This is a genomic window from Streptomyces sp. NPDC001507, assembly GCF_042894765.1.
GTDB lineage: Bacteria > Actinomycetota > Actinomycetes > Streptomycetales > Streptomycetaceae > Streptomyces.
In genome coordinates this window covers 398,321-512,391 of the sequence record NZ_JBIAVV010000004.1, presented here as the reverse complement: position 1 = coordinate 512,391, position 114,071 = coordinate 398,321, and the positions used below count along the sequence as shown (strand labels likewise).

Annotated in this window: 96 protein-coding genes and 3 pseudogenes (2 of these 99 running past the window's edge); 63 read left to right on the top strand and 36 right to left on the bottom strand. The window is 72.1% G+C overall.

Annotated elements, in window-relative coordinates:
- Nucleotides 1-1,550, bottom strand: partial view of a helicase-associated domain-containing protein gene (locus ACFY0K_RS16080; protein WP_390640354.1) — the 5' portion only. It extends 997 nt beyond the left edge of the window; the window shows 1,550 of its 2,547 coding nt (coding positions 1-1,550); the start codon lies at nt 1,548-1,550; its stop codon lies off the left edge, out of view.
- 237 nt (nt 1,551-1,787) lie between these two features.
- Between ACFY0K_RS16080 and ACFY0K_RS16075 the strand changes: the two genes are divergently transcribed.
- The 3 genes from ACFY0K_RS16075 (at nt 1,788) to ACFY0K_RS16065 (ending at nt 5,301) form a co-directional block, all read left to right on the top strand.
- A complete protein-coding gene (locus ACFY0K_RS16075) occupies nt 1,788-3,416 on the top strand; it encodes a PstS family phosphate ABC transporter substrate-binding protein (RefSeq protein ID WP_390640353.1) in 1,629 nt (542 codons plus the stop codon).
- Between the two features lie 79 nt (nt 3,417-3,495).
- The gene (locus tag ACFY0K_RS16070; protein ID WP_390640352.1) at nt 3,496-4,410 is read left to right on the top strand and encodes a hypothetical protein; all 915 of its coding nucleotides are present in this window, start codon (nt 3,496-3,498) and stop codon (nt 4,408-4,410) included.
- 246 nt (nt 4,411-4,656) lie between these two features.
- Nucleotides 4,657-5,301, top strand: coding sequence for an HAD family hydrolase (locus ACFY0K_RS16065; protein WP_390640351.1), 645 nt, complete (start codon nt 4,657-4,659; stop codon nt 5,299-5,301).
- Here ACFY0K_RS16065 and ACFY0K_RS16060 read toward each other — a convergent pair.
- On the bottom strand, nt 5,274-5,528 hold the full coding sequence (locus ACFY0K_RS16060) for a hypothetical protein (protein ID WP_093501502.1): 255 nt from the start codon (nt 5,526-5,528) through the stop codon (nt 5,274-5,276). The two genes, ACFY0K_RS16065 and ACFY0K_RS16060, sit on opposite strands and share 28 nt — an antisense overlap.
- A 188-nt stretch (nt 5,529-5,716) precedes the next feature.
- On the opposite strand from ACFY0K_RS16060, the gene ACFY0K_RS16055 reads away from it, so the two are divergent.
- A complete protein-coding gene (locus tag ACFY0K_RS16055; protein WP_093501504.1) occupies nt 5,717-6,100 on the top strand; it encodes a cold-shock protein in 384 nt (127 codons plus the stop codon).
- Nucleotides 6,101-6,167: 67 nt separating this feature from the next.
- On the opposite strand, the gene ACFY0K_RS16050 is transcribed toward ACFY0K_RS16055, so the two are convergent.
- The 4 genes from ACFY0K_RS16050 to ACFY0K_RS16035 all read right to left on the bottom strand — a co-directional run bounded on the left by ACFY0K_RS16050 (nt 6,168) and on the right by ACFY0K_RS16035 (nt 9,607).
- A complete protein-coding gene (locus ACFY0K_RS16050) occupies nt 6,168-7,016 on the bottom strand; it encodes a 1,4-dihydroxy-6-naphthoate synthase (RefSeq protein ID WP_352355996.1) in 849 nt (282 codons plus the stop codon).
- Nucleotides 7,006-7,758, bottom strand: a complete 753-nt coding sequence (locus ACFY0K_RS16045; protein WP_390640350.1) for a futalosine hydrolase — start codon at nt 7,756-7,758, stop codon at nt 7,006-7,008. The genes ACFY0K_RS16050 and ACFY0K_RS16045 overlap by 11 nt, the downstream gene beginning before the upstream one ends.
- Nucleotides 7,728-8,201 (bottom strand): DUF2771 domain-containing protein, encoded by a 474-nt coding sequence (locus tag ACFY0K_RS16040; RefSeq protein WP_390640349.1) that lies wholly within the window; start codon nt 8,199-8,201, stop codon nt 7,728-7,730. The genes ACFY0K_RS16045 and ACFY0K_RS16040 overlap by 31 nt, the downstream gene beginning before the upstream one ends.
- Nucleotides 8,202-8,263: 62 nt before the next feature.
- Nucleotides 8,264-9,607 carry an MFS transporter gene (locus tag ACFY0K_RS16035; RefSeq protein ID WP_390640348.1) on the bottom strand — a complete coding sequence of 448 codons (1,344 nt, stop codon included), beginning with the start codon at nt 9,605-9,607 and terminating at the stop codon, nt 8,264-8,266.
- 567 nt (nt 9,608-10,174) lie between these two features.
- Between ACFY0K_RS16035 and ACFY0K_RS16030 the strand changes: the two genes are divergently transcribed.
- The 4 genes from ACFY0K_RS16030 (at nt 10,175) to ACFY0K_RS16015 (ending at nt 15,766) form a co-directional block, all read left to right on the top strand.
- Entirely contained in the window at nt 10,175-11,101 is a 927-nt protein-coding gene (locus ACFY0K_RS16030) for a DUF3027 domain-containing protein (protein ID WP_390640347.1), read from the top strand.
- Nucleotides 11,102-11,240: 139 nt separating this feature from the next.
- Nucleotides 11,241-11,423 carry a hypothetical protein gene (locus ACFY0K_RS16025; RefSeq protein WP_390640346.1) on the top strand — a complete coding sequence of 61 codons (183 nt, stop codon included), beginning with the start codon at nt 11,241-11,243 and terminating at the stop codon, nt 11,421-11,423.
- Nucleotides 11,424-11,462: 39 nt separating this feature from the next.
- The gene (locus ACFY0K_RS16020; RefSeq protein WP_390640345.1) at nt 11,463-14,579 is read left to right on the top strand and encodes a sacsin N-terminal ATP-binding-like domain-containing protein; all 3,117 of its coding nucleotides are present in this window, start codon (nt 11,463-11,465) and stop codon (nt 14,577-14,579) included.
- 404 nt (nt 14,580-14,983) lie between these two features.
- Nucleotides 14,984-15,766, top strand: a complete 783-nt coding sequence (locus tag ACFY0K_RS16015) for a hypothetical protein (protein ID WP_390640344.1) — start codon at nt 14,984-14,986, stop codon at nt 15,764-15,766.
- A gap of 84 nt (nt 15,767-15,850) precedes the next feature.
- Here ACFY0K_RS16015 and ACFY0K_RS16010 read toward each other — a convergent pair whose 3' ends face one another.
- Nucleotides 15,851-18,253, bottom strand: coding sequence for a cation-translocating P-type ATPase (locus tag ACFY0K_RS16010; RefSeq protein ID WP_390640343.1), 2,403 nt, complete (start codon nt 18,251-18,253; stop codon nt 15,851-15,853).
- 327 nt (nt 18,254-18,580) lie between these two features.
- A complete protein-coding gene (locus ACFY0K_RS16005; RefSeq protein ID WP_390640342.1) occupies nt 18,581-18,835 on the bottom strand; it encodes a DUF2530 domain-containing protein in 255 nt (84 codons plus the stop codon).
- A 112-nt stretch (nt 18,836-18,947) separates the two neighbouring features.
- On the opposite strand from ACFY0K_RS16005, the gene ACFY0K_RS16000 reads away from it, so the two are divergent.
- On the top strand, nt 18,948-20,399 hold the full coding sequence (locus ACFY0K_RS16000; RefSeq protein ID WP_390640341.1) for an NCS2 family permease: 1,452 nt from the start codon (nt 18,948-18,950) through the stop codon (nt 20,397-20,399).
- On the opposite strand, the gene ACFY0K_RS15995 is transcribed toward ACFY0K_RS16000, so the two are convergent.
- Nucleotides 20,392-20,586, bottom strand: coding sequence for a ribbon-helix-helix protein, CopG family (locus ACFY0K_RS15995; protein ID WP_351957022.1), 195 nt, complete (start codon nt 20,584-20,586; stop codon nt 20,392-20,394). The two genes, ACFY0K_RS16000 and ACFY0K_RS15995, sit on opposite strands and share 8 nt — an antisense overlap.
- Before the next feature lie 154 nt (nt 20,587-20,740).
- Between ACFY0K_RS15995 and ACFY0K_RS15990 the strand changes: the two genes are divergently transcribed.
- Both ACFY0K_RS15990 and ACFY0K_RS15985 read left to right on the top strand, forming a co-directional pair.
- On the top strand, nt 20,741-21,178 hold the full coding sequence (locus ACFY0K_RS15990; RefSeq protein WP_390640340.1) for a MarR family winged helix-turn-helix transcriptional regulator: 438 nt from the start codon (nt 20,741-20,743) through the stop codon (nt 21,176-21,178).
- Nucleotides 21,179-21,207: 29 nt separating this feature from the next.
- Nucleotides 21,208-22,557 (top strand): MFS transporter, encoded by a 1,350-nt coding sequence (locus ACFY0K_RS15985; protein ID WP_390640339.1) that lies wholly within the window; start codon nt 21,208-21,210, stop codon nt 22,555-22,557.
- Between the two features lie 35 nt (nt 22,558-22,592).
- Here the strand turns inward: ACFY0K_RS15985 and ACFY0K_RS15980 are convergent, their stop codons facing one another.
- Entirely contained in the window at nt 22,593-23,111 is a 519-nt protein-coding gene (locus ACFY0K_RS15980; protein WP_390640338.1) for a GNAT family N-acetyltransferase, read from the bottom strand.
- Nucleotides 23,112-23,137: 26 nt separating this feature from the next.
- On the opposite strand from ACFY0K_RS15980, the gene thpR reads away from it, so the two are divergent.
- Nucleotides 23,138-23,710: an RNA 2',3'-cyclic phosphodiesterase gene (gene thpR / locus ACFY0K_RS15975; protein ID WP_390640337.1), complete on the top strand. Its 573-nt coding sequence runs from the start codon at nt 23,138-23,140 to the stop codon at nt 23,708-23,710.
- Between the two features lie 230 nt (nt 23,711-23,940).
- Here thpR and ACFY0K_RS15970 read toward each other — a convergent pair whose 3' ends face one another.
- Complete coding sequence (locus tag ACFY0K_RS15970; protein WP_390640336.1) at nt 23,941-24,828, bottom strand: aldo/keto reductase; 888 nt, start codon at nt 24,826-24,828, stop codon at nt 23,941-23,943.
- Between the two features lie 51 nt (nt 24,829-24,879).
- On the opposite strand from ACFY0K_RS15970, the gene ACFY0K_RS15965 reads away from it, so the two are divergent.
- The 4 genes and pseudogenes from ACFY0K_RS15965 (at nt 24,880) to ACFY0K_RS15950 (ending at nt 30,246) form a co-directional block, all read left to right on the top strand.
- Nucleotides 24,880-26,529 carry a recombinase family protein gene (locus ACFY0K_RS15965; protein WP_390640335.1) on the top strand — a complete coding sequence of 550 codons (1,650 nt, stop codon included), beginning with the start codon at nt 24,880-24,882 and terminating at the stop codon, nt 26,527-26,529.
- A gap of 1,126 nt (nt 26,530-27,655) precedes the next feature.
- Nucleotides 27,656-28,231 (top strand): annotated as a pseudogene (locus ACFY0K_RS15960) (AAA family ATPase).
- Between the two features lie 438 nt (nt 28,232-28,669).
- A pseudogene (locus ACFY0K_RS15955) lies at nt 28,670-29,200 on the top strand (recombinase family protein); the annotation flags it as partial.
- A 56-nt stretch (nt 29,201-29,256) separates the two neighbouring features.
- Nucleotides 29,257-30,246: an aldo/keto reductase gene (locus ACFY0K_RS15950; protein WP_390640334.1), complete on the top strand. Its 990-nt coding sequence runs from the start codon at nt 29,257-29,259 to the stop codon at nt 30,244-30,246.
- A 104-nt stretch (nt 30,247-30,350) separates the two neighbouring features.
- Here ACFY0K_RS15950 and ACFY0K_RS15945 read toward each other — a convergent pair.
- From ACFY0K_RS15945 to ACFY0K_RS15935, 3 genes and pseudogenes are all read right to left on the bottom strand, one after another.
- Nucleotides 30,351-30,515, bottom strand: a pseudogene (locus ACFY0K_RS15945) (aldo/keto reductase); the annotation flags it as partial.
- Between the two features lie 66 nt (nt 30,516-30,581).
- Nucleotides 30,582-31,169, bottom strand: coding sequence for a Uma2 family endonuclease (locus ACFY0K_RS15940; RefSeq protein WP_352356024.1), 588 nt, complete (start codon nt 31,167-31,169; stop codon nt 30,582-30,584).
- An 88-nt stretch (nt 31,170-31,257) separates the two neighbouring features.
- Nucleotides 31,258-31,941, bottom strand: coding sequence for a GDSL-type esterase/lipase family protein (locus ACFY0K_RS15935; RefSeq protein WP_390640333.1), 684 nt, complete (start codon nt 31,939-31,941; stop codon nt 31,258-31,260).
- Nucleotides 31,942-32,035: 94 nt separating this feature from the next.
- Between ACFY0K_RS15935 and ACFY0K_RS15930 the strand changes: the two genes are divergently transcribed.
- The 4 genes from ACFY0K_RS15930 to gcvH all read left to right on the top strand — a co-directional run bounded on the left by ACFY0K_RS15930 (nt 32,036) and on the right by gcvH (nt 35,990).
- Nucleotides 32,036-33,037 carry a WD40 repeat domain-containing protein gene (locus tag ACFY0K_RS15930; RefSeq protein ID WP_390640332.1) on the top strand — a complete coding sequence of 334 codons (1,002 nt, stop codon included), beginning with the start codon at nt 32,036-32,038 and terminating at the stop codon, nt 33,035-33,037.
- Between the two features lie 150 nt (nt 33,038-33,187).
- The gene (locus tag ACFY0K_RS15925) at nt 33,188-33,727 is read left to right on the top strand and encodes a hypothetical protein (protein ID WP_390640331.1); all 540 of its coding nucleotides are present in this window, start codon (nt 33,188-33,190) and stop codon (nt 33,725-33,727) included.
- 210 nt (nt 33,728-33,937) lie between these two features.
- Nucleotides 33,938-35,467 carry a cellulase family glycosylhydrolase gene (locus tag ACFY0K_RS15920; protein WP_390640330.1) on the top strand — a complete coding sequence of 510 codons (1,530 nt, stop codon included), beginning with the start codon at nt 33,938-33,940 and terminating at the stop codon, nt 35,465-35,467.
- A 139-nt stretch (nt 35,468-35,606) separates the two neighbouring features.
- On the top strand, nt 35,607-35,990 hold the full coding sequence (gcvH, locus tag ACFY0K_RS15915; RefSeq protein WP_390640329.1) for a glycine cleavage system protein GcvH: 384 nt from the start codon (nt 35,607-35,609) through the stop codon (nt 35,988-35,990).
- A 53-nt stretch (nt 35,991-36,043) separates the two neighbouring features.
- Here gcvH and ACFY0K_RS15910 read toward each other — a convergent pair whose 3' ends face one another.
- Nucleotides 36,044-36,526: a hypothetical protein gene (locus tag ACFY0K_RS15910; RefSeq protein ID WP_390640328.1), complete on the bottom strand. Its 483-nt coding sequence runs from the start codon at nt 36,524-36,526 to the stop codon at nt 36,044-36,046.
- 179 nt (nt 36,527-36,705) lie between these two features.
- Nucleotides 36,706-37,824 (bottom strand): phosphoserine transaminase, encoded by a 1,119-nt coding sequence (gene serC, locus ACFY0K_RS15905; RefSeq protein ID WP_390640327.1) that lies wholly within the window; start codon nt 37,822-37,824, stop codon nt 36,706-36,708.
- 165 nt (nt 37,825-37,989) lie between these two features.
- On the opposite strand from serC, the gene ACFY0K_RS15900 reads away from it, so the two are divergent.
- Nucleotides 37,990-40,914 (top strand): FAD-binding and (Fe-S)-binding domain-containing protein, encoded by a 2,925-nt coding sequence (locus ACFY0K_RS15900; protein WP_390640531.1) that lies wholly within the window; start codon nt 37,990-37,992, stop codon nt 40,912-40,914.
- A complete protein-coding gene (locus tag ACFY0K_RS15895) occupies nt 40,911-41,675 on the top strand; it encodes a metallophosphoesterase family protein (protein WP_390640326.1) in 765 nt (254 codons plus the stop codon). The genes ACFY0K_RS15900 and ACFY0K_RS15895 overlap by 4 nt, the downstream gene beginning before the upstream one ends.
- Here the strand turns inward: ACFY0K_RS15895 and ACFY0K_RS15890 are convergent.
- Nucleotides 41,609-42,145, bottom strand: a complete 537-nt coding sequence (locus tag ACFY0K_RS15890; protein ID WP_390640325.1) for an NUDIX hydrolase — start codon at nt 42,143-42,145, stop codon at nt 41,609-41,611. The genes ACFY0K_RS15895 and ACFY0K_RS15890 overlap by 67 nt on opposite strands.
- A 146-nt stretch (nt 42,146-42,291) precedes the next feature.
- On the opposite strand from ACFY0K_RS15890, the gene ACFY0K_RS15885 reads away from it, so the two are divergent.
- The 7 genes from ACFY0K_RS15885 (at nt 42,292) to ACFY0K_RS15855 (ending at nt 54,368) form a co-directional block, all read left to right on the top strand.
- Nucleotides 42,292-42,996: an isochorismatase family cysteine hydrolase gene (locus ACFY0K_RS15885; protein WP_390640324.1), complete on the top strand. Its 705-nt coding sequence runs from the start codon at nt 42,292-42,294 to the stop codon at nt 42,994-42,996.
- Nucleotides 42,997-43,308: 312 nt separating this feature from the next.
- Nucleotides 43,309-44,436 (top strand): lipid II:glycine glycyltransferase FemX, encoded by a 1,128-nt coding sequence (locus tag ACFY0K_RS15880; RefSeq protein WP_390640323.1) that lies wholly within the window; start codon nt 43,309-43,311, stop codon nt 44,434-44,436.
- Between the two features lie 286 nt (nt 44,437-44,722).
- A complete protein-coding gene (locus ACFY0K_RS15875; RefSeq protein ID WP_352356046.1) occupies nt 44,723-44,854 on the top strand; it encodes a hypothetical protein in 132 nt (43 codons plus the stop codon).
- A 101-nt stretch (nt 44,855-44,955) separates the two neighbouring features.
- On the top strand, nt 44,956-47,115 hold the full coding sequence (locus tag ACFY0K_RS15870) for an ABC transporter ATP-binding protein (RefSeq protein ID WP_390640322.1): 2,160 nt from the start codon (nt 44,956-44,958) through the stop codon (nt 47,113-47,115).
- Between the two features lie 339 nt (nt 47,116-47,454).
- Complete coding sequence (locus ACFY0K_RS15865; RefSeq protein ID WP_390640321.1) at nt 47,455-52,458, top strand: ricin-type beta-trefoil lectin domain protein; 5,004 nt, start codon at nt 47,455-47,457, stop codon at nt 52,456-52,458.
- A 2-nt stretch (nt 52,459-52,460) separates the two neighbouring features.
- Entirely contained in the window at nt 52,461-53,138 is a 678-nt protein-coding gene (locus tag ACFY0K_RS15860) for a hypothetical protein (protein WP_390640320.1), read from the top strand.
- Between the two features lie 183 nt (nt 53,139-53,321).
- Nucleotides 53,322-54,368 carry a DMT family transporter gene (locus tag ACFY0K_RS15855; RefSeq protein WP_390640319.1) on the top strand — a complete coding sequence of 349 codons (1,047 nt, stop codon included), beginning with the start codon at nt 53,322-53,324 and terminating at the stop codon, nt 54,366-54,368.
- On the opposite strand, the gene ACFY0K_RS15850 is transcribed toward ACFY0K_RS15855, so the two are convergent.
- Nucleotides 54,338-54,526, bottom strand: coding sequence for a hypothetical protein (locus ACFY0K_RS15850; RefSeq protein ID WP_390640318.1), 189 nt, complete (start codon nt 54,524-54,526; stop codon nt 54,338-54,340). The genes ACFY0K_RS15855 and ACFY0K_RS15850 overlap by 31 nt on opposite strands.
- Nucleotides 54,527-54,632: 106 nt before the next feature.
- Here ACFY0K_RS15850 and ACFY0K_RS15845 point away from each other — a divergent pair, with 106 nt between their 5' ends.
- The 8 genes from ACFY0K_RS15845 to ACFY0K_RS15810 are packed head-to-tail and all read left to right on the top strand — an operon-like array spanning nt 54,633 to nt 64,838.
- The gene (locus ACFY0K_RS15845; protein WP_390640317.1) at nt 54,633-55,427 is read left to right on the top strand and encodes a TIGR03084 family metal-binding protein; all 795 of its coding nucleotides are present in this window, start codon (nt 54,633-54,635) and stop codon (nt 55,425-55,427) included.
- Nucleotides 55,424-57,133 (top strand): acyclic terpene utilization AtuA family protein, encoded by a 1,710-nt coding sequence (locus tag ACFY0K_RS15840; RefSeq protein ID WP_390640316.1) that lies wholly within the window; start codon nt 55,424-55,426, stop codon nt 57,131-57,133. Before ACFY0K_RS15845 ends, ACFY0K_RS15840 begins: the two co-directional genes overlap by 4 nt.
- Nucleotides 57,130-58,728: an acyl-CoA carboxylase subunit beta gene (locus ACFY0K_RS15835; protein ID WP_390640315.1), complete on the top strand. Its 1,599-nt coding sequence runs from the start codon at nt 57,130-57,132 to the stop codon at nt 58,726-58,728. Before ACFY0K_RS15840 ends, ACFY0K_RS15835 begins: the two co-directional genes overlap by 4 nt.
- A gap of 8 nt (nt 58,729-58,736) precedes the next feature.
- A complete protein-coding gene (locus ACFY0K_RS15830) occupies nt 58,737-60,581 on the top strand; it encodes an acetyl/propionyl/methylcrotonyl-CoA carboxylase subunit alpha (RefSeq protein WP_390640314.1) in 1,845 nt (614 codons plus the stop codon).
- Nucleotides 60,582-60,636: 55 nt separating this feature from the next.
- On the top strand, nt 60,637-61,803 hold the full coding sequence (locus tag ACFY0K_RS15825; RefSeq protein WP_390640313.1) for an acyl-CoA dehydrogenase family protein: 1,167 nt from the start codon (nt 60,637-60,639) through the stop codon (nt 61,801-61,803).
- 58 nt (nt 61,804-61,861) lie between these two features.
- On the top strand, nt 61,862-63,457 hold the full coding sequence (locus ACFY0K_RS15820; RefSeq protein WP_390640312.1) for a 4-coumarate--CoA ligase family protein: 1,596 nt from the start codon (nt 61,862-61,864) through the stop codon (nt 63,455-63,457).
- A complete protein-coding gene (locus tag ACFY0K_RS15815; protein ID WP_390640311.1) occupies nt 63,454-64,236 on the top strand; it encodes an enoyl-CoA hydratase family protein in 783 nt (260 codons plus the stop codon). The genes ACFY0K_RS15820 and ACFY0K_RS15815 overlap by 4 nt, the downstream gene beginning before the upstream one ends.
- Nucleotides 64,224-64,838, top strand: a complete 615-nt coding sequence (locus ACFY0K_RS15810) for a TetR/AcrR family transcriptional regulator (protein ID WP_390640310.1) — start codon at nt 64,224-64,226, stop codon at nt 64,836-64,838. Before ACFY0K_RS15815 ends, ACFY0K_RS15810 begins: the two co-directional genes overlap by 13 nt.
- Before the next feature lie 120 nt (nt 64,839-64,958).
- Here ACFY0K_RS15810 and ACFY0K_RS15805 read toward each other — a convergent pair whose 3' ends face one another.
- Nucleotides 64,959-66,059 (bottom strand): citrate synthase 2, encoded by a 1,101-nt coding sequence (locus ACFY0K_RS15805; protein ID WP_390640309.1) that lies wholly within the window; start codon nt 66,057-66,059, stop codon nt 64,959-64,961.
- A 121-nt stretch (nt 66,060-66,180) separates the two neighbouring features.
- Between ACFY0K_RS15805 and pdxH the strand changes: the two genes are divergently transcribed.
- The 3 genes from pdxH (at nt 66,181) to ACFY0K_RS15790 (ending at nt 69,234) form a co-directional block, all read left to right on the top strand.
- Entirely contained in the window at nt 66,181-66,897 is a 717-nt protein-coding gene (gene pdxH / locus ACFY0K_RS15800; protein WP_390640530.1) for a pyridoxamine 5'-phosphate oxidase, read from the top strand.
- Nucleotides 66,898-67,230: 333 nt separating this feature from the next.
- Complete coding sequence (locus tag ACFY0K_RS15795; protein WP_390640308.1) at nt 67,231-67,695, top strand: GNAT family N-acetyltransferase; 465 nt, start codon at nt 67,231-67,233, stop codon at nt 67,693-67,695.
- A 114-nt stretch (nt 67,696-67,809) separates the two neighbouring features.
- The gene (locus tag ACFY0K_RS15790; protein ID WP_390640307.1) at nt 67,810-69,234 is read left to right on the top strand and encodes a PAS domain-containing protein; all 1,425 of its coding nucleotides are present in this window, start codon (nt 67,810-67,812) and stop codon (nt 69,232-69,234) included.
- An 8-nt stretch (nt 69,235-69,242) separates the two neighbouring features.
- Here the strand turns inward: ACFY0K_RS15790 and ACFY0K_RS15785 are convergent, their stop codons facing one another.
- Nucleotides 69,243-70,139 carry an aminoglycoside phosphotransferase family protein gene (locus ACFY0K_RS15785; protein ID WP_390640306.1) on the bottom strand — a complete coding sequence of 299 codons (897 nt, stop codon included), beginning with the start codon at nt 70,137-70,139 and terminating at the stop codon, nt 69,243-69,245.
- A gap of 51 nt (nt 70,140-70,190) precedes the next feature.
- On the bottom strand, nt 70,191-70,946 hold the full coding sequence (locus ACFY0K_RS15780; RefSeq protein WP_390640305.1) for an SIS domain-containing protein: 756 nt from the start codon (nt 70,944-70,946) through the stop codon (nt 70,191-70,193).
- Nucleotides 70,947-71,254: 308 nt separating this feature from the next.
- On the opposite strand from ACFY0K_RS15780, the gene ACFY0K_RS15775 reads away from it, so the two are divergent.
- Entirely contained in the window at nt 71,255-71,947 is a 693-nt protein-coding gene (locus tag ACFY0K_RS15775) for a metal-dependent transcriptional regulator (RefSeq protein WP_093501586.1), read from the top strand.
- A 491-nt stretch (nt 71,948-72,438) separates the two neighbouring features.
- Nucleotides 72,439-73,299 (top strand): alpha/beta fold hydrolase, encoded by an 861-nt coding sequence (locus tag ACFY0K_RS15770; RefSeq protein WP_390640304.1) that lies wholly within the window; start codon nt 72,439-72,441, stop codon nt 73,297-73,299.
- A gap of 230 nt (nt 73,300-73,529) precedes the next feature.
- Here the strand turns inward: ACFY0K_RS15770 and ACFY0K_RS15765 are convergent, their stop codons facing one another.
- From ACFY0K_RS15765 to ACFY0K_RS15755, 3 genes are all read right to left on the bottom strand, one after another.
- Nucleotides 73,530-75,122 (bottom strand): transporter, encoded by a 1,593-nt coding sequence (locus tag ACFY0K_RS15765; protein WP_390640303.1) that lies wholly within the window; start codon nt 75,120-75,122, stop codon nt 73,530-73,532.
- On the bottom strand, nt 75,119-75,892 hold the full coding sequence (locus ACFY0K_RS15760) for an ABC transporter ATP-binding protein (RefSeq protein WP_390640302.1): 774 nt from the start codon (nt 75,890-75,892) through the stop codon (nt 75,119-75,121). Before ACFY0K_RS15760 ends, ACFY0K_RS15765 begins: the two co-directional genes overlap by 4 nt.
- Before the next feature lie 175 nt (nt 75,893-76,067).
- A complete protein-coding gene (locus ACFY0K_RS15755; protein ID WP_382721101.1) occupies nt 76,068-76,730 on the bottom strand; it encodes a bifunctional DNA primase/polymerase in 663 nt (220 codons plus the stop codon).
- Between the two features lie 274 nt (nt 76,731-77,004).
- Between ACFY0K_RS15755 and ACFY0K_RS15750 the strand changes: the two genes are divergently transcribed.
- Together ACFY0K_RS15750 and ACFY0K_RS15745 are read left to right on the top strand one after the other, a co-directional pair.
- Entirely contained in the window at nt 77,005-78,390 is a 1,386-nt protein-coding gene (locus tag ACFY0K_RS15750; RefSeq protein ID WP_390640301.1) for a transcriptional regulator, read from the top strand.
- Nucleotides 78,391-78,589: 199 nt separating this feature from the next.
- Nucleotides 78,590-80,206, top strand: coding sequence for a hypothetical protein (locus tag ACFY0K_RS15745; RefSeq protein WP_390640300.1), 1,617 nt, complete (start codon nt 78,590-78,592; stop codon nt 80,204-80,206).
- A 33-nt stretch (nt 80,207-80,239) separates the two neighbouring features.
- Here ACFY0K_RS15745 and ACFY0K_RS15740 read toward each other — a convergent pair whose 3' ends face one another.
- A complete protein-coding gene (locus ACFY0K_RS15740) occupies nt 80,240-81,556 on the bottom strand; it encodes an ABC transporter substrate-binding protein (RefSeq protein ID WP_390640299.1) in 1,317 nt (438 codons plus the stop codon).
- A gap of 172 nt (nt 81,557-81,728) precedes the next feature.
- Here ACFY0K_RS15740 and ACFY0K_RS15735 point away from each other — a divergent pair, with 172 nt between their 5' ends.
- Entirely contained in the window at nt 81,729-82,175 is a 447-nt protein-coding gene (locus ACFY0K_RS15735) for a hypothetical protein (RefSeq protein ID WP_351957352.1), read from the top strand.
- 63 nt (nt 82,176-82,238) lie between these two features.
- Nucleotides 82,239-83,123 (top strand): formyltetrahydrofolate deformylase, encoded by an 885-nt coding sequence (gene purU / locus ACFY0K_RS15730; protein WP_382721109.1) that lies wholly within the window; start codon nt 82,239-82,241, stop codon nt 83,121-83,123.
- A 213-nt stretch (nt 83,124-83,336) separates the two neighbouring features.
- On the opposite strand, the gene ACFY0K_RS15725 is transcribed toward purU, so the two are convergent.
- Together ACFY0K_RS15725 and ACFY0K_RS15720 are read right to left on the bottom strand one after the other, a co-directional pair.
- Nucleotides 83,337-84,560, bottom strand: coding sequence for a maleylpyruvate isomerase N-terminal domain-containing protein (locus tag ACFY0K_RS15725; protein ID WP_390640529.1), 1,224 nt, complete (start codon nt 84,558-84,560; stop codon nt 83,337-83,339).
- Between the two features lie 53 nt (nt 84,561-84,613).
- Nucleotides 84,614-85,195: an RNA polymerase sigma factor gene (locus ACFY0K_RS15720; protein WP_390640298.1), complete on the bottom strand. Its 582-nt coding sequence runs from the start codon at nt 85,193-85,195 to the stop codon at nt 84,614-84,616.
- Nucleotides 85,196-85,552: 357 nt separating this feature from the next.
- On the opposite strand from ACFY0K_RS15720, the gene ACFY0K_RS15715 reads away from it, so the two are divergent.
- Entirely contained in the window at nt 85,553-85,927 is a 375-nt protein-coding gene (locus ACFY0K_RS15715; protein WP_352356105.1) for an STAS domain-containing protein, read from the top strand.
- A gap of 167 nt (nt 85,928-86,094) precedes the next feature.
- Nucleotides 86,095-86,607: an EF-hand domain-containing protein gene (locus ACFY0K_RS15710; protein WP_351957068.1), complete on the top strand. Its 513-nt coding sequence runs from the start codon at nt 86,095-86,097 to the stop codon at nt 86,605-86,607.
- Here ACFY0K_RS15710 and ACFY0K_RS15705 read toward each other — a convergent pair.
- The gene (locus tag ACFY0K_RS15705) at nt 86,591-88,138 is read right to left on the bottom strand and encodes a class I adenylate-forming enzyme family protein (protein ID WP_390640297.1); all 1,548 of its coding nucleotides are present in this window, start codon (nt 88,136-88,138) and stop codon (nt 86,591-86,593) included. The two genes, ACFY0K_RS15710 and ACFY0K_RS15705, sit on opposite strands and share 17 nt — an antisense overlap.
- 125 nt (nt 88,139-88,263) lie before the next feature.
- Here ACFY0K_RS15705 and ACFY0K_RS15700 point away from each other — a divergent pair, with 125 nt between their 5' ends.
- The 3 genes from ACFY0K_RS15700 (at nt 88,264) to ACFY0K_RS15690 (ending at nt 91,306) form a co-directional block, all read left to right on the top strand.
- Entirely contained in the window at nt 88,264-89,394 is a 1,131-nt protein-coding gene (locus ACFY0K_RS15700) for an acyl-CoA dehydrogenase family protein (RefSeq protein ID WP_390640296.1), read from the top strand.
- A 6-nt stretch (nt 89,395-89,400) separates the two neighbouring features.
- Entirely contained in the window at nt 89,401-90,273 is an 873-nt protein-coding gene (locus tag ACFY0K_RS15695) for an acyl-CoA dehydrogenase family protein (protein ID WP_390640295.1), read from the top strand.
- A 553-nt stretch (nt 90,274-90,826) separates the two neighbouring features.
- A complete protein-coding gene (locus ACFY0K_RS15690; protein ID WP_351957354.1) occupies nt 90,827-91,306 on the top strand; it encodes an ATP-binding protein in 480 nt (159 codons plus the stop codon).
- A gap of 318 nt (nt 91,307-91,624) precedes the next feature.
- On the opposite strand, the gene ACFY0K_RS15685 is transcribed toward ACFY0K_RS15690, so the two are convergent.
- On the bottom strand, nt 91,625-92,560 hold the full coding sequence (locus ACFY0K_RS15685) for a cyclase family protein (protein WP_390640294.1): 936 nt from the start codon (nt 92,558-92,560) through the stop codon (nt 91,625-91,627).
- An 86-nt stretch (nt 92,561-92,646) separates the two neighbouring features.
- On the opposite strand from ACFY0K_RS15685, the gene ACFY0K_RS15680 reads away from it, so the two are divergent.
- The 4 genes from ACFY0K_RS15680 to ACFY0K_RS15665 all read left to right on the top strand — a co-directional run bounded on the left by ACFY0K_RS15680 (nt 92,647) and on the right by ACFY0K_RS15665 (nt 97,546).
- Entirely contained in the window at nt 92,647-93,561 is a 915-nt protein-coding gene (locus ACFY0K_RS15680; RefSeq protein WP_390640293.1) for an SDR family oxidoreductase, read from the top strand.
- Nucleotides 93,562-94,026: 465 nt separating this feature from the next.
- Entirely contained in the window at nt 94,027-95,166 is a 1,140-nt protein-coding gene (locus ACFY0K_RS15675) for an acyl-CoA dehydrogenase family protein (RefSeq protein WP_390640528.1), read from the top strand.
- Nucleotides 95,166-96,215 carry a Zn-dependent alcohol dehydrogenase gene (locus tag ACFY0K_RS15670; protein ID WP_390640292.1) on the top strand — a complete coding sequence of 350 codons (1,050 nt, stop codon included), beginning with the start codon at nt 95,166-95,168 and terminating at the stop codon, nt 96,213-96,215. The genes ACFY0K_RS15675 and ACFY0K_RS15670 overlap by 1 nt, the downstream gene beginning before the upstream one ends.
- A 74-nt stretch (nt 96,216-96,289) precedes the next feature.
- Nucleotides 96,290-97,546, top strand: a complete 1,257-nt coding sequence (locus ACFY0K_RS15665; RefSeq protein ID WP_390640291.1) for an MFS transporter — start codon at nt 96,290-96,292, stop codon at nt 97,544-97,546.
- Here ACFY0K_RS15665 and ACFY0K_RS15660 read toward each other — a convergent pair.
- On the bottom strand, nt 97,445-98,479 hold the full coding sequence (locus tag ACFY0K_RS15660; protein WP_390640290.1) for a GlxA family transcriptional regulator: 1,035 nt from the start codon (nt 98,477-98,479) through the stop codon (nt 97,445-97,447). The genes ACFY0K_RS15665 and ACFY0K_RS15660 overlap by 102 nt on opposite strands.
- A gap of 71 nt (nt 98,480-98,550) precedes the next feature.
- Between ACFY0K_RS15660 and ACFY0K_RS15655 the strand changes: the two genes are divergently transcribed.
- Complete coding sequence (locus ACFY0K_RS15655) at nt 98,551-99,864, top strand: MFS transporter (RefSeq protein WP_390640289.1); 1,314 nt, start codon at nt 98,551-98,553, stop codon at nt 99,862-99,864.
- A gap of 16 nt (nt 99,865-99,880) precedes the next feature.
- Here ACFY0K_RS15655 and ACFY0K_RS15650 read toward each other — a convergent pair whose 3' ends face one another.
- Nucleotides 99,881-100,489, bottom strand: coding sequence for a flavin reductase family protein (locus ACFY0K_RS15650; protein WP_390640288.1), 609 nt, complete (start codon nt 100,487-100,489; stop codon nt 99,881-99,883).
- Between the two features lie 81 nt (nt 100,490-100,570).
- Between ACFY0K_RS15650 and ACFY0K_RS15645 the strand changes: the two genes are divergently transcribed.
- The gene (locus ACFY0K_RS15645; RefSeq protein ID WP_390640287.1) at nt 100,571-101,503 is read left to right on the top strand and encodes a hypothetical protein; all 933 of its coding nucleotides are present in this window, start codon (nt 100,571-100,573) and stop codon (nt 101,501-101,503) included.
- A 20-nt stretch (nt 101,504-101,523) separates the two neighbouring features.
- On the opposite strand, the gene ACFY0K_RS15640 is transcribed toward ACFY0K_RS15645, so the two are convergent.
- The 5 genes from ACFY0K_RS15640 to ACFY0K_RS15620 all read right to left on the bottom strand — a co-directional run bounded on the left by ACFY0K_RS15640 (nt 101,524) and on the right by ACFY0K_RS15620 (nt 109,593).
- Nucleotides 101,524-102,309 (bottom strand): enoyl-CoA hydratase/isomerase family protein, encoded by a 786-nt coding sequence (locus ACFY0K_RS15640; RefSeq protein WP_390640286.1) that lies wholly within the window; start codon nt 102,307-102,309, stop codon nt 101,524-101,526.
- The gene (locus tag ACFY0K_RS15635; RefSeq protein ID WP_390640285.1) at nt 102,309-104,546 is read right to left on the bottom strand and encodes an acetate--CoA ligase family protein; all 2,238 of its coding nucleotides are present in this window, start codon (nt 104,544-104,546) and stop codon (nt 102,309-102,311) included. Before ACFY0K_RS15635 ends, ACFY0K_RS15640 begins: the two co-directional genes overlap by 1 nt.
- A gap of 118 nt (nt 104,547-104,664) precedes the next feature.
- Entirely contained in the window at nt 104,665-106,215 is a 1,551-nt protein-coding gene (locus ACFY0K_RS15630) for a flavin monoamine oxidase family protein (protein ID WP_390640284.1), read from the bottom strand.
- A gap of 204 nt (nt 106,216-106,419) precedes the next feature.
- Nucleotides 106,420-107,628, bottom strand: coding sequence for a flavin-containing monooxygenase (locus ACFY0K_RS15625; RefSeq protein ID WP_390640283.1), 1,209 nt, complete (start codon nt 107,626-107,628; stop codon nt 106,420-106,422).
- Nucleotides 107,629-107,985: 357 nt separating this feature from the next.
- Complete coding sequence (locus tag ACFY0K_RS15620) at nt 107,986-109,593, bottom strand: subtype B tannase (RefSeq protein WP_390640527.1); 1,608 nt, start codon at nt 109,591-109,593, stop codon at nt 107,986-107,988.
- A 213-nt stretch (nt 109,594-109,806) separates the two neighbouring features.
- Between ACFY0K_RS15620 and ACFY0K_RS15615 the strand changes: the two genes are divergently transcribed.
- The 6 genes from ACFY0K_RS15615 to ACFY0K_RS15590 form a co-directional block, all read left to right on the top strand.
- On the top strand, nt 109,807-110,280 hold the full coding sequence (locus ACFY0K_RS15615) for a Zn-ribbon domain-containing OB-fold protein (protein WP_390640282.1): 474 nt from the start codon (nt 109,807-109,809) through the stop codon (nt 110,278-110,280).
- A gap of 4 nt (nt 110,281-110,284) precedes the next feature.
- Nucleotides 110,285-110,908 (top strand): GNAT family N-acetyltransferase, encoded by a 624-nt coding sequence (locus ACFY0K_RS15610; RefSeq protein ID WP_390640281.1) that lies wholly within the window; start codon nt 110,285-110,287, stop codon nt 110,906-110,908.
- A gap of 103 nt (nt 110,909-111,011) precedes the next feature.
- Nucleotides 111,012-111,917 carry a GNAT family N-acetyltransferase gene (locus ACFY0K_RS15605; RefSeq protein ID WP_390640280.1) on the top strand — a complete coding sequence of 302 codons (906 nt, stop codon included), beginning with the start codon at nt 111,012-111,014 and terminating at the stop codon, nt 111,915-111,917.
- Between the two features lie 360 nt (nt 111,918-112,277).
- Complete coding sequence (locus tag ACFY0K_RS15600; protein ID WP_351957088.1) at nt 112,278-112,505, top strand: ferredoxin; 228 nt, start codon at nt 112,278-112,280, stop codon at nt 112,503-112,505.
- Nucleotides 112,495-113,889: an NAD(P)/FAD-dependent oxidoreductase gene (locus tag ACFY0K_RS15595; RefSeq protein ID WP_390640279.1), complete on the top strand. Its 1,395-nt coding sequence runs from the start codon at nt 112,495-112,497 to the stop codon at nt 113,887-113,889. The genes ACFY0K_RS15600 and ACFY0K_RS15595 overlap by 11 nt, the downstream gene beginning before the upstream one ends.
- 39 nt (nt 113,890-113,928) lie before the next feature.
- Nucleotides 113,929-114,071: the start of a cytochrome P450 gene (locus tag ACFY0K_RS15590; protein ID WP_390640278.1), read on the top strand. 1,063 nt of this gene lie beyond the right edge of the window; 143 of the gene's 1,206 nt are visible here — the first part of the coding sequence; its start codon is at nt 113,929-113,931; its stop codon lies off the right edge, out of view.

The following is a 114,071-nucleotide window of genomic DNA, read 5'->3' as shown; positions in this document are numbered from 1 at the left end:
GGGAGCTTGTCGCCGGGCCCGGACGGCTCAGCCGCCTGTCCGCCGGGCGCCTTCTCCGCGGCCGGTGCGCCGAGGAGCGCGCGGCCGTGTGCCGACAGTGCCCCGCGCCCGGTCACGCCCAGCAGCTCGGCCTCGGAGAGTGTCCAGCGGGCCAGCCGGGTGCGCAGGTCGTCGCCGTGCTGCTGGGGGCCGCGCAGCGGGCGTTCCCAGCGCAGCCGGGCCAGCACCGAGTCGGGGGCGGGGGCGGCGCCCTCCGGGAGCGCGGCGAGGAGGGACAGCACCCGGTGCCGTACCTCGGGGGCGGCGGAGCGGTCGAGGCCGGGGCCGAGTGCGGACAGGGCGCGGTCCTTGGCGTCCCGGCCGCCGACCAGGCCGGAGGTGCGGGTGGCGGTGAGCCAGGCCTCGGCCAGCTGGGCCCAGCGTTCGGCGGGCGGCCGGTCCAGCCACTCGTCGTAGGCGGGGGTGGCGGCGTAGCGTTCGTCGGCCTCGCCGTCGGAGGCGAGCAGCCCGGCCGCGTAGGCCAGCTCGACCCAGAACGCGGCGATCGGCTCGGGCACGTCGAGGGCGACGGCGGTCCGCTTGAGGTCCCGGACGCTCAGCCCGCCCGCCCGCAGCACGGCCGGACCGCCCTCGTCCCAGTCCTTCAGCAGCTCCTCGACGGTCGCGAGCGTGGTGTACGCCTGCCCGGCGGCGGTCGCGTCCACAACCTGTGGACGGTGGACGGCGGCCGGCTCGACGGCGGGCGGCACGGGCTCCGGTTCGCGGTGGGCGCGACCCTCGCGCAGGTGCAGGGCGACCTCGCGGGGCAGGACCACGGTGCCGGGCGCGGTCGGCAGCAGCAGGCCGCGGTCGAGGAGCCAGCGCAGATGGGCGGCCGGCTCGGGGGTGATCTGCCCGTACGGCGGCCCCCAGACCAGCCGGGACAGGACCTCGCGGGACTCGGCGGGCGCGGCGGCGAGCAGCTTCGCCATCTTCTTCCGGTGCCCGAACAGCTTGGTGAGCGCGTCCACCGCGGAGACCGAGTCGTGCGTGGAGGGCAGCCCGGCGGCGGCCACGATCTCCTGGATCCGGCCCGGCGACATCCCCGAGGTGGCCTCCCGCACGGTCGGGCCGAGACCGGTCGGCGACGGGTGCTGCGGGGACGGGGCGAGCACCTCGCGGGCGGTCCGCACCAGCCGCAGCCGGTCGTCGCCGCCCCACACCAGCGCCTGGTCGCGGAGCGCGGCGACGGCCCGCGGCAGCTCGCTTGCGACGGCCGGGTCCCGGCCGTCCCCGCCGTCCCCGGCCATCAGGCCCAGCAGTTCCTGGTACGACGCCGGGTCGCCGGCCACCGCCAGCGCCTCCGCGGTCTGCAGGGCGAAGCGGTCGAGGCGTTCCAGGGCGCGCAGCACCGAGGCGCGGGTGCCGGCCCGGGTGGCCAGCTGGGTCAGGTCGGTGGGGACGGGGGTGATGAGGTCGGGGCGGGCACGCAGCAGTACGGCCAGGGAGGCGTCGTCCCTGGCCCGGAGCGCCTCCGCGAGGGAACGCGGCGGGGTGGCCGGGTTGCTCATCCGACCCACGGTAGCGGGTGCGGGGCGGGCACCGGGATCACCTGTCCCACGGCCGTTTCTGTGCAAGGGGCAGCCGCCCGGCGAACAGGACGTTGCGCAGATGTCCGGCGAATGAATTTCAGCGGGAGGATCGCGGCACCGCTGGCACCACTCGGCACCCGGTCGTCACCCTGGGCTCCCTGACCACCGCGCGATGTCAACTATGCGCTGTGACACGGCGATTCGGGGGATGCGGTCGTGCGAACGCTCGGTGTCGAACTCAACTTCAACAACGTCGTCGCGATCTTCAGTGTCGTGATCCCGGTGCTGGCGTTCTTCTGGGAGTTCGTCGTCATCCGCCGCAAGCGGCTCGGCTACCGCCTCCAGATGGACACCCTGGCCACGGACACCGCGCACGCGCCGAGCGCCGACGTGCTCGCGCGGATGCGGGACGACGGCCACGAGCTGGTGGAACCCTCGTTCGTGCTGGTGCGGATCGAGAACGCCGGCTGGCGGGAGATCGTCTCCGGCGACTACCTGACCCCGCCCGACGACAAGACCGGCATCCGGGTGCTGTTCCGGGACCGCCGGGTCGTCGGCATGGCGGTGACCGAACTCAGCCAGCCCACCCTCCGGCACTTCTTCGTCACCACCCGCGACGGCCGGACCCAGGAGACCGACGGCTTCGGAAAGGACTGGGAGGACGGCGTCGGCGTCATCCGGCTGCCCAAGGTGACGCTGAACCCCGGCGCCCACTACAAGATCCTCGCGGTCCTGGAGCGGCGGGGCGGCAGCGAGCACGCGCCCTTCCCGCCGCCGGAGTTCCAGGCCGCCGTGACCGGGGGCATGGACCACTCCTTCGCCTGGGTCCGCTGGCTGGCCCGGCTCAAGCTGGCCCACACCGAGAGCCACACCTTCGCCTCCCGTCCGGCCGTGGGCGGTCTGGTCCTGCTGGCGGCTGCGGTCCTCGTCCAGGCGAGCCTCACCCTGTTCTTCCCCACCAAGCCCGCCCCGCTGGACTGCGTCGGCGGCACGCTCTACCTGTCCGGCTCCACCGCCTTCGCGCCCGCGGTCACGGCGGCCGCGAAGGAGTACACCAAGCTGTGCTCGGCCAAGGGCGCGCGGATCCCCATCGGCGACGGCACGTTCGTGAACAGCACGGACGGCGTGACCAGGCTGGAACAGGCGGGCGCGGACGCCGGGATCAAGGGCGACGACGGGCTCGGCAACCACATCGCCTTCTCCGACGGGCCGTCGCAGGGCAAACACCCCCAACTGCTGCCCCGGCCGGTGGTCTACACCCTGTTCACCCTCGTCGTGAACGAGGACGCGCACGTCAGAACCCTCTCCCTGCAGCAGGTCCGCGACATCTACGCGGGGAAGATCACGTACTGGTCCCAGGTGGGCGGCAAGCCCGACCTCCCCGTCCACCTGATCAACCGCAACGTCGGATCCGGCACCCGCAACGCCCTCGAACAGCGGGTCCTCGGGAACAAGCCCGTGCCGTCGGCGAAGGTCGCCGACTGCACGGCCCTGGACGACGACCACTACGGCGTCTGCGAGGTCACCGGTACCGACAACCTGCTGCAGGCCGTGAGCAGGGATCCCGGCGGCCTCGGCTACAGCGAGGTCAGCAGCGTGCCGTCCGGCAACCTGGTCAAGCTGGAGATCGACGGCATGCCGCCCACCCTGGTCGGCGTCGAGCAGGGGACGTACCCGTACTGGCAGACCGAGTACGCCTACACGTACGGCGAACCGCCCGCCGGCTCCATCGCCGCCGCCTTCCTGCGCTACCTCACCGACCAGGGCGGCAAGGACATCCTGCGGGAGTACGGCAACCGCCCCTGCTCGGAGACCCGCTACCCGCTGGTGTGCCGGCCGACATGAGCCGTGGCCTGCGCTACCGTCGTCCCGACGGGGTAATCCAAGTTGTCCAGGGCAACGCACCGGCCCCGGAGGGGACTTCGTGGGTATCGAGAGCGATCAGGTCGTCTACGAGTATCTGAGCCGCGTCGGGGACATCGCGCACCAGCGCCAGTTGTCGTCGGCCGAGCGGATGCGGCTGGTCTCCGGGCTGCGCAACGACATCGACCGGCAGCGGGCGAAGGCGACCGTCGACAGTCCGGCCGCGGTACGGCGCATCCTGGACCGGCTGGGCACGCCCGACGAGGTCGTCGAGGCGGCGGGCGGTACGGGTACGACGCCGGCGAGGGCACCGCAACCGCCGCCGGGCACGGTTCCCGTCCAGCGGGACGCGGAGCCTTCGGCGCCGGCCGAGGACCTGCGGCGCGTCGTACCGCGCCCACGGCCCGCGGAGCCGGACGGCGGCGGCGCGACGGCGCCGCCGGACTGGTGGCGGGTGGACAGCAGCCCGTTCGGGGACGGCGACGGGGTGCCCGGGTTCGTCGGCGGGGTGGAGATTCCCGAACTGCTCAGCAGGCCGCGGCTGCGGAAGCCGGAACCGGCGGAGGCCGAGCCGGAGGTGGCCCCCGTGGTGGAGGAGGCCGCTCCGCCGGCCGGACGGCGCCGGTTCCGGCCCGCGGTCGGCTGGAGCAACCCCCTCCTCCTGCTCGCCGCCGCCGCGCTCGTGGTGGGCGCGGTCCTCGGCAACTGGTTCGCGCTCGTCCTCGGCTGGGCCATCGCCTACGGCTCCCGGCGGCTCACCCCCGCGGAGACGAAGCTGGCGGTGATGTGGATACCGGGGCTGTCCGTGGCGGCCGGTCTGGTCTGGCTCTGGGGGCGCAGCGCCGGCCGCTGGGGTGCACCGATCGCCCAGGGGCAGATGAGCGGTGCGGTGGGGGAGACCTGGCCGTGGGTGGTACGGGGCGCTGCGCTGGCCTCGGCCGTGTACGTGGTGTGGCGGTCGCAGAGGTCGCGGTAGGGGGTGGGGCGGCCTGTTGCCGGGTGGCTGCGGGCCGGTGGGGGCTGGTCGCGCAGTTCCTCCCCCCAGCCTTCGGCCGGGGGGACCCCCAGCGCCCCTGACGGGGCACTGTCCAGCCGTTCCTTTGCCGGTGAGCGTCCCCACCAGCCCCACCCCCCGCCCGCGCAAGCGCTTCCAGCCCACCCCAGCCCCCCACCCCCCAGTCACCCTCCACCCCCGGTCACGCCGCCCTGCACAATGACCCATATGACTTCTCGCCCGCTCACCGTCGGCTTCGATCTCGACATGACGCTCATCGACTCCCGGCCCGGCATCCACGCCACCTACGTGGCGCTCGCCGAGCGGACCGGGACGTTCATCGATGCCGACCTGGCGGTGACCAGGCTGGGGCCGCCGCTCGCGGAGGAGCTGGTGCACTGGTTCCCGGCCGAGCGGATCGCGGAGATGAGTGGTCTGTACCGGGCGATGTATCCGGAGATCGCCATCACGGCGACGCCCGCCATGCCGGGTGCGCGGGAGGCGATCGCGGCGGTGCGGGCGGCCGGCGGCAAGAGTGTGGTGGTCACCGCGAAGTACGAGCCCAACGCGAAGCTGCACCTCAGCCACCTCGGCATAGTCCCCGACGCGGTCGTAGGCGACCTGTGGGCCGAGCAGAAGGCGGTGGCGCTGCGCGAGCACGCCGCGGGCGCGTACGTCGGCGACCACGTCGGAGACGTCCGCGGGGCACGCAAGGCGGGAGCCCTGTCGGTGGCGGTGGCCACCGGGCCCTGTGACGCCGAGGAGCTGCGCGCGGCCGGTGCCGACGTGGTGCTCGCCGACCTCACCGAGCTGCCCGGCTGGCTGGCCCGCTACCGCGAGGACGGTTACCGGGAGGACGCCTCCCGCGCCTGACGGCGGCCTGCCGCGACCGACTGGAGCACTCCGGCGGCCGCGACCAGGAAGCCGACGCCCATGAGCATGCTCAGCAGGTACATGTACGTCGGAAAAGGCTTCGCACCGAGGAACAGCGGTATCACGGTGACGAGTGTGGCCACCGTACCGATGAAGAAGACCACGGCTCCGGCACGGACCAGTCGGTCACCGGGCCCGGCGGAATTCGCTTGGGTTTTGTCACGCACTCGACCAGGGTAGTTCCCTGCCCGAAGGAACAACCGGGCGACGTCTTGTCACGCGCCCGAAGACCATTAGCCTTGGTACCGGCGGGTCGTGGTCGACCCGCCCGAGTGCTATCAAGGCCCGTTCCAGAGCTGTTGCATTCAGAAGTTTTCCGAGCAGTTTCCGACGAGATACGAGGACGAGGACAGACGTGCCTACCGGCAAGGTCAAGTGGTTCAACAGCGAGAAGGGCTTCGGCTTTCTCTCCCGCGACGACGGCGGTGACGTCTTCGTCCATTCCTCGGTTCTCCCCGACGGGGTCGACGCTCTCAAGCCGGGCCAGCGCGTGGAGTTCGGTGTCGTCGCCGGTCAGCGCGGTGACCAGGCGTTGTCCGTGGTCCTGCTCGACCCCACCCCGTCGGTCGCCGCCGCCCAGCGCAAGAAGCCGGACGAGCTGGCCTCGATCGTGCAGGACCTGACGACCCTGCTCGAAAACATCACGCCGATGCTGGAGCGCGGCCGTTACCCGGACAAGGCCGCCGGCGCGAAGATCGCCGGGCTGCTGCGCGCGGTCGCGGACCAGCTGGACGTGTAGCCGGGAAGCCGGGTGACCGCGCAAGCGGCATATGCCTCTCGGAAGCGGGTAAGTCCCGTGCTTTTTTTCAGGGGAAATCGAGTGCGTGCGGGCCGAGGGGCGGGACGAGTCCCTCGGCCGCCGCACGGGTGAGCAGTCCGCGCACCGCCGCGTAACCGTCCTCGCCGAGTTCCGAGGTGAACTCGTTGACGTAGAGCCCGATGTGCTGGTCGGCGACGGCCGGGTCCATCTCCTGGGCGTGCGCCATGACATACGGCCGGGAGGCCTCGGGATCGTCCCAGGCCGCGTGGACGGACGTACGGATCGAGTCGGCGAGGCGGGTGAGCGCCTCGGCGCCCAGCGAGCGCTTCGCGATGATCGCGCCCAGCGGGATCGGCAGGCCCGTCGTGTTCTCCCAGTGCTCGCCCATGTCCGCGAGCTTGTGCAGGCCGTAGTTCTGGTAGGTGAAGCGCGCCTCGTGGATCACGAGCCCCGCGTCGACCTTCCCGTCCCGCACGGCCGGCATGATCTCGTGGAAGGGCATGACCACGATCTCGCCCACACCGCCGGGGAGCGTGTCCGCGGCCCAGAGGCGGAACAGCAGGTACGCCGTCGACTTCTCGCTCGGCACGGCGACCGTACGGCCGGTGAGGTCCGCTCCGGCCTCCCGGGTCAGCACCAGCGGTCCGCAGCCCCGCCCCAGCGCACCCCCGCAGGGCAGCAGGGCGTACTCGTCGAGGACGTACGGCAGCACGGCGTACGACACCTTCAGCGCGTCCGACTCGCCGCGCTCGGCCATGCCGTTGGTGATGTCGATGTCCGCGAAGGTCACGTCGAGCGCGGGCGCGCCCGGGATCCGGCCGTGGGCGAGGGCGTCGAAGACGAAGGTGTCGTTCGGGCAGGGCGAGTACGCGATCTGCAGGGGCTCACTGGTCATGCTGGTTCCAACTCTCCAGGGCGGGCACGAGCTTCCCGAAGGCCTCGGTCAGGGCGGCCAGGGCGTCGCCGATGCGCCAGGCGGCGCGGTCGCGGGGGCCGACGGGGTTGGAGACCGCGCGCATCTCCAGCACGGGCACACCGTGCGCGGCGGCCGCCTCGGCGACGCCGAAGCCCTCCATGGCCTCGGCGAGGGCGCCCGGGTGCCGGGTCCGCAGGACGGCCGCGCGGGCGGCGGTTCCGGTCATCGTGGAGACGGTGAGTACCGCTCCCGGGCGGGCTCCGGTGACCTCGGCTGTCACTCGTACGAGTGAATTTGGCGGGCGGTGGCTGACGGCCCCGAAGCCGAGTTCGGTGACCGGGAGGAATCCGTCGGCCGTCTCGGCGCCCAGATCGGCCGCGGTGATCTCGTCGGCGACGACCAGGGAGCCCACGGGGGCCTCCGGCTGGAAACCGCCGGCGATCCCGGCGGAGACGACCAGCGCGTAGGGGCGGCCGTCGAGCGCGGCGGCGGTGAGGGCGGTCGCGGTGCCGGCGGCGGCGAGGGCCGGACCCACGCCAGCGGCGAGCAGGTCGTACCCGGCGGCGGTGCGCAGCAGCGTCGCGGCCGGCAGCCGTACCTCCTCCGCCGTACCGTCCGGGAACGCCCTTGCCACCGCGTCCCGTTCGGCCGGGACCGCGGTGGCTACGAGGATCCGCGCGGCGGACGTGGTCAGGCGTCCTTCTTGAGCTTGAAGGACCACAGACCCAGCACCGACTTGTCGCCCTCCTTGATGGAGACCAGGGTCGAGTTGCCGGAGGCGCCGTACTGGGCGTTGAAGAACACGCTGCCCGGGATGGTGCGGTAGGTCTTGGTGCTGGAGTCGGTGAGCGCCTGACCGTTCATCAGGATCGTCCAGCCGTTGTCCGCGATCTTCGGGTCGACGCCGAAACGGACCGTGTCGTCCGGGTCCACCTTGATGGACTTGATCCCGGTGTCCTTCAGGCACTTCGTGAGGGAGGCCGTGTCCAGGGCCTTGCCGTCGTTGTAGCAGGTGGCCTCGGAGTTGACCGAGGACGTACCGACCGTGATCGTGGCGATCGGCGTCGGTTTGTCACAGGCAGACAGGGCGAGCAGTCCGGCGGAAACGGCGCCGGCGGCGGCGACGACGCGGCGGCGTCGCGAGCGGGAGTGCAGCGTGGTCATGGCCGAAGGCTATCGGGCGGTCCGGGCCGTCTCCCCATGTGGGGTACGGCGTGCCCGGTTCGTTACGCCACTCGCGGGCGGGGGCGGGTGCCGTGCCGGGCGGAGCCGATCAGGCCGCGCAGGGTGGCCAGCCAGCCGGCCGCCACGATCGCGGCGGCCACCACCAGCCCCAGGGTGCCGTTCAGCGGCATCACGATGCCCACCGCGCCGCCGAACACCCAGGCCACCTGGAGCAGCGTCTCCGAGCGGGCGAACGCGGACGTGCGCACCAGTTCCGGCACGTCCCGCTGGATCAGCGCGTCCAGGGACAGCTTGGCCAGCGCCTGTCCGAAACCGGCCGTCGCCGCCAGTACCGCCACCAGGAAGGCGCCGAAGAACAGCGCCGCGACGATCGCCGTACCCAGCACCAGCGCCACCGCCGCCACGATGATGATCTCCGGCGCCCGGGAACGCAGCCAGGACCCCACCGCCGTACCGAGCGCGTTGCCCGCGCCCGCCGCGACCCCCACTATGCCGAGCGACACGGCGGCGCTCTCGCCGGTCAGCGGGTGCTCGCGGAGCAGGAACGCCAGGAAGAAGATCAGGAAGCCGGAGAGGCAGCGCAGGGCCGCGTTGGCGCCGAGGGCGTGGGTGACGGCGGGTCCGACCGTCCGCAGCCCCGGCCGCCGCGTCTCCTTCCGGAGCGGGCCGTGCAGATGCTCCTCGTCGGCGGCGAGCAGTGCCACGTCCTCGCCCTTGGCGGAGTCCACCTTGGGTGGCAGCGAGAAGGAGAGAAAGGTTCCCGCCACGAAGATCACGAAGGCGCCGTAGAGCGGCCACGGGTCGCCGATCGCGTGCAGCCCGGCCCCGACCGGGGCGGCCACCCCGGTGGCGAGCAACCCGGCCAGGGTGACCCGCGAGTTGGCCTTCACCAGCGAGAACCGGGGCGGCAGGAGTCTGGGTACGACGGCACTGCGCACCACGCCGTACGCCTTCGACGCGACCAGCACCCCGAGCGCGGCCGGATACAGCTCCAGGCCGCCGCCGGCCACCGCGCCCGCGATGATCAGGGCGAGCAGCGCCCGGGCGAGCATCGCACCGGCCATCGCGGCGCGCCGCCCGTGCGGCAGCCGGTCGAGCAGGGGGCCGATGACCGGGGCGAGGACGGTGAAGGGCGCCATGGTGATGGCGAGGTAGAGGGCGACGCGTCCGCGGGCCTCGTCGGTGGGCACCGAGAAGAACACGGTGGAGGCGAGAGCAACGGTGATCATGACATCGCCGGCGCCGTTGACCGCATGCAGCTCGATCAGTTTCCCCAGCCCGGACTCGCCGGCGCCGTGCGCGTGGGTGGCCTTGCGGATGGAGCGGGCGGTACCGGTCACCGGAAGGTGCAGGGCACGCCCGACCGAGCGGACGGCACCGCGCATCCGGCCCGCACCGCTACCGACCCCGACAGCGCGGTGGGGTGACCTCGCGGTTGCCACGTGCTTCATAGTGCCCTGAGAGTGCTGTTCCTAGTGCACTTTGTGGCCAAGCGAGTCGGAAGGGGCGCCCTGACCCGGTCGGCGGGGGGTGGGGACGCTCACTGGCGCTGGCCGGGTGCCTCCCCCAGCCTTCGGCCGGGGGGGACCCCCAGCGCCCACCCGTGCCGCCCCAGCGGCACGACTGCCCGCGGCTATGCACCTAGGACGCGGCTGGGGAGCGCCCCGTAAGGGGCGCGGGGAACTGCGCGAGCAACCCCACCCACCCGCACCCGAAACACGACCCGCCCCACCCCCGTCGGGTCTCCCCCCTCCCCGCTCGCACGCCGGACTGTCCCCCACCACCGGCGACGGGGTAGCGTGCGTATCTCAGCCATAAAGCAGAATGGATGGCATAGGTGCGCCCGAGCGCGATCGGACGCGGACGTCGATGCGGCCCACAGGTCCGCTCCGTCCGCCCCACCGCCGGAGGCAACCGCACTCGTGAGACGGCGTAGGAGAGAAGCGATACCTGTGAGCGCAGCGACAACGCGAAGCCGCACCCCCGACCGCCTGTGCGCCGAGGCCGTCGACCTCGCCCGTGGAGCAGCCGAGGAGGCCGCCGCACCGGGGGTGGTCGGCGAGCACGCCGGAGCAGTGGCCGAGGGCGATCGCGTGGTCACGCACTTCTTCATGTGCAAGGAGCTGGGCTACCGCGGCTGGCGCTGGGCGGTGACGGTGGCCCGTGCCTCCCGCGCCAAGGTCGTCACCCTGGACGAGGTGGTCCTCCTCCCCGGCCCCGACGCCCTCCTCGCCCCCGAGTGGGTGCCGTGGAGCGAGCGGCTGCGCCCCGGCGACATGGGCCCCGGCGACCTGCTGCCGACCGAGGCCGAGGACCTCCGCCTGGAGCCCGGCTACACCGGCGAGGACGAGCCGGAGCCGAACTCCCCGATCTCCGAGGAGATGGAGGAGCTGGCGGAGGCGGAGGACGCCGAGGTCACCGCGGGCACGCCCGCGCACCTGCCGACGGTCCCCGCCCGCGGCACGATCGCCTCGGTCGCCGAGGAACTCGGCATGCGGCGCGCCCGGGTCCTGTCCCGCTACGGCCTGCACACCGCGGCCGACCGCTGGGAGGAGGCGTACGGCGCCAAGACCCCCATGGCCCAGGCCGCCCCCGCGACCTGCGTGAGCTGTGGCTTCCTCAGCCCCATCGGCGGCTCTCTCGGCCAGGCCTTCGGCGTCTGCGCCAACGAGTTCTCCCCGGCCGACGGCCGGGTCGTCTCCCTCTCCTACGGCTGCGGCGGCCACTCGGAGGCCGCGGTCATGCCGAAGACCCCCCAGCCGGCCCCGCCGGTCATCGACGAGACCAGGGTCGACCCCTTCCCCCTCCGCCCCGCCTCCGACTCCGGTTCGGTACCGACGACGGAGGACGAGACGTCGGCGGAGCTGGGCCACTCGTAACCACGAGCCGAGGTGCCCGGGCCGGGCGGCCCCCGTCCGTGTGAGTGGCTCTCCCGCGAATGTGAGTGGCTCTCCCGCGAAGGAGAACCCGCGCCCGGCCTGCCCCCGCCGACCGGCCGGGCAAGGCGGGGTCCAGGTGATGACCACCAGGGATCCGGCCAGGCTCGTCGCCCAGCTGACCCGGTACCCGTCACGGGGCGACCTGTACCAGCTGCAGCACCCGGTGGAGCCGGTGGACCCGGAGCGGCCGGACGTCCCGGTCGCCACGCTCCCGAAGCTCCCGGCCACGGTCGGCGTCCTCCGGCCGACGCTCCTTCGGTGAGGCGGTACCTTCGTGCTCACGTCGACGAGGAGAGACAACGTGAGCAAGTTCGTGCGGCCCGCAGCCGAGGGTGCCGACCCGTTCGGGACCGCTCGTCTTCGGCGAGGTGTCCTCGACGCCTGGGCCACCAGCCCCGCCCGGTTCCGGGAGGACGCCAACGCCGAGGAGGACCTGGTCCTCGGCGGGTACCGGGACCGGCTCGTCGTGGAACTCGCGCAGAACGCGGCCGACGCGGCGGCCCGGGCCGGGGTGCCCGGACGGTTCCGGCTCACCCTCCGCGACGGCGTCCTGTTCGCCGCCAACACCGGTGCTCCGCTGGACGCGGCCGGCGTCGAGTCCCTCTCCACCCTGCGCGCCTCCGCGAAGCGGGGGGACAGCGACGGCGCGGTGGGACGGTTCGGCGTCGGGTTCGCCGCCGTGCTGGCCGTGACCGACGAACCCGCGGTCGTGGGCCGGCACGGCGGGGTCCGCTGGTCGCTCGCCGAGGGGCGGGAACTGGCCGAGGAGACCGCCCGGAACAGCCCGGGGCTGGGCGACGAGATCCGCCGGCGGGACGGTCATGTCCCGCTCCTCCGGCTCCCGTTCGCTGCCGAGGGCACCGCCCCCGACCCGTACGACACGGTCGTGATCCTGCCGCTGCGGGACACCGCCGCCGCCGATCTCGCCGAGCGCCTCCTCGAAGCCGTGGACGACGCCCTGCTCCTGGCCCTCCCCGGTCTTGAGGAGGTCGTGGTCGAGAACGCCGACACCACCCGCACCCTGCGCCGCAGTACGGACGGTGCGCTCACCGTCGTGGCGGACTCGCGGGAGGGCACCACCCGCTGGCGTACCGTCTCCGCGCACGGCCCGCTCACCCCCGACCTGCTCGCCGACCGGCCGGTCGAGGAGCGGCTGCGCCCGCACTGGTCGCTGACCTGGGCCGTGCCCACGGACGGCCAGGGCGCCCCGGACCGGCCGCGCACCGCCCCCGTCGTGCACGCCCCGACCCCCAGCGACGAACCGCTCGGCGTGCCCGCCCTGCTCATCGCCTCCTTCCCCCTCGACACCACCCGCCGGCACGCCGCCCCCGGCCCGCTCACCGACTTCCTGGTGCAGCGCGCGGCCGACGCGTACGCCGAACTCCTCGCCGACTGGCGGCCGGTGGGGGAGGGGATCATCCACCTGGTGCCCGGCCCGCTCGGCAAGGGCGAGCTGGACGGCGCGCTGCGCCAGGCGATCCTGGAGCGGCTGCCGCGCACCGCCTTCCTGCCGCCCGCCGTGGCGAGCGACGACTCCGACCTCCCGGAGGCGCTGCGGCCGCGCGACGCCGAGATCGTGGAGGGGGCCGGAGCGGACACCGTCCGGGTCCTGGCCGAGGTGCTGCCCACGCTGCTCCCCGCCGGTCTCGAACGCCGTGTCGAACTGCGCACCCTCTCCGTCGCCCGGCTGCCGCTCGCCGACGCCGTCGACCGCCTGGCCGGGCTGGAGAAGGACCCGGACTGGTGGTGGCGGCTCTACGACAGCCTCGCCGGCGTCGACCCCGACCGGCTCTCGGGGCTGCCGGTGCCGCTAGCGGACGGCAGGACCACCATCGGTCCCCGGCAGGTCCTGCTCCCCACCGCGGACGCGGCCGCCATCGACCCCGAGGTGCTGGCCCGGCTCGGCCTCAAGGTCGCCCACCAGGACGCCGCCCACCCGCTCCTGGAGAAGCTGGGCGCCCTGCCCGCGAGCCCCCGCGCGGTCCTCACCACCCCGCAGGTGCGGGCCGCGGTCGCGGCCTCGCTGGACGACGAGGGGGGCGCGCTCTGGGAGGAGGACGCCCCGGACGCCGAGGAACTGGCGGACACCGTGCTCGCGCTGGTCCGGGACGCCGGTCTCGAACCCGGTGACGAGCCCTGGCTGGGCGCGCTCGCACTCCCGGACGAGGACGGCGAGTTGGCCCCGGCCAGTGAACTGGTCTTCCCCGGCAGCCCGTTCGCCCGGGTGATCAGGCAGGACGAACTGGCCTCGGTGGACGCCGAGCTGGCCGAGAAGTGGGGCGAGGGGCCGCTCGCCGCCTGTGGGGTGCTCGCGAACTTCGCGCTCGTCCGCGCCACCGACGTCGTCCTTGACCCCGACGAACTGGAGCCCCGCGAGGGAGACTTCGCGGAACCCGACGACGCGGGCCTGCTCGACGCCGTCGACGTCTGGTGCGAGGACATCCTCGACCGCTTCCCGGACACCCCCGTCCCGCCGGTCGCCACCGAGCTGATCGCAGTCCGCGACCTCGACCTCGTCGACGAGGACCACTGGCCCGAGGCCCTCGCCCTGCTCGCCCAGCCGCCGCTGCGCGACGCCCTCACCCAGCCGGTCCGCATCCTGCTGCCCGACGGCACGCACGAGGTGGTACGGCCGTACACCGCGTGGTGGCTGCGCGGGCACCCGGTCCTCGACGGCCGCCGCCCGGCCGGGCTGCTCGCGGCCGGCGGCGACCCGCTGCTGCGCGGCCTCTACGAGGAGGCCGACGCGACCGGCTTCGAGGACGAGCAGGTGCTGCGGGCGCTGGGCGTACGGACCTCGGTGGCCGCCCTCCTGGACGAGCCGGGCGGCGCCGCCGAACTCCTCGACCGGCTCGCCGACCCGGACCGCTCCGTCTCCGGCGCCCAACTCCATGCGTTGTACGGCGCGCTGGCCGAGCTGGACCCGGAGCAGGTGACGCTCCCCGACGAGCTGCGGGCGGTGACCGACGGCCGGGTGGAGGTCGTGGACGCGGCGGACGCGGTGGTCGTGGACTCACCCGACCTGCTGCCGTTCACGGCCGGTGTCCCGCTGCTGCCCGTCCGCCCGTCCCGGGCCGCCGAGCTGGCCGAGCTGTTCCAGGTGCGGCGGCTGAGCGAGTCGGTGACGGGGTCGGTCGACTCGGAGGGCACCGAGCACGACGTCCCCGAGCCGGTGCACGTCCTGCTCGGCCCGCGCACCCCGCGGACGTACGTCGAGCACGAGGAACTGGTCGTCGACGGCGTCGAGATCGACTGGCGCCTCACCGGCGACGGCGTCCTGCACGCCGCGACCCTGGAGGGCGTGGCGGCCGGTCTGGCCTGGGCGGCGGGCCAGTGGCCGCGCCGCTTCGAGGTGGCGGCCCTCCTCGAGGACCCGTCCCGGACGGAGGAACTGGCACGGGACCGCTGGTTCGACTGACGAGACCGCGGAGACCAACGGACGTGGCCCGGGCCCTGCGAGAGGCCCGGGCCACGTCCGGGCCTCGGCTCAGTCCGCTTCCGGCCGCAGCGGGTACACGCCGGTGAGTCGGTCCGCGGGCACCGCCAGCAGCGAGGTATTTCATGGGGTCACCTTCCGGGCTCCGTCCGCGGGCTTGGTACGCGGGCGAGGGCAAGGGCGCACCGACGGCGGGCGAGCCCATGTGGCCGAGGGTCTGAGTCGCGGGGCAGCAAGGCGACGTAATGCGGTCGCAAAAGAAAAAAATCTGGCCGGATTGCGTCTCACTCGTACAACCTTGCTCGCCCCTCGTGGATCTGATCACCCGAGTCAACAGACTCCCTAGATCCTTGGGCCCCGCGCCCACTGTTCCCACTGGGGAATCCATGCGCATTCGTGCCACCGTGGCAGCCGTCTCCGGCGCCCTGGCCCTCTCCGCGTTCGTCGCCCCGGCCGCGCACGCCGCCGGCAGCACCACGCTGGACATCACCTTCTCCAACATGACGGTCAACGCCGGCAAGGCGATCGTCGTGCCCGCCACGGGCACCGTGAAGGTCCCGGTCACCTACAAGGTGACCCACGCCGCGAGCCTGAGCACCAGCGACTTCTACGCCGTCCCGGTCATCTACCACGGCACCTCGATCAAGACCTCCGAGTACGGCGTCGCCCCCGACACGGACCCGACCTGCACGAACACCTCGTCCACCGTCCAGAGCTGCAAGGCCACCCTCAACGTGAGCCGCGCCGACCTGGTCAACAGCATCGCCGGCACGTGGCAGAAGGGCGGGATCGCCTTCGACAAGGACGGCAACCCGACCTTCCAGGACGCCATGGGCAAGGTCCTGGTCCAGCGCCAGTCCAAGCTGACGGTCAACGCCACCCCCGAGCCGGTCAAGAAGGGCAAGACCATCACGGTCACCGGCTCCCTGACCCGCGCCAACTGGGAATCCGGCAAGTACGCCGGCTACGGCAGCCAGTCGGTCAAGCTCCAGTTCCGCAAGAAGGGCTCCACCACCTACACCACGCTGAAGACCGTCAAGTCGTCCTCCACGGGCGCCCTGAAGACCACGACCACCGCGTCGGTCGACGGCTACTACCGCTACTCCTTCGCCGGCACCTCGACCACCCAGGCGGTCAGCGCCACGGGCGACTACGTCGACGTGCAGTAGTTGCAGCGCCCCGTAAGGGGCGCGGGGAACTGCGCGACCAGCCACCACCGGCCCGCGCGGTTCCCCGGCACCGTCACCACCGCATCAAACCGGGTACTTCCGCTCCACCCACTTCCAGATGAACTCCAGCACCGCCGACCCCGCCACGGCCACGCCGACGGCAGTCCACGGCATCGCCACCCCTACCAGCTTCAACGCGAAGAAGCTCTGCAGCGCGGGCACGGCGAGCACGAACACGAAGGCCACGCCCATCGCGGCCACCAGGGCGATCCGCCACCACGTGTACGGGCGGGCGATGATCGCCAGCACCCACAGCGAGATCAGGAACAGGGTCAGGGTCGCGGCACTGGTCTCGGCGTCCAGGGATCCCGCCCCCGTGTAGTAGTGCCGGGCGACCAGGTACGTCACGAAGGTCGCGACACCGGCCACCACGCCCCCCGGGATCGAGTAGCGCATCACCCGGCGCACGAAGTGCGGCTGGGCCCGTTCCTTGTTCGGTGCCAGGGCGAGGAAGAAGGCCGGGATGCCGATGGTCAGGGTGGAGAGCAGGGTCAGGTGCCTCGGCAGGAACGGGTACTCGACCTGCCAGCAGACCACCAGCACCGCGAGCAGCACCGAGTACACCGTCTTGACCAGGAACAGCGTGGCGACCCGGGTGATGTTGCCGATCACCCGCCTGCCCTCGGCCACCACCGAGGGCAGCGTGGCGAAGCTGTTGTTCAGCAGCACGATCTGGGCGACCGCCCGGGTCGCCTCGGAGCCCGAGCCCATCGAGACCCCGATGTCGGCGTCCTTGAGGGCGAGTACGTCGTTCACGCCGTCGCCGGTCATCGCGACCGTGTGCCCGCGTGACTGCAACGCCCCCACCATGTCCCGCTTCTGCTGCGGGGTGACCCGCCCGAACACGGTGCCCGCGTCGAGCGCCTCGGCCATGCCGTCCCGCTCGGCCGGCAGCCGGCGCGCGTCCACCGTCGTACCGCTGAGGCCGAGCTTGGCCGCCACCGCCCCCACCGACACCGCGTTGTCACCGGAGATGACCTTGGCGCGGACGTCCTGGTCGGCGAAGTAGCGGAGGGTGTCGGCGGCGTCCGGGCGGAGCCGCTGCTCCAGGACCACCAGCGCGGTGGCGCGGGCCCCCTGCGGCACCTTCGGGTCGTCGAGGTCCCGGCCTGCGCGGGCGAGCAGCAGCACCCGCAGTCCCTGCTCGTTGAGGCGCACGGTCTCGGCCAGCGCCGGATCGTCGGCGCCCAGCAGCACATCCGGGGCCCCCAGCAGCCAGGTACTGGTCTCCCCGTCGCCCTCGCTGAAGGTCGCCCCGCTGTACTTGCGGGCGGAGGAGAAGGGCAGCGACTCCACGCACCGCCAGTCCTCGCTGTCCGGGTAGGCGTCGATGATCGCCTGGAGGGAGGCGTTGGGACGCGGGTCGGACTCGCCGAGCGAGCCCAGGACCTTGCGTACGTACGTCTCGTCGACGCCGTCCAGCGCCCGCAGCTCGGTGACGTCCATGCCGCCCTCGGTGAGGGTGCCGGTCTTGTCGAGGCAGACGGTGTCGATGCGGGCGAGCCCCTCGATCGCGGGGAGTTCCTGGACCAGGCACTGCTGGCGGCCCAGCCGGATCACGCCGATCGCGAAGGCGACGGAGGTGAGCAGCACCAGGCCCTCGGGGACCATGGGGACGATGCCGCCGACGGTACGGGCGACGGCGTCCTTGAGCCCGTTGTTCTTGACCACGAGTTGGGTGGCGACCAGGCCGATCGCGGCCGGGACCATCATCCAGGTCACGTACTTGAGGATGGTCGAGATACCGGTGCGCAGCTCGGAGTGGACGAGCGTGAACCTGGACGCCTCCTCGGCGAGCTGGGCGGCGTACGCCTCCCGGCCGACCTTCGTCGCCGCGAACGCGCCGCCGCCGGCCACCACGAAGGAGCCCGACATCACCTGGTCGCCAGGGCGTTTGACGACCGGGTCGGCCTCACCGGTGAGCAGCGACTCGTCGATCTCCAGGCCGTCGGCCTCGGCGCACAACCCGTCCACCACGATCTTGTCGCCGGGGCCGATCTCGATCAGATCGCCGAGCACGATCTCGCTCGTGCTCACTTCGACGGCGGCTCCGTCCCGGCGCACGGTCGGCCGCGACTCGCCGATCACCGCGAGCGAGTCCAGGGTCTTCTTCGCCCGCCACTCCTGCACGATGCCGATGCCCGTGTTGGCGAGGATCACGAAGCCGAACAGGCTGTCCTGGATCGGCGCCACGACCAGCATGATCAGCCACAGCACGCCGATGATCGCGTTGAACCGGGTGAAGACGTTCGCGCGCACGATCTCGCCGAACGAGCGGCTGCTGCGAACGGGTACGTCGTTCACCTGGCCGCGCGCGACCCGCTCCGCGACCTCGGCGGTGGTCAGGCCGGCCGCCCCGCCCGGCGGCACCGGCAGCGGTACGGGATGCACGGGGTCGAGCTCGGCGCCCGCGTCGATGTGCTGCATGCATTCGACGGTACGTGCGGATTTGCGCGTTCACCTGCCGAGTGCCCGGAAGATCCGACCAGGGGAGGACCGAACTCGTGCGCAGGTTGTAGACGCCGAGGCCTTTGCCCACCCGCCCGCCCGACCCGGTCCTCTGAAAAGCCGGGGCACTCCCCGTCCTGCCCGGCGTTCGAGCAGGAGGCCCGGGCGCTCCGCCGGAAGTGCCGCGATCTGCCGACTGCCGCGCCCGTCGTGGCTGGTCGCGCAGTTCCTCCCCCGGCCTTCGGCCGGGGGACCCCCAGCGCCCCTTACGGGGCGCTGCCCGTCCGGCGTCCGAGGGCGAGGTCCCTACTCGGTCGCCCCCAGGTGCGCCTTGATCGCCGCGTCTCGTCGCTTCACGTAGTACACGCCGATCAGGCCGAGGCCGCCGCCGGCCAGGCAGGTCCAGATCCACCAGGTGTGGCCGTGGTCGGAGTACCAGCCGTAGAAGGGGAGCTGGGCCAGGAAGAGGACGAACCAGATGATCGTGCCGCCGATGATCGTCGGGACGACAGGGCCCTCAAGGGGCTCGGGTGCCTCGTGCTGGGGGGTCCACTTCGCCATGGCGCTCAGCTTACGCACTCGCAAGGTCTACGCGCGGAGATAGCGATCTCGGCATCATATGTTCATACTGAAACCGTTTGTGTTTGACCACTTTCGATCGTAGGAAACTCCAATGTCGACCCCGGCTTCCACTCAGGCCCCCGCCCCCGAACAGCCGGGTGCGACCCCCGCGTACGGCGCGCTGGATCGTTACTTCAAGATCTCCGAGCGGGGCAGCACCCTGGCCCGCGAGGTGCGCGGCGGCTTCGCCACGTTCTTCGCGATGGCGTACATCATCGTGCTGAACCCGATCATCCTCGGCAGCGCGAAGGACATGTACGGCCACCAGCTCGACCACGGTCAGCTGGTCACCGCCACGGTCATCACCGCGGCCTTCACGACGCTGCTGATGGGCGTCATCGGCAACGTCCCGATCGCGCTCGCCGCCGGCCTCGGCGTGAACTCCGTCGTCGCGCTCCAGCTGGCCCCGCGGATGTCCTGGCCGGACGCCATGGGCATGGTGGTGCTGGCCGGCATCGTCGTGATGCTGCTGGTCGCCAGCGGTCTGCGCGAGCGCGTGATGAACGCCGTCCCCTACAGCCTGCGCAAGGCGATCTCCATCGGTATCGGCCTGTTCATCATGCTGATCGGCCTGGTGGACTCCGGCTTCGTCACCCGCATCCCGGACGTCGCCCAGACCACCGTCCCGCTCCAGCTCGGCACCGACGGTCACCTCAACGGCTGGCCTGTGCTCGTCTTCGTGCTCGGCGTGCTGCTCACCCTCGCGCTGATCGTCCGCAAGGTCTCCGGCGCGATCCTGATCTCGATCGTCGCGATGACCGTGCTGGCGCTGGTCATCAACGCCGTGGCGCACGTGACCACCTGGGGCCTGACCGTCCCGACCTGGCCCGGCAACCCCGCGGCGACCCCGGACTTCGGCCTGCTCGGCAAGGTCAGCCTCTTCGGCGGCTTCGGCAAGGTCGGTGTGCTGACCGGCATCCTCTTCGTCTTCACGGTCCTGCTGTCCTGCTTCTTCGACGCCATGGGCACGATCATGGGCGTCAGCGACGAGGCCAAGCTGACCGACGCCCAGGGCTACATGCCGGGCATCAACAAGGTCCTCTTCATCGACGGCGTCGCGGTCGCGGTCGGCGGTGCCAGCTCCTCCTCGGCCACCACCTGCTTCGTCGAGTCCACGGCGGGCGTCGGCGAGGGCGCCCGCACCGGCTTCGCCAACGTCGTCACCGGCGGCCTGTTCGCCGTGGCGCTGTTCCTCACCCCCGTCGCCACGATGGTCCCGTCCCAGGCGGCCACCCCGGCGCTGTTCGCGGTCGGCTTCCTGATCCTGGCCGGCTCGGTCAAGGAGATCGACTGGGCCGACTACACGCTCGCGATCCCGGCCTTCGTGACCATGGTGATGATGCCGTTCACCTACTCGATCACGAACGGCATCGGCATGGGCTTCATCACCTTCGTGGTGCTGCGCCTGGCCGCCGGCCGGGCCCGGGAGATCCCGGTCGCGATGTACGTGGTCTCGGCGGTGTTCGCCTTCTACTACCTGATGCCGGCGCTGGGTCTCACGTGACCTTGACCTGGTCGCCGTAGAACCTCTCCGTCTCCTCGACGGCGGCCGAGAACCGTTCGTCGAAGTCGTCCCGAATGAGCGTCCGGACCACGTAGTCCTGGACGCTCATTCCCCTTTTCGCCGCGTGGCATCGGAGCCGGTCGAGCAGCTCCCCGTCCATCCGCAGGCTGAGCACACTGGTCCCCATGGATACGAGGGCGCCACATCCGTGCGCCCGATGCGTCACTTTCCGGTGATGACTCACCCGGAAGGGTGATGAGAGGGGTTCAGTGGCCGAGGTCACGGGCATATCGGCGTGTCCGGGTGGTCTTTAGGAAGAGTAATGAGTTATTCTAAAGAACATGCCGGACCTTACCCATGGCGACGACGCGGCCGCCGTGAACTCCCTCCGCTCCGCCGTGATGCGACTCTCGCGACGGCTCAAGCACCAGAGGGTCGACGAGTCACTGAGCCCCACCGAGATGTCGGTGCTGGGCACCCTCTCCAACTGCGGCCAGGCCACCCCCGGTGAGCTGGCCCGCAAGGAGCACGTGCAGCCGCCCTCGATGACCCGCATCGTGGCGCTGCTGGAGGCCAAGGGACTGGTCCGGCTTGAGCCGCACCCCGAGGACCGGCGCCAGAAGGTCGTCACCAGGACCGAACAGGCCGAGACGATGCTCGAAGAGAGCCGTCGCAAGCGCAACGCGTTCCTGGCCGGCCTGGTCGACGGACTCGACGAGGACGAGTGGGCGAAGCTCCGCGCCGCCGCCCCCGTGCTGGAGAAGCTCGCACACCTGTAACAGCCGATAGAAGGAGGAGGCGAATCCGTTTGAGTACGGGACCCGGAACACCTTCCGCCCCCGCACCGACCGCCCCTACTACCCCCGCAGCCCGCAAGTCCTCGATGTTCAGCTCGCTGAAGGTCAGGAACTACCGGCTGTTCTTCGCCGGCCAGGTCGTCTCGAACATCGGCACCTGGATGCAGCGCATCGCGCAGGACTGGCTGGTCCTCAGCCTCACCGGCTCCGCGACCGCCGTCGGCGTCACCACCGCCCTGCAGTTCCTGCCGATGCTCCTCTTCGGCCTCTACGGCGGGGTCCTGGTCGACCGCCTCAACAAGCGGCGCGCCCTCCTCGTCACGCAGACCTCGATGGCCCTCACCGGCGTCGCGCTGGCCCTGCTGACCCTCTCCGGCCACGTCCAGGTCTGGCACGTCTACCTCGCCGCCTTCGTCGTCGGCCTCGCCACGGTCGTCGACAACCCGGCCCGCCAGTCCTTCGTCTCCGAGATGGTCGGCCCGGACCAGCTGCAGAACGCGGTCAGCCTGAACTCCGCGAACTTCCAGTCCGCCCGCCTCGTCGGCCCGGCCGTCGCCGGCCTCATGATCACCGGCGTGGGCACCGGCTGGGCGTTCCTCTTCAACGGCCTGTCCTTCGTCGCCCCGCTCGTCGGCCTGCTGCTCATGCGCGGGCGTGACCTGCACGTCGTGCGGCGCGCCCCGAAGGGGAAGGGCCAGCTCAGAGAGGGCCTGCGCTACGTCGCCGGACGCCCGGACCTGACCTGGACCATCATCCTGATCGGGTTCGTCGGCACCTTCGGCTTCAACTTCCCCGTCTACCTCTCCGCCTTCGCGGACGACGTCTTCCACGCCGGCGCCGGCTCCTACAGCCTCTTCAACACCCTGATGGCGGTCGGCTCGCTGGCCGGCGCCCTGCTCGCGGCCAGACGCGGCACGGCCAAGCTGCGCGTGATGCTCGCGGCGGCGGTCGCCTTCGGCGGCCTGGAGCTGGTGGCCGCGACCGCCCCCTCCCTCTGGCTGTTCTCCCTGCTCATGGTCCCGATCGGCATGTTCGGCATGACGGTCAACGTCACCGCCAACACCACCGTCCAGATGGGCACCGACCCGGCCATGCGGGGCCGGGTGATGGCCCTCTACATGATGGTGTTCATGGGCGGCTCGCCCATCGGCGCGCCCATCGCCGGCTGGATCACGGACACCTACGGCGTCCGGGCGGGCCTCGCCGTCGGCGGTGCGATCGCCGCCGCCGCGGCGATCGGCATCGGCCTCGTCCTGGCCCGGGTCGGCAACCTCCGCCTCTCGGTCGGCTGGCACGGCGGCCACCCGCGGGTGCGTTTCGTCCCGAGAGAGCAGCAGGAAGAGCTCGCACCGGCGGCCTGAGACACGGGAAGCCGCGACTGCCGGCCCGGAGGCGACTACAGCCTCCGGGCCAGCACCTGTCCCGGCCAGTCGCGCATCGCCGTGTAGGTGTCGGTACGGGTGAAGCCGTTGCTCTCGTAGTAGCGGACGAGCTTCCCGTCGGCGCCCGCGTAGCAGTCCACCCGCAGCAGCGCGACGCCCGCCCGCCGGGTCTCCTCGGCCGCGTGCGCCAGCAGGGCGCTGCCGATGCCGTGGCCCTTGAAGCGGCGGTCGGAGGCGAGCCAGTGGATGTACCGCTCGGGTTCACCGGGCGGCGGCAGATGGGCCAGGTAGGCGCCGGGCGCGTCGGTCAGGGTGAGCGTGGCGGCCGGTACCCCGTCCGCCTCGGCGAGGTACGTGACCCCCTCGGCCATGTACCGGGCGACCGACTCGGCGGTCTTCTCGTTCGCCGACAGCGGCGTCGTCCCCCACTGCTCGGTCCGCCCCTGCCCCACCAGCCACTCCACGCAGCTGTCGAGCATGCCGAGGATCACGGGTATGTCGTCGGGTCCGGCTTCCCTGATGGTGATCCGCATCGCCCCATGATGGCAGGGTGGTCCGCATGAGACTCTTCGCCGCCGTGCTTCCCCCGGAGGACGTGGCCGCCGAACTCGCCGAACGCGTGGCCGAGTTGAAGAAGCTGCCCGGTGCGGGGGCGCTGCGCTGGACCGGCCGCCCCGGCTGGCACTACACCCTCGCGTTCTACGGCGAGGTCGACGACGACGTCGTACCGGACCTCTCGGACCGCCTCGCCCGCGCCGCCCACCGCACCCCGCCCTTCGCGCTGGCCGTCGCGGGCGGCGGACAGTTCGGACACGGCAGGGCGCTGTGGGCGGGGGCCGACGGCGACCTGGACACCCTGCGCCTGCTGGCCGACCGCGTGGAGGCGGCGGCCCGGAAGGCTGGCCTGCCGATGGGGGAGCACCGCCGCTACAAGGCCCACCTGACGGTGGCCCGCAGCCGGGACGCGGTGCAGGTACGGCCGTACGTGGCGCTGCTCGCCGAGTTCGCGAGCCGGACCTGGACGGTCGGGGAGCTGGCGCTGGTGCGGAGCAGTCTGCCGACGTCGGGGGTGCCGGGGGAGCAGCCGCGGTACGAGGTGGTCGGCCGCTGGGAGCTGGGGGCGGCCGGTTAGGCTCGTTGCCGTGGACCCGAAGACCCGGAACCGGATCATGGCCGGTGCGCTTGTGTTGTTGTTCGTGGTGGTTGCCGTGGCCTCCGCCATGAGGTGAGGGCCGGGTGGAGGGGGAACTGCGGCCGCCGTTGTCGGCCGCGGGCCGGCGGTGGCTGGTCGCGCAGTTCCTCCCCCAGCCTTCGGCCGGGGGGACCCCCAGCGCCCCTGACGGGGCGCTCTCCCTGACGGGACTACCAGGCGAAGGCCTCCGGGGACGGGCCCGGGCCCGGGAAGATCTCGTCCAGTCCGGACAGCAGCTCCTCGCTCAGCTCGAGCTCCACGGCCCGCAGTGCCGACTCAAGCTGCTCCGCGGTCCGGGGGCCGACGATCGGGCCCGTGACACCCGGACGCGTGAGCAGCCAGGCCAGGGCGGCCTCGCCCGGCTCCACGCCGTGCTTGTCCAGCAGGTCCTCGTAGGCCTGGATCTGGGCGCGGATGGTGGTGTTGGCGAGGGAGTCCGCGGCGCGGCCACTGGCCCGGCGCCCGCCCTCGACCTCCTTCTTGATCACACCGCCGAGCAGCCCGCCGTGCAGCGGCGACCAGGGGATGACCCCGAGGCCGTACTCCTGCGCGGCCGGGATGACCTCCATCTCGGCGCGGCGCTCGGCGAGGTTGTACAGGCACTGCTCGCTGACCAGGCCGATGGTCCCGCCGCGCCGGGCGGCGATCTCGTTGGCTTGGGCGATCTTGTAGCCGGGGAAGTTGGACGACCCCGCGTAGAGGATCTTGCCCTGCGTGACGAGGGTGTCGATCGCCTGCCAGATCTCCTCGAAGGGGGTCCGGCGGTCGACGTGGTGGAACTGGTAGACGTCGATGTAGTCGGTCTGCAGCCGCTTGAGGCTGGCGTCCACCGCGCGCCGGATGTTCAGCGCGGAGAGCTTGTCGTGGTTGGGCCAGGCGTCCCCGTCGGCGGCCATGTTGCCGTACACCTTGGTGGCGAGCACGACCTTGTCGCGGTGGACGGGGCTCTTGGCGAACCAGTTGCCGATGATCTCCTCGGTCCGCCCCTTGTTCTCACCCCAGCCGTACACGTTGGCGGTGTTCAAAGATCCATTTTGTCGCCATGATCCGAACCGCATACCGTCATCCCTTGTGCGCGCTGCGTGACACAGGGGAGAGGGAGAGCGAGCATGGCGAGAGTTCTGGGTGTGATCCGACTGTCGAGGGTGTCGGACGAGACCACATCGCCGGAGCGTCAGCGTCGGTCCATCCAGCGATGGGCCGATCAGGAGGGGCACGTCGTCGTGGGGTGGGTCGAGGACATCGACGTGTCCGGCGGGGTAGAGCCGTGGAAGCGTCCCGAGTTCGTCAAGTGGCTTCCCTCGACCATCGGGAAGGAGGTCAGCGCGATCGAGCACCGGATCGCGGTGGAGGAGTCGCGCGCCGACGAGTACGACATCATCTGCGCGCTGAAGATCGACCGTCTCTCGCGACGCGTGCTCCACGTGCACGCCCTCCTGGAGTGGTGCGAGAAGAACGGCAAGGAGGTCGCCACCGTCGAGGACGGGATCAACCTCAACACGCAGATGGGGAAGCTCCTCCTCAGCCTGATCGCGTCCTTCGCGGAAGGGGAGCTCGAAGCCATCAAGGCGCGGGCCAAGTCCTCGTACAACCACCTGGTGAAGGAGGGGCGCTGGCGCGGCGGCCGCACTCCGTACGGTTACCGGGAGGAGAAACAGGAGACCGGCGACGGATGGAAGCTCGTCCCGGACGACTACGGGACCGACACGGCCGGGACGCTCCGTGAGATCGTCCGCCGTCTCATCGCGGGCGAGTCGGCGAACAGCATCGCGCAGTGGCTCAACGAGGACGTGTCGAAGACCCCGACGTCACTCGACGCCCAGACGATCCGTAACGGCAAGACCCCGAAGGGAAGCCGCTGGACCGCCGCGAACACGGCCAAGGTCGTACGTTCCCGCTGCATCCTGGGGCAGATGGAGGTGTCCGAGGAGGTGATGGTCGACGGGGAGAAGACGACACGACGCCGGGTCGTCCGGGACGCGGACGGTCGGCCCCTCCAGCGCGTGGAGCCTCTGATCACGCACGAGGAGTGGGAGCTGGCCAACAAGAAGCTGGACGAGAACACCAGCAAGCGCAACGGCAACCGCAAGGGTGGGTCGCCCTTGCTCCAGGTCGCGTTCTGCACATGTGGGGAGCCGGCGTATCTCGCCCCTGGCCGTAACTGGCCCTACTACCGCTGCGCCTCCCGTACCACGCACAAGCCGTGTCCGACCGGAAGCAAGGGCATCGCGGCGCACACGCTGGAGGACGCCGTGGGGAAAGCGTTCCTCCTCGCTGCCGGGGACGTCGAGATCGTCCGGAAGGTCTTCCGGCCGGGCGTGGACTACACGCGCGACATCGAGGAAGTGAACCGCGCCCTCTCGGACCTGATGGAGGACCGCGAGGCGGGCCTCTACTCCAGTGAGCTGGGCAAGCAGGAGTACCGGGAGGCGTACAAGCGGTTGGACGCGCGACGTGAACAGCTCATCGCGCAGCCCACGCGCCCGGACTCCTGGGAGGAGATCCCGACAGGAGAGACCTACCGGGAACGGTGGAGCACGTTGTCGACCCAGCACGAAAAGGGCAGGGAGCTACGCGCCGCAGGGGTCAAGGCCGTCATCCATGCCGAGCCGATTCCCGGGATGACCGCCGCGCAGCTCATGGCTCCCGATGGCCATGACGGGATGTGGCAACACCCAGTCGGGAGGGTTCAGGTTCTGATCCCCATGGACTTCAAGCAGCGTCTGCGCAACATGGCGGCGGTTCACAGCGAAGGCTGACCGACAACTGCATGCGACGAGGAGGGCCCTGTGGTCGGGGCCCTCCTGCGCGTTTGTAGGATGCCCGGCAGGTGTCGCCGCCGTCGCTCCCGACCGCAAGAGACCGAGTCCAGGCCCGATGCCCTGGGCGCCCAACCTGTGAAGTGCCGTGCCTCCCGCACGGCACCCCCGCGAAGAAGGGAGACACATGTCCCGCCGTCCGGCGGGGTCGCCGGCGCACCCTCGTGCGCCTCACAGGAAGGAGCCGCGAACCAGTGGCCATCAGCTTCGGTCATGACCGCCCGTGGGGCGGAGTCTCCCAGCGCGAATACCAGCGCAGGGCCCAGGACCCTCTACACCCGCTGGCCTACCGTGTCCACTTCGCCGCCATCGGATGGGCCGACAGTCACGGGCAAGCAGCCTTCGCCCCTGGGAAGCTGGCCACCCTCCTCGGCAAGGACGGCAAACCCCTGTCTGACCAGAGCACGAACAACGCGATCGCACGCGCCAAGAGGCTCGACCTTGTATCGCCCCCGGTCGGGAGCCGCTTGCCTTGTTCTTGGTTCTCACCTTTTCCAGAAGGGGAAGGGCGCTCCGGTGCCGTGCCGCGTCCATCAAGACCGGTGAACAACACACCGTACGTGTAGCCAGCACACGCCAGGCGTGTACCGGCATTGCCAGTGGCCTGCGGAAACGTTCGCTTCCTCTCTCTTCTTCTTGTCCTCACTTGCGGCCCCGAAGGGGGCCGACGGAGGGAAGCCTCGTTCGATCTACGGCAAGCGCAGTAGGGGCGCGGTAGCGCCCCGAAGAGACGGGCATCGGCGAAGCGGTAGAGAGCATGGGCGGCCGAACGGCCGCCACAGTCTGAAGCTGCTACGACAGAGCGGCCCCGCCGGGGCCGACAGGAGCAAGACCAAGGGAGGCGCTGCCGCGCCCCCACAGGCAGGGCCGTCAGGCTCCGTTCCTTGCTCTCCCCCGCCGTCGCCAAGGAGGCAGGACAAGTGGCCTCGACACCGTGAACCGGTCCCGCTTGACGGTGGGATTCGGCACCGCTGAGCGATCTTTCGGGCATGTTCCGCCGATGGAATTTACCCCCAGCCATCCGAGCGGGATGCTGATCCAACACACCGGGGTCCGACGCGCGGGCATGGCAACGGGGGAGAAGATCGCTTTTATCGTTTGGGTGAACGGTGCGTTCGGCAGCGGGAAGACCACGCTGGTGGACGAGTTGCGTCCGCGCTGGCCGGAGGCGCTGGTCTAGGACCCGGAGATGATCGGCTTTGTGCTGCGGGAGATCGTGGAGGTGCCGACCGGCGACTTCCAGGATCTTCGGTTGTGGCGACGGCAGGTGGCCGACCTGGCGGTGGGGCTGGTTGAGGAGTACCACCGTCCGATCCTTGTCCCCATGACTTTGGTCAACTCCGGGTATGCCGATGAGATCTTCAACGCTCTGGAGGATGCCGGCATCGGTGTTCACCACTTCTTCCTCAAGGTCCCCCAAGAGGTCCTGGAGAAGCGGATCGAGGGCCGGAGCTTCACTCCAGACGACCCCGAGCAGGATGAACGGGTACGGCGCTGGTGCAAGGACAGGATCGAGTCGTGCATGGCCGCAGTCGACGCCCTGCCCAGCGACACGGTTTTTCTGGACGGCGAGTTGACTCCGCAGGAGCTTGCCGACCAGGTGCTGGTCCGGGTCCGGTCCGGTGGGACGCGCGGTGCATGATCGCGGTGGTGGTCTGTGGTCAGCCACGTACTGCCTGGAGGAGGGGCCGACCTGAAGGACCCTGAAACCGTGGCAGAATTTGAGCCGGTAAGACCCGGCGGTCGGCAAGCGCCCGCCAAGGGGTCATACCCCACCCCTCTCCGCTGTTGGCCTCTCGCCTTGTCTCGGCCCTCCTCTTCACTGTCGATCCGGCAAGCGTGAGCCCCTGCCTTCGCTCCGCCGTCGACAGGCTGGCCCTGCATCCCATGGAAGGCGAACGGCTGTGCACCCGCGTGAGCGGTCGACAGGCTGCGCCCTTGGTAGTGGGCGAGAGCGAAGCGACAGACCGGCAGACAAGCCCACAGCCCCTTGCCGCGGCGACCGGGGCGCAGCACTGTCCGACACCGGGCAGAGGTGCGACACCCGACCGTGGCGCCGTGTGACCAGTAACGGCCGCTCGATGACCAGGAAGCGCAGTTGCAGCGCGACGCGCTTACGGCCGCAGGCTGCGCCCGGATCTTCGAGGACAGAGCATCGGGCAAGAACACCGACCGGCCGGAGCTGCGGTCAGCACTCGACTACGCCCGCGCCGGCGACACTCTGTGCGTGTGGAAGCTCGACCGCTTCGCCCGGTCGCTCATCGACCTTGTGACCATGGTCGACACGCTTCGGGAGCGTGGTATCGGGTTCAAGGTGCTCACGGGTGCACTGGCCAACATCGACCCCAGCACGGCCGATGGCCGTCTCATGCGCCAGGTGGTAGGAACCATGGCGGAGTTCGAGCGCAGCCTCATCATGGAGCGCACCCGCGCCGGACTCGGCGCAGCCAAGGCGCAGGGGCGTACCGGCGGACGGCCGTCCGCCGTGAACGAGGACGTGCTGACCGTGGCCCGCGCGAGGAAGGCGAAGGGAGAGAGCGTCAGTGCCATCGCCAAGGCTCTGGGCGTCTCCCGGGCCACGCTGTACCGGCACCTCGGAGACGACTCCTGACGGCGGAACCTGATGCCCTTGCCTGGAGCGGACTCGAAGCAGTTGGCTTGTGGCCCATGAAGTACACGCAGCTCGGACGTACCGGACTCAAGGTCAGCCGACTCGTTCTCGGCACGATGAACTTCGGTCCGCAGACAGACGAATCAACCAGCCACGGCATCATGGACGCCGCTCTCGACGCGGGTCTGAACTTTCTGGATACGGCCAACGTCTATGGGTGGGGTGAGAACAAGGGCCGCACCGAGGAGATCATCGGAACTTGGTTCGCCCAGGGTGGCGGGCGGCGCGACAAGGTCGTCCTCGCCACCAAGGTGTACGGGAACATGGCGGGCGACGGGGACGTCTGGCCCAACCACGACAAGCTCTCCGCGCTGAACATCCGACGGGCCGTCGACGCCTCTCTCAAGCGGCTGCAGACCGACTACATCGACATCTACCAGTTCCATCACATCGACCGGTCGACGCCGTTCGAGGAGATCTGGCAGGCGATCGACGTCCTGGTCCAGCAGGGCAAGATCCTCTACGCGGGGTCGTCCAACTTCCCCGGCTACAAGATCGCCCAGGCCAACGAGACCGCCGCCCGGCACGGCCGCATGGGCCTGGTCAGCGAGCAGTGCCTCTACAACCTCGCTGAGCGCCGCGCCGAGATGGAGGTCATCCCGGCCGCGCAGGACTACGGCCTCGGTGTCATCCCCTGGTCTCCGCTGCACGGAGGACTGCTCGGCGGCGTCCTCAAGAAGGAGGCCACACAGGGGCGCCGGGCGAGCGGTCGCGCTGCCGACGCGCTCAAGGACACCAAGACACGCGAGCAGATCCAGGCGTACGAGAACCTCCTCGACAAGCACGGCCTGGAGCCCGGTGAGGCGGCACTGGCCTGGCTGCTGACCCGCCCCGGCGTCACCGGCCCGATCGTCGGCCCTCGCACGCAGGAGCAGCTGGACTCGGCGCTGCGCGCCCTACAACTGGAGCTGAGCGAGGAACTGCTGACGTCTCTGGACGAGATCTTCCCCGGTCCCGGACCGTCTCCCGAAGCCTTCGCATGGTGAGGTAGCGGGTCTGTGTCGGAGTCGTCGCCTTCTGCTTGCGTTCAAGGCGAGTGGGAGGCGGCGGCTTCGTCGTTTGCACTCGGAACCTGGCGTCAAAATTGCCGGTTGGCGGTGTCGAAGAAGTTGATGCCGGCGTTGATGCCGGCGTCGAGGGCCGCGTCCATGATCGCGTGGCTGTCGGCCTCGTCGGTCTGGGGGCCGAAGTTCATGGTGCCGAGGACGAGTCGGCTGACCTTGAGTCCGGTACGTCCGAGCTGCGTGTACTTCATGGTCACCCAGCCAACGGCGTGGAGTGCGCTCTAGGCAAGGGCTTCGGGGCGGTCGGCCGGGGGGAACTAGTCGGTCGGGAACTCGTCGGTCCTGAGGACGAGGCCGACCACCGTGCCGGTCAGGTCGACGTCGGTGCCGAAGGCGACCCTCGTCTCGGTCGCGTAGTCCTCGCCCTTGGGGTTGGTGAAGACGTGGCAGCGGCGCTGGTAGGGGTCGGCGATCAGGTAGACGGGGACCTCGGCCACGGCGTACGCGGTCTTCTTGAGGCCGTAGTCGTTGGCCGCGGTGCCCTTGGAGATGACCTCGGCGACGAACTCGACGTCCTGATGCCGCCAGAGGCCGCTGTCCGTCTTGGCGGCGTCCTCGGCCATCACCGTCACGTCCGACGCGAACCCGTTGAGGTGTCCCGGGTAGTCGATACGGACGTCGGACTTGACCCGCTTCCGGGGATACTTGGTCCGCAACTGCTCGTAGATGTCCGCGATGATCTCCCAGTGGGTGTCCCGCTGTGGCGACATGAAGACGGTCCCCTCGACGATCTCGACCTTGTATCCCTCGGGGGCGGGCATCTTCTCGATCTGCTCGAACAGCTCGTCGAGCGTGATCTCGTCGTCGCTCTTGGCCATCGCGATCCTGTCTTCGAGGACGGTCATCCTGGCGCTCCTCCCCGGCTGCTCTCCGCACGAGTGCAGCCGCGCGGTTCAACGATACGCAGGGTGACCGGGAAGCGGCCGAATTCGGTCAACTGCTTCCGGCCGCGTACTCCCCGCCCAGGTCCCAGTCCTGCCACATCGCCTCCGCGAACGCCGCCGCGATCCGGTGCTCGCCGTTCGCGTTCGGGTGCGTGCCGTCGTAGGTGTCCGTGTCGATGTCGTACGGCTCCGGCGGCGCGGCCACGAGGACCGGGGAGCGTGGCTCGTCGAGGTCGGCCGCCGTCTTCGCCAGGAGTTCGTTGAAGAGGGCCACCTGTTCCGCGAACGGCTCGTCCGTCATCGCGCGGATGTTCGGGATCACCGGCAGCAGCACCATGTGGATGCCCGCGTTGGCCTCCCGCGCCGCCGCGACGAAGGCCCGTGCGTTCGCCGCCGTCTGCTCCGCGTTCGTGTAGAAGCCCAGGTCGATCAGGCCGAGGGAGACGAGGAGGACGTCGGCGCGGCAGGAGCGCACCGCCTCCCCGATCAGCGGTGCCATGTGCAGCCAGCCCTCGCCCCAGCCGGCCAGGTGGGCGCGGGGGAAGCCGGGGTCGGCGTAGGCGTACGAGGTGGGCGCCTCGGCCGCCTTGTCGTACAGCGTCTCGCGGGGGCCGACCAGCGTGAACGGGCCGCCGTACGTCGCGCACAGGTGCTGCCACATGCGGTACCGCCATGTGTGCTCGCCCGCGCTGCCGATCGTCATCGAGTCCCCGACGGGCATGAACCTGAGCATCCGCTCATGATGGAGGATCAGCGGGAGCGGCGGGGTGTGAGGACCGCCACGTCCGCCGCGTTCGGACACAGGGCGGGATGGCAGGCTTGGGGCCATGCGTCCACGATCGCTCGCGCTCCTCGCCGGTGTCCTGCTCACGGGCGCCCTCGCCGCCGCACCCGCATCCGCCGCCGGTGACGGCGCCGGTGACAAGGGATTCACGATCACGGACCCGCGGATCGCCGAGTCCAGCGGTCTCGCCGCCTCCCACCTGCACCCCGGCATCTACTGGACGCACAACGACAGCGGCGACGGCCCGTACATCTACGCCGTCGACAGCGCGACCGGGAAGACCGTCGCGAGGATCACGCTCAGCGGCGTCGGCAGGCCCCGGGACGTCGAGGCCATCTCCATCGGCCCCGACAACCAGATCTACGTCGGCGACATCGGCGACAACCTCGACGGCAGCTGGCCGTACGTCTGGATCTACCGGCTGCCCGAGCCGAAGAGGCTGGCCGACCAGACCGTCCGGGCCACGCAGTACGTCGTCAAGTACTCCAACGGCGCCCGGAACGCCGAGTCTTTGGTCGTGCAGCCCAAGACCGGGCGGGTGTACATCATCGACAAGAAGGAGGACGGCGGGCACCTGTACGAGGGCCCGGCGGCCCTCTCCCCGACGGCCACGAACATCTTCAGGCCCGTCGCCTCCGTCGACCTCTGGGCCACCGACGCCGCCTTCTCGCCGGACGGGAAGCAGCTCGCCGTACGCGGCTACTTCGGCGGCATCTACTACGACTGGAACGGCGGGAAGATCAAGCGGGAGGGCCGGCTCGACGTGCCGCTCCAGAAGCAGGGCGAGTCGGTCACCTACTCGGCCGACGGCACCAAGCTGCTGTACGGCAGCGAGGGTGTCGACAGCCCGGTGCAGGCCGAGGACGTGCCGGGCGGGTCGGGCAGGGCGTCGTCGCCGTCGGCCGGCAGCGGTTCGGCCGCCGGAGGGGACGGCGGGAGCTCCCCGAGCGCCGGGGCCAAGGTCGGTGCCGTCGCCGTCGGGGTCGCGGTGCTCGCCCTCTTCGGGCTGCGGCGGCTGCGGCGCCCGTCCGCCCGCAGGCACTGACCGGGCGTACCCCGCACGGCCGCCGGATGTCACTCGTCCGGCCCACCGGCCGGGCGCCCCCGCACCGGGCCGGGCAGGCTGGGAACCGTCCCGCGGGACGGAGCGGCAACCAGGCGGCACCGGGTCCCGCCGCACGGAACGGGAGCACCCATGCGCCGTAACGCCCCGCGCCTGACCGCCCACGTCGGCCTGCTCACGGCCGCCCTGGCCCTGACCGTCCCCGCCACCGCGGGCCCCGCCGCGGCCGGGCCCGCCCGGACGGAGCGGGCCGTCGCCGTCGCCGTCCCGCAGGTCCGCTCGGTGCGTCTGCCGATCAGGGGCACCTTCAAGGGCCCGGCCGAGAACATCGCCGTCACGGGCACCCTCGATGTCTCCGTCATCACCGTCCCGAACGCCGCCGGCGGCGGTACCGCGCAGATCATCAGCAGCCTGGACGACACCTCCGGCACCGGTAACCCGAGCGGCGGGACGTACGACCTCGTCGGCGCGGACCGGGGCAGCCTGCCCTTCTCGGCGGCGGCGACCACGACGCTCAAGATCAATCCCCGGTTCCTGCTGATCTCCCCCATCGTGCCGCCGAACCCGGTCGTCCCGCCCAACCCGATCCGGCCCGTCACGGTCTCGGTCACCCTCGCCAGCACCGGCGCGATCGGCGCCGTCACCGCCACGGTAGGCAACCCCGGCACCTGACGTCCGGCGCGGTAGGCCACCCCGGCACCTGACGTCCGGCGCGGTCGGCACCCCCGGCCCCTGACGTCCGGCGCGGGGCAGGCCGGGGGGCCGTACGTCTTGACGTAATGACGGTGTGTCAGTTTCCTGGGAGGTGCGCGGTGAATGGGAGCGCTCCCATTGCGTTCCGGGACCGCGCTTCCCCCATGAGACTCCGAGAGGAACAGACACATGTTCCGCTTACGCAGCCTGCGAAGGGCGCTGTGCGCTGCCGCCGCCGCGCTCCTGCTGCCCCTGTCCGCCGGCCTCGCCGGTGCGACGGACGCCGCGCACGCGGCGGACGCCCCCGGCGCCGGCTACTGGCACACCAGCGGCCGGCAGATCCTGGACGCGGCCGGGCAGCCGGTCCGGATCGCCGGGATCAACTGGTTCGGCTTCGAGACCGCCAACCACGTGGTGCACGGCCTCTGGTCGCGCGACTACAAGAGCATGATCGACCAGATGAGGTCGCTGGGCTACAACACCGTCCGGCTGCCCTACAGCGACGACATCTTCAAGAGCACGACCGTGCCCGACAGCATCGACTTCAGCAACGGCAAGAACGCCGACCTGCGAGGGCTGAACTCGCTCCAGGTGATGGACAGGATCGTGGCCTATGCCGGGCAGGACGGACTCAAGGTCATCCTCGACCGGCACCGGCCGGACGCCGGTGGCCAGTCGGCGCTCTGGTACACCTCGGCCGTCCCCGAGTCGACCTGGATCGCCGACCTGAAGGCACTCGCGGCGCGGTACGCGGCGAACCCGGCGGTCATCGGCATCGACCTCCACAACGAGCCCCACGATCCCGCCTGCTGGGGCTGCGGGGACGTCTCCGTGGACTGGCGGCTGGCCGCCCAGCGCGCCGGGAACGCCGTCCTGTCCGTCAACCCCGACCTGCTGGTCTTCGTCGAGGGCGTGCAGACGTACAACGGCGTCTCGGGCTGGTGGGGCGGCAACCTGATGGGCGTCGGCCAGTATCCGGTGCAGCTGTCCGTGCCGAACCGGGTGGTGTACTCGGCCCACGACTACGCCACCAGCGTGGCCCAGCAGAGCTGGTTCAGCGATCCGGCGTTCCCCGCCAACATGCCGGGGGTGTGGGACGCGTACTGGGGCTACATCTTCAAGCAGAACATCGCCCCGGTGTGGGTGGGCGAGTTCGGGACGACGCTCGTCTCGACCGTGGACCAGAAGTGGCTCGCGGCGCTGGTGGACTACCTCCGGCCGACCTCGGCGTACGGCGCGGACTCCTTCCAGTGGACCTTCTGGTCGTGGAACCCCGACTCCGGTGACACGGGCGGGATCCTGAAGGACGACTGGGTGACCGTGGACACGGCGAAGGACGGGTACCTGGCTAGCGTCAAGGCGCCGTTGTTCCCGGGCACCGGGGGCGGCGGGAGCGGTGGCGGGGGCGGGGGCACGACGGCCTCCTGCGCGGCCTCATACGCCGTCAGCAGCGACTGGGGGAGCGGCTTCAACGCCGCCGTCACGGTCACCAACACCGGTACCGCCGCGATCGGTTCATGGCGCGTGAGCTGGACGTGGAGCGGGTCGCAGCAGGTGACGAACATGTGGAACGCGTCGTACACCCAGAGCGGCGGGACCGTCACCGCCGTGAACGCCGCGCACAACGGGTCGGTCCCGGCCGGCGGCTCGGTGAGCTTCGGGTTCGGCGGCGCGCCGGGCGGCGGCGCCGTGCCGAGCGTGACCTGTACGGCGGCCTGAGGCGGGCGGCGGCCTCCCGTGCCGCACGGGAGGCGCCGTCACCTGCATGGTCGACCGTGGCGCCGGAAATGCACGGATGTGCGGATATGTGGCGTCAGGCTGTTCCCGATCGCACCGCGACCGGCGAAGGAGCCCCGACATGTCCCTAGTGCCCGCCGACCTGCGCTACACCGACGAACACGAGTGGATCCGCACCGAGGCCGACGGCAGCCTGACCGTCGGCATCACCGACCACGCCCAGAACACGCTGGGTGACATCGTCTTCTTCGAGCTGCCCAAGGTCGGCAGGAAGGTCCAGGCGGGTGACGCCATCGGCGTGGTCGAGTCGGTCAAGGCCGCCTCCGACATCTTCAGTCCGGTCGACGGCGAGATCGCCGCGATCAACGAGGAGGCGGTCGAGGACCCCGAGTACGTCAACTCCGATCCCTACGAGACGTGGCTCTTCAGGATCAAGACCAAGGGCGGGGCGTCCTCCAACGGACTGCTCGACGCCAAGGCGTACCGGAAGCTCATCGGGGAGTGACGGCATGAGGGGCGCCCGCGGTGATCCGCGGGCGCCCTCGGCGTGCCCGGTGCTCAGCCCTTCACGGGTCTGATCGCGTGCCTGCGGCGTGGTGTGGGGGCGTCCAGCAGGCTGACGCCGTTGTAGACGCGGCTGCGGATGGCGAGCGCCGGAGTGACGGCGAAGGTGACGAAGACCGAGACGATGCTGATCGGGAACAGGGCCGGCAGCGACTGGCCTTCGGGCAGGGTCCTGCCGCCCTCGTGGACGGCGTAGGCCAGGGCCGCGAAGAAGGCGATCACGCAGAGGGCGGCCAGGACGCCGAAGACGACCCTGGCCTTCCGGGCGTGGGCCTCGGTGCGGACCTCGGCCAGCAGGGACGCGTCGCAGACGGGGCAGGTGAGCTCCACGGTCTGCTTGCCGGACTGCGGGCGGCGCACCCGGAAGACGCTGTCCTTCCAGGTGATGCTGCGGGTCCGGACGAGGAAGCCGGTGACCTTGTCGCTGAGGATGTGGCGCACCGCGACCTCGACGGCGCCTGGTATCGGTCTGTTCATGTACGCGTGGATCTCCTTCGTCGCACGGCCCGGCGGGGGCGCAGGGGGCACATAGTGTCCGGTGTGCGACGAAGGGGACTCAACGGCTCGCGGAAGGCTTTGCCTTGATCATGCCGTCCGCGTAAACCAGCAGCTTGTTACGGGAGTTGCCGTCGGGGCGGGTCGGCCCGGGGTACAGGTCAGAGCTTCTCGATGACGTAGTCGACGCACTTCGTCAGCGCCTCGACGTCCGCCGGGTCGATCGCCGGGAACATCGCGACGCGGAGCTGGTTGCGGCCGAGCTTGCGGTAGGGCTCGGTGTCGACGATGCCGTTGGCGCGCAGCACCTTGGCGACGGCGGCCGCGTCGATCTCGTCGGCGAAGTCGATGGTGCCGATGACCTGCGAGCGCTGGGCCGGGTCGGCGACGAACGGGGTGGCGTACTTGGACTCCTCCGCCCAGGTGTACAGGCGGGTCGAGGAGTCCTTCGTGCGGGCCGTCGACCAGGCGAGGCCGCCCTGGCCGTTCAGCCACTGCAGCTGCTGGTCGAGCAGGAACAGGGTGGCGAGGGCCGGGGTGTTGTACGTCTGGTTCTTGCGGGAGTTGTCGATCGCCGTGGGGAGGCTGAAGAACTCCGGGACGTGACGGCCGGACGCGTGGACGCGCTCGGCGCGCTCGATCGCGGCCGGCGAGAAGACGCCGATCCACAGGCCGCCGTCGGAGGCGAAGGACTTCTGCGGGGCGAAGTAGTAGACGTCGGTCTCGGCGATGTCGACCGGGAGGCCGCCGGCGCCGGAGGTGGCGTCCACGAGGACCAGTGCGCCCTCGTCGGCGCCCGCGACCCGCCTGATCGGCATCGCGACACCGGTCGAGGTCTCGTTGTGGGTGAACGCGTACACGTCGACGCCCGCCTCGGCCCGCGGCTCCGGGTGGGTGCCCGGGTCGGAGGCGATGACGGTGGGCTCGGCCAGCCAGGGGGCGAGCTTGGCGGCCTTGGCGAACTTGGAGGAGAACTCGCCGAAGTTGAGGTGCTGCGACTTGGCGTCGATCAGGCCGTGGGTGGCGACGTCCCAGAAGGCGGTGGAGCCGCCGTTGCCGAGGACGACCTCGTAGCCGTCCGGGAGCGAGAAGAGGGAGCTGATGCCCTCGCGGACCCGGCCGACCAGGTTCTTGACCGGGGCCTGACGGTGGGAGGTACCGAGGAGGGACGTACCGGTGGCGGCCAGCGCGTCCAGCGCCTCCACCCGCACCTTGGAGGGACCCGCGCCGAACCGACCGTCCGCGGGCTTGATGTCAGCAGGAATCTGGATGTCAGCCACGAGTCGGAGGGTAGCCGTTGGGCGAAACGGGACGGAACCGTGTCCGTTCGATGAGACGAGATCACCAAGCCCTGGACTCGTGAGGTTGTACGACGATATTGGCGTGGTTGTGGAAAAGGATCGGTGACTGAGCGTGATCGGATGCATCCTGGACGCATGACGGATCTGGCGGGACTCGAGGCGGAGCTGAGGGGGGCGGTCCGGGGCGAGGTCGGCTTCGACGTCACGTCCCGGGCCCTGGTCACCATGGACGCGTCCAACTACCGACGGGTCCCGCGGGGGGTGGTGGCCCCCCGGGACGCGGACGACGTGGCGGCCGCCCTGGAGGTGTGCCGCGGCCACGGGGTGCCGGTGGTCGCGCGTGGCGGCGGCACGTCGATCGCGGGCCAGGCGACGGGCACGGGCGTGGTCCTGGACTTCACCCGTCACATGAACCGCCTGGTCGGCCTGGACCCGGCCACCCGTACGGCCGTCGTCCAGCCGGGTCTGGTCCTCGACCGCCTCCAGGAGGCCGCCGCCCCGCACGGCCTGCGCTTCGGCCCGGACCCCTCCACGCACGGCCGCTGCACGCTCGGCGGGATGATCGGCAACAACTCCTGCGGCGCGCACAGCGTGGCCTGGGGGACGACCGCGGACAACGTCCGGGAGCTGGACGTGCTCACCGCGCGGGGGCGGCGGCTGCGGCTCGGGCGGGACTGGGCCGGGGCTCCGGAGGGCCTGCGGGAGCTGGTCGAGGGGGAGTTGGCGCGGCTGCGCACGGGTTTCCCCGACCTCCCCCGCCGCATCTCCGGCTACGCCCTGGACGCCCTCCTCCCCGAGCGGGGCGCGGACGTCGCCCGCTCCTTCTGCGGCAGCGAGGGCACGCTGGGGATCCTCACGGAGGCGACCGTACGGCTCGTGGACGCGCCGCGCGCGCGTGCGCTGGCGGTGCTCGGCTACGGCGACGAGAGCGCGGCGGCGGAGGCGGCGGCCGGGCTGCTGCCGTACGGACCGCTCACCGTCGAGGGCATGGGGGCCGACCTGGTGCCGTCCCCGGCCGGACTGCCCCGGGGCGGCGCCTGGCTGTTCGTCGAGACGGGCGGCGGGACGGCGGCGGAGGCACGCGCGCGTGCGGAGACGATCGTCCGGGCCGCGGACGTCCTGGACGCCCTGGTCGTCACCGACGCGGTGGAGCAGCGCGCGCTGTGGCGCGTCCGCGAGGACGCCTCCGGTACGGCGACCCGGATGCCGGACGGCACAGAGGCCTGGCCGGGCTGGGAGGACTGCGCGGTGCCACCGGCCCGCCTGGGCGCGTACCTGCGAGACTTCCGTGCCCTGCTGACGGCCCACCACCTGCGCGGCACGCCGTACGGCCACTTCGGCGACGGCTGCATCCACGTCCGCATCGACTTCGACCTGCTGAGCGAGGCGGGCGTGGCCCGCTTCCGGCGGTTCTCGGAGGAACTTGCGGACGTGGTGGTGGCACACGGCGGCTCGCTGTCCGGGGAGCACGGGGACGGCCAGGCACGGGCGGAGCTGCTCCCGAAGATGTACGGCGCGGAGCTGGTGACCCTGTTCGAGCGTGCCAAGGGCGTCTGGGACCCGGACGACCTCCTGAACCCGGGCATGGTGGTCCGGCCCGCGCCCCTGGACACGAACCTCCGCTTCGCCGTCCTCCCGCGCGAGCCGGTGCCCGTGGCCTTCGGCTACCCCTCCGACGGCGGCGACTTCGCCGCGGCGGTCCGCCGCTGCGTGGGCGTGGCGAAGTGCCGCACGACCGGGCCGTCCGGCGCATCCGTCATGTGCCCGTCCTTCCGGGCCACGGGCGAGGAGGCGCACTCCACGCGCGGCCGGGCCCGGCTGCTGCACGAGATGCTGGCGGGCGAACTGGTGACGGACGGCTGGCGCTCGACGGAGGTCCGCGACGCCCTCGACCTCTGCCTGTCCTGCAAGGGCTGCCGGTCGGACTGCCCGGTCGGGGTGGACATGGCGACGTACAAGGCGGAGTTCCTGCACCACCACTACGCGGGCAGGCGCCGGCCGGCCGCCCACTACAGCATGGGCCGGCTGCCGGAGTGGCTGGGCTGGGCGGCCCGGACCCGGACGGCGTGGCTGGCCAACGCGCTCGCCTCGGTACGGCCGCTGGCGGCGCTCGCCAAGCGGCTGGGCGGGATCGCGCCGGAGCGGCGGATCCCGCGCCTGGCGGCGCAGCCGTTCAGCCGCTGGCAGCGGCGCCGGGAGCGCGGGCGCCCACGGGAGCGGACGGCGGACGTGCGCACGGGACGGCGGCCGGACGCCCTGGAACGGACGGCGTACCTGTGGCCGGACACGTTCACCGAGCACCTGTCGCCGTCCGTGGGCCGAGCCGCCGTACGGGTCCTGGAGGCGGCGGGCGTGGCGGTCGTGCCGCTGCCGGACCGGCGGCGGGCGCGGGGTATCGGGGCGTTCCCGTGGCGGACCCGCCGGGTGCGCGCCTGCTGCGGGCTGACGTACCTGTCGACGGGGCAACTGGACCGGGCCCGCTCGGTGTTGCGCCGGACGCTGGACCTGCTGGAACCCCTCCTGCCGCCAGCGGACCCGGATCCGGACCCGGCCGACGGGGCCGGGTACCCGCCGCCGTTCGTCGTCCTGGAGCCCAGCTGTGCCGCGGCCCTCCGTGCCGACCTGCCGGAGCTGCTCCCGGACGACCCCCGGGCCGCCAGGCTCGCCGCGCGGGTGCTCACCTTCGCGGAGGCGCTGGAAGGCCTGGCCCCCGACTGGACCCCGCCCCGCCTGGACCGCCCGGTCACCGGCCAGACCCACTGCCACCAGCACGCGGTCCTCGGTGATGCCGCAGACCGCCGGCTCCGCGAGGCCGCCGCCCTCACGGGCGACCTCGCCGGCGGCTGCTGTGGCCTGGCCGGCAACTTCGGATTCGAGAAGGGGCACTTCGAGGTGTCGAGGACGTGCGCGGAGGAACAGCTCCTGCCCGCGGTACGGGAGGCGGAGCCCGGCACGGTGGTCCTGGCCGACGGCTTCTCGTGCCGGACGCAGCTGGAACAGCTGGCGGGGGTGCGGGGGAGGCATCTGGCGGAGGTGCTGGCCCAGGCGCTGGAGGGGGAGGGCGAGTGACGGGGGACGAGGCGGGGCTCGGCCGGGTGGCGGTGCTCTCCGACGTGCACGGGGTGCTCCCGGCGCTGGAGGCGGTGCTGGCGGAGCCGGAGGTGGCGGCGGCCGACCGTATCGTCCTCACCGGCGACATCACGGCGGGCCCGCAGCCGGCCGAGACGATCGACGCGCTGCGCGCCCTGGGCGACCGGGTCCTGTGGCTGTCGGGGAACGCCGACCGGGAACTGGTGGAGTACCGCAGGGGGGAGCGCGCCGGGATCCCGGACCCGATAGGCCCGTTCGCGGCGGACGCGCTCCGGGACGACCAGGTCGACTTCCTCGCCGCCCTCCCCGGGACGGCCACCCTTGCGGTCCGGGGCCTCGGCCGCGTCCTCTTCTGCCATGCGACACCACGCGACGACGAGGAGATCGTCCTGGTCGACTCCCCGCTGGAGCGCTGGGCGGAGGTCCTCGCCGCCGTCCCGCCCGACGTCGGCACCGTGGTCTGCGGCCACACCCACATGCCCTACCTGCGTCTCGCCCACGGCCGCCTGATCGTCAACCCCGGCAGCGTCGGCATGCCGTACGGCCGCCCGGGCGCCCACTGGTGCCTCCTCGGTCCCGGAGCGGACCTGCGCGTCACGCGGTACGACGTCCCGGCGGCCGTCGCCCGTCTCGTGGCGGAGTGCGCCTACCCCGGCATCGGGGAATGGGCCGACTACTTCCTGCGGGCCCGGGCGTCGGACGGGGAGGCGCTCGGGGTGTTCGGGGCGAGATCGCGGTAGCGGGTCAGGGCCTCGCGGGCGTCGGGGACGAAGGAGTCGCGGGCGGCAAAGCTGGAGAGTTCGGACTCCGTCGCCCACGTGTACCAGGCGATCTCCTCGGGATCCGGCCGGAGCGGTCCCGTGACGACGACCTCGTGCAGGCCCAGCCAGTAGGGGGAGATCGCGCCCCGGCACAGGAACTTGAGCACGAAGCGCGGCCGGGCCCGGACCCCCAGCTCCTCGGCCAGCTCCCGTGCGGCGGCCTCCTCGTAGGACTCACCGGTGCCCGCGGCCCCGCCCAGCATCCAGTCGAGCTGTCCGGGGAAGCGGGGCATGGTCTCGGCTCTGCGGTGCACGAGGAACCGCCCGTCGGCGTCCCGGCACACGGTCGTCGCTATCCGGTGCAGGAGCCGGCGCCGGACGGCCTCGCCCCGCTCCACCACGCCCACCACTCGGTCCGACTCGTCCACCTGATCGACCAGTTCGCCCATGACTCCAGGATGGCAGGCACCGGCGCGGCGCCTGCCGTACCGCGGGGCGCGCACCCGGAGGCGTCCCGGGCCGGCCGCTTGCACCATGGAAGGGCGTGATCTGTCCGCGTTTGACTCTGAGGATGATGAGCGTCATCCTCATTCGGGTGAGTTCCCGGCAGCGCGGCGATCGCGCGCGGGCCGAGCCCCTCGTGACCTGGGAGTTCGTGACCTGGGAACAGACCGAACAGGAGACCGCCATGGGCTACGACGCCTCGACCACCGCCATTCTGCTGGTCGACCCCTACAACGACTTCCTCAGCGAGGGCGGCAAGATCTGGCCCCGCGTGAAGGCGGTCGCCGAGGAAGTGCACCTCCTCGACCACCTGCGGGAAGTGGTGGCGGCCGCACGTGTCCGCGGCCTGAAGATCGTCTTCGTGCCGCACCACCGCTGGGAGCCCGGCGACTACGTCTCCTTCGACTTCCCCACCCCCTACCAGCTCGTATCGGCCGAGAGGGAGGTCTTCGCCAAGGACACGTGGGGCGGGACGTTCAGCGACGACTTCCAGCCCCAGCCCGGAGACGTCGTCGCCCACGAGCACTGGGGATCGAGCGGCTTCGCCAACACCGACCTCGATCTGCAGCTCAAGCAGCACGGCATCCGCCGCATCGTCCTGATCGGCCTGATCGCCAACACCTGCATCGAGGCGACCGGCCGCTTCGGCATGGAGCTCGGGTACCACGTCACCCTGGTCAAGGACGCCACCGCCGCCTTCGCCCAGGAGGGCATGCACGCCGCCCACGCCATCAACGGCCCGACCTTCGCCCACGCGATCCTCACGACCGAGGAACTGCTCGCACAGCTGGGATGACGGCCCGGACGCCCCGGACGCCCGGGGCGCACCGGAGGACGGGTTCGCCGTGGCCGCGCTGCCCGAGGACGTCGCCCGCGCCGACGGGCGAACGCGGACCGCGTCGGGTGCCGGGTGCCCGCACCAGGTGCCCGCCGTCCCCGCACTCCGCCGACACGCCTTGGCCCACCTGCGCGCCGAAACGATTCCCGGCAGGCGTGCGTCTGTTGTCCTGGAAGCCGACGCCACCGGCCCCGTCCGCAGCCCCGTCCGCCGTCCCGGCCGGTGAGCGTCGCCAGTGAGCCGTCGCCGACCTGCCGAGGAGCACCGCCCATGACCGCAGCCCTCCGCCTCCAGCCCATCTCCCGTGCCGAGCACCTCGCCTTCGCCGGGTCCCGTCCCTCCGTCAGCCATATGCAGCTGCCGTCCTGGGGAGACGTGAAGCCCGACTGGGAGGCGGAGAGCCTGGGATGGTTCGACGGGGAAGGGCGGATCGTCGGGGCCGGGCTGGTGCTGCTGCGGGCGGTGCCCAGGGTGAAGCGGTATCTGGCGTACCTGCCGGAGGGGCCCGCCATCGACTGGCACGACCCGGAGCTGGAGCGGTGGCTCGACCCGCTGCTGGCGTACCTGAAGGGGCGCGGGGCGTTCGCGGTGAAGATGGGGCCGCCGGTCGCCGTACGGCGGTGGAGCGCGGAGGCCGTGAAGGAAGCCATCGCCGATCCGGCCGCCCGGCGGCTGGGTGACACCGAGCCGACGTCGTACGACGCCCTCGGCGCCGGCCTCGCCGAGCGGCTGCGCCGGACGGGGTGGCGGCAGGCCGAGGCGGGCGGCGAGGAGGGGTTCGCGGCCGGGCAGCCCCGGTACGTGTTCCAGGTGCCGTTCGCGGGGCGGTCGTTGGAGGACATCCAGCGCGGGCTCAACCAGCAGTGGCGGCGCAACGTGAAGAAGGCGGAGAAGGCCGGGGTCAAGGTGGTCCGGGGCGGGTACGAGGACCTGCCCGCCTTCTACGGCCTGTACACGGAGACCGCCGAGCGCGACCGCTTCATCGCGCGCCCCCTCTCCTACTTCCAGCGCATGTGGACCGCGCTCACCGCCGAACGCCCCGACCGCATGCGCCTGTACCTCGCCCACCACGACGGCGACGTCCTCGCCGCGGCCACCATGCTCACCGTCGGCGACCACGTCTGGTACTCCTACGGCGCCTCCACCAGCCGTCGGCGCGAGGTCCAGCCCAACAACGCCATGCAGTGGCGGATGATGTGCGACGCCCACGAACTCGGCGCCGCCGTCTACGACTTCCGGGGCATCACCGACACCCTGGAGGAGTCCAATCACCTGCTGGGGCTGCTCCGCTTCAAGGTGGGCACCGGTGGTGAGGCCGTCGAGTACGCCGGGGAGTGGGACTTCCCGCTCAACAAGCTGCTCCACAAGGCGTTCGACCTGTACATGGCCCGCCGCTGACGCCTCTGCGGGGTTCGGCCGGCCCGGCTTCATAAGCCGGCTCTCAGGTTCATAAGAGAACTCTCAGGTTCGGGGTCGTTATACAGCTGTTACCCAGGTATTCACAGCACCTGTTTGCCGTTCGGAAGCCGACTTTGCCGTTGCTTGGGAGCTGGGCCGTGTAAGTTTCTCGGTGTCGGGCGGCGGGGATTGCCGAGGATGACGATCCGAAATCCCCGGACGTTGCCCCAAGAGAATTCTCGTACCATCCCGCACCACTTGCACTTCGAACTCTCAAGGAGTCGGAATGAGCCTCAAGAAGCTCGCCCCGCTGCCCCCCAAGCCCAAGAAGCAGCTGCCCCCGCCCCCGCCGCCGAAGCCCAAGAAGAAGGCTCCGAAGCCGGCTCCGAAGCCGATCCCCGGCGGCCAGGACAACTGAGCCGGCCGTAAAAAGGACCGACGGTTCGCCGTCGGTCCTTTTTCGCTCGCGAATGTCGGTAATTCGTTGGTTCTGGCGTCGGAGGACGGAGGCGGTGGGAAATGCGCGCGAAGGAGAGCGAAGAAGCGGAATTCGAGTACGAAGTCGCCGGCTCGGAATACGAGAGCGATGACGAGGAGTACGACGAGGACGAGGACGAGTACACGCCCACCATCCCGGCCCGCGTCGCCTTCCGCCGATTCTGGCCGCTGACCAGGGGCCTGCGCGGCTGGCTGGTGATCGTCTGGGTGTGCACGGTGATCGCCGCGCTCGCCGAGACCGAGGCCATCCTGCTCTTCAGCGACCTCACCGACCACGCCCTGCAGCAGGGCTCGCTCAGCGCCTTCTGGAGTCCGGCGACCAAATGGCTCGGCATCGCGATCGTCGGCGCGATCGTCGCGTACGCCGGGAACTCGCTGGCCGCCTGGGTCACCGAACGCTTCGTCATGCGGCTGCGCGAGCACGTCTTCGACCACGTCCAGCAGCTGCCCCCGCACTTCTTCCAGCGCCACCGCCAGGGCGACCTGCTCTCCCGCCTGACCAGCGACGTCGAGGCCATCGAGACCATGGTCGTGTCCGGGCTCGTCGGTGCCGCGTCCGCCCTGTTCAGCGCCATTTTCTACGCGGCCGCCGCGTTCTGGCTGCGCTGGGACCTGGCCGCCGCCACCTTCGTCCTCGCGCCCCTGTTCTGGCTGGCCGCCCGCCGCTTCTCCGGCTCGATCAAGGACGTGTCCCGGGCGGGCCGGGTCGCCGACGGCGCGATCACCTCCGTCGTCGAGGAGTCCCTCGGCAACATCGTGCTCACCCAGGCGTACGACCGCCGCGACGCCGAACGCCGCCGGCTGAACGAGGAGGCGAGTGCCTGGTTCCGCGCCTCGGTGCGCTCCACCCGCCTCAACGAGGCCTACGAGCAGCTCGTCCAGGTCATCGAGACGATCTGCGTCCTCGCCGTCATCGGCATCGGCGCCTGGGAGATCTCCAGCGGCCGCATGACCCTCGGCCAGCTCCTCGCCTTCTCCGCCTTCCTCGGCTACCTCTACCCGCCCGTGCGCGGCCTCGCCCAGCTCGGGCTCACCGTCACCGCCGCCACGGCGGGCGCGGAACGGCTGATCGAGATCATGGACGTGCGGCCGTCGGTCACCGACCCGCGCCGCGGCTCCGGCACCGACGCCGGCCGCCCGGACGGCGCCGTGGAGGTCCGCGACGTCGGCTTCCGCTACCCGGGCGCCGACCGGACAGCCCTGGAGGGCCTCTCCTTCGCCGTCAGCCCCGGCGAACTCGTGATCATCACCGGCCCCAGCGGCGCCGGCAAGTCCACCGTCTCCAAGATGCTGCTCCGCTTTTACGACCCCGACAGCGGCGAAGTCCTCCTCGACGGCGTCCCGATCCGCGACTTCCCGCTGGCCCGCCTGCGCGAATACATCACGCTCCTCCCCCAGGAGACCCTCGTCCTGCACGACACCGTCCGCGCCAACATCGCGTGCGGCCGTCCCGGCGCCAGCGTGCAGGCCATCGAGGACGCGGCCAGGGCGGCCGACGCCCACGACTTCATCGTCCGGCTCCCCGACGGATACGACACCAGGGTGGACCCCAACTCCGCCCGGCTCTCCGGCGGTCAGCTCCAGCGCCTGGCCATCGCCCGCGCCATCCTGCGCGACGCCCCCGTCCTCGTCCTCGACGAACCGACCACCGGCCTGGACGCGATGGCCGCCCGCCGGGTCGTCAAGCCGCTGCGCCGCCTGATGGCCGGCCGGACGACCATCATGATCACCCACGACCTCAACCTCGCCCCCGACGCCGACCGCATCCTCGTCGTCGACCGCGGCCGCATCGTCGAGACCGGCCGCCACGACGAACTCCTCGCCCGCGGCGGCGCCTACTCCCGCCTCCACCGCTCCCAGAACAACGCGGTCATGGACACCGGCGAACTGCGGCTGCCCCTGTTCGCCGAACACGCCGGTGCAACCCCGGCGGCAGCGGCTGCGCAGGCCATGGCGGCGGGGATGCCCCAGGCCTCCTACGCCGGCGCGCAGAGCGACGGCTACACCTACCAGCAGCCGTACGGGAACATGTACGACTATGACGCCTACGCGGCCGCGGGGCTGTGGCCCCAGCCCGTGTACGAGGCCCACATACAGGCCGCCGACGGAACCGATGTGCCCACCACACTCCCCGACGGCCGCCCCCTGTTCCGCGACGAGGAGCCCTGGCCGGGCATCTGAACCGCGGCCCCGCGCGGGCCGTAACTCGGGTTCCTGGACGTGTTGTCCGGGGCCGGGTGGCGTGAAGACGACATGGTGACGCGAACTGGCCGGTCAGGACTGGGTCGGCACCCGCAGGACATCTTCCGGTCTCCCCTTGGCCTCCATTTCTTCACCCGAACTGCACCTCCTGTCGTGACCATGATCAGACCCCGGTTCGGGTTCGGCTGCGACAGAGCCCTCCTGGGGTGCCAAGTGGGCGACGGGGGGCTTGTTGCCGCAGGCGGGGGATTTCGTCGTGCCGTGACACCTGTCGGTCTCGCGCTCCGCGCCTGACCGGGTCTCTTGTCCGCCTCCGTCATGGAGAAGGGCACTTCCTTGCGATGCAGACGTCCCTACAGACCCTTTCACCGCTCTCCCGCGGCCGAGCCGGAGCCGTCTTCGGGCGCCTCGCCCGGTAACCGGCTCGCGCGGCGACGCCGCGTCAACGGCTCCGCCGTCCCGCTGCTCGTCATCACCGCGGTTCTCGGCGGACTACTGGGTGCCCGGCCGGCATCCACGGAGCCTGCCACCGTGAACGTGGCAGACAGCTACGACGGCTTCGACGCCGCGGCGGCCGAGCAACTGCGCCAGGACCAGTGCCTGATGGCGGACGCGCTGCGGATCGGCGGCACGTCCACCGTGCCGTTGGCGAAGAACGCGCTGAACCAGACCGCCGACCAGCTGCACACCGCCGCCGACCGCGAGTACTGGGACGACACACCGCTGTCGACCGCGTTCCAGCAGGACCGGGACGCCATCGACGCGGCGAGCGGCGTGCTGCCCACCAGGCTCGCGGCCTGGCAGACACCGCTCAAGGGCCTGCCCGTCCCCGCCGGCTTCGCCACCGACGCCGAGTTCCACTGGCCGCCGGGCGTCTCCTCCACGGGCGACGACTTCTTCGACCAGGTGGGCTACCGGAAGTGGCTCGGCGAGCAGTGGTGGAAGACCGAGGGCGACCTCTACAAGGACCCCACCGCGCAGGCCGACGACGCCACCGTCCAGGCCGTGAAGGACCTGGGCACGCCGCTGTACGGGACCGTCGACCCGTCGCTGCCCACGCAGCAGTGGCAGCAGGCCTATGCCGAGCACCAGGCGTTCGACCAGCTGGTCAGCGGCTCCGGCGGGACCGGTGCCGACGACGCCCGGATTTTCCTGTCCTCCGGCGGTTTCCCGCGTACCGCCGCCGAACCGGGCAGCCTGGAGTTCCGGATCGCCGTCGAGGACCTGAAGGCCCGGTTCGCGGCCTGCGCCTGGCGCAACCCGATCGACCCGAACAAGGTCCTGGGGCAGGAGGTCGCCACCGCCTCGGCGGAGTGGCAGCAGGAACTGGCCGCCCAGGCCGCCCAGCGCAACCAGATCCTGGACGCGAACACCGCCGCCACCAAGGCACTCACCACGACCGCGCAGGCGCTCGGTGAGGTGCTCGGCCAGTCCTGGATCGCCGACCACCTGGCCCGCTGGCAGGACTACTGGTCCGCCGGGGGAGCCGGCTGGATCGGCGACAGCCCGATGGCCATCCACGTCCACGGGTCCTCCGACAAGTGCCTTGAGGTCGGCGGGAACTCGACCGCCAACGCCGCCGTCGTGCAGATCTACACCTGCAACGGCGGCGCGAACCAGCAGTGGCGGATCTCCGGCGACACACTGGTCAACGTCAACTCCGGCAAGTGCCTGGTGCCGAAGGCCTCCGCGAGCGCGGACGGCACGGCGCTGGTGCAGGGCTCCTGCACCGTCACCGGCACCAGTGCCAACCGGTGGAAGTACAACCCGCACGCCACCACGCCGCTCACGAACCTGGCCAACGGCAAGTGCCTGAACCTGCCGTCCTACACCAACAGCCAGGACACCACCCTGGCGACCTGCACCGGCGGCACCCCCCAGAAGCTGGACATCGTCCCCGCAGGGCACAACGGCACCGACGACCTCGGCTACCCGACCTCGGCCCAGTTCCTCCAGGCCACCAAGGGCATCGCAGCCGCCCAGTCCGCCGCGCAGACCCAGCTGACGCTGATCCAGAAGCAGGCGCAGACCGCCACCTCCGCCGTCACCGGCACCGACACCTCTCTCAACGCCGCCTACACGATCGCCGACCAGGCGGGCGCGCCCCGTGGCCGGGGTCTGCTGGTCGGTCTGCAGAAGGCGCAGGTGACCAAGGCGTCGTCGGCCGCGGTTAACGCGATGCAGGCCGCCGCTCAGACCGCGCTCTCGGCGACCAAGGCGTCCGCGGCGGACAGCGCGGCCATCGCCGCCCGCGCCGTGACCCAGGGTGCGGCCTCCACGGCGGCGTTCCGCAACGCGGCCGCCGAGGCGGCGAAGGAGCAGGCGAAGGCCGCCGCCGACGCCGCCGCGGTCCAGGCCGGCAACGCCAAAGCCGCCCGGGACACCGCCAAGGCCAAGCTGGCCGTGGTCACGCAGGCGGAGGCGGACGCGAAGGCCGCCGCGGCCACCGCGCACGCCCGCCGACTGGACGCGGAGGCCGAGGAGGCCACCGCCAAGGCGGAGAAGGAGACCGCCGCCCAGAAGCAGTCGGAGGCCGCCGAGCACAAGACCAGCGCCCAGCAGTACGCGAGCCAGGCGGAGGATGCCAAGGACAAGGCCCAGGCGGCCGACGCCACCGCCACCCAGAAGCGGCAGGCCGCCGAGACCGCCTCGGACCACGCGAAGGACCTGAGCGACAAGGCCTGGGACGCCAAGCAGAAGGCGGACGCCGCCCGCGCGAAGTCGTATGCCAAGGAGTCCTTCGCCGAGGCACACGAGTCCGACGACCAGGCCCAGTCGTCCCGGCAGGCCGCGGACGCCGCGGCCGACGCGGCCGACGACGCGGAGAGCGCCGCCGACTCGGCCCGTTCGGAGGCGGATGCGGCCTCCCAGGCCGCGGCCGACGCCGACGCGGCCGCCACCCGCGCGGAGGCCGCGGCCAAGCGGGCCCACGCCGACGCCGACGCCGCCCGGTCCGCCAAGGAGGACGCGGACGCCGCCGTCGCCACCGCGACCAGCGGCGCCGCCGACGCCATCGCCGCGTCCAGGACAGCCGCCACCGCTGCGAGCGCCGCGGTGAAACTCGCCGACGAGGCAGAGGCGCACGCCGCCGACGCCAAGTCCCAGGCAGACGCGGCCAACACGGCCGCCAAGACCGCGATCGCCGGCGCCAACGTCGCCTCCGGGCACGCCTACGCCGCCTCCCAGGCCGCCGTCGACGCCGGCAACGCCGCCCGCCAGGTGGCTGCTCCCGCCAATGACGCCGTCCAGCTGGGCGCCCCGTACGTCACCACCGACTCCGCCGCCGGCCTCGCCGTACTGACCGGGCAGTCCAGCAAGACGATCGCCGAGCAGCAGCAGGCCGTCGCCGAGGCCCACGCCCAGAACGCCCAGGCGGCTGCCGCCCAGGCCACGAGCACCGCCAACGCGGCCACCGGCGACGCCAAGGCCGCGTACACCCTGGCCGCCGAAGCCGCCGGTTACGCAGCCGACGCCCGCGCCTCCGCGAAGCAGGCCCTGGACTACTCCGCCGAAGCCGCCGGATACGCCTCCCAGGCCGCCCAGTCCCTGGCCCGCACCGTCGCCTACGACAACCAGGCCACCGCCGACGCCAAAGCCGCCGACGACGCGGCCGGCCGCGCCGACGGCTACGCCACGCAGGCCCGCGACTCCGCCGACGCCGCCGCCCGCGACGCCGACGCCGCCCGCACCGCGGCCGGCCAGGCGGAACAGGCCGCCGCGGACGCCCGGGCCGCCGCCAAGGACGCCGACGCCCAGGCCACCGCCGCCGAGGAAGCGGCCAAGGACGCCCAGAAGTACGCCGAATCCGCCCAGCAGGCGGCCACGGAGGCAGCCAATGCCCAGGCCAACCAGCAGGTCGGCTCCGGCGCCGGAACGGGCATCGGCGGCACCTTCTACGTCATCGACAAGAACACCCTCAACGTCACGGACGTGAAGCAGGACAAGCCCTGTGAGATCCCGCCGGGCTTCGGCACCAGCTGCACGGTGACCTTCACCTACACGTTCGACGTCTCGGTCGACTTCTACCTCTGCGTCAACCCCGACGTACCCGCGACCGCGGCCGGCTGCCCCGACGAGGACACCCTGTTCCTCAAGACCGAGCAGCTCAAGGGCCTCACGAAGGACGACACCAAGACCTTCACCCAGCTCGACATCCTCAAGGGCCTGCTGAACACCTACCAGACCGTCGGCAAGGAGATCCTGGTCCAGGACTTCGTGGACTGCTGGCACGGCAGCGCCAGCGGCTGCGCCTGGGCCGCCTCCAACTTCGTCCCCGGCAAGACTCTCGAGAAGATCGCCGAGGGGTTCAGGGCCCTCGACGCGGCGATGGAGGCCGGCACCGGCATCCGAGACGCGCTCGACGCCCTGAAGACCATCGACGGCCTCGACCCCTCGACGCTGAAGCACATCGAGGACGCCGTCGACGAACTCGAAGATGTCATCTCGGTCTGCACCAAGGACAGTTTCACGGCGAGCACGGGCGTGCTGCTGGCCGACGGTACCGTCAAGAGCATCCGCGCGGTCCGCACCGGCGACCTCCTGCGCACCACGGATCCGGCCACCGGCCGGACCGTCACCGAACCGGTGATCTCCACCCACCGGCACGACACCTCCGCGCTCACGGACGTCACCGTCGGCGGCGCGCTGGTCACCAGCACGACGGGGCACCGCTTCTACGTCGACGGGCGTGGCTGGACGGCGGTGTCGGACCTGCGCGTCGGGGATCTGCTCCGGGCACCCGACGGTTCGCTCAGCCCCGTGACCGCCCTGCGCGAGCACGGCGTCCTGGCGCCCCGCGAGGTGTACGACCTCACCGTCCAAGGCACGCACACCTTCTACGTCCGTGCCGACGGATCCCGGTCCCGGGACGTCCTCGTCCACAACTGCACCGACATCATCGGAGATGAGGGGCTGGGCGGCGCACACACCATCACGGACCACGTCGACCCGTCGGACCAGCAGATGTTGGACAAGGCGAAAGACGAGCCGAACGGCGTCGCCACCCGGTGGACCGACAAGGCGACGGCTGCCGAAGCGGTGGACAAGGCCGTCACCGCCTGGACGAAGAAGAACGCCGTCCAGCTCAAGAACTGGCAGACCAGGCAGGCGCGTCTCATGAGGGAGGGAAGCCTGCTGGAGACGAAGACGTTCACCTGGGACGTCCGGGACATGGGCCCCTCGCTGGGCAAGGTCTGGGTACGTGGCGGTGATCTCGCGGGGAAGGCCGCCGGGACCAAGGTGGTCGTCACCCTCAAATACATTGGTAAGACCCCGCGCCATTACGAGAAGTGGGTCGTCTACACCGCCTATCCGAAGGGATGATCATGACGGCGGAGTTCGGACTCTCCTGGCTGTCCATGCAGTGCGACGGCCTGGAACAGACCTTGGCCCTGGCGGAGCTGGACTGCCTCGTGGAGAGTGGCCCCAGGCCGGCCCTGCTGATGATCGCTGCCCGTTCGGTGACCGACGTGCCCGCGCCGGGCCACACCCTGCTCGGGCGGGACGTACGACGGCTGCTGGAGTCGCCGCTCGACGACACCGTGCTGCGCACGGTGTGGGCCGAAGGCACGGACACCGCCTTCGATCCCCGGTGGGACGAGCAGAGCATGCGGGACTGGCTGGCCGGGATCGAAGCGGCGTGGCTGGATGCCGAACGGCTGGCGGACCCGGGCTTCGTCCCGCCTCCCCCGGCGCCGGCGCCTGATCCGGGTCTGCGCGCGGTGGTCCTTGAAGTCATCGACGGGGCGGCGCCCCGGCTGGCGGACGCGACGGAGAACCGCGCCTGGCCTCCCAAGGTCACGGGCCTGGTGCCCGCTCTGACCGAGGTGGTCGAGAGCGTTGACGCGGACCTGGGTTTCCGGCTCTTCCTGCGGGCTCTGAAGGCCTTGGCCCTACCCGTCGGCCCGCATGAGCACCAGGCGCTCCTGGCGGTCGGCGAACGGTTCGGCTACCCGGACCTGGTCGACGAGGGCTACCTCCACGTCGTCCCGGCCGTGCCCTAGGCGCGGCTCGCGGCAACGCACAGGGCCCCGGTACGGCAACCAGCTGTACCGGGGCCCCGCGCTTGATGTGGCTCGCATCTCAGCATCCAGGACAGTTCCATAAGGGGTTCACGCGCCTGTCGGAGTCCATTACCCTGGACTGAGAAGTGCACCGTAATGAACAGCCGACCTCCTGGACCGCCCGTGACCACCCCCAGCACCTCGCAGTCGGCGCCGACGTCCACGGCCGCCCCGGTGTCCGCGCCCGCCGCCTCCGGCCTCCCGGGCCGGCTCGGCTCGCTCGGTCCCGTCGGGCTGGTCCTCGCCGGCGGGATCTCCGTCCAGTTCGGCGGCGCCCTCGCGGTGACCCTGATGCCCAGGGCGGGCGCGCTCGGCGTGGTGACTCTGCGGCTCCTCGCGGCCGCCGTGATCCTGCTGGTGGTCTGCCGCCCACGGCTGCGCGGCCACTCCCGCACCGACTGGGGCACGGTGATCGTCTTCGGCATCACCATGGGCGCGATGAACGGTCTCTTCTACGAGGCCGTCGACCGCATCCCGCTGGGCCTCGCCGTCACCCTCGAAGTGCTCGGTCCGCTCGCCCTGTCGGTGCTGGCCTCCCGGCGCCTGATCAACGCCCTCTGGGCAGGACTCGCGCTGGGCGGCGTCTTCCTGCTCGGCGGCGGGGACTTCAGCGGCCTCGACCCCGTCGGTGTCGGCCTGGCCCTGGGGGCCGGCGCCATGTGGGCCACCTACATCATCTTCAGCGCCCGCACCGGCCGCCGTTTCCCACAGGCCGACGGTCTGGCCCTGGCCATGGCGGTCGCGGCCCTGCTGTTCCTCCCGCTGGGCATCGCCGGAGCCGGCAGCAGGCTCCTGGACCCGACCACCGTCGCCCTGGGCTCGTCGGTCGCGGTCCTCTCCTCGGTCCTGCCCTACACCCTCGAACTCCTCGCCCTGCGCCGCCTTCCGGCCCACACCTTCGCCGTCCTCATGAGCCTGGAACCGGCCATCGCCGCCACCGCCGGCTTCCTCGTCCTCGGCCAGGCCCTGTCGGCCCCCCAGGCGGCCGCCGTCGCCCTCGTCATCGCGGCGAGCGTCGGCGCGGTCCGCTCCCAGGTGGGACGCGGCCGACGGCAGGCGGTCGCCGCACAGCCGGGCTCGGTGGTCGCTGCGCAACCGGACTCGGCGGGCGGGGTCCGGCCGGAGCCGGCGGCCGCAGCTCAGCCGGAGGGGAACGGCGGCGCGTCCTGACAGCCGTTCGACGGCCGCCGGATCTTCTTCACGGTCTGGGCGTCCAGCGCGACCTGCGCCGACCTCGCGCCCGGCTTCCCGTTCGGATGCCAGTTCCCGGTGACGGACACCCAGGTGTTGGCGGCCGGGATGCTGTCGCCGTAGATCCGCACCCTCACGGACTGCGCGTCGGCCGCGCAGCAAGAGCTGTGCTCCCGGCCACGGCTCTCCCAAATTCATGCAAGCGTGCTTGATTGTTTTCGGTGCCGCTGCCATGCTCCCCCCATGTCCGATCCGACGCCCGTCATCGACGACCTGCGTGAGGAAAGTGCGGAACTCGACCGGCTGGTAGCCGGGTTGGGAGCCGACCAGTGGGCTCTCGCCACCCCCGCACCCCGCTGGACCGTCGCCCACCAGATCGCGCACCTCGCCTGGACCGACCACTCCTCGCTCCTGGCCGTGACCGACCAGGACGCCTTCTCCCGCGAGGTCGAGAAGGCGCTGGCCCAGCCCGGGGACTTCGTGGACAACGGGGCGGAGGAAGGCGCCGCCAAGCCCCCCGCCCGGTTGCTGGCGGACTGGCGGGCCGGCCGGGAGGCCCTGGACCAGGCACTGCGCGCGGCGCCCGCACGGGCGCGTTTCCCCTGGTACGGCCCCCCTATGTCGGTCGCCTCCATGGCCACCGCCCGCCTGATGGAGACCTGGGCGCACGGCCTCGACATCGCCGACGCGCTGGGCGTGACCCGCACCCCCACCGACCGGCTCCGGCACATTGCCCGGCTCGGCGTCCGCACCCGGGACTTCGCCTTCGGCGTGCACGGACAGCCCGTGCCCTTCGAGGAGTTCCGCGTCGAACTGACCGCCCCCTCCGGCGAGCTGTGGACGTACGGCCCCGAGGACGCCGACGACCGCGTCACCGGCCCCGCCCTCGACTTCTGCCTCCTGGTCACCCAGCGCGCCCACCGCGCCGACCTCGCCCTCGAAGCCGCCGGGCCGGACGCCGACCGCTGGCTGGACCTCGCCCAGGCCTTCGCGGGCCCGCCCGGCACCGGCCGCGCCCCTAAGGGCGGCACTCCGTGACCCTGCGCATAGGCAACGCCTCCGGCTTCTACGGCGACCGCTTCGACGCGCTGCGCGAGATGCTCACCGGCGGCGAACTCGACGTCCTCACCGGCGACTACCTCGCCGAGCTGACCATGCTCATCCTGGGCCGCGACCGCCTCAAGGACCCCGGCGCCGGATACGCCCGCACCTTCCTGAGCCAGCTGGAGGACTGCCTGGGCCTGGCCCGGGAGCGGGGCGTGCGGATCGTCACCAACGCCGGCGGCCTCAACCCGGCCGGACTCGCCGACGCCGTACGGCGGCTGGCCGACCGGCTCGGCATACCTGTGCGCGTCGCACATGTGGAGGGCGACGACCTCACCGCCGCCCACCCCGGCAGCCTCGCCGCCCACGCCTACCTCGGCGGCTTCGGGATCGCCGAGTGCCTGCGGGCCGGCGCCGACATCGTGGTCACCGGCCGGGTCACCGACGCGGCCCTGGTCACCGGCCCGGCCGCCGCCCACTTCGGCTGGCTGCCGGGGGAGTACGACCGGCTCGCGGGCGCCGTCGTCGCCGGGCACGTCCTGGAGTGCGGGACCCAGGCCACCGGCGGCAACTACGCGTTCTTCGCCGAGGCGGCGGCCGCGGGCCGGGACCTGCGCCGCCCCGGCTTCCCGCTCGCAGAACTCCACGAGGACGGCAGCTGCGTCATCACCAAGCACCCCGGCACCGGCGGCCTCGTCGACGTCGGCACGGTCACCGCCCAGTTGCTGTACGAGACCGCGGGAGCCCGGTACGCGGGCCCCGACGTCACCGCCCGGCTGGACAGCGTCCGGCTGAGCCAGGACGGCCCGGACCGGGTGCGGATCGAGGGTGTCAGGGGCGAGGCCCCGCCGCCCACCCTCAAGGTCGGCCGCAACCGGCTCGGCGGCTTCCGCAACGAGGTCGTCTTCGTGCTCACCGGACTCGACATCGAGGCGAAGGCCGCGCTGGTGCGCGAGCAGATGACCGACGCGCTCGCGCTCGCCAAGTCACCGCCCGCCGGGATCCGCTGGGAGCTGGTCCGCACCGACCGCCCCGACGCGGACACCGAGGAGACGGCCGGCGCGCTGCTCCGGCTCGTCGTACGGGACCGGGACCAGGAGACGGTCGGCCGGGCGCTGACCGGAGCCGCCGTGGAACTCGCGCTCGCCAGCTACCCCGGATTCCATGTGCTGGCCCCACCGGGAAAGGGCGCGCCCTATGGGGTCTTCGAGGATGTGTACGTCCCCCATGGCGAGGTGCCCCATGTGGCCGTCCTCCATGACGGGCGACGGATCCCGGTGCCGCCCGCCCAGGACACCCTCGTACTCCAGGACCCGCCCGAACCACCGCTGCCAGAGCCGCTGACCGAGCCGTACCCGGCCGGTGGTCCCACCCGGCGGGCGCCGCTCGGGCTCGTCGCCGGGGCCCGCAGCGGGGACAAGGGCGGAAACGCCAACGTCGGCGTCTGGGTGCGCTCGGACGAGGCGTGGCGCTGGCTCGCGCACACCCTGACCGTCGACACCTTCCGCCGCCTCCTGCCGGAGACCGCCGAGCTGCCGGTCACCCGGCACCTGCTCCCCAACCTCCGCGCCCTCAACTTCACCGTCGAGGGCATTCTCGGCGAGGGGGTGGCCGCCCAGCATCGTTTCGACCCCCAGGCCAAGGCCCTCGGCGAATGGCTCCGCTCCCGCCACCTGGACATCCCGGAGGCCCTGCTGTGACGGTCATCGAGACCACCCTCGACCCCCACACCCCCGACTACCGGGCGAACCGGGAGTCCATGCTCGCCAAGCTCGCGGACCTGGAGGCCGAGCACACCAAGGCCCTTGCGGGCGGCGGTCCGAAGTACGTCGAACGGCACCGGGGGCGCGGCAAGCTCCTGGCCCGCGAGCGCATCGAACTCCTCCTCGACCCCGACACCCCCTTCCTTGAGCTGTCCCCGCTGGCCGCCTGGGGCAGCGACTACGCCGTCGGCGCCTCGCTGGTCACCGGCATCGGGGTCGTCGAGGGCGTGGAGTGCCTGATCACCGCCAACGACCCGACCGTGCGCGGCGGCGCCAGCAACCCCTGGTCGCTGAAGAAGGCGCTGCGCGCCAACGACATCGCCCTCGCCAACCGGCTGCCCTGCATCAGCCTGGTCGAGTCCGGCGGCGCCGACCTGCCCTCCCAGAAGGAGATCTTCATCCCGGGCGGCGCCATCTTCCGCGACCTCACCCGCCTCTCGGCCGCCGGCATCCCCACCGTCGCCGTCGTCTTCGGCAACTCCACCGCCGGCGGCGCCTACATCCCCGGCATGTCCGACCACGTGATCATGGTGAAGGAGCGCGCGAAGGTCTTCCTGGGCGGACCGCCCCTGGTGAAGATGGCCACCGGCGAGGAGAGCGACGACGAGTCGCTGGGCGGCGCGGAGATGCACGCGCGTGTGTCGGGCCTCGCCGACTACTTCGCCGTCGACGAACCGGACGCGCTCCGCCAGGCCCGCCGCGTGGTGGCCCGCCTCAACCACCGCAAGGCACACCCGGATCCGGGTCCCGCGGAGCCCCCCAAGTACGCGGCCGAGGAACTCCTCGGCATCGTCCCCGGCGACCTCAAGATCCCCTTCGACCCGCGCGAGGTGATCGCCCGCCTCGTCGACGCCTCCGACTTCGACGAGTTCAAGCCGCTGTACGGCACCAGCCTCGCCACCGGCTGGGCGAGCCTGCACGGCTACCCGGTCGGCATCCTCGCCAACGCCCAGGGCGTGCTGTTCAGCCAGGAGTCCCAGAAGGCCGCCCAGTTCATCCAGCTCGCCAACCAGCGCGACATCCCCCTCCTCTTCCTCCACAACACCACCGGCTACATGGTCGGCAAGGAGTACGAGCAGGGCGGCATCATCAAGCACGGCGCCATGATGATCAACGCGGTCAGCAACAGCCGCGTCCCGCACCTCTCCGTCCTCATGGGCGCCTCCTACGGCGCCGGGCACTACGGCATGTGCGGGCGCGCCTACGACCCCCGCTTCCTGTTCGCCTGGCCCAGCGCCAAGTCCGCCGTCATGGGCCCGCAGCAGCTCGCCGGCGTCCTCTCGATCGTCGCCCGCCAGTCGGCCGCCGCGAAGGGCCAGCCCTACGACGACGACGGCGACGCGGCCCTGCGCGCCATGGTCGAGCAGCAGATCGAGTCCGAGTCGCTGCCCAAGTTCCTGTCCGGACGGCTCTACGACGACGGCGTCATCGACCCGCGCGACACCCGCACCGTCCTCGGCCTGTGCCTGTCCGCCATCCACACCGCCCCCTACGAAGGCGCACGCGGCGGCTTCGGCGTCTTCCGGATGTGAGGGACCACGTGATTTCCACCCTGCTCGTCGCCAACCGCGGCGAGATCGCCTGCCGGATCTTCCGCACCTGCGCCGACCTCGGCATCCGCACGGTCGCCGTGCACTCCGACGCCGACGAGAACGCGCTCCACGCGCGCGTGGCCGACACCGCCGTACGGCTGCCGGGCTCGACCCCGGCCGACACCTACCTGCGCGCCGACCTGGTGGTGAAGGCCGCAGTGAACGCCGGCGCGGACGCCGTGCACCCCGGATACGGCTTCCTCTCCGAGAACGCCGACTTCGCGCGCGCCGTCATCGACGCCGGCCTGGTCTGGATCGGCCCGCCCCCCGAGGCGATCGAGGCGATGGCGTCCAAGACCCGCGCCAAGGAGCTCATGGGCATCGCCCCGCTGGGCGAGGTCACCGAGTCCGACCTGCCGGTGCTGGTCAAGGCGGCCGCCGGCGGCGGCGGGCGCGGCATGCGCATCGTGCGCCGCCTCGACGAACTGGCCGCCGCTCTGGAGGGCGCACGTGCCGAGGCCACCAGTGCCTTCGGCGACGGCGAGGTCTTCGTCGAGCCCTACCTCGAGCGTGGCCGCCACGTCGAGGTGCAGATCCTCGCCGACACCCACGGCACGGTCTGGCCGCTCGGCACCCGCGACTGCTCACTCCAGCGCAGACACCAGAAGGTCATCGAGGAGGCACCGGCACCCGGCCTCCCCGAAGGCCTGGTGAAGGAGCTGCACGCACTGGCCGTACGCGCCGCCCGCTCCGTCGCCTACGTCGGCGCGGGCACCGTCGAGTTCCTCGTCGCCGACGGCCGCGCGCACTTCCTGGAGATGAACACCCGCCTCCAGGTCGAACACCCCGTCACCGAGGCCGTGTTCGGCCTCGACCTGGTCGCCGAGCAGATCCGCGTCGCGGAGGGCCACACCCTCCCCCTCGACCCGCCACCCGCGCGCGGCCACGCGATCGAGGCCCGCCTCTACGCCGAGGACCCCGCCCGCGACTGGGCCCCGCAGGCCGGCACCCTGCACCGCCTTGCCGTACCGGGCAGCGTTCGCCTGGACACCGGTTACACCGACGGCGACGAGATCGGCGTCCACTACGACGCCATGCTCGCGAAAGCCGTCGCCCACGCCCCGACCCGCGCGGAGGCCCTCCGCAAACTGGCCCACGCCCTCGAACAGGCCACCCTGCACGGCCCCACCACCAACCGCGACCTCCTCGTCCGCTCCCTGCGTCACGAGGAGTTCACGACGGCCCGCATGGACACCGGCTTCTACGACCGGCACCTCACCGAACTGACGGCGCCCACCGCCGACCCGCACGCCCCCCTCGCCGCCGCCCTGGCCGACGCCCACGGCCGCTCCCGCTTCGGCGGCTGGCGCAACCTGCCCGCCCAGCCCCAGGCCAAGCGCTACCTGATGGCAGGCGAGGAGCACGAGGCCCACTACCGGCACACCCGCGAGGGCCTCACGACGGACGGCGTACGCGTCGTGCACGCCGACGCGCGTCTCGTCGTACTCGACATCGACGGCGTACACCGCAAGTACGAGGTGTCGCGCTACGGCGACCAGGTCCACGTCAACAACACGACCCTCACCGCCCTGCCCCGCTTCCCCGATGCCAAGGCTCAGTTGGCACCGGGTTCACTGCTGGCCCCGATGCCGGGGACGGTCGTACGGATGGCGGAGGGCCTGGAGGTGGGCGCCGCCGTGGAGGCCGGCCGGCCCCTCCTCTGGCTGGAGGCGATGAAGATGCAGCACCAGATCACAGCGCCGGTGACGGGGACCCTCAGCGAGCTGCGGGTCGTAGTCGGCCAACAGGTAGAGCCCGGCTCCCTACTGGCAGTAGTACAAGCGCCCCTTTAGGGGCGCGGGGAACTGCGCGAGAAACCACGACGCACCCGCACTCGAAGGAGCCCCCATGCCCCCCCAAATCGAAACCGACGAACACAAGGCACTCCGCGCAGCGGTAGCCGCCCTCGGCGCGAAGTACGGCCGCGACTACATCACCCGGACCGTCGCCGAGGGTCGCCACCCCACCGAACTCTGGCAGGAAGCCGGAAAACTCGGCTACCTCGGCGTCAACCTCCCGGAGGAGCACGGCGGCGGAGGCGGCGGCATCGCCGAACTCTCCATCGTCCTGGAGGAACTCGGCGCGGCAGGCTCCCCGCTCCTCATGCTCGTGGTCTCACCCGCGATCTGCGGCACTGTGATCGCCCGCTTCGGCACCGAGGAACAGAAGCGGACCTGGCTGCCCGGCCTCTCCGACGGCACCCGCCTCATGGCCTTCGGCATCACCGAGCCCGACGCCGGCTCCAACTCCCACCGCATCACCACCACCGCCCGCCGCGACCCGGCGAGCGGCGACTGGCTGCTCACCGGCCGCAAGGTCTTCATCTCCGGCGTCGACATGGCCGACGCCGTCCTCATCGTCGGCCGCACCGAGGACGCCCGCACCGGCCGCCTCAAGCCCTGCCTGTTCATCGTCCCCACGGACGCCGAGGGCTTCCACAAGCGCCCCATCGACATGGAACTGAACGCCGCCGAGAAGCAGTTCGAGCTGACTCTGGACGACGTACGGCTGCCCGCCGCCGCGCTCGTCGGCGACGAGGACGCGGGCCTGCTGCAGCTGTTCGCCGGACTCAACCCCGAGCGGATCATGACCGCCGCGTTCGCGATCGGCATGGGCCGCTACGCGCTCTCCAGGGCGATCGAGTACGCGCGCGACCGTACCGTCTGGAAGGCCCCCATCGGCGCCCACCAGGCCATCGCCCACCCCCTCGCCCAGGCCCACATCGACCTCGAACTCGCCCGCCTGATGATGCAGAAGGCCGCCCACCTGTACGACGCGGGCGACGACACCGGCGCAGGCGAGGCCGCCAACATGGCCAAGTACGCGGCCGGCGAGGCCTGCGTCAGGGCCGTCGACCAGGCCGTGCACACCCTCGGCGGCAACGGCCTCACCCGGGAATTCGGGCTCGCCTCGTTGATAACGGCCGCGCGCGTGGCTCGTATTGCTCCGGTGAGCAGGGAGATGATTCTCAACTACGTCTCCCACCAGACCCTCGGCCTGCCCAAGTCGTACTGAGGTCGCACGCAGGCCGAACCGAGGCCGTGACGAGGCCCAAGGCCGCCTTGGAGGAACCGTGTTCCGCAGTGAGTACGCAGACGTTCCACCCGTAGAACTCCCCATCCACGAAGCCGTGCTGGGCCGCGCCGCCGAGTTCGGCGACGCACCCGCCCTGATCGACGGCACCGACGGCACCACCCTCACGTACACACAACTGGACCGGTTCCACCGCCGGATCGCGGCCGCACTCGCCGACGCCGGCGTCCGCAAGGGCGACGTCCTCGCCCTGCACAGCCCCAACACGGTCGCCTTCCCGACCGCGTTCTACGCGGCCACGCGCGCGGGTGCCTCCGTCACCACCGTGCACCCGCTCGCCACGCCCGAGGAGTTCGCCAAACAGCTCACGGACTCCGCCGCCCGCTGGATCGTCACCGTCTCACCGCTCCTCGCAGCCGCCCGCCGGGCCGCCGAACTCGCGGGCGGCATAGCGGAGATATTCGTCTGCGACAGCGCCCCCGGACACCGCTCGCTGATCGACATGCTGGCCAGTGAAGCCCCGGAGCCCGAGGTCGACATCGACCCCGCCGAGGACGTCGCCGCCCTGCCGTACTCCTCCGGCACCACCGGCGTCCCCAAGGGCGTGATGCTCACCCACCGGCAGATCGCCACCAACCTCGCCCAGCTCGAACCCGCCGTCCCGGCCGGCCCCGGCGACCGGATCCTCGCCGTCCTCCCCCTCTTCCACATCTACGGCCTCACCGCCCTCATGAACGCGCCGCTGCGCAAGGGCGCCACCGTCGTCGTCCTGCCCCGCTTCGACCTGGAGACCTTCCTCGCCGCGATCCAGAACCACCGCATCACCGGCCTGTACGTCGCCCCGCCGATCGTCCTCGCCCTCGCCAAGCACCCCGCGGTCGCCGCGTACGACCTGTCCTCCCTGAAGTACGTCATGAGCGCCGCCGCCCCCCTGGACGCCCGCCTCGCCGCCGCCTGCTCCGAGCGCCTCGGCCTGCCGCCGGTCGCCCAGGCCTACGGCATGACGGAACTCTCGCCCGGCACCCACGTCACCCCGCTCGACGCCCTGGACCAGGCACCGCCCGGCACCGTCGGCAAGCTCATCGCCGGCACCGAGATGCGGATCGTCTCCCTCGACGACCCGCACAAGGACATCGGCACCGGCGAACCCGGCGAGATCCTCATCCGCGGCCCCCAGGCCATGAAGGGCTACCTCGGCCGCCCCGACGCCACCGCCGACATGATCGACACCGACGGCTGGCTGCACACCGGCGACGTCGGCCACGTCGACGCCGACGGCTGGCTGTTCGTCGTCGACCGGGTCAAGGAACTCATCAAGTACAAGGGCTTCCAGGTCGCCCCCGCCGAACTGGAGGCCCTCCTGCTCACCCACCCGGGCATCGCCGACGCCGCCGTCGTCGGCGCCTACAACGAGGACGGCAACGAGATCCCGCACGCCTTCGTCGTCCGCCAGCCCACCGCCGGCGACCTCACCGAGAACGAGACCATGCTCTACGTCGCCGAACACGTCGCGCCCTACAAGCGCGTCCGCAAGGTCACCTTCATCGCCGGAGTGCCCCGCGCGGCCTCCGGGAAGATACTCCGCCGCGAACTGCGCGCCCTCGCGAAGACCGCGGAACCCGAGGAGCGACCATGACATCGCCCGGAACACGGCCCGGATCACCGGCCGGAACGCCGACCGGAACGTTGATCGGACAGACACACGCGCGGGCCGTCACCACTCTCAGCCTCGACGCCACCGCCACCCGCAACGCCCTGTCCGCCGCCCTCGTCGCCGAACTCGCCCAGGCCCTCACCGACAGCGCCAAGGACCCCGACGTCCGCGCCGTCGTCCTCACCCACACCGGCAACACCTTCAGCGCCGGCGCCGACCTGCGCGACCCGCCCGACCCGGACGCCCTCGTCGGGCTCCTGCGGCAGATCGTCGAACTGCCCAAACCCGTCGTCGCCCGCGTCACCGGCCACGTCCGCGCCGGCGGCCTCGGCCTCCTCGCCGCCTGCGACATCGCCGCCGCCTCCACCGACTCCACCTTCGCCTTCACCGAGGTGCGCATCGGCGTCGCCCCCGCGGTGATCTCCCTGCCCCTCCTGCCGCGCACCGACCCCCGCACCGTCGCCCGCTACTACCTCACCGGCGAACGCTTCGCCCCCGCCGAGGCCGTCCGCCTCGGCCTCCTCACCACCACCGCCGACGACGTCGACACCGCTCTCGAACCCATCCTCGACGGCCTCCGCCGCTCCGCCCCCCAGGCCCTGGCCGAGACGAAACAGCTGCTCACAGCTAGGGTGCTGGAGACATTCGACCGGGACGCGGCCACCCTCACCGCACTCTCGGCCCGGCTGTTCTCCTCCGACCAGGCCCGCGAGGGGATGACGGCCTTCCTCGAACGACGGGACGCAGCGTGGGTGGTGTGAACACGGGGGCGAGCACGGCGGAACGCGCGCCCAAGCAGGACCGCAGCCGGGCCACCCGGCAGCGGCTCCTGGAGGCCGCCGTGGCCTGCCTCGCCGAACACGGCTGGAGCGGCTCCACGGTCGCCGTCGTCGCCGAACGCGCCGGCGTCTCCCGGGGCGCCGCCCAGCACCACTTCCCGACCCGCGAGGACCTCTTCACGGCCGCCGTCGAATACGTCGCCGAGGAACGCTCCACGGCCCTGCGCGCCCTGTTCCCGCAGGGCGCGGCCGACGACCGCAGAGCAGTCGTCTCCGCCCTCGTCGACCTCTACACCGGCCCCCTCTTCCGCGCCGCCCTCCACCTCTGGGTCGCCGCCTCCAAGGAGGACCAGCTCCGCCCCCGGGTGACGGAACTGGAGGCCCGAGTCGGCCGCGAGACCCACCGCATCGCCGTCGACCTCCTGGGCGCGGACGAGTCCCACCCGGGTACCCGGGAGACGGTCCAGGGTCTCCTGGACATGGCGAGGGGCCTCGGCCTCGCCAACCTCCTCACGGACGACAGGGCGAGGCGGGAGCGGGTAGTCGAGCAGTGGGCGGCACTACTGGACGAGACGCTGGGCTGAAAAGCAGGGCCCGAAGGGCCCGCTTTCCAGGGGCGCGGGGCAAACGATGTGCGGCTGCCGCCGCGTGGGCGCGACCAGCCCCCACCTACCCGCACCCGCCCACGCACCCCAAGGGGCAACTCAGTGGGCGATATCCGCATACCCCTCGATGTCCTGAGGCCTCCGCGCCCCCGGCCCCACATACTCCGCCGACGGCCGCACCAACCGCCCCGTCCGCTTCTGCTCAAGAATGTGCGCCGACCACCCGGCAGTCCGCGCACACGTGAACATCGACGTGAACATGTGCGCCGGCACCTCCGCGAAGTCCAGCATGATCGCCGCCCAGAACTCCACATTGGTGGCGAGCACACGATCCGGCCGCCGGTTGTGGAGCTCCTCCAGCGCCGCCTTCTCCAACGCCTCCGCGATCTCGAACCGCGGCGCCCCCAGCTCCCGCGCCGTCCGCCGCAGCACCCGCGCCCGCGGATCCTCCGCCCGGTACACCCGGTGCCCGAACCCCATCAGCCGCTCACCCCGGTCCAGCGCCCGCTTGACGTACCCCACCGCGTCCCCGGTCCGCTCGATCTCCTCGATCATCCCGAGCACCCGCGACGGCGCACCCCCGTGCAACGGCCCCGACATGGCCCCCACCGCACCCGACAGCGCCGCGGCGACATCCGCACCGGTCGAGGCGATCACCCGCGCCGTGAAGGTGGACGCGTTCATCCCGTGCTCGGCGGCCGAAGTCCAGTAGGCGTCGACGGCCGCCACATGCTTGGGATCCGGCTCGCCACGCCACCGGATCATGAACCGCTCGACCACCGAGTGCGCCTTGTCGATCTCCCGCTGCGGCACCATCGCCAGCCCCTGCCCGCGGGCCGACTGGGCGACGTACGACAGCGCCATGACCGCGGCCCGCGCCAGATCCTCCCGGGCCTGCTCGGCATCGATGTCCAGGAGCGGCTTCAGCCCCCACACCGGCGCCAGCATCGCGAGCGCCGACTGCACGTCCACCCGGATGTCACCCGAATGGACGGGGATCGGGAACGGCTCGGCCGGCGGCAGCCCCGGATTGAAGGCCCCGTCCACCAGCAGCCCCCACACGTTCCCGAACGAGACGTGCCCGACCAGATCCTCGATGTCGACGCCCCGGTACCGCAGGGCCCCTCCCTCCTTGTCCGGTTCGGCGATCTCCGTCTCGAACGCGACGACTCCTTCGAGCCCAGGCACGAAGTCGGACATGGGGCGGCTCCTCATGGGTGTAGGCGGAGGCAACTGCACCATAACTCCGAGTGCCACAGTTGGGGACCCCAGCGGCACTCAGTGCCACGGCGGGTATGCGTCACATGTGCCCCGGACCCATATGTGCATACGGCAGGATGACCGCGTGACCGATCGCGACGCCGCCGCCTCCGACGACCCCATCCTCGACCCCGCCGCGATGCGCAAGCACTACCGGGCCGAGGGATTCGAAGAACACGATCTGGCCGCCCACCCCATGGACCAGTTCACCCGCTGGTTCGAACAGGCCGCGCGGGCCGCCGCCGACGGCATGATCTACGAACCCAACGCGATGGTCGTCGCCACCGCCGACGCCGAGGGCCGCCCCAGCTCGCGCACGGTCCTGATGAAGCAGTACGACAGCCGCGGCTTCGTCTTCTACACGAACTACGACTCCCGCAAGGCCCAGGACCTCGCCGCGAACCCGTACGTCTCGCTGGTCTTCCCCTGGCACGCCATCGCCCGCCAGGTCGTCGTCACCGGCACCGCCCGCCGCACCGGCCGCGACGAGACCGCCGCCTACTTCCGCACCCGCCCGCACGGCTCCCAGCTCGGCGCCTGGGCCAGCACCCAGTCCACGGTCATCTACTCCCGCGCCGAACTCGACGCCGCCTACGCGGAGCTCAGCGCCCGCTACCCCGAGGGCGAACAGGTCCCGGTCCCCCCGCACTGGGGCGGCTTCCGCATCGCCCCCCAGACCGTCGAGTTCTGGCAGGGCCGCCAGAACCGCCTCCACGACCGCCTCCGCTACGTCGCCGACCCCGCCGGCACCTGGCACGTGGAACGCCTCAGCCCCTGACGTCCCCACAGCGCCCGAAAACGCAGACGACCCGCGAGCTCAGGTCCCTCCGCCAATCGGCGGAGAAGCCGGCCGGACGCACCGGCGAGCTCGCGGGTCGGGTGACTGCTTGGGATTGGGCCGGCTGCATGCATCGGTCGCATGCTGGTCCGGCACCGCACTCGGTGTGGTGACGGGCCGCTAGCCCGCAGCCACCTCACGCGTCCGGTTGTCATACATCTGCCGAACCACCTCCCTTCTCGTGTACCTCACACCCTACGAAGCCGGTCGAAGGTGCTCAAGGGATTTATTTGAAGATGACGTGCCACGGCGGCACCCCCTAGCTTCCCGACCATGACAGAGCGGCGAGTGATTGCGGGCGGGCTTCGGATCGGCCTTGTGGACGACGACGGTGACGCGCTGGAGGAGTGGCGGTACGTGCACAACGTCGTGGTGCCGCCTGCTGCGATGTCGGTCGGGGAGGCGCGGGAGCGGCTTGCGCGGGGGTACCGGCTGGAGAACGCGTACGACGGGGAGGTGCTGGTGGGGTGTTCGACCGTGCGGCCTGTCGTCGGTGGGGTGGTGACGGTGATCGTGCGGGTGTTGCCGGAGTTTCGGCGGCGGGGGTTCGGGGCGGCCTTGTACGAGCATGCGCTCGGGTACGCGCGCGGGCAGGGGGCCGAGGTCGTCGAGACGTGTGTGCTGGGTGTCAATGGGGACGGGTTGCGGTTCGCCGCGCGGTACGGGTTCGCCGAGGTGGAGCGGTATGTGCTCGACGGGGAGCGTGACGAGTGGGTGGATCTGCGGCTCGTGCTGTGAGGCGGTGGCGGGCGGCGGGTTGCAACGATTCCTTCAATCTTGCGGGAACACAGTGTGGGCTGCGTCACGTTCGAGTTGAATGAAGGGCAGTGAGTGAGCCTGATGGGGGTCCAGGTGAGTGCTTCCCGGCGTAGTGGGGCCACGGACGAGCTGGGGCCCGACGAGCCCGAGCCGGAGCGGGAGCGGGATGTTCCGGAGGACTCGGGCGGGTCCGACCTGCTCGCGGCGCTGCTCGACGGCATGGACGCGGCACTGTGTGCCTTCGACGCGGACGGTTTCGTCACTCACTGGAACCGTGAGGCCGAGCGGATCCTGGGGTGGACGGCGGCAGAGGCGGTGGGCCGGCACGGGTTCGCCGGGTGGGCGGTACGTGAGGCGGACGCGGACGAGGTCGAGGGGCGGCTGTTGTCCGCGATGCACGCTCCGGGGCGTCAGGTGCACGAGTTCGCGCTGCTCACGAAGGACGGCGGGCGGGTGCTCGTACGGACCCAGTCGGCGGCCGTGCGGGGGCCGGACGGGAAGCCCGCGGGGGTGTACTGCGCGTTCAGCGAGGTGCACGCGCAGATCGACCTGGAGCGGTCGATCGCGCTGAGCGAGGCACTGTTCGAGGACGCGGCCTGGGGTGTGGTGGTCGTGGACGCGGATCTGCGGCCGGCCGTCGTCAACGCGTATGCCGCGCGGGCGCTCGGTATCGGGCGTACGTCGGCGCTGGGGCGGCCGCTGGGGGAGTTGCTGGCGCTGGGTGTGGAGGATCTGGAGGGTGCGCTGACGCATGTGCTGGCCGAGGGGGCGCCGCCCGCGCCGGCCGAGATGTGGGTGAGCGTGCGGACGGCGGAGGGCGAGCAGCGGCGTTGCTGGCGGTCGGGGTTCCTGCGGCTGGCGTCGCCGCTGGCGGAGGAGCCGGTGCCGCTCGGGGTGGGCTGGCTGTTCACGGACGTCACGGAGGCCAGGCAGGCCGAGCAGGAGGCGGCGATGCTGCGCTTCCGGGCCAATCAGCTGCACCGTGCGGCCCGTGCGGCCGCGGAGTGCGAGGACCCGGCGGAGGCGGCCACCGTCCATCTGGACTTCGCGCTGGCGGGGTTCGCCGACCATGCGGTGATCGACCGGGTGGTGGGCGGTTCGCGGGCCGACGGTGAGGTGGGGCCGGTGCGGCTGGTGCGGATCGCGGCCACGCCGTCGGGGACGCCGGGGCCGAGCATGCTGACGGGCGCGGCGGGGCTGCCGGTGCGGTACGAGGAGGGGCATCCGGCGTTGCAGTGCGTGGCGCGGGCGGGGAGTGTGCGGGCGGATGCCGGTCCGGTGCCGCTGGACCGGGCGCGGGCGTGGGCGCTGGACCGGCAGTGGCCCGGGGACGCGGTGCACGCGTTGTGCGCGGTGCTGCGCAGCCGGGGTCGGACGCTGGGTGTGGTGACGTTCCTGCGCGGGGCGGGCCGCAGCCGTTTCGAGCGGGCGGACGCGACGTACGCCGAGGACGTGGCCGTACGCATCGCCACCGCGCTGGATCTCGCCCACCTCGCGAAGGACCGTCCCGCGGGCTGAGCCGGTCGTCAGACGCCCTTCAGGACGCGGTCGAGTGCCGCCCGTCCCAGGGGCCCCCAGTGCGGCTTGCCGCCGGGAAGTCCGCGCTCTCCGCTCTGGCCCATGAGTATCAGGAAGAGGCTCTTCATCGCGGCCAGTCCGCGGGCGCGCCGGATCGCCGCCTCGTCCGCATGCGCGTACGTGTCGAAGAACCGTGCGGCCGTGCCCGCGGGCAGCAGCACCCACGCGGCGGCGAGGTCCCACGCGGGATCGCCGGCGAACATGGCACCGAAGTCGACGATGCCCGCGAGCGTTCCGTCCGAGACGACGACGTTCGCGGGATGGAGGTCGCCGTGCACCCACACCGGCGGGCCCTGCCACGCCTGGGCCGCGACGGCGTCGTCCCAGACGGCCCGGACGCCGGCGGCGATGTCGTGGGGGGCGACGGCCTGGAGGTAGTTCTCGAAGCCGTCCGAGTAGTTCCCGGGATGGGCACCGCGGTCCGTGGCGGTCGGGGCGTCGGTGGGCGCCGGCACGTGGAGCGCCCTGAGGAAGCCCGCCAGCGTGTCGGCCGCGTGGGTGCCGCGGCTGATCGAGCCGTGGTCCAGCGGCTCGCCGGGAACCCATGTCATCACGGTCCAGTGCTTGGGGAAACGCTCGGAGGGTGCGCCGAACCGCACCGGGGTCGGCACCGGGAGCGGCAGCCGCGGGGCCAGCACGGGCAGCCACCGCCGCTCCTTGAGCTGGAGTTCCGGGGTGGGGTCCATGCGCTGCATGCGTACGGCCAGCTCGTCCCCGAGCCGCCACATCTGGTTGCCCCAGCCGCCCGCCACCTCGTGGATGGCGAGCCCCGCAAGGTCCGGATGCTGCTCCCGCAGCAGGCCGCGGACCAGGTCCGCGCTGATCTCGATCTCGGTACCGGTCACGCGAAGCCACGGTACCTAGGCGCCGGGCGGCGCGGCTGCGGTTCCCGGGCTTCAGTGCTGGTAGAAGATCCGGTCGTGGTACTGCTCGAAGACGCGGGCGTTCCACTCGTGGCCGCCGTCGACGTTGCCGGAGCGCAGCAGCGGGGGTTCGGTGCCGCGGTCGGCGAGGGTGGCGGCGGTGGTGGCCAGGACCGCCTGGAGCAGGGCGCTGGTGACGACGGTGGAGGCGGGCGCGAAGGGTGCCGGGATGGTGTCGAGGGTGAGTTCGGCGTCGCCGACGGCGATCTTCGAGTCGAGGACGACGTCGCAGTGGTCCCTGAGGTAGGTGCCGGAGGCGTGCCGGGAGGTGGTCTCGGTGGCGTACGCGACCGATGTCACGCCGATGACCCTGGCGCCGCGGTCGCGGGCGCTGATGGCCATCTCGACGGGCAGGGCGTTGCGGCCGGAGAGGGAGATGATCACAAGGGCGTCGCCGGCGCGCAGGGGTGAGGTGTCGAGGACGGCGGTGGCGAGTCCGTCGACGCGTTCGAGGCGGGAGCCGAGGGTGGCGGGCATGACGTCGACGCCGACGAGGCCGGGGGCGGCGAGGAGGTTCATGAGGGCGAGGCCGCCGGCGCGGTAGACGACGTCCTGGGCGGCGAGGGAGGAGTGCCCGGCGCCGAAGGCGAAGAGGCGGCCGCCGGCGTCGACGGTGTCGGCGAGGAGGGTGCCGGCGGCGGCGATGGTCTCGGCCTCCTCGTCCCGGACCCGTTGCAGGAGGCCGATGGCGGCGTCGAAGAACAGGTCGGCGGGCGTGCCGTCGCTCATGCGGTGCCCCTTCGCAGCGTCAGCGTCTGTGTCAGCGTCTGTGTCGCGGATCACCCTCAGGTCTGGACCATGGTGGTGTCAATACGGCCTTCGCCGAAGCGTGCCGGGCCACGAGGCCGCGGCGGCCGCAGCGCCCTGCGAGGGGCGCGGGGAACAGTGCGGGCAACACCACCGGCCCGCAGGTGCAGGATGGGCCCGCACCCCCCGTTCGTCCGGTGTCCCCCGGTTGTCAGTGGGATCCGGCAGAATTGGTTGCAGGGCCAGCGCACGCCGCCGGGGCTTCCGGCAGAGGTAACCGAGGGGCACGAATGTCCGGACTGATCGACACCACGGAGATGTATCTCCGCACCATCCTCGAGCTCGAAGAGGAAGGCGTTGTCCCCATGCGCGCCCGCATCGCGGAGCGGCTCGACCAGAGCGGGCCGACGGTGAGCCAGACGGTGGCGCGGATGGAGCGGGACGGTCTGGTGTCCGTCGCCACCGACCGGCACCTGGAGCTGACCGACGAGGGGCGCAGGCTGGCGACGCGCGTGATGCGCAAGCACCGGCTCGCCGAGTGCCTGCTGGTCGACGTGATCGGTCTGGAGTGGGAGCAGGTGCACGCCGAGGCGTGTCGCTGGGAGCACGTGATGAGCGAGGCCGTGGAGCGGCGGGTGCTCGAGCTGCTGCGGCACCCGACCGAGTCGCCGTACGGCAACCCGATTCCCGGGCTGGAGGAGCTGGGCGAGAAGGACGGCGCGGATCCGTTCCTGGACGAGAGCATGGTGTCGCTGGCCGACCTGGACCCGGGCGCGGACGGCAAGACGGTGGTCGTACGCCGGATCGGTGAGCCCATCCAGACCGACGCGCAGCTGATGTACACGCTGCGGCGGGCGGGTGTGCAGCCCGGTTCGGTGGTGAGCGTGACCGAGGCGGCCGGCGGGGTGCTGGTGGGCAGCGGCGGCGAGGCGGCCGAACTGGAGGCGGACGTCGCCTCCCACGTGTTCGTCGCCAAGCGCTGAGTGCCTGAAGCGGTCGTTCAACTTCCTTGGCTCGTGGGGAAGTTGGCAGCTGCCGTCGGCCTCTCTCGCCGGTGTGTCGAACGCGTCGAATCCAAGATTCAGTGCGCCGAATCGCAGCGCCGGAACGTTTCGCGTGCGAGGCTGTCGCGAGAGGCATATGACCTGAGGGGGCGGGGAGGATGTGCCGAAGAAGACATGGGATTGGCCCCGGCACCCTTCGGTGCCGGGGCCTGTCCTCCCCAGTGCTGACCCGGAGCCCCGAGCTCCCAGGGTCATCCCCGCGGACCGTTTTCCCCGAGCGGCCCGCCCCCCGCAGAACAAATCCCCCCGGCGCCGCCGATCATGCCTGGCGAGGGGTCACTCGAATGAGGGGTGTTGCCCGCAGGAACCCCATTTTCGAATAAGGGTTCGATATTCTGCAGTGGTACCGGAGCACCACGAAGCGATACGAGGCGACACTAGGCACGCGGAGCTAGGGGGGTGCCAGGCCCATGGCACGGCGCATCGACGTGACAGGAGCCGGCGGCGTACACCTCGCCGCCTGGGAGTTCGCGGACCCGCCCAAGACGGAGGATCCGGACCACTCGCCTCCCGGCGTGCTGTTACTGCACGGCCTGATGGGCCGCGCCTCGCACTGGGCGTCCACCGCCCGCTGGCTCTCCGCCCGGCACCGTGCCGTCGCCCTCGACCAGCGCGGCCACGGCCAGAGCGACAAGCCCCCGCAGGCCGCCTACACCCGCGAGGCGTACGTCGAGGACGCGGCGGCCGCCGTGGAGCAGCTGGATTTCGCCCCGGCCGTGCTCATCGGCCACGCCATGGGCGCGCTGACCGCCTGGCAGCTCGCCGCGAAGCGCCCCGAACTGGTGCGGGGCCTGATCATCTGCGACATGCGGGCCTCCGCGCTCGGCGCGGCCTCGCAGCGCGAGTGGGCCGACTGGTTCAGCGCCTGGCCCGTTCCCTTCGCGACGCTCGCCGACGTACGCAAGTGGTTCGGCGAGGACGACCCCTGGGTGGAGCGGCCGAACCCCGCGCGCGGCGAGTTCTACGCCGAGGTGATGCACGAGTGCGCCGACGGCTGGCGCCCGGTCTTCGACCCCGACCGCATGCTGAGGTCCCGGGAGACCTGGGTGTACGACGCGCACTGGGAGGAGCTGGCCCAGGTGCCGTGCCCCACGCTGGTCGTGCGCGGGGTGGACGGGGAGCTGGGGCGGGCCGAGGCGCAGGAGATGGTCCGGGTGCTGCCGAGGGGGGAGTACGCCGAGGTGGCGGACGCCGGGCATCTGTTGCCTTATGACCGGCCGGAGGCCTGGCGGGCGGCTGTGGAGCCGTTTCTTGATCGGGTGGGGGAGTGAGCAACGCGACCGGAGGGGGCGGCGCCGTCGTCTCGCGGCCGCGGGTGCGTGGGGGCTGGTCGCGCAGTTCACCCCCCAGCCTTCGGCCGGGGGTGCCTCCAGCGCCCCTTCCGGGGCGCTGTCCCGCCGCAGCTACACAGCTGGCGGGCAGGCGTGCCGCAGCGGCACCCTGCCGGCGCCGGTAAGCGTCCCCACCCCCGGCCGCCCCCCGAAGGGGCCTCGCGGCCGGCCTAGCCCCTGCTCACAGCGAGCAGAATTTCCGGCAGGTGGGCCGCCGTGCGCGGGGCTGCCAGGCGTAGGCCCGCCCAGGTGATGGCCGCCCCGTAACCGGCCCCCACCGGCAGCAGCACCCACGTCCAGTCCTCGCCGCCCGCGCTCACGTTCAGCGCGATGGTCAGGGCGATGACGGGCGAGCACAGCAGGGCCGCCGAGACCATGCCGCCGAAGATCGCGATCCAGGCGAGGCCGGCCTGGCCGGGGGCGACGTTCTTGTGGCCCTCCTGGGGGATGGAGTAGGGGAAGCGGGCGGAGGTCCAGGCGCCGGTCGCCAGCATCGCGCCGAGCAGGGCGAAGGAGAGGCCGAGCACCTCGGGCAGCCGGCGCCAGTCGCTCAGCAGGGCCGTGGTCAGGACGGTCACCAGGGTGGCGTACGGCAGGGTGATCACCAGCAGGGCCAGCGCCCGTCCGCGCAGTTCGGCGTAGGCGTCCCGCGGGGACGAGATGGTCGTCGCCACCATCCAGAAGGCGGAGGTGTCCTGCCCGAACTGGTTGTACATCTGGATGCCGAGCATCCCGGCGGCGAAGCAGGCGAAGTAGATCGACCCGGTGCCCTGCAGGGCGTTGAAGACGGGCACGATCAGGCCGATGGCCAGCGAGGTCACCCAGGCGGCCTTGGTCTTGGGGTCGCGCCAGACGTAGCGCAGGCTGCGCGCCATGACCGTGCCGGTACGCCCGCCCGGCAGCAGCTGCCCCAGACCGCCGGCCCTGGGCGAACGGCCCCGGGCGGCCGCGTCGGGTGCCTGGAGCGTGGAACCGTCGGGTGAGGTCATCAGCCGGGTCAGCGTCCGCGCCCAGGCGCCGACGAGCAGCGCCAGCGCGGCCAGCGACAGGCCGAGCTGGAGGACCGCCGTGCCGTACGACCCCTCGCTCGCCGAGTGCACCGCGCCGATCGCCGACGCGGGCGGCAGCCACCGCACCACGTCGGCCACCGGCGCGAGCCGCCCGAGTCCGGCCGAACCGAGGCTCTGGGCGCCGAAGTTGACGAGCTGCGCGCCGACGGCGATGACCAGGCCGCTCAGGACGGCCAGGTCCCGCCCCTTGCGGCTGCTGAGTAGCCGTACGTTCGCGGTGGCCACGGTCCGCGCGAGGGCCACGCAGACCAGCAGCGCGAGGACCACGGCGACCACCGCGACGCCGTAGCCGGCCGCACCGTGCGCCACCGCCACCGCACAGCCCACCAGCAGCAACAGGCTGGACAGCGGGCCGATGCCGACCAGCGAGGCGGCCAGCAGTGCCCGCACCAGCGGCCGGGGCCGCAGCGGGAGCATCACCAGCCGGGTCGGGTCCAGGGTCTCGTCGCCGCTCGGGAAGAACAGCGGCATGAAGGCCCACCCCAGGGCCAGTACGGCGGCGCCCAGGACGGCCACCGCGTCCGCGTGCGCGTGTCCGCGCAGCAGGACCAGGCCGAGCAGTTGCAGGGCGGCGAACAGCAGCGCGACGACCGCCGACGCGACGAACGCGGCCCGCCGGCCGCCGGACTGCCGCAGCCCGTTGCGCAGCAGCGACAGCTTCAGCCGTACGACGGTGCCGGTCACGTCCGTCATCGGGCCGCCCCGCCGCCCAGCCAGTCCAGGTCGGAGGCCGTGTCCCGGCCGCCCGCCCCGACGAGTTCGAGGAACGCGGCCTGGAGGGTGGGATGCGCCCCGCGTACTTCCTCCAGCGTGCCGGTCGCGCGGATCCGCCCGGCCGCCAGCACCGCGACCCAGTCGCACAGCGACTCGACGAGCTCCATCACGTGGGAGGAGAAGACGACGGTCGCGCCGGAGGCGGTGTACCGCTCGAGGACGCCCCGGATGGTCTGCGCGGACACCGGGTCGACGCCTTCGAACGGCTCGTCCAGGAAGAGGACTTCGGGGTTGTGGAGGAGAGCGGCGGCGAGTCCGATCTTCTTGCGCATGCCGGTCGAGTAGTCGACGACGAGTTTGTGCTGGGCGCCGGCGAGGTCGAGCACGTCGAGGAGCTGGGTGGCCCGCTTGTCGACCTCGGCGCCGGGGAGGCCGCGCAGGCGGCCGGAGTAGCCGAGCAGTTCGCGGCCGGAGAGCCGTTCGAAGAGACGGAGGCCTTCGGGGAGGACGCCGATGCGGGCCTTCACGGCCACCGGGTCCCGCCACACGTCGTGGCCGACGACCTCGACGGAGCCCTGATCCGGGCGGAGCAGTCCGGTCACCATGGAGAGGGTGGTGGTCTTGCCGGCGCCGTTGGGTCCGACCAGCCCGACGAACTTCCCCGCGGGCAGCGACAGGTCGATCCCGCCGACGGCCACCTGCTGCCCAAACCGTTTCCAGAGCCCACGAACACGTACGGCATCGGTCATGGATGAACCCTACGGTGGGTGGGGGCCGAGGTGGGGGTGGGGACGCTTACCGGCGCTGGCAGGGTGCCTGGAGGACACGGCTGTGAAGCGTCCCGTCAGGGGCGCGGGGAACTGCGCGAGCAACCACACGCGACCTGTACTCGCGCACACACCGCACCCGGCAGCCCAATGGGCGCTACCGATCCCTCCCGCACGCATACGCCAACGGCGAGATCAACTCCTCCGCGTCCGGCAGCCACCGGTTCGCGGCCGTCGGCCGGCACGCCCACTGCACGGCCCCCCGCGACCCGTACCGCGTAGGCGGAGCGGGGACGTACGCCCCCTCACCCAGCGCCGTGAGATCCAGCGACGCGGGCGACCAGCCCAGCTTCCGGACCAGGTCCGGCACCTTCACCGCCGCCCCGGGAAGAACGAAGAACTGCATCCGGCGGTCGGGCGTCAGCGTCACCGGCCCCAGCGTCAGCTCCATCCGCTCCATGCGCGCCAGCGCGAGAAACCCCGCCGTCTCCGGGACGGACAGCGCGTCGAAGGTACGTCCCGTCGGCAGCAGGATCGACGCCGTCGGCTGCTTCTGCCACATCCGGCGCGCCACCGTCGCACTACCGGTGGCCTGCGTCGCCCAGTCCCGGCGCGCCGCGTGCGCGCCGGGCGCGCCGCACGCGAGCTCACCACAGGAACAGCGTTGCACCCCCTCGACCGCTTCCAGCCAGGTGCCGGGAAAGACGTCCCAGTGGCGCTCCTCGGCGTAGCGTACGGCGGTCTCCAGCAGCGATTCCCCGCGCTGCTTCGGAATCTGAGCGGCTTCGGCGCCGGCGATCGTCTCTTCCACGCTCAACACAACTCCCGCACCCACCTGGAGTTACGGGCGTAACGCGCGCGGGGGAGGAGCATCTTCTCCGCAACTGGGGCGCATGGATGCATGTGTGGGGGCGCGCAGGAGGAACCGGGGCGTGAGCGGGTAGTCACACGTGGGGGGTTGGCGGCGGCCGTACCCGCGATTCCGCTGCCTTTACCCGGCAATCCTCGCATGTCCCGCATTTTCGGTATGTCCGCTGGGCAGTGATCGCAAAGGCCGGATCTTTTCCCTACAGGGAGTTCGCAGGGGGTACGCCATGGCCGCAAGGCCGCTTGTCGCGCGGCAGCCGAACGAACGGTTGCAGGCGCTCATCCAGGAGGCGGGGTGCTCGAACGCCGGGCTGGCCCGCCGGGTCAACATGTGCGGCGCCGAGCACGGTCTCGACCTGCGGTACGACAAGACGTCCGTGGCGCGCTGGCTGCGCGGCCAGCAGCCGCGGGGCCGGGCGCCCGCGATCATCGCCGAGGCGCTGGGCCGCAAGCTGGGCCGTGCGGTCACGATCGACGAGATCGGCATGGCCAACGGCAAGAACCTCGCCTCGGGCGTCGGTCTCCAGTTCTCGCCGACCGTGCTGGGGGCCATCGAGCAGGTCTGCGAGCTGTGGCGCAGTGACGTGGGGCGCCGGGACTTCCTGTCCGGTTCCTCGGTCGCCGCGTCCGCGCTGGTGGAGCCCAGCCGGGACTGGCTGATCTCGGCGCCGGACGCGCAGGTGGCGCGGCAGGCGGGGCCGCGGGTCGGGCAGTCGGACGTCGCGGCCGTGAAGGCGATGACGCAGGCGCTCACCGACCTCGACCACCAGTTCGGCAGCGGGCATGTGCGCCCGGTCGTCGTGCACTACCTCAACAGTGTCGTCTCCGGGCTGCTGGCCGGCTCCTACCGGGAGTCCGTGGGGCGGGAGTTGTTCGCGGCGGTCGCCCGGCTCACCGAGCTGGCCGGGTACATGGCCGTCGACACCGGCCAACCCGGGCTCGCCCAGCGGTACTACATCCAGTCGCTGCGCCTCGCCCAGGCGGCGGGCGACCGCGGTTACGGCGGCTACGTGCTCGCCTCCTCCATGAGCCACCTCGCCGCGCAGCTCGGAAACCCGCGCGAGATCGCCCAGCTGGCGCGGGCGGCGCAGGAAGGGGCGCGGGGTCGCGTGACGCCGCGCGTGGAGGCGATGTTCTTCGCGGCCGAGGCCCGCGGCCACGCCCTGCTGGGCGATGTGCGGTCGGCGCAGCTGGCGTCCGGGCGGGCGGTGTCGGCGATGGAGGCGGCCGACCCGGCGTCCGGGGACGACCCGGCGTGGATCAGGCACTTCGACGAGGCCTATCTGGCCGACGAGTTGGCACACTGCCACCGCGACCTGGGCCAGGCCGAGGCGGCCGCCAGGTGCGCGCAGCAGTCGCTGGACGGGCATCCGGAGACCCGGGCGCGGCGCCGGGCGATCGGCTATGTGCTCCTCGCCACAGCGCAGGTGCAGCAGCGCGAGATCGAACAGGCCTGTGCCACCGGGACGAAGGCCGTCGAGCTGCTGGAGACGGTCCGCTCCAACCGGGGCTCCGAATACCTGGAGGACTTCCAGCAGCGGCTGGAGCCGTTCCGGGACGAACCCGTGGTCAGGGAGTTCGGAGCGCGCCTGGACCTCCAGGCGGCCGCATGAATTCCTGCCCCGCGGTCGCGTGAACGTGTGGGAAACCATACGTTGCCGCGCAGGAAGCGGCATATACAGCGCACCGCGGGGCCGATCCGTTACTGCTGCGGCAGGGAACAAGATCGCGCCCTTGGCTGCGTGGCACCTTGCTGAGGGGACCCGGTAGCGTGAGCCCGATTCACAAGGTCCCCCATTAGTAGGAGTCCCGGTGACGCAGAGTGGACAGGGCGAGCCCGCGCGCGAAGGCATCGTGCTGCCCTCCGACGGTGGCGAGCCGCTGCTGCCGGGTATGACGGGCACCCCGGTCCCCGCCGCGCAGCCGCCCGCCCCGGCCGCCGCGCCGCCCGAGGGCCAGTCCTGGGGCCAGCCGTGGGGCCCCGGCCACCAGAGCCACCAGCAGAGCCCACAGCCCCAGCAGGCCGGCCAGGGCTGGCCGCAGGCGGCCGGCCAGGAGTGGTCCGCGCCGGAGCAGCTCCCGGCCGCCTGGAACGCCCAGTCGCACGCGCCCCGCGCCCACACCGACCAGCCGGCCCAGGCCCCCGGTGCCGGTCCGCTCCCGCCGGAGGGAGCGCCCGCCCCGTCGTACGGCGGCGGCTACGAGCAGTCGTACGGCTACGGCGCCGCCCAGCCCCAGCAGTCGTACGGCGCCCCGCTGCCCCCGGCCGCCGGCCAGGACCCCTACGGCGCTTCCGGCGCCGCCCTGCCGCCCGCCGGGCCGCACGGCGGCTACGGCGGTGCGCTGCCGTCCGCCGACGAGGGCGCGACCCAGTACATACCGCCGGTGCCCGCCGCGCCGGCGGACGAGGGCGCCACACAGTTCATACCGCCGGTGCCCGCGGGCTCCGAGGGGGCCACCCAGCTCATACCGCCGGTGGGCCCCGGGGCGCTGCCGCCCGAGATGTCGCACGAGCAGACCGCCTACCTCGGCGGCCGGCCCGCGCACTCCGACGCCGAGGCCACGCAGTACATCGCGCCGTACCCGGCCGCCGGTGGGCAGGACGGCGGCGACCGCCAGCCGCCCGCCGAGTTCGACAACCTCTTCCGCAGCGCGCCCGGCGGCGAGCCCCCGGCCGCGTCCACGACCCAGCTGCCGCGCTTCCAGCAGCAGCCCCAGGGCGGCTACCAGCAACCGCCCGCGTACACCCCGCCCCCGGCGTCGTACGACCACGACGACGACGGCGGCGGCCGGGGCGGCCGCGGCGGCAGATCGAAGGTGCCGCTGATCGCGGCCGTCGGGATCGGCATCGCGGTGCTCGGCATCGGCGCCGGGGCCCTGTTCAGCGGGGGCGGCGGGAGCTCGGACGACGCCAACAAGACGGTGGCCGCGTCCGCCCCGGCCTCCGACGGTTCCACGGCGGGCGCGGCCGACCCCGCGAAGGCGCAGGCCGTCGCCCTGGACAAGCTGCTCGCCGACAGCGGCAGCAGCCGGGCCTCGGTGATCAACGCCGTCGCCCAGGTCAAGCAGTGCAAGAACCTCGACGGCGCCGCCTCCGACCTGCGCAACGCCGCTCAGCAGCGCGCCGACCTGGTCACCCGGCTGTCGAAGCTGTCCGTCGACAAGCTGCCGGGCAACGCCGAGCTGACCGCCTCGCTCACTCAGGCCTGGCAGGCCTCCGCGAACGCCGACAACCATTACGCGGCCTGGGCCGACCAGGCCAAGGGCAAGCACGGCTGCCACAAGGACCAGGCCCGCACCACCGGCCAGACCGCCGCCGGCAACCGGGAGAGCGGCACCGCCAGCAGCCAGAAGGTGAAGGCGGCCGCGCTGTGGAACACGATCGCGAGCAAGTACGGACTGACCCAGCGGCAGCCGACCCAGCTGTGACCACGGCCGGGTCGGGACAGCTGTCGGCCGGGGTCAGCTGAGGTCGGCGTTCTCCAGGATCTTGGTCATGTCCAGGGCCTGCTTGTTCGCCGACTGCAGCAGGCCGCTCCTGACCGTCTGGACGTTCACGTCGGCGTTGGCCAGCCGGGCGAAGCCGGCCGCGGCCAGCTTGCCCTGGTAGGGCCAGGACAGGGACGGGGTGAGGCCGCCGGTGGAGACCTTCAGGCCGTCGCTGAGGGTGTGCCGCACGCTGTCGGAGCTGACCTCGCCGTCGCCGATCTTCTCCAGCGCGGCGGTGAGGACCTGGTAGGCGATCCAGGTGGTCTGCACCCCGGCGTCGGCCGGGTCGATCCGGTTGTCGCCGAAGGCCTCCTTGCTGATGACCTTCTTCATCTCGTCCCAGCGCTGGTCCGAGGCCGCCGGGTACCAGCCGGTGATGTACGAGCCCTCGTACGGGCCCGCCGCGCCGCCGGTGGAGTTGATCACCGTCTGGTCGACGCTGCCGACCTCGGCGGCCGTCTTCACCTTCGGGTAGTCCTGGCGGGCCCGCTGGAAGTTGTCCATGAAGGTGGCCGTGCGGTCGCCGAGCTCGGGCACCACGCAGCCCGTCTTCGCCGAGTCCGAGGTGGCGCTCTCCAGGGCGTTCTGCGACTGCTGGTCGTACTCGGTGAGGTCCTCGGCCGCGAGCTGGTCGATCGCCTTGGCGTGGCCGCCCGCGTGCAGGCCCGAGTCGAGCAGCTGGGGCAGCTGGTCGCCGGCGATGCTGTCCGGGCGGACCAGGGTGACCGGTCCGCAGGAGTCGGCCAGTGCCTCCCCGAGTCCGGCGAGCAGGGTGAGCGAGCCGCCGTTGACCGGGTAGGAGACGGGACTGGTGAACTCCTCGTTCGACGCCCCGTAGCCGCCTATGTAGGGGATGGCCGCGCCCTCCAGCGGAGCGAAGTAGGAGTCGCCGAACTGGCTGTAGGAGCCGACCACGGCGACGACGTTCTCGTCGACCGCGCGCTGGGCGCAGGTCGCGGCGCCCACGCTGGTGTTGTGGTCGTTGCAGGTGAGGAGCTTGAGCTTGTGGCCGTGGATGCCGCCCTGGGAGTTGATCCACTTCACGTAGGCGGCGGCCATGGCGGGCATGCCGGGTTTGTTGGTGGCGCTGGTTCCCTGCGGCGCCCAGGTCATGACCTTGATCGAGTCGTCCGTCGAGGTGGACAGTCCTGGGACGACGCCGCAGCCGGCCGCGAGCGAGACGCAGGCCGTCATGGCCAGGGCGGACAGAGCGGTGGCTCTGACGCGCCGGTGGGCCGCGGGGAGGATGCTGCTGGGGGCGGTGCTGAGGATGGGGCGCCTGCCGGTCATGGACACGCACGATTCCGTCACATCACTAACCCGGAAGTGACCCATGCTCAACGAAGAGTGACGTACAGGTGAATTACGGGGGCTCTGTTAAAGGGGTGTGACGAGGAACGTACGATCGACGACCGTGCAAGGTTCGGAGAACTCTTCCCGTCGCGGCCGTCGCTCCTCCACCATGGGCGGCATGCCACTCAACGACATGCCGTGGTGGCGCTGGCGCAGCAATGTGCGCTCCGCGCTGCACATGCTCTCCGACCCGGACTTCCAGCGGAACGTCTGGCTGGCCGGGCAGGAGGGGTACGGGGACGTGACCGACGCGGTCTACCGGCTGGTCGAGGACACCTGGCTGGACAACTGGTCCGCGGAGAAGTACGTCGGGACGATATTCCGCGACTCGCAGGAGGCGGCGCTCGTCGACACCGCCGTGCTGCGGGTGCTGCGCATCATGCACCAGGTGGGGCCGGACGCGCACGTCTCCGCCTACCTGGAGCACCAGGGGTGGCCGGACGCGGTCCGGGCCGCCCGGGACGCGCACATACGCCTGGCGGCGAGCGACGGCGACGACCCGGACGTCCCGCCGCGCAGCCTCGACGTGCTGCGGATCATGACGCGGGCCGCCTGAGCCGCCGGTCCGCGTCGCGGACAGGAAACGCCGGGGCGGGCGAGGCGTGAGATTCTGTCGGGCATGACCGATCAGTCCACCCGAGTCCAGGCCGCCCCGGCCGACCAGTACGTCCTCACGCTCTCGTGCCCGGACAAAAAGGGCATCGTGCACGCCGTGTCGAGCTATCTGTTCATGACCGGCTGCAACATCGAGGACAGCCAGCAGTTCGGGGACCACGACACGGGCCTGTTCTTCATGCGGGTGCACTTCTCGGCCGACGCGCCGGTGACGGTCGACAAGCTGCGGGCGAGCTTCGCGGCGATCGGTGACTCCTTCCACATGGACTGGCAGATCAACCGGGCCGACGAGCGGATGCGCATCGTCCTCATGGTCAGCAAGTTCGGCCACTGCCTGAACGACCTGCTCTTCCGCGCCCGCATCGGCGCGCTCCCGGTGGACATCGCGGCCGTGGTCTCCAACCACACCGACTTCGCGGAGCTGGTGGAGTCGTACCACGTCCCCTTCCACCACATCCCGGTGACGAAGGAGACGAAGGCCGACGCCGAGGCCCAACTGCTCGCCCTCGTCCGCGAGGAGAACGTCGAGCTGGTGGTGCTGGCCCGCTACATGCAGGTCCTCTCGGACGACCTGTGCAAGCAGCTGAGCGGCCGCATCATCAACATCCACCACTCGTTCCTGCCGAGCTTCAAGGGTGCGAAGCCGTACCACCAGGCGCACGCGCGGGGCGTGAAGCTGATCGGTGCGACGGCGCACTACGTCACGGCGGACCTGGACGAGGGCCCGATCATCGAGCAGGAGGTCGAGCGGGTCGGCCACGACGTCACCCCCGACCAACTGGTCGCGATCGGCCGCGACGTGGAGTGCCAGGCGCTGGCCCGCGCGGTGAAGTGGCACGCGGAACGCCGCATCCTCCTCAACGGCCGACGAACGGTCGTCTTCGCCTGACGGTTCGTTTCCGTTCGCCTCAGGGGCGGGACGGTCCGGTTCGTCGGCGGGTGCGGCCGAGTGGGGGCCGTTCGCGCAGTTCCCCGCGCCCCTGGAAAAGACGGGGCTGCGCCCCGCTTTTCGCTTTTAGGGGCGCGGGGAACTGCGCGACCAGCGACGAACCACCTGTGGCCGCCGTCGCACGGAACCACCCCGCCCCTTGGGTGAACGTCCCTACATCCGGCTCAGGCTCGCGGCGGCGAAGAGTACGTCCCTGATCGCCGCCCGGTCGCCGAGCTGGCCCGCGGCCGCCTCCTCCGGCGGCACATGGCCCGCGGCCAGCCTGCAGAACTCCACGTCGTCGAGGGCCACATGGGCCACCTCGAACTCCGGTGAGCCCACCGCCCCCGGCGAGTCCAGCGGGATCAGCCACTCGCCGCCGCCGTGGCCCTCGATCTCCAGCCGCAGGCTGCGGCCGGGCCGTCCCGCAGGGACCAGGTGGGGCGTCCGGCCGGGCGACGCCAGCCCCGCCCGTCGGCGCTCGGCCAGCGCAGCGGGCAGCATCCGGGCCGCGAGGTCGATCATCCGGTGCAGGTGTCTGGGGGCCGGCGGCTCGTAGGGATAGTCCACGGCCTCCGCGATGTCCTCCGCGTGCACCCAGCACTCGAAGGCGCGGTCCAGCATCGCGTCGTGCAGGGGCAGTTCGAAGTCGCCGTACGACACCCCGAGGCGCCCGGCGCCGCCGCCGGTGAAGGAGACGGTCTGCACCAGCCGGTGGCTCTGCTCCCGCCAGGGCGCCCGCACCGCACGCGTCGGCGGGAAGTGCGAGGCCTGCCAGAACGCCTCGGTGCGGGCGGCCGGACCCTGCGCGCGGGCCTCGCCGAGCGGGTCCTCGAGGCCGAGGGCGGTCGCCACCAGCCCGTCGACGGTCAGCAGGTGGGCTATCACCCCGGCGACCGTCGTGCGGCGGGTCGCGGCCGCCTCGCCGTCGAACCAGCGCAGCCGCACCGGTGTGTGCCACTCCGCGTCGCCGATGTCCTGGAGCAGGGCGTCCAGGCGGGCGGTCTCCGCGTCGTAGGGCGCCGCCCAGGCGGGGATCGGGATCCTGGCCGGACGGCGGTCCAGGCAGGCCTCCAGGACCCGGGTGCGCAGGCCGGGGTCGAGGTCCAGGCTCTCCGGCTGGTGCAGCAGGCCGACTGCCTCGCGCAGCCGCCGCGCCTCGTCCGCGCAGGCCCCGCAGTCCCCGAGGTGGGCCTCGACGGTGAGGGACTCCGCCGCCGAGCACGCGGCCAGCGCCCACGCCCCGAGCAGCGACTTCAGGACGTCGTGCGACAGCTCCAGCGGTACGGGCGGCGGGCCGGCCGGCTCGGACAGTGGCTGCCCGCCGTCCTCGACGGAGGCCCGGGGCAGCGGTATGCGCGGCGGCCGGCCGAAGGCGCCGCCGCCGTCCCTGGGCACGTCACCGTCCCCGGAGCCGGTGCCGTCGTGCGCCCCGGAGAACTCGGCGCCGGTCACCGGCCACCTCCGTACCCGGGAGGCGTCCCGGCGTCGTGCGCGGTGGACAGCAGTTGCAGGCCGAGGCGCAGCCGGCGGCGGGCCTCGTCCTCGGTGACGCCGAGGTCCACCGCGGTCTGCCGGTAGTCGCGGCGCTGGAAGTAGGCGAGATCCAGGGCGGCGCGCAGCGGGGCCGGCATGGAGTGCACGATGTAGTCGGCGCGGGCCGCGACCGACGCCCGCCGCACCTTGTGCTCCAGCTCCTGGGCGGCCTCCGGGGAGCCGCTGTCGCCGGGGGCGAGCGCGGCGGTCTCGGTGGCCCGCAGGCGCTGCACGGCGAGCCGGTGGGCCAGCGCGGCGAGCCAGGAGCGCAACGGCCCCTGCCGGGGGTCGTAGGCGTCGGGGTGCTCCCAGACCTGGGCGAAGACCTCGCGGGTTATGCCGTCGGCGGCCCGTTCGTCCCCGAGGACGCGGTGCGCGAGACCGTGCACGAGCGAGGCGAAGCGGTCGTACAGCTCACCGAGGGCGGCCGCCTCGCCGCGGGCGAGCCGCTGCTGCATCTTGCGGTCCCAGCGGGGCGGTGCGTCCTTCTTCGCCATACGGCCCCCTCCCCGTGTCCGTGTCCAGCGTGTCTGCACCGTCACCTCGAATGTAGTCGGCACGTCGGAGGACGCACGCCCCTTTATGGCAATGCGCGCCCCCTGGCGGGCCGCGGGTGGTAGTGGGCGTTCGGTCCGCTCCCGGTACCTCTCGGCTCTCACCCTCGTCTCCGGTCAAACCTTCCGTTCCTGATCGAACAGGACTGACCATGACCGAAACAAGCCCCTTCTCGATCGGTGCTCGTTTGTCGTTCGGGGTTTCGGGGAACGGCCGCTGGGCAGCCGCGCGAGAAGAAGCGTAGGAACACGCTCCGTTTCCGGGCGGTTCCGGAGATCCGGCGAGCGGAGGGCTGAGCCGTGGCTTTCAAGGTGACCGGCGGCGAACAGGGCGAGTGGGCCGTGCTCGAGGTGTCGGGCGAACTGGACCTGGTGACCTCGCCGGCGCTGCGCCAGCGGGTGCACGACGTGGTGGCCGAGGGGCACCACAGCCTGGTCCTCGACCTGTCCGACGTCTTCTTCTGCGACTCCAGCGGGGTCGGCGTCCTCATCGCCGTCCGCCGTCTGATCCGCTCCTGCCGGGGCCGGCTGCGGCTGATACTGCCCGCCCAGGGTGCGAGTGACGGTTCTCACGTCAACCGGGTCCTCGGCGCCCTCGGCGTACGACGCCTCTTCGACGTCTACGCCGACATCGACAGCGCGACCACCGACGAGGAGGACCCGCTGTCCGCCTAGCCGGGCAGCGCACGCCCATAGCCGACGATCACGACAGTGCCACGTTGTTGTCGCGGAATTCCCCCGGTCTTGGCACAACCGTCGTTTTCCCGCTCTCCTGCCGCCGCCGCGTCGTACGCTCCGATGCGAGATGAACCCCCACGTCACGTAAGGCGGCCCGAACAGACATGGTCAGCACCGAGTACGAGCGACGGATCGCCGCCCGGTTCGCAACCTTCGACCAGGACGGCAACGGCTGGATCGACCGCGAGGACTTCAACTCGGCGGCCAAGGCACTGCTCGCCGAGTTCGGCGCGCCCGCCCGCTCCGACAAGGGCCAGGCCCTGTACGCGGGCGCGGAGGCCTTCTGGCAGGGCATGGCCGGGATGGCGGACCGGGACGGCGACCAGCGCATCACCCGCCAGGAGTTCGTGAGCGGCGCGGTCAAGCGGCTGCACGACAACCCCGAGCGGTTCGGCGAGATCGCCCGCCCCTTCCTGCACGCGGCCCTCGCCCTCGCGGACCCCGCGGGCACCGGCACGGCGACCGTCGCCGACACCGCGCGCCTGCTGCGCGTCCTCGGCGTCGCCCCCGAGCTCGCGCAGGCGATCGCGTCGGGCCTCGACACCGACGGCGACGGCAACGTGGCGGAGACCGAGATCGTCCCGGCGTTCGCCCGCTACTTCACGATCCCGGAGTAGAGCTCCCGGAGGCGGGAGCCGGAGCGGGAGCCTCGGAGAAGCGCTCGCGCAGCTTGTACTTGAGCACCTTGCGCAGCGTCTCGTTGCGCGGCAGGGCGTCCACCACCTCCAGCCGCTCGGGCAGCTTGTGCACCGACAGCCCCGCCGCCCGCAGGTACGACACCACCGCCGGGAGCGTCAACGCGGCCGCCCCCGGCGGCTGCTCGACCACCGCGCAGACCAGCTCCCCGCGCTCCGCGTCCGGCAGTCCGACCACCGCCGCGTCGGCCACCGCCGGGTGCGCGGCGAGCAGGTCCTCGATCTCCTTCGCGGAGATGTTCTCGCCCTTGCGGATGATCACGTCCTTGAGCCGTCCGGTGAGGACGAGATGGCCGGTCGCGGTCACCCGGCCCAGGTCGCCGGTGCGCAGGAAGCCGTCCTCGTCGAAGGCCGCGGCGGACTGCGCCGGGTCCAGGTACCCCTGGCACACCGCCTCCCCGCGCAGCCGCACCTCGCCGCCCTCCGCGATCCGGATCTCCATGCCCTCCGGCGGCCTCCCCTCGGTCGTCGCCAGGTTCTCCGCGGTGTCGTCCGGCGCCCCCATCGTGATCATCGGCACCTCGGTCATGCCGTACCCGTGCGTCAGCTGCACCCCCATCTCGCGCACCACCGCGTGGTACACCTCCGGCGGCTTGGGCGCCCCGCCGCCGGCCAGCAGCCGCAGCGACGGAATCACCGGCACCCCGGGCCGCTTGCGCTGCTCCGCCAGGAACATCGAGTAGAAGGCCGTCGACCCGCCGGCCACCGTGACCCCGTGCCTGCGGTACTCCGGCAGTGCGTCCGGCAGCGCGAACTGCTCGAACATCACCGCGGGGAAGCCGTACAACAGCAGCATCACCGTGTAGTCGGGGCCGGCGATGTGCGCGTACGGGAACGCCATCGAGCCCACGTCGTCCGCCGTGAGCCGCAGCGCGTGCGCGAGACACGAACCGCCCGCGATGAGCGACCGGTCCGTATGCAGAACGCCCTTGGGGTCCGAGGTGGTGCCCGAGGTCCAGTAGATCCACCGGACGGAGGTGCCCTCGGCGGGCGGGGCGGGCAGCACGCCCGGGTCGCCGTCCGGCAGCTCGTCGTACGCCTCGAAGATCCCCTTCGCGCCCAGCCGCCGCGCCAGCTCCGTGTGGTCGAAGCCGCGCCACACGCCCGGTACGGCGAAGAACTCGGCCCTGGACTCGCGCAGCGCGAAGCCGACCTCGCGGTCCCGGTAGAAGGGGATGACGGGGGACTGCACGGCGCCGAGTCTGGCCAGCGCGAAGGACAGCACGGCCGTCTCGATCCGGGTCGGCAGCTGCCAGGCGACGACCGTGCCGGGGCGCACGCCCATGCCGTGAAGCCCGGCCGCGACGCGTTCGGCACGCGCGCGCAGCCCGCCGAAGGACAGGGTGCGGTCGCCCTGGAGGAACACCGGCCGGTCCGGGGTGAGTTCGGCGCGGCGGACGACCAGGTCCCAGAGGGTGCGGGAGGCACTCAGTTCGTGTGCGGTGGCGTCCATGGAGTCCCCCTGACAACGGAACTGACGACTCGTCAGATCGTAGGTCCTGGCACCTTGCCGGTCCAGGGGTGCGGGGTTAGCCTGCGAGACCTGACGAACCATCAGTTCCGTGGGGGTGTCTGCCGGTGGACCTGTCCTACACACCCGAGGAGGAGGACTTCCGGACGCGGCTGCGGGAGTGGCTCGCCAAGGTGCTGCCCGGTCTGCCGCCGAAGCCGAAACCCGAGGACTGGCCGGGCCGCCGCGCCTACGATCTCGGCTGGCAGCGCACGCTGTACGACGCCGGGTACGCCGACGTCCACTGGGACGCGTCGCCCACCACGCGGCTGATCTTCCTCGAGGAGACGGAGCGGGCCGGCGCGCCCTACGTGGGCGCCAACTTCGTCGGCCTGCTGCACGCGGGCCCCACCATCGCGGCCGAGGGCAGCGAGGCGCAGCGGGCCCGCTGGCTGGCGCCGATCCTGCGCGGCGACGAGGTGTGGTGCCAGGGCTTCAGCGAACCGGACGCCGGGTCGGACCTGGCCGCGCTGCGCACGCGCGCGTGGCGCGACGGCGCCGACTACGTGGTGAGCGGGTCCAAGATCTGGACCTCGCACGCGGAGGTCGCCGACTGGTGCGAGCTGCTGGTGCGCACGGACCCGAAGGCGCCCCGGCACCGGGGCATCACCTGGCTGGCCATGCCCATGGACGCGCCGGGCGTCACCGTACGGCCGCTGCGCACGCTCGCCGGGTCCGAGGAGTTCGCCGAGGTGTTCCTCGACGAGGTACGGGTGCCCGTGGCCAACCGGGTCGGCGCCGAGAACGACGGCTGGCGGGTCACCATGGTGACCCTCTCCTTCGAGCGCGGCACCGCCTTCGTCGGCGAGGTCGTCGCCTGCCGCCGGGTCCTCGGCGACCTCGCGCGCGCGGCGCACGCGAACGGCAGCTGGGACGACCCGGAGCTGCGCCGCCGCCTCGGCCGCCTGCACGCCGAGTTCCGGGCGCTGTGGCGGCTCACCCAGTGGAACGTCAGCGAGGCGGAGGGCAGGGGCGTGCCGGGCGTCGGGGGCTCGGTCTTCAAGCTGCGCTACTCGCACGCCCGCCAGGAGCTGTACGACGCGGCGGCCGACGTGCTCGGGCCCGACGCGCTCGACCTGGACCGGCCGTGGGTCCTCGACCGGCTCTCCTCGCTCTCGTACACCATCGCGGCCGGGACCTCGCAGATCCAGCGGAACATCGTGGCCGAGCGGATCCTCGGGCTGCCGAAGGGGCGGTGAGCGGACGTGCGCTTTCGACTGACCGGCGACCAGGAGGCGGTGCGGGAGGGCATGCGGGAGCTGCTCGGGCGCCGGTTCGACGGCGCGGCGCTGCGGGCGGCGGCCGGCGGGCCGGCGCGTCTCGACCGGGGCCTGTGGCGGGAGCTGGGGGCCGCCGGGTTCTTCGCGCTGCGGCTGCCGGAGGCCGACGGCGGGGTCGGACTCGGTCTGCCGGAAGCCGTGTTGGTGTTCGAGGAGGCGGGGCGGGCGCTGCTGCCAGGGCCGCTGGTGGCCACCCATCTCGCGGCGGCCGACGTGCCCGGCGCGGCCACCGGGGAGGCCGTGGTGGCCCGCGTGGACGGCGGTCTGGTGGAGTGGCTGGCCGAGGCGGACGCGGTGACCGGGGACGCGTCGGAAGCCGTACCGGTGCGCTCGGCGGACCCGTTGACGCCCCTGCACCGGGTACCGGGGCCGGTCCCGGGACCGGCCGACCCGGTCGCGGTACTGCTCACCGCCGCCGAGCAGCTCGGCACGGCCACGCGCGCGTGCGAGCTGGCCGTGCAACACGCCCGCACACGCGTGCAGTTCGGCCAGCCCGTCGGGGCGTTCCAGGCGGTCAAGCACCTGTGCGCCGACATGCTGGTGCGCGCCGAGACCGCGCGGGCGGCCGTCTACGCCGCCGCCGTCACCGCCGACCCCGTGGACATCGCGACGGCCCGGCTGCTCGCCGACGAGGCCGCGGTGCGCGGCGCCCGGGACTGCCTCCAGGTGCACGGCGGGATGGGCTTCACGTGGGAGTCGGAGGTGCATCTGCATCTGAAACGGACATGGGTGCGGGCGCAGCGTGGAGGAGTGAATACGGAGAGTGAGGAAATGCTCGCCGCGGAGCTGCTCGGCTGAGCGTTCGAAACGGCTCTGGCCTGCGGAATCATGGGTCTGGGCGACCGTGATGTCGCGGATTGTGGCATACCGACATCACTGAGCGTTGATACCGGGTTGTGTCCAACGCGTGACTCGTCACGCCCTGGAGTCGACTGTCCCCTCGGGTACCTTCTGTGGGATGCGAATGGTTCCGAGGACGAGCCATGCCGGCGGTGCCGTCGAAGCGGCCCCGCCGCTCGGGGTGCGCACCGCCGCTCGCAGGGCGGTAAGGGCTTGCGCCCCCGCTTGTTCGACTCCCCGCCGCGAGCGTCGCACAGTATGCCGCAGGCGTACTCCTTCGCGCTGGAATATGCCCGAAGCGCTTGTTGGGGTGACTGTACGTCAACCATGCTGTCTCGTAAGGGAATCACGTTCCGTGAGCCTAGCTCTGGCCGTTGTTCTGGCCATGCAGAAAATGGCTACGATCGTGGCCCTCGCCGTCCTTGTGGTCGCGACCCTCGTCGTGGCCCTGGCTCGGCGCGGGTTCATGTGTCCGCCGGTTCGGATGGTGTGAGCGGTGCAGGTGCTTCAAGTGCAGCTGGAGATCCGGCCCGACCCCACGGAGGTGGGGCGGGCCAGAAGGTGGGCTCGCTCGCGCCTCGCCGGGTCCGGTATAGCGGCGGACGAGCCGCTGGCCGAGACGCTGATCCTGCTCGTCTCGGAGCTGGTCACCAACGCCGTGGTGCACACCGGCTGTCCGGCCGTGCTGCGGCTCTCGCTGCCGGGCACGGACCGCGGCGGTGCCGACGACGCGTCGGCCACCGTACGGCTGGAGGTCGCCGACGCCAGCGACCGCGCGCCGGTGCCGCGGTGCGCCGACGGTGACGCGACCGGCGGCCGGGGCCTCGCCCTCGTCGACGGGCTCGCCGACCGCTGGGGCTGGAGCCCCGAAGGCGCCGGCAAGCGCATCTGGTGCGAACTCGACCGCTGCTCCGAGACCAGGCAGGGCGCTGCGGTGGCGTACGGGGGCGGTCTTGCCTCGTACGAAGGGCTGGCCTTCGAGGCGGTGTGATCCCAGTGTGCGGTCATGCGCCGGGGGTTTGCATCCGTGCGCGCCCATCGTGAACCGGGGCATAAGTCGTAAAAGCCCGTGCGGGTGTTGACGCCTTGTGACCGTTTGCTCACGCTTGAGGTCTGCGATTCGCCGCGAGGGGACGGCGAGGGTCTGGCTGACGGACGCCCTCGTCGAGTGTGGGTCGAGCCGGACGGCGGCGCGCGGGACCGGGCTCGGGGCGGGCCGGTGCGCGCAGCCGTCCGGATGTGGGGGGAATGGGGGAGGGCCGGTGTCACGCCCCCTCGGGCGTGACACCGGCTTCCGGCGGGGAGCCGTTCACAGGACGGCCACGGGGGCGACCGGAGTGCCCGTCGCCCCGACGAACGGCTCGGGCATCGCCGACAGCAGGAACGCGTACCGGCCGGTTTCTCCACAGGCTGTGGACAACTCTTCGAGGTTCCAGTTCTGCCCCTGCAGCATCCCCATCTCCACGAGGTCCAGGGCGTGCACGGGCAGCCACAGGTCCTCGATCTCGGGCGGGAAGATCTCGAAGGTGAGGGTGTCGTTCGCGACGGCGGCCACGTCGCGCGCGTGGAACCACTCCGGGGTGTGCACCGAGAGACCCGGTGACGGGTAGCCGTACCCGTGCTTGTCCCCGGCGAGGTAGACCTGCACCTGCCCGGTCCGCACGAGGACGATGTCACCGCCCCGGACGCGCGTCCCCGCGAGTTCCTCGGCCGCGTCGAGATCCTCCGGGGTGACCGCGTGCCCGCCGGCCAGCCGGTCCACGCCACGCGCGCGTGCCACGTCGAGCAGCACCCCGCGCGAGACGATGTGCCGCGCCTTGTCGATCCCGCAGAACTCGGCACCCCCGTGCGCGGTCACCGTGCCCGCCGGACGGCCGTTGTAGAGCCTCCCCGAGTGCGAGACGTGGGTGAGTGCGTCCCAGTGGGTGCCGGCCTGCAGCCCCATGGTCACGGCGTCGTCGCTGCACGCGACCGTCCCCGGGCCGAAGAGCTCCTGGTTGATCTGCACCATGGCGTGCAGCGGGTTGACCCGCCCGGGGATCATCCCGGTCTGCACCCCGTCCTCCCGGAGCGGCAGGGCGAGCGGCACGCGCCGCCCGCTCCGGACGGTCGCCGCGGCCTCCCGCACCACCTCGTCGGTGATCAGGTTCAGCGTGCCGATCTCGTCGTCGGCCCCCCAGCGGCCCCAGTTGTTGACGCGCTTGGCGATGTCGTGGAACGCGGGGTGAAGCGCCGGCAGTGACATCTGGGTCCTCCCCAGGCCTTGTGTCCGCACATCTGACGGGTCATAAAATCTAACGGTCCGTCAGAAACCGCGGGAAGGGGCCGGGCGTGGGGAACTTCTTGGCAGGCAAGGTCGTCGCCGTGACCGGTGCGGGACGGGGTATCGGACGGGCGGTGGCGCTGGCGGCGGCGGCCGAGGGGGCGAAGGTCGTCGTCAACGACTACGGCGTCGCGGTCGACGGCGCCTCGCCCACCAGCGAGGTCGCCGAGGCCGTCGTCAAGGAGATCGAGGCGGCGGGCGGGGAATCGGTCGCGGTCGCCGACGACATCTCCACGATGGCGGGCGGGCAGCGGGTCGTGGACACGGCGCTGTCGTCGTACGGCCGGCTCGACGGGGTCGTGTGCGTGGCGGGGATCCTGCGCGAGCGGATGCTGTTCAACATGGCCGAGGAGGAGTGGGACCCGGTCCTCGCCACTCATCTGAAGGGCACGTTCACGGTGTTCCGGGCGGCGTCGGCGGTGATGCGCGCCCAGCGCGCCGGCACGCTGGTCGGCTTCACCAGCGGCAACCACCAGGGGTCGGTCTCGCAGGCCAACTACAGCGCGGCCAAGGGCGGGATCATCTCCCTGGTCCGGAGCGCGGCGCTCGGCCTGCACAAGTACGGGGTGACCGCGAACGCGGTGGCGCCGGTGGCCAGGACCCGGATGTCGGCGGGTGTGCCGACGGAACTGACCGAGATCGGCGAGCCGGAGGACGTGGCCGCGTTCGTGGTCTACCTGCTGTCGGACGCGGCGCGGGACGCGGGGATCACCGGGCAGGTCTACACGGTGGCCGGACCGAAGATCGCGGTCTGGGCCCAGCCGCGGGAGCTGCGCGCCGCGTACGCCGAGGGGGGTGCGTGGACGCCGGAGCGGATCGCGGCGGCGCTGCCGGGGAGCGTGGGGGTCGATCCCATGCCGATGCTGGCGCGACTGGCGGCGATGGAAGCGGCCGCGCGCACGGGGAGCCGGCCGAACGCCTAGTGGGCAGGGGGGTGCGGAACATGCGCGGGTGCGACGCCGACGTGGTTGTTCACGCAGTTCCCCGCGCCCCTGGGGGGCGGGGTGCGTGCCTGGGTGCGGTGCCGTCGTGGTTGTTCGCGCAGTTCCCCGCGCCCCTGGGGGGGCGGGGTGCGTGTGTGGGTGCGGCGCCGTCGGGGTTGTTCGCGCAGTTCCCCGCGCCCCTGGGGGGTTGTGCCCGGCGGAGTTCAGAAGCTCGGGTCCCTGCCTCTCTGCCTCTCTGCCTCTCTGCTTCCCTGCTTCCCTGCTTACCTGCTTCCCTGCCTCCCTCCTCCCTCCTCCCTCTCTCCTCCCTGCTCTTCTCGCCCCCCTGCCGGTCCCTCTCCTTTCTCCGCCGCGATGGCGATCAGCCGCGACGGTGGTGTCCGGCGGTTTTCGTACGGCCCCAACCCCGACGCATCTCTGGAGGTCACCGTGGAGTTCGGCGTCATGCCGGAGGACGAGGTGTTTCGCACCGAAGTCCGGGCCTGGCTCGATGCGCATGCCAACGCAGCTGTGGACCGGCGCAGTTGGGAGCGCACCCTCGGGGCCGACGGGTGGATCGGGATCGGGTGGGCGGAGGGCGGGTACGGGAACCGGACCGCGACGCTCACTCAGCAGGTCGCCTGGGCCGAGGAGTACGCGCGCTCGGTCGCGCCGCCGCGGTCCGGCCACATCGGGGAGAACCTGCTCGCTCCGACGCTCATCGCACACGGCAGCAGTGAACAGAAGGCGCGGTTTCTGCCGGCCGTCGCCGCCGGGGACGAGCTCTGGTGCCAGGGGTACAGCGAGCCCGGCGCGGGGTCCGACCTGGCCGGTGTGCGCACGGTGGCGGTACGGGAGGCGGGCGGGTACCGCATCACCGGGCAGAAGATCTGGACCTCGCTCGCCCACGAGGCCGACTGGTGTTTCGTGCTGGCGCGCACCGAGGCGGGCTCGCGGCGCCATCACGGGCTGAGCTTCCTGCTCGTGCCCATGGACCAGCCGGGCCGCATCGAGGTCCGCCCGATCCGGCAGCTGACCGGCACCAGCGACTTCAACGAGGTCTTCTTCGACAGTGCGCACGCGCGCGTGGAGCACGTCGTCGGCGGCGAGGGCAACGGGTGGCGCGTCGCGATGAGCCTGCTCGGGTTCGAGCGCGGCGTGTCCACGCTCGCCCAGCAGATCGGGTTCGCGGAGGAACTGGGGCGGGTCGTGCGGGACGCCGTGCGGAGCGGGGCCGCCGACGATCCCGTCGTACGGGAGCGGCTGGTGCGGCTGTGGGCCGAGTTGCGGGTGATGCGGTGGAACGCCCTGCGGACGCTGGGGAACTCGGCCGCCGAGCCCGGCGCGCCCAGCGTGGCCAAGCTGCTGTGGGCCGGCTGGCACCAGCGGCTCGGTGAGCTCGCCGTGCTGGTGCGTGGCGCGGCCGCGAGCGTCGGCCCGGCCGGCTGGTCCGCTGTCGCGCCGTACGAACTGGACGCCGCCCAGCACCTGTTCCTCTTCTCCCGGGCCGACACCGTCTACGGCGGCTCGGACCAGGTGCAGCGCACGATCATCGCCGAGCGGGTGCTCGGTCTGCCGAGGGAACCGAAGGGGGTCGAGTCGTGATGCGCGGAGTCGTGTTCGACGGGAAACAGGTGCAGGTCGTCGACGATCTGGACGTGCGGGAGCCGGGGGCGGGTGAGGTGCTGGTGGCGGTGTCCGCGGCCGGGCTGTGCCACAGCGATCTGTCCGTGGTGGACGGGACCATACCTTTCCCCGTTCCCGTGGTGCTCGGGCATGAGGGGGCGGGCGTGGTGGAGGCGGTCGGTGTGGGCGTCAGCCATGTGGCGCCGGGGGACCATGTGGCCCTGTCCACGCTCGCCAACTGCGGCGCCTGCGCCGACTGCGACCGGGGGCGGCCCACCATGTGCCGCAAGGCCATAGGGCGCCCGCAGAAGCCGTTCACGCGCGGCGGGCAGGCCGTGTACCAGTTCGCCTGCAACTCGGCCTTCGCGGAACGCACGGTCGTCAAGGCCGTGCAGGCGGTGCGGATCCCGAAGGACATCCCGCTGACGTCGGCCGCCCTTATCGGGTGCGGGGTGCTGACCGGGGTGGGCGCCGTCCTGAACCGCGCCCGCGTCGACCGCGGCGACACCGTTCTGGTCATCGGCACCGGCGGGATCGGCCTCAACGTCATCCAGGGTGCGCGGATCGCGGGCGCGCTGCGGATCGTGGCCGTGGACGCCAACCCGGCCAAGGAGGAGGCGGCCCGGCAGTTCGGCGCGACCGACTTCCTGACCTCGACGGACGGGGTGAAGGACCTGCTGCCGACCGGGGTGGACCACGCCTTCGAGTGCGTCGGCCGGGTCGAACTGGTCCGGCAGGCCGTCGACCTCCTCGACCGGCACGGCCAGGCCGTCCTCCTCGGCATGCCCGCCCCCACCGCCGAGGCGTCCTTCGCGGTCGCCTCCATGTTCCTCGACAAGTCCATCCTGGGCTGCCGCTACGGCTCCTCACGCCCGCAGCACGACATCGCTCTCTACGCCGGTCTGTACCGCCAGGGCAGCCTGCTGCTCGACGAGTTGGTGACCGAGACGTACCCGGTGGAGGACTTCGAGAAGGCCCGCGCCGACGCCGAGGCGGGGCGAGTGGCACGGGGGGTGCTCACGTTCTAGGAGGCGCGCACGGGGTTTCCACAGCCCCGGGAAAACCTCTCGGCGTTGTCGGTCCCGCCCCCTACCGTCATCCCATGACCTACCGTGACGTCGCGTCCAAGCACCTCCTGGTCTGGACCGGGACCGCCGTGGGCGCCCGCATGCCGGTCGCCATGGCGCCGTTGGCCCTGGTGTTCCTGGTGCGCGAGCGGCCCGGCGGCTATTCGCTGGGCGCGCTGCTGGCGGCGGCCTACGTGCTCGGCGAGATCGTGGGCGCGCCGGTGCTGGGGATGCGGCTGCGTCCGGAGCGGGCGCGGGCACAGCTGTCCGCCGGCCTCGCGGTCGGGGCCGCCGGATTCGCCGGGCTCGGTGGCCTCCCGGACGCGCCTCCGGCCGTCCTCGCCGCCTTCGCGTGGGTCGCCGGTGCCGCGCCGGCCGCCGCCACCGGAGGGCTGCGCACGCTGCTCACCGCGCTGGTCCCGGAGCGGGCGGCGGCGCAGGCGCTCTCCGTCGAGTCGATGCTGACGTCCGCCGTGTGGGCCGTCTCTCCGGCCGCGGTGGCCGGTCTGGCCCTCGGTGCCGCCCCCGCCGTCCCGCTCCGGCTCGCCGCCGCCCTCATGGCCGCGTCGGTGGCCGGCCTGTGGTTCCTGCCGGCGGCCTGGGGCACGGCCGGGCGGACGGCCGCGCCCCTCGTGCGCGTCCTGGCCGGCGCATGGCCGGTGTACGTCACGGGCGCAGCCAGCCTGACCCTGCTCGGCCTGTCCGAACTCGTCCTGCCCGCCCTGCTCGAACAGCGCGGGATCGACGTCGGCTGGTCGGGTCCGCTGCTGACCGGGATGGCGGTCGGCGGCGGGCTCGGCGCGTTCCTGCACGGCCTGCGCGCCTGGCCGGGACGGCTGCGTACCCGCAGCGTGCTGCTGATGACCGGCACGGCGTGCTGCGTGGCGCTCGCGGCGCTCATACCCCACACCGCGGGGATCGCGGCCGTGCTCGTGCTCGGGGGCATGTTCCAGTCGGCCGCGATGCTCACCCGCAACCTGTCGCTGCGCGAAGCCCTGCCGCCGGGTGCCCTGGCCGCCGGTTACGCGGTCATGTACGCGGCCGCCAGCGCCGGTTACGCGGTGACCGGCTCCCTCGCCGGGGCACTGCTGCGGGTGGTCGCCCCGTCCACGGCCGTGCTGGCCGGGGTCGGCGTGACCCTGGTGCTCAGTGCGGTCGGGTGGTGGGGCGAGGTGGGGCGGACGCGGGTGTCAGCCCGGGGTGGTGACGGGGCCGGGGCTGTCGGTGTCGCCTGTCCCGGGGCGGAAGGTACGGCGATAGGCGGTCGGGGTGACGCCGAGCGCCGCCTGTAGGTGCTGGCGCATCGACTGGGCGGTGCCGAAGCCGGCGTCGCGGGCCACCTGGTCGACGGAGAGGCCGGTGGACTCCAGGAGGTGGCGGGCGCGTTCGACGCGCTGCTGGGTGAGCCACTGGCCGGGGCTGACGCCGGTCTCCTCGCGGAAGCGGCGCGTGAAGGTCCGTACCGACATGGCCTCCTGCTCGGCCATGTCGCGCAGCTGGATGGGCTCGTGGAGTCGGCCCAGCGCCCAGGCGCGGGCGGCGGTGGTGGTGGCGGCCTGAAGGTCGGGGACCGGGCGGTGGATGTACTGGGCCTGGCCGCCGTCCCGGTGCGGGGGGACGACCGTACGGCGGGCCACCTCGTTGGCGACGGCCGTGCCGTGGTCGCGGCGGACCATGTGCAGGCACAGGTCGATGCCGGCGGCCACCCCGGCGGAGGTGAGGATGTCGCCGTCGTCGATGAAGAGGACGTCCGCGTCGACTTCGAGCTGAGGGAAGAGGCGTTGGAGGTGGTCCGCCTCGGCCCAGTGCGTGGTCGCCGGGCGGCCGTCGAGGTAGCCGGCGGCGGCCAGGACGTAGACGCCGGTGCAGATGGAGGCGAGCCGGGTGCCGGGGCGGATGTGGGCGAGGGCGGCGGCCAGTTCGGGGGTGAGGACGCCCTGTTCGAAGACCGGGCCCAGCTCGTACGAGGCCGGGATGATCACCGTGTCGGCGGTGGCCAGCGTCTCCGGGCCGTTGGGCACGTGGATCGCGAAGTCGGCGTCGGTGTCGACCGGGCCCGGCGGGCGGACCGAGCAGGTCACGACCTCGTAGAGGTGGCGCCCCCGGGCGTCCTTGGGGCGGCCGAAGATGCGGTGCGGGATGCCCAGCTCGAAGGGGAGCAGGCCGTCGAGGGCGAGGACGACGACGCGGTGCGGGCGGAAGCCGGGGCCGGGGTCACTGCTCATGGCCCGATCCTAGCGAATGCTGTCCTCTCGGCCACTCGATGGAGTGGACCGATCGGCCGGATATTTGTGGCGTGACCCAGACAACCGAAGCCGCAGCCGCCCTCGCCGAGGGCCCGAAGCCGACCCGGTCGCCGCGCATCCACCGCGCCTGGTTCGTCGCCGCCGTCACCTTCGTCACGATCATCGGCGCGGCCGCCTTCCGTTCCCTGCCCGGCCTGCTCATCGACCCCCTGCACGCGGAGTTCGGCTGGTCGCGCGGCACGATCGGCGCGGCCGTCTCCGTCAACCTCGCGCTGTACGGGCTCACCGCGCCCTTCGCGGCCGCGCTGATGGACCGTTTCGGCATACGCCGGGTGGTGGCCGTCGCGCTGACCGTCATCGCGATCGGCTCGGGCCTGACCGTGTGGATGACCGCGGCCTGGCAGCTGATGCTCTGCTGGGGCCTGCTGGTCGGCCTCGGCTCCGGCTCGATGGCGCTCGCCTTCGCCGCCACGGTCACCAACCGCTGGTTCACCACCCGCCGCGGCCTGGTCAGCGGCATCCTCACCGCCGCCTCCGCCTCCGGCCAGCTGATCTTCCTGCCTCTGCTGTCCTGGATGGTCGAGACGTACGACTGGCGCCCGGCCGCCGTCACCGTCGCCCTCGCCGCGCTCGCGGTCGTCCCCTTCGTCTGGCTGCTGCTGCGCGACCACCCGGCCGACGTGGCGCAGAAGCCGTACGGGGCGACGGAGTTCGTCCCGAAGCCGGCCCCGGTCACCGGAGCCGCGCGCAGGACGGTCGGGGTGCTCCTCTCCGCCGTCCGCACCGGGCCGTTCTGGCTGCTCGCCGGCACCTTCGCGATCTGCGGGGCGTCCACCAACGGCCTGATCCAGACCCACTTCGTGCCCGCCGCCCACGACCACGGGCTGCCGGTCACCACGGCGGCCTCGCTGCTCGCGGTCATCGGCGTCTTCGACGTCGTCGGCACGATCGCCTCCGGCTGGTTCACCGACCGCTTCGAACCGCGCCGCCTGCTCGCCGTCTACTACGCCCTGCGCGGCATCTCCCTGCTCTTCCTGCCGATGCTGCTGGGCCCGTCGGTCCACCCCTCGATGATCTTCTTCATCATCTTCTACGGCCTCGACTGGGTCGCCACCGTTCCGCCCACCCTGGCCCTGTGCCGGGAGCAGTACGGCGAGGACAGCGCCATCGTCTTCGGCTGGGTCCTCGCCTCCCACCAGGTCGGCGCGGCCCTCGTCGCCTACCTCGGCGGCGTCGCCCGCGACGTCTTCGGCACCTACGACATGGTCTGGTACGCCTCCGGCGCGCTGTGCGCGGCGGCGGCCCTGATGGCCCTGGTGATCCGGCGGCGGCCGGTGACCGCGGTCCCGGCCCTGGCCGTCTAGGACCGGGCAGCGACCCCTAGGCGCCCAGTGTGCCGAACCGCCCCCGGTGGAACAGCAGCGGTCCGCCGGGGGCCTCGCCCGTGCCCAGCGCGTCGACCCGGCCGACCACGATCAGGTGGTCGCCGCCCGTGTGGACCGCGTGGACCGTGCAGTCGATCCACGCGGCGGCGCCGGTCAGCCGGGGGGAGCCGGAGACCGGGGCCGGGTCGTGGGTGACGCCGGCGAACTTGTCCGCGCCGCTCACCGCGAAGGCGCGGCACAGCTCGCCCTGGCCCGCGCCGAGGACGTTGACGCAGAAGACGCCGGCGCGCGCGATGCGCGGCCAGGTGGCCGACGTGCGGCCGACCATGAAGCAGACCAGGGGCGGGTCGAGGGAGAGGGAGGAGAACGACTGGCAGGCGAAGCCGGCCGGGGCGGACTCGCCCTCGGCGGCCGGTGCGGTGATCACGGTCACCCCGGTCGCGAAGGTGCCGAGCACCCGCCGGAACTCCGTCTGGTCGACCGGCGCCCGCTCGTCCGCGCGCACGCACCGCAACTCCGGGCGCGGCAGCGACTCCACGGGCCCCGCCGCGGGGACCGACCTGAGATAACGGACGGCAGCCGCGGCCGCCCCTGCGTGTCCCATCACCACTTCATTGAAGCTGACGTGGCGTCAGATGGGAAGGGCGGTACGGGGCACCGTACGACCGCTTCGTACGCTGCGCCCATGGGGTGGGAAAGCGTACGGGGGCGGGGCGGGGCGCGGGAGCGGACCGGTGAGCGGCCCGTCTGGTCCGGCGGTGATCTGAGCACGGCGGTCGCGCTGGCCACGGCCCAGCTGCCGGCGGCCGGACTGCTGACGTTCATCGACCTCTCCGGCCGTGACGACTACGGCGCCGGGAACGGCGGCGCCCTGGGCGCGGTGTTCCTGTTGTTCCTGGCGCCGGTCCTGCTGCCGCTGCTGGGCGTCGCGCAGGCGTTCATGCTGGCCCTGCCCTCCGTGGTGGCGGCCCGGCTCGCGGGCCGGCGCCTGGGCGGCCCTTCCTGGCCGTGGTACCTGGTGACGCCGGTGGTGCCGGCCGCCTTCTGGAGCGCACTCGTCGCGTCACTCGGGTCCTGGCCGTTCACCACGACGTTCGCGGTCCTGGCCGGGCTGGGCGTGCTGCCGACGCTCGGCGTCGGCTGGGTCCGGCGGCGCGCCCTGCGGCCGGCGGGCGTCTGGTGGCGGGCCGCCGCCGGCTCGTTCGGGCTGGCCGTTCTCACCCTCGTCGGCGGGGTGCTGGCGTCCGAGGCGGGCCTGGTCCCGCAGTACGAGCCACCGCGGCTGACCGCCGCCCAGCTGACCGGCGTCTGGCGGGACGGAAGCGGCGCCGAGCTGCGGCTGCGTGCCGACGGCAGCGCGGAGGCCGTCAAGCTGCCCACCGAACCGGCGCCCTTCACGGACGACGACTTCAGTGACTACGTCGTGTGCGCGGGACCCGGTACCTGGGCACCCCGGAGGACCTGGCGCGACGGTGTGCTGGTCAAACTGGACGGGGACTGCGGTCAGGACACCCAGTGGTCGGTCGGCGGCAGCGAGGACGCTCCCCAGCTGTTCGTTGTCTTCGGCGACCCCGACGCGGGCACCCTGCGGATCCTCAGGCGCGCGACGACCGGTTGACCGTCCGCCGCCGGCCGGGCTCACCGGCCCCGGAACTCCGGGTTCCTGCGCTCCACGAAGGCCCGCACCCCTTCCTGGGCGTCACGCGTCGTCATGTTGATCTCCTGGGCGGCGGCCTCGGCGGCGAAGGCGGTTGTCCGGTCGGTGTCCAGGGACGTGTTGACCAGGTGCTTGGTCAGGGCCAGGGCGCGGGTGGGGCCGCTGGCCAGGCGGATGGCCCAGTCGCGGGCCGTCTTGGGCAGGTCGGCGTCCGGGACGACCCGGTTGACCAGGCCCAGGCGTTCGGCCTCCGGGGCGGAGAGCGCGTCGCCGAAGAACATCAGCTCCTTGGCGCGGTGCGGGCCGATCAGGCGGGGGAGGAGGTAGGCACCGCCGCCGTCGGGGACCAGGCCGCGCCGCACGAACACCTCGATGAAACGGGCCGATTCGGCGGCCAGCACCAGGTCGCAGGCGAGCGCGAGGTGCGCGCCGAGGCCGGCTGCGGTGCCGTTGACGGCCGCGAGCACCGGTTTCTCGCAGTCGAGGACGGCGGCGACCAGCCGCTGGGCGCCGAGCCGGATGGTGCGGGCCACGTCACCCGGCACGCGTTCGGCCGTGGTGCCGCTGCCGCGGAGGTCGGCGCCCGCGCAGAAACCACGGCCGGTGCCGGTGATGACCACCGCGCCGACCCCGGGGTCCGCGGAGGCCTCGCCGAGGAGGTGGATGACGTGGTCGCGCTGGTCGGGGGTGAGGGCGTTGAGGGCGTCGGGGCGGTCGAGGGTGAGATGGGCGACCCGCTCCGCGGTCACGTACCGGACGGTGTCCATCAGCGGCACACCGCCAGCGCGTCCAGCGCCACCGCGCCCTGGCCCCGCTCCAGCACCATCAGCGGGTTGATGTCGAGCTCGGCGAGCTGGTCGCCGAGCTCCAGGGCCATCCGCTGGACGCGGAGGATCACTTCCACGAGGGCGTCCAGGTCGGCCGGCGGGCGGCCCCGCACCCCGTCCAGCAGGGCCCGCCCGCGCAGCTCCGCGAGCATGTCCCGGGCCTGGTCCTCGCCGAACGGCGGCACGCGTACGGCCGCGTCGTGCAGGACCTCGACCAGGACCCCGCCGAGCCCCACGGTCACCGTCGGCCCGAACAGGTCGTCGTGGGTGACCCCGACCACCATCTCCACGCCCCGCTCCACCATCTGGCAGACCAGCACGCCGTCCAGGGCGACCCCCTCGTAGCGGGCGATGTCGGTCAGGTCCCGGTACGCGTCCCGGACCTGGCTGGCCGAGGTCAGGCCGATCTTCACCAGGCCCAGCTCGGTCTTGTGGGCGATCTGGCCGCCGGACGCCTTCATCACCACCGGGTAGCCGACCAGCCCGGCCGCGCGCACGGCCGCCGCCGCGCTGGTCACCAGCTGCTCGCGCGGCACCCGGATGCCGTACGCGCGCAGCAGCTGCTTCGCCGCGTGCTCGCTCAGCTGCCGGCCGGGCCGCATCAGCGCGAGCGCCTTGCGGTAGGAGGGGGAGGGGGTGCGCGGGGCCTCGTCGAAGGGGGAGCGGTAGTCGCTCACGAAGCGGTGGTGGTCGAGGTAGGCGTGGACGGCGGTGAGGCAGTTGCCGACCGTGCGGAAGGTGGCCACCCGGGAGGAGCCGAGCAGGACCTCGCGGTAGGCGGCCTCGGTGCCGACCGGCGAGCCCCACACCACGCACACCAGCTTGTCGCTCGCCTCGGCCGCGTCGACCAGGTCCTGCACGAGCCTGTCGCTCAGCGGCGGGAAGGGACCGGTGACCGGGCAGACCAGCACCCCGACCTCCGGGTCGGCCAGGATCGCGTCGATGATCTTCCGGCCACGCCAGTCGCCCACCGGGTGCCCGCCGTTGTCGACCGGGTTGGCCACGCTCAGGTACTCCGGTATCCACTGGTGCAGCTCGGCCTGCCGGGCCGCCGACAGCACCGGAAGCCTCAGGCCCAGGCCGGCGGCCAGGTCGGCGACGTGCGCGCCGGTGCCGCCCGAGATCGAGTAGACGACCACCCCGTCGGCGCGCGGCGCCCGCGCCCGGGCCAGCAGGGCGGCGGTGTCCTGGAGTTCGTCGAGGCCGTCGACGCGGATCACGCCGTACTGGCGCAGCGCCGCGTCCACCACGTCGTCCGCCCCGGTCAGCTTGCCGGTGTGGGAGGCGGCGGTGCGGGCGCCGGCCTCGGTGCGGCCCACCTTGACGGCGACCACGGGCACCCGGCGGCGGGCCGCGCGGTCGGCGGCGAGCAGGAAGGCGCGGCCGTCCTTGAGACCCTCGACGTAGCAGGCGATGGCGCCGACCTCGGGGCGCTCGGCGAAGTAGGAGATGAAGTCGGCGGTCTCCAGGTCGGCCTCGTTGCCGGTCGGCGCCCAGTGCGAGAGCCGGATGCCGAGTTCCTGGGCGGCGAAGACGGGCCGGCCCTGGTGCCCCGACTGGGTGATCAGCGCGATCGCCGGTCCTTCCAGGTCGTCGCGGAACCGCTCGAAGGCGTTCAGGTTGGTGTTCGGGCCGAGCAGCCGGAGCCCGGACCTGCGTACGGCCGCCGCCAGGCGGGTCTGGGCCGCGGCGCCCTCCTCGCCGGTCTCCGCGAACCCGGAGGCGAAGGCCACGGCGAACCTCACCTTGGCCTCGGCCAGTTCCTCGATCACCGGCAGCGGGTCGGCGACCAGGAGCACGGCGAGGTCGACCTCTTCGGGCAGGTCGGCGACGGAGGGCACGCAGGCGATGCCGAAGACCGACGGCCGGGTCGGGTGCACCGGGTGCACCCGGGCCCCGACCCGCCCGGCCCAGTCGAGCAGCTGCCGGGTGATGCCGGTGTTGGGCCGCCCTTCCGCGTCCGAGGCGCCGATCACGGCCACGGACTCGGGGCGGAAGAACCTGTCCAGATCCGGTACGTCCGCGTACAGCGGCCGTCCGCTGACGTCCAGCGCGTCCGCGTCGCCCGCCTCGGCCGCGCGGCCGTGGACGGCGGGCCCGGGACGCTGCTCACCGCAGGCGATGACCCGGGCCCGGCGGGAGTCGGTGGTGAGGGTGCCGTGGGTTGATCCAAGCATCGTTCCGCCCGCTCCTGTGTGACAGCACAATTACCTGACGCAGTGTCAGATTACTGAACTGACGCTGCGTCAGGAACTGCTCTGCACGCAAAGTTGAGGGCCGAAGCAGCCCTTCTTCTCAGCCGAGGGCGGCCAGCACCTCCTTCGCCACCCGCTCGCCCGAGCGCACCGCCCCGTCCATGTACCCGGTCCAGAACGTCGACGTCTCCGTCCCGGCCCAGTGGATCCCGCCCACCGGCTCGCGCAGCGCGGCCCCGTACTCGGTCAGCACCCCGGGCGGCGCGTAGGCCACCGGACCGCCCCGCGAGAAGCCCTCATCGTCCCAGCGCTGCAGCACGAAGGAGGTGGGGGATTTGGCCTTGTCCCCGAAGTAGTTGGCGTAGTCGGCCAGCACGGCGGCCCTGACGTCGGCCTCGGCCGCCGCGTCGTACGCCCGCATCTCGTCGGCCTCGATGAAGCCCATCAGGGCGCCGTAGGAGCCGTCCGGCGGGGAGTTGTCGAAGGTCGAGCGGACCACGCCGGAGTCGCTGACCGCCTGCCCGTTGAGGCCGTCGGCCCGCCAGAACGGCGTGTCGTAGACCGCGATGGCCTTGCCGATCGAGCCCATCGGCATCCGCTGGGTGAGCTGGTCGCGGGCGGCCGGGAGCAGCGGGTCGTAGGTGATGCGGGCGGCGAGCGGGGGCGGCAGGGCGACGACGACGCGGGTCGCGCCGACCGTGATGCCGTCCGCCGTGACGACATACCCGCTGCCGGACCTCACGATCGACCGCACCGGCGCGCTCAGCACCACCCGGTCGCCGAGGGTCGCGGCGAGCTTGATCGGGACCTGCTGGGAACCGCCCACGAAACGGGACTCCTGGGCGCCGGCCGCCGTGTCGGTGAGGCGTTCCAAGGTGCCCGCGGTGGACTCGTCACCGGCGGCGGCGATGTAGTAGAGGACGTAGAGCAGGGAGAGTTCGCGGGGCTGGGCCGAGAAGATCGACGTGCAGGCCAGGTCCAGCAGGAACTTGGCGGAGGGCACGATCGCGTGGGCGTTCAGCCAGCTCTCGAAGGTCTGCCTGTCCCACTCGGCGGCCTTGGCGGCCGTCCACGGCGCGTCCACCGGGACCTGTGCGGCCATGCTGTCCAGCTCGGACTGCACGATGGCCGCGTTGGCCAGCCCCGCCGCGTCCACCGGCGGCACCGAGCCGAGCAGGCCGCTGGTGTCGTACGGGGTGCGCTTGCCGTCCTTGTAGAGGAGGTTGTTCCCCGTGTTGTACGTGGTGAAGGTGGCCACGCCCAGGGAGTCGGCGAGGGCCTTGATGCGGTTCTGGGTGGGGCCGATGAACTCTCCGCCGCCCTCGGTGAAACCGCCGTTCGCCAGCTTCAGGTTCACCACCCGGCCGCCGACCCGGTCCCGCGCCTCCAGCACGGCCACCGACCTGCCGCCGGCCACCAGGTCGCGGGCCGCGGTGAGCCCCGCGATGCCGCCGCCGACGATCGCGACGTCGACGGTCCGGGAGGCGGCGGCCGGGGCGGCTGCGGCGGCCGTGGCCGCCTGGGCGGTTCCCGCGGAGACCGCGGTGAGGCCGGCGGCCCCGGCGGCGGCACCGCCGAGGAGGGAGCGGCGGGAGAGCCGGGGAGAGGGCTCGGGGGCGGGCCGGGGAGAGAGCTGTCTTTCGCGTGCCACGTGCGTCCTCCGTGCTGGGCGAGAGGGGTGGAACCGGAAAGTTGAGCAGGGCTCACATTCTGGTCCCGGGCACGGGCGCGATGCTACCGCCGGTAACAAACGGCGCCCGTCGCATGCGTCACATGAGCAACGGGCTTGATGGGCACAGGGGTTGATGTGTACAGGGGTTGATGTGCAGGGGTCGATGTGCAGGGGGGTGGCTGGTTACGCCGTCGGCTGGCGCTCGGACCGGGTCTGACGCCGCTGCCGTTCGGCGGCCGTCTTCGCGGCTCTCCTGGCGACCGCCTTCGCGATCTTCTCCGCGTCGATGGCCAGCTCACGGATGTTGCCGCTGATGGGATTGGTGTAGCCGGTGAAGTAGAGGCCGGGGGCGTTCTCCGGGGCGCGGGGGCCGTGGGTGACCGGGCGGCCGCGGTCGTCGAGCACGTCGAGGTGGCCGACCAGGCCCTCCAGGGCGCGGACGTAGCCGGTCGCGGCGATCACCGCGTCGGGGGAGACGCGGGTGCCGTCGGCGAGGGTGACCTGGCCGTCCTCGAAACCGTCGACGGCGGCCACGATCTCGACCTTCCCCTGGCGCACCGCCTCGATGAGCCCGACGTCCAGGATCGGGATGGCGCCCTGCTTCACCCGGCTGTAGAGCCCGCTGTCGGGGCGGGGCAGGCCGTGCGCGGCCAGGTCGGGCACGCTGACCTTGGCCATGGTGCGGGCCAGCCGGTCGACGAAGGCGGTCGGAAGCCGTCGTACCAGGACGGAGTTGTACTGGGCGGCCCAGCCGGCGGTGGAGCGGCGCACGATGTGCGGGACCGTGCGGACGGCGAGCCGCACCCGGGAGGCGCCGCCCTCGGTCAGGTCGACGGCGATCTCGGCGCCGGTGTTGCCGGTGCCGACGACGAGGACGTCCCGGCCGGCGAAGGGCTCGGCGTTGCGGTAGGCGCCGGCGTGCAGGAACTCGCCCCCGTAGCCGTCCCGGCCGGGCCAGTCGGGGATGTGCGGGGTGTGGTTGAAGCCGGTGGCGACCACCACCGCGGAGCCGGTCAGCTCCCGTCCGCCGGAGGCGTGCAGCAGCCAGCCGTCGCCCTCGGGTGAGCGCTCCACGCGGGAGACCTCGACGCCGGTGACGATCTCCAGCTCGTGGTGCTCGGCGTACTTCTCCAGGTAGCGCACCACGTCGTCCCGGGAGACCCAGCGGCCGAAGCGGCGCGGTATCGGCAGCCCGGGGAGCGCGGACAGGCGCCGGGTGGTGTGCAGGTGGAGGCGGTCGTAGTGGCGGCGCCAGGACGCGCCGACGCCGTCCGACTTCTCCAGGATCACGGCACGGACGCCCCGGGCCCGCAGCGCGTACGCGGCGGCGAGCCCTCCGGGGCCTGCGCCGATGACGTAGACGGGCGAAACGGTGGGGGGAAATGCGGCCATGAGCGGGAGCGTAATCACGCGTCACGTTGATGGGTCTCGGTCAAGACCGGAATTGGTTGCGGATTGATCACACCCGTAGGAGAAGTGGGTGGGGCTTGTGACGTAGGCCACCTCATCTGACGGAATCGGTAGCGAATCCGTTGTGAACCGGCCGGAAAGCGAAAGCCCGTGACGTCGGGCCCCGGTGCGCTGGAGCCCGACGTCACGGGTGGGCGGTGCCCTTGGACAGACGGGAAAAGGGCACCACGTTCAGGGAGGCTGTCGTGGCTTCGAGAGTGCCATCACGAAAGTGAGAGCTTCTTGTTTCCGCGGGGGCCTGTCAGTTCCGCGGTCGCCTGTTCACTTCGCGGCACCCTGTCAATTCCGCTTGCTCTTCTTGCTCGTGCCGTAGCCCGTCACGGTGGCGATCCAGGTGATGAAGTCGCCCGGGTCGGTGTTGGCGCCGTGGCCCTCGTCCCAGTAGTAGAGGTGGTTGACGTCGTCGCCGAGGTTGTCCAGGCGGGCCGCCAGGTTCGCGGAGATGACGTGCGAGGTGTCGGAGTCGCTGGTGCCCAGGCGGATCCACCAGTGCTTGGAGCGGCGGTCGTTGACCTTCTCCACCAGGTGGAACATCGGGTTCATCAGGTTCAGCTTCTCGGGGATGTCGGCGGCGACCCGCTTGGTGCTGAGTCCGGTGGAGTCGTTCTTCGCGCCGTACGCCGTGAAGTGGCGGGTCTCGGTGGTACCCGCTCCGAACTCGTTGTTCTCGCCGGCCGACAGGTCGAAGGCGTCGAAGGCCGGGGTGTCCTTCTTGCGGGCGCCGACGTGGGTGAGGAAGTCGTCCCAGGTGAAGGTGGCCTTGCCGCCGGAGAAGGTGATGAAGGTGTTCTTCGCCAGGTACGTCTCGCGGTCCGAGTCCGAGAGGGCGGCGAGGTACTTGGTGGCGGACGGCTGCAGGTACTGCTCGACCAGGTAGTCGTCGTAGTTGCGGGCGGTCAGCGGGCCGAAGCCGTCCAGGCCGCGCAGCTTGAGGCCCGCCTGGTACTCGGCGAACTGGGCCTTCAGGTCCTTGGAGACGGTCTGGTCGACCTGCTTGCCGGTGGAGAGGGCGTTGGTGCCCCAGTTCCACTCGTAGGCGCCGTCGGCGTGCTCCAGGTCGGTGATCGGGCACCAGGCGCCGACCGCGAAGATCGCGTCGGAGGCGTCGGCCGCGCCGAGCTCCTTCAGGTACTTGTCGTAGATCGGGCTGTCGCCGGACGCGCCGAGCAGCGAGGAGAGGGCGCCGCCCGCGCTGGTGCCTGCAGAAACGATTCGCTCGACGTTGCCCGGGATCAGGCCCTTGTTCGCCCTGATGTACCGGACGGCGGCCTTGAGGTCGACGATCGCGGCGGGGGCGGTGCCGTGGTACTCGCCGTCGGAGTTCTTGAGGGTACGGCCGCGGGCGCCGGGCTCGATCACGACGTACCCGGCGGCCAGCGCGAGCAGCTGGTTGCTGGCGGTGGCGCCGCCGGTGGCGTTGGTGTTGCCGTTGGCGTTGGAGGCCGCGCTCGCGGAGGAGCTGGGGGCCGCGCCGCTCGGGGCCGCGCCGCTCGGCGGGGTGCCGCCGCCCGCCGCGGAACCGCCGCCGCCGACCTCGGTGGCGTCGGCCACGGAGGCGGGCAGGTAGCCGCCGATGGAGTTGGCGAGCAGGATCGGGGCGTTCGTCGGATCGACCGCGGTGCCGTCGATCTCGACGGGGGCGCTGACGATCAGGGACTGGTAGGTGGCGTCCACCGGGTTGGCGACGTAGGTGATCGCCTTCCAGAAGTGGTATGTCACATTGTGCTCGGTGCCCTCGGTGTCCGTGATCGTCGTCGTCAGCTTCGAGTACCCGTCCGGGTCGAACGTCAGGGAGTCCGAGGACGAGGAGGGGGAGCTGCTCGACGCCTGCGCGCTGAGAGCGACACCGCCGACTGCCGCGACACCGGCCGTGGCGCCGATCCCCATGACCACGGTCCTGCGCTTCACTGCCCTGTGCTTCACGTTGCTGCCTCTCGTGTCGGCTCCTTGGCCTTGCGGCTGCGAACGTAATCTTGGCCCGACAAAATCGTCAACAATTTCCCGGGAACTCACGGGGGGCCCACAGGGTCACGGGAAATGCACAGGTTTTGCCCATCCGGGTCTGGGCTGCGCTTCAGGATCTGACATAACGTCAGGTTCATGGATGCGACGAGAGCGGACACGAGGAGTTCCGGCGGCGGCTCCGACGCCGGTGCCGAGGGCATACGCGGCGAGCGCCCGCGATACGACCGCCCCGAACCGGACGCCTTCACCCGGCCCTACTGGGAGGCGGCGGCCGAGGGGCGGCTGCTGCTCCGCCGCTGCGGCTCCTGCGGCCGGGCCCACCACTATCCCCGCGAGTTCTGCCCGCACTGCTGGAGCGAGGACGTCGCCTGGGAGCGGGCGAGTGGCCGCGCGACCCTCTACACCTGGTCCGTCGTCCACCGCAACGACCTTGCGCCCTTCGGTGACCGCGTCCCGTACGTGCCCGCCGTGGTCGACCTCGCCGAGGGTCCGCGCATGATGACGGAACTGGTGGCCGCCCACCCGGAGAGCCTTCGCGCCGGGCTGGACCTGGAGGTCGCCTTCCGGGAGGGGGTGCCGGTGTTCCGCCCGGTGCACGGGTTTCAATGACCTCATGGCCCTCACCGATGAACAGCCCGCCGTCCCCCGCCCCGAAGCCACCCCGCACGGTCACGGGCTGCGGCTCGACCGCTGGGACCCGGACGCGGAGGTGCAGGTGGAGGCGTGGCTGCGGTCCCGTACCGACCCGGACTTCCGTCGCTGGAACACCCCGCTCACCGTGGTGAACGACCTCGCGGGTGCCCGTGCCGCCCTGGCCGCGCAGCGGAAGCAGGCGGCGGACGGCACCTGTGCGCCGTTCCGGATCACGGACGCGGCGAGCGGTACGACCCTCGGTCACGTCGGCGTCAACATGATCGACCACACGTTCCGGACCGCCCGGGTCGGCTACTGGGTGTTGCCCGAGGCGCGGGGCCGCCGGGTCGCCACCCGTGCGCTGGCCCTGGCGACGGACTGGGCCTTCGCCGAACTGGGCCTGCACCGCCTGGAGCTGGGCCACGCCCTCGGCCATGACGCGTCCTGCCGGATCGCCCTGACGTGCGGCTACGGCTACGAGGGGACGCTGCGCGGGGCCATGTTCGAGGCGGGCCGGCAGGACGCCTTCCGGGACGTCCACCTGCACGGCCGCCTGGCCACGGACCCGAGCCCGGACCTGGACCGGGTCCCGGCGCGGGACTGAGCCGGACCGACAGGCCGACCGATCAGGCCGACCGATCGGGCCGGACCGATCAAGCGGGGTTAATTCGGGTGCGGAGCCTGGCGGTCCGCCGCGACCATGGACCATGAATTCACAACTTCGGTCCTCTCAATGGCACTTCACCGACGATGTCGACGAATTCCTCGCCCGTGGCCGCGACTTCCTTCACTCCCGTCCGGACCTGTACACCGTCCATCTCACGGTGACCGAGCAGCTCCGGCGGCGGGGTCCGCGGGCGTACGGCGGCGACCCACCGTTCTTCGGTGTCCTGACCCGCGGCGACGGCGGCGTGGCCGCGGCGCTGCTCCACACACCCCCGTACGCCCTGAACGTCACCCGCCTCACGGCCGCCGAGGCCGAGACGCTGGCCGAGCGCCTCCTCGCCCTTGGCCACCCGGTGTCCGGGATCTGCGCCGACGGCGCCACGGCGGAGGCGTTCGCGGCGGCATGGGAACGGCGGACGGGGGTGCCGGGAAAGCTGCACGAGTTGCAACGCCTGTACCGGCTCGCCGAGTTGACGTCCCCCGTACCGGCGCCGGAGGGTCGGGCGCGGGTGGCCGAGGCGTCCGACCGGGACCTGCTGGTCCGCTGGTACGAGGGGTTCGTCGCCGACGCGGGTCTGCGGGTCGGCGGAGATGCCGGGGAGTGGGCCGACTTCCGGCTCTCGTACGGCGGCGTCACCCTCTGGGAGACCCCCGACGGCACCCCCGTCTCCTTGGCCGGCCTGACCCCGGCGGTCGCCGGCCAGGTGCGGGTCGCGCCGGTCTACACCCCGCCGGAACTGCGCGGCCGCGGGTACGCCGGGGCGGTGACCGCGGAGGTGAGCCGGGCGGCGCGGGCCGCGGGGGCCGCCGAGGTGCTGCTCTTCACGGACCTCGCGAATCCGACGAGCAACGCGCTCTACCAGCGCATCGGCTACCGGGAGGTGGCCGACTGGGCGGTGTACGAGTTCGGGATGAGGTCGGTCGTCCGTGGCGCCGTTGGGACCTGAGGTCGGTCGTCCGCGGCGTCGTCGGGACCTGAGGTCGGTCGTCCGCGGCGCCGTCGTGGCTGGTCGCGCAGTTCCCCGCGCCCCTTCGGGGGCGCTGCCGGACCGTCGCTCGGGCGGGTCCCGGGGTGGGGATTCGGGGTGCTGCCGGACCGTTGCTCGGGCGGGTCCCGGGACCGGACTGCTGGGCGCTGCCGGAATGGCGCTCGGGTGGGTTCGGTAGGGCCCTTGCGGGTGCTGTACTTGCGAGGGGATCTGGGGAGGCACACGCTGGGGAGGAGGCGTGCCGACCACTGTTTGGACCGAGCGCGGACGGGTGCGGAGCCCGTGGGGTCCGTGGCCCGCGCAGGGAGCGGGTGCCCGATGAGGCTTGTCGTCGATCTCAACCGGTGCCAGGGATTCGCGCAGTGCGTCTTTCTCGCCCCGGACGTCTTCGCCCTGCACGGCGAGGAGGCGCTGCTGTTCTCCCCTCGCTTCGACGAGGAGCACCGTGACGGGGTGGAGAAGGCCGCTGCCGCCTGTCCCGTCCAGGCCATCCTGGTCGACTACTCCGACGAGCCGACGAAGCGGGTGGAGTCCCATGCCGGCTGACGCGGACGTCGAGGTCCTGCGGCGCCAGGGCCGCATCGTCGTCGTCGGCGCCTCGCTGGCCGGCCTGCGTGCGGCCGAGACCCTGCGTGAGCAGGGCTTCACCGGGTCGCTGACCATGATCGGCGACGAGCCGTACGAGCCCTACGACCGGCCGCCGCTGTCCAAGGGGGCGCTGCTGGGGCGGGTCCGGCCGGAGGACACCGCGCTGCCGCGGCGGCGTGACGTCGACGCCGAGTGGCGGCTGGGCGTCGCCGCCGAGGAGCTGGACCGGGACGCCAGGCAGGTGGTCCTGGCCAACGGCGACCGAGTCCCCTACGACCGGCTGCTGATCACCACCGGGACCCGGGCGCGGCCCTGGTTCCACCCGGAGGAGGCCGCGCTGGACGGGGTGTTCGTGCTGCGTACCCGGGACGATTCCGCGCGTCTGACCCGGAAGCTGGCCTCAGGTGTGTCGCGGGTGCTGGTGATCGGCGCCGGTTTCACGGGTTCCGAGGTCGCCTCCGCCTGCCGGGAGCTGGGCCTGGACGTGACGGTCGCCGAACGTGGTCCGGCGCCGCTGGTGGGCGCGCTCGGCGGGGTGATCGGCTCGGTCGCGGAGGGGCTGCAGCGCAAGCACGGCGTCGACCTGCGCTGTGGGATCAGTGTCACCGCCCTGGAGGGCGACGACGTGGGGCGGCTGAGGCGGGCCCATCTGTCCGACGGTTCGACGGTCGACGTGGAGGTGGCGGTCGTCTCGCTCGGCGCCATGCGGAACACGGACTGGCTGGCCGGGTCGGGACTGGCCGCGGGTCCCCGGGGGATCGCGTGCGACGCCGGGTGCCGGGTGTTCGACGTCAACGGCATCGTCACCGACGACATCTACGCCGCCGGAGACGTGGCGCGCAGCCCGCACCCGCTGTTCGACTACCAGTTCCTGGCGTTGGAGCACTGGGGGAACGCGGTCGAGCAGGCCGAGATCGCCGCCCACAACATGATCTGCGCGAGCCCGGAGCGCCGTCCGCATCTGTGGCTGCCGATGTTCTGGTCCTCCCAGTTCGGCGTCAACATCAAGTCGGTGGGTGTGCCCTCGCTGGGCGACCAGCTGGCCGTCGTACAGGGGACACTGGCCGAGGAGCGGTTCGTGGCGGTGTACGGGTACCGCGGCCGTTGCATCGCCGCGGTGGCCTTCGACGGAGCCAAGTGGCTGGGGTTCTACGAGCAGCAGATCGCGTCCGGTGCGCCCTTCCCGCCGGAGTACCGCACGGTCGACCGCCGGACCGAGACGCTGCAGCCGGTCGACCCCGCCTTCCCCGATCCGCACCTGCCCACCCATGGGGCCACCGTCACGCTGACGGGGCACTCGCCGAGCGAACGACGGGTCGAGTTCGTCCCGTCGCACGCCTGAGCACCGGCCCGGTACCGCCCGGAGCCCCGAGGAGACGCCATGACGCCCGACCCCATCTCCGCGCAGATCGTCGACTACGCCAACCGGGCCGATCCGTACCCGCTCTACGCGGAGCTGCGCAAGACACCGGTGAGGCGGGAGGACGACGGCACCTACCTGGTCAGCACCTACCACGAGGTGCG

What these genes read in the sequence shown, in the direction of transcription:
- ACFY0K_RS15805 (WP_390640309.1), bottom strand. Translation starts at nt 66,059, where the DNA reads ATGTCCGACTTCGTGCCTGGGCTCGAAGGAGTCGTCGCGTTCGAGACG.
- ACFY0K_RS16015 (WP_390640344.1), top strand. Translation starts at nt 14,984, where the DNA reads ATGCGCATTCGTGCCACCGTGGCAGCCGTCTCCGGCGCCCTGGCCCTC.
- ACFY0K_RS15920 (WP_390640330.1), top strand. Translation starts at nt 33,938, where the DNA reads ATGTTCCGCTTACGCAGCCTGCGAAGGGCGCTGTGCGCTGCCGCCGCC.
- gcvH (WP_390640329.1), top strand. Translation starts at nt 35,607, where the DNA reads ATGTCCCTAGTGCCCGCCGACCTGCGCTACACCGACGAACACGAGTGG.
- ACFY0K_RS15705 (WP_390640297.1), bottom strand. Translation starts at nt 88,138, where the DNA reads ATGGACGCCACCGCACACGAACTGAGTGCCTCCCGCACCCTCTGGGAC.
- ACFY0K_RS15795 (WP_390640308.1), top strand. Translation starts at nt 67,231, where the DNA reads ATGACAGAGCGGCGAGTGATTGCGGGCGGGCTTCGGATCGGCCTTGTG.
- ACFY0K_RS15710 (WP_351957068.1), top strand. Translation starts at nt 86,095, where the DNA reads ATGGTCAGCACCGAGTACGAGCGACGGATCGCCGCCCGGTTCGCAACC.
- ACFY0K_RS15735 (WP_351957352.1), top strand. Translation starts at nt 81,729, where the DNA reads ATGGGCGGCATGCCACTCAACGACATGCCGTGGTGGCGCTGGCGCAGC.
- ACFY0K_RS15615 (WP_390640282.1), top strand. Translation starts at nt 109,807, where the DNA reads ATGGATGCGACGAGAGCGGACACGAGGAGTTCCGGCGGCGGCTCCGAC.
- ACFY0K_RS15750 (WP_390640301.1), top strand. Translation starts at nt 77,005, where the DNA reads ATGGCCGCAAGGCCGCTTGTCGCGCGGCAGCCGAACGAACGGTTGCAG.
- ACFY0K_RS15640 (WP_390640286.1), bottom strand. Translation starts at nt 102,309, where the DNA reads ATGGACACCGTCCGGTACGTGACCGCGGAGCGGGTCGCCCATCTCACC.
- ACFY0K_RS15770 (WP_390640304.1), top strand. Translation starts at nt 72,439, where the DNA reads ATGGCACGGCGCATCGACGTGACAGGAGCCGGCGGCGTACACCTCGCC.
- ACFY0K_RS16005 (WP_390640342.1), bottom strand. Translation starts at nt 18,835, where the DNA reads ATGGCGAAGTGGACCCCCCAGCACGAGGCACCCGAGCCCCTTGAGGGC.
- ACFY0K_RS15650 (WP_390640288.1), bottom strand. Translation starts at nt 100,489, where the DNA reads ATGGGACACGCAGGGGCGGCCGCGGCTGCCGTCCGTTATCTCAGGTCG.
- ACFY0K_RS15815 (WP_390640311.1), top strand. Translation starts at nt 63,454, where the DNA reads ATGACATCGCCCGGAACACGGCCCGGATCACCGGCCGGAACGCCGACC.
- ACFY0K_RS15865 (WP_390640321.1), top strand. Translation starts at nt 47,455, where the DNA reads ATGGAGAAGGGCACTTCCTTGCGATGCAGACGTCCCTACAGACCCTTT.
- ACFY0K_RS15635 (WP_390640285.1), bottom strand. Translation starts at nt 104,546, where the DNA reads ATGCTTGGATCAACCCACGGCACCCTCACCACCGACTCCCGCCGGGCC.
- ACFY0K_RS15870 (WP_390640322.1), top strand. Translation starts at nt 44,956, where the DNA reads ATGCGCGCGAAGGAGAGCGAAGAAGCGGAATTCGAGTACGAAGTCGCC.
- ACFY0K_RS15625 (WP_390640283.1), bottom strand. Translation starts at nt 107,628, where the DNA reads ATGGCCGCATTTCCCCCCACCGTTTCGCCCGTCTACGTCATCGGCGCA.
- ACFY0K_RS15620 (WP_390640527.1), bottom strand. Translation starts at nt 109,593, where the DNA reads ATGGGGATCGGCGCCACGGCCGGTGTCGCGGCAGTCGGCGGTGTCGCT.
- ACFY0K_RS15860 (WP_390640320.1), top strand. Translation starts at nt 52,461, where the DNA reads ATGACGGCGGAGTTCGGACTCTCCTGGCTGTCCATGCAGTGCGACGGC.
- ACFY0K_RS15685 (WP_390640294.1), bottom strand. Translation starts at nt 92,560, where the DNA reads ATGTCACTGCCGGCGCTTCACCCCGCGTTCCACGACATCGCCAAGCGC.
- ACFY0K_RS15665 (WP_390640291.1), top strand. Translation starts at nt 96,290, where the DNA reads ATGACCTACCGTGACGTCGCGTCCAAGCACCTCCTGGTCTGGACCGGG.
- ACFY0K_RS15600 (WP_351957088.1), top strand. Translation starts at nt 112,278, where the DNA reads ATGAGGCTTGTCGTCGATCTCAACCGGTGCCAGGGATTCGCGCAGTGC.
- ACFY0K_RS16025 (WP_390640346.1), top strand. Translation starts at nt 11,241, where the DNA reads ATGACCACCAGGGATCCGGCCAGGCTCGTCGCCCAGCTGACCCGGTAC.
- ACFY0K_RS15950 (WP_390640334.1), top strand. Translation starts at nt 29,257, where the DNA reads ATGAAGTACACGCAGCTCGGACGTACCGGACTCAAGGTCAGCCGACTC.
- ACFY0K_RS16050 (WP_352355996.1), bottom strand. Translation starts at nt 7,016, where the DNA reads ATGACCAGTGAGCCCCTGCAGATCGCGTACTCGCCCTGCCCGAACGAC.
- ACFY0K_RS16000 (WP_390640341.1), top strand. Translation starts at nt 18,948, where the DNA reads ATGTCGACCCCGGCTTCCACTCAGGCCCCCGCCCCCGAACAGCCGGGT.
- ACFY0K_RS16040 (WP_390640349.1), bottom strand. Translation starts at nt 8,201, where the DNA reads ATGACCACGCTGCACTCCCGCTCGCGACGCCGCCGCGTCGTCGCCGCC.
- ACFY0K_RS15910 (WP_390640328.1), bottom strand. Translation starts at nt 36,526, where the DNA reads ATGAACAGACCGATACCAGGCGCCGTCGAGGTCGCGGTGCGCCACATC.
- ACFY0K_RS15965 (WP_390640335.1), top strand. Translation starts at nt 24,880, where the DNA reads ATGGCGAGAGTTCTGGGTGTGATCCGACTGTCGAGGGTGTCGGACGAG.
- ACFY0K_RS15930 (WP_390640332.1), top strand. Translation starts at nt 32,036, where the DNA reads ATGCGTCCACGATCGCTCGCGCTCCTCGCCGGTGTCCTGCTCACGGGC.
- ACFY0K_RS15645 (WP_390640287.1), top strand. Translation starts at nt 100,571, where the DNA reads ATGGGGTGGGAAAGCGTACGGGGGCGGGGCGGGGCGCGGGAGCGGACC.
- ACFY0K_RS16065 (WP_390640351.1), top strand. Translation starts at nt 4,657, where the DNA reads ATGACTTCTCGCCCGCTCACCGTCGGCTTCGATCTCGACATGACGCTC.
- ACFY0K_RS15610 (WP_390640281.1), top strand. Translation starts at nt 110,285, where the DNA reads ATGGCCCTCACCGATGAACAGCCCGCCGTCCCCCGCCCCGAAGCCACC.
- purU (WP_382721109.1), top strand. Translation starts at nt 82,239, where the DNA reads ATGACCGATCAGTCCACCCGAGTCCAGGCCGCCCCGGCCGACCAGTAC.
- ACFY0K_RS15845 (WP_390640317.1), top strand. Translation starts at nt 54,633, where the DNA reads ATGTCCGATCCGACGCCCGTCATCGACGACCTGCGTGAGGAAAGTGCG.
- ACFY0K_RS15660 (WP_390640290.1), bottom strand. Translation starts at nt 98,479, where the DNA reads ATGAGCAGTGACCCCGGCCCCGGCTTCCGCCCGCACCGCGTCGTCGTC.
- ACFY0K_RS16010 (WP_390640343.1), bottom strand. Translation starts at nt 18,253, where the DNA reads ATGCAGCACATCGACGCGGGCGCCGAGCTCGACCCCGTGCATCCCGTA.
- ACFY0K_RS15875 (WP_352356046.1), top strand. Translation starts at nt 44,723, where the DNA reads ATGAGCCTCAAGAAGCTCGCCCCGCTGCCCCCCAAGCCCAAGAAGCAG.
- ACFY0K_RS15925 (WP_390640331.1), top strand. Translation starts at nt 33,188, where the DNA reads ATGCGCCGTAACGCCCCGCGCCTGACCGCCCACGTCGGCCTGCTCACG.
- ACFY0K_RS15595 (WP_390640279.1), top strand. Translation starts at nt 112,495, where the DNA reads ATGCCGGCTGACGCGGACGTCGAGGTCCTGCGGCGCCAGGGCCGCATC.
- ACFY0K_RS16035 (WP_390640348.1), bottom strand. Translation starts at nt 9,607, where the DNA reads ATGCGCGGTGCCGTCCGCTCGGTCGGGCGTGCCCTGCACCTTCCGGTG.
- ACFY0K_RS15935 (WP_390640333.1), bottom strand. Translation starts at nt 31,941, where the DNA reads ATGCTCAGGTTCATGCCCGTCGGGGACTCGATGACGATCGGCAGCGCG.
- thpR (WP_390640337.1), top strand. Translation starts at nt 23,138, where the DNA reads ATGAGACTCTTCGCCGCCGTGCTTCCCCCGGAGGACGTGGCCGCCGAA.
- ACFY0K_RS15990 (WP_390640340.1), top strand. Translation starts at nt 20,741, where the DNA reads ATGCCGGACCTTACCCATGGCGACGACGCGGCCGCCGTGAACTCCCTC.
- ACFY0K_RS15720 (WP_390640298.1), bottom strand. Translation starts at nt 85,195, where the DNA reads ATGGCGAAGAAGGACGCACCGCCCCGCTGGGACCGCAAGATGCAGCAG.
- ACFY0K_RS15740 (WP_390640299.1), bottom strand. Translation starts at nt 81,556, where the DNA reads ATGACCGGCAGGCGCCCCATCCTCAGCACCGCCCCCAGCAGCATCCTC.
- pdxH (WP_390640530.1), top strand. Translation starts at nt 66,181, where the DNA reads ATGTGCATACGGCAGGATGACCGCGTGACCGATCGCGACGCCGCCGCC.
- ACFY0K_RS15670 (WP_390640292.1), top strand. Translation starts at nt 95,166, where the DNA reads ATGCGCGGAGTCGTGTTCGACGGGAAACAGGTGCAGGTCGTCGACGAT.
- ACFY0K_RS15780 (WP_390640305.1), bottom strand. Translation starts at nt 70,946, where the DNA reads ATGAGCGACGGCACGCCCGCCGACCTGTTCTTCGACGCCGCCATCGGC.
- ACFY0K_RS15760 (WP_390640302.1), bottom strand. Translation starts at nt 75,892, where the DNA reads ATGACCGATGCCGTACGTGTTCGTGGGCTCTGGAAACGGTTTGGGCAG.
- ACFY0K_RS15605 (WP_390640280.1), top strand. Translation starts at nt 111,012, where the DNA reads ATGAATTCACAACTTCGGTCCTCTCAATGGCACTTCACCGACGATGTC.
- ACFY0K_RS15825 (WP_390640313.1), top strand. Translation starts at nt 60,637, where the DNA reads ATGCCCCCCCAAATCGAAACCGACGAACACAAGGCACTCCGCGCAGCG.
- ACFY0K_RS15890 (WP_390640325.1), bottom strand. Translation starts at nt 42,145, where the DNA reads ATGGGCGAACTGGTCGATCAGGTGGACGAGTCGGACCGAGTGGTGGGC.
- ACFY0K_RS15775 (WP_093501586.1), top strand. Translation starts at nt 71,255, where the DNA reads ATGTCCGGACTGATCGACACCACGGAGATGTATCTCCGCACCATCCTC.
- ACFY0K_RS15765 (WP_390640303.1), bottom strand. Translation starts at nt 75,122, where the DNA reads ATGACGGACGTGACCGGCACCGTCGTACGGCTGAAGCTGTCGCTGCTG.
- ACFY0K_RS15675 (WP_390640528.1), top strand. Translation starts at nt 94,027, where the DNA reads ATGCCGGAGGACGAGGTGTTTCGCACCGAAGTCCGGGCCTGGCTCGAT.
- ACFY0K_RS15940 (WP_352356024.1), bottom strand. Translation starts at nt 31,169, where the DNA reads ATGACCGTCCTCGAAGACAGGATCGCGATGGCCAAGAGCGACGACGAG.
- ACFY0K_RS15970 (WP_390640336.1), bottom strand. Translation starts at nt 24,828, where the DNA reads ATGCGGTTCGGATCATGGCGACAAAATGGATCTTTGAACACCGCCAAC.
- ACFY0K_RS15980 (WP_390640338.1), bottom strand. Translation starts at nt 23,111, where the DNA reads ATGCGGATCACCATCAGGGAAGCCGGACCCGACGACATACCCGTGATC.
- ACFY0K_RS15880 (WP_390640323.1), top strand. Translation starts at nt 43,309, where the DNA reads ATGACCGCAGCCCTCCGCCTCCAGCCCATCTCCCGTGCCGAGCACCTC.
- ACFY0K_RS15995 (WP_351957022.1), bottom strand. Translation starts at nt 20,586, where the DNA reads ATGGGGACCAGTGTGCTCAGCCTGCGGATGGACGGGGAGCTGCTCGAC.